This is a genomic window from Flavobacterium sp. UM26 (genome assembly GCF_057922445.1).
The window spans coordinates 1-115343 of the sequence record NZ_JBVHCY010000011.1; the positions used below are offsets into that span (position 1 = coordinate 1).

The 115343-nt window shown below is 37.0% G+C and carries 105 protein-coding genes, 3 tRNA genes, 1 pseudogene and 1 riboswitch (1 of these 110 running past the window's edge); of the genes and pseudogenes, 42 read left to right on the forward strand and 67 right to left on the reverse strand.

Features of this window, described 5'->3' with window-relative positions:
- The first annotated feature begins 178 nt into the window (after positions 1-178).
- The 4 genes from thrS (at position 179) to rplT (ending at position 3531) form a co-directional block, all read left to right on the forward strand.
- Positions 179-2125, forward strand: a complete 1947-nt coding sequence (gene thrS / locus ACZ1AQ_RS12675) for a threonine--tRNA ligase (RefSeq protein ID WP_489633260.1) — start codon at positions 179-181, stop codon at positions 2123-2125.
- Positions 2126-2141: 16 nt separating this feature from the next.
- Positions 2142-2699, forward strand: coding sequence for a translation initiation factor IF-3 (infC, locus tag ACZ1AQ_RS12680; RefSeq protein ID WP_489633379.1), 558 nt, complete (start codon positions 2142-2144; stop codon positions 2697-2699).
- Positions 2700-2847: 148 nt separating this feature from the next.
- A complete protein-coding gene (gene rpmI / locus ACZ1AQ_RS12685; RefSeq protein ID WP_024982756.1) occupies positions 2848-3045 on the forward strand; it encodes a 50S ribosomal protein L35 in 198 nt (65 codons plus the stop codon).
- 141 nt (positions 3046-3186) lie between these two features.
- Positions 3187-3531 (forward strand): 50S ribosomal protein L20, encoded by a 345-nt coding sequence (gene rplT, locus ACZ1AQ_RS12690; protein ID WP_342693462.1) that lies wholly within the window; start codon positions 3187-3189, stop codon positions 3529-3531.
- A gap of 1157 nt (positions 3532-4688) precedes the next feature.
- On the opposite strand, the gene aspA is transcribed toward rplT, so the two are convergent.
- From aspA to ACZ1AQ_RS12705, 3 genes are all read right to left on the reverse strand, one after another.
- Positions 4689-6098: an aspartate ammonia-lyase gene (aspA, locus tag ACZ1AQ_RS12695; RefSeq protein ID WP_489633261.1), complete on the reverse strand. Its 1410-nt coding sequence runs from the start codon at positions 6096-6098 to the stop codon at positions 4689-4691.
- 152 nt (positions 6099-6250) lie between these two features.
- Complete coding sequence (locus ACZ1AQ_RS12700) at positions 6251-7015, reverse strand: DUF2490 domain-containing protein (RefSeq protein WP_489633262.1); 765 nt, start codon at positions 7013-7015, stop codon at positions 6251-6253.
- A 334-nt stretch (positions 7016-7349) separates the two neighbouring features.
- Positions 7350-7526, reverse strand: a complete 177-nt coding sequence (locus ACZ1AQ_RS12705) for a histone H1 (RefSeq protein ID WP_489633263.1) — start codon at positions 7524-7526, stop codon at positions 7350-7352.
- A gap of 358 nt (positions 7527-7884) precedes the next feature.
- On the opposite strand from ACZ1AQ_RS12705, the gene ACZ1AQ_RS12710 reads away from it, so the two are divergent.
- A complete protein-coding gene (locus tag ACZ1AQ_RS12710) occupies positions 7885-8688 on the forward strand; it encodes an endonuclease/exonuclease/phosphatase family protein (RefSeq protein WP_489633264.1) in 804 nt (267 codons plus the stop codon).
- 163 nt (positions 8689-8851) lie between these two features.
- Here the strand turns inward: ACZ1AQ_RS12710 and moaA are convergent, their stop codons facing one another.
- The 33 genes and pseudogenes from moaA to ACZ1AQ_RS12875 form a co-directional block, all read right to left on the reverse strand.
- Entirely contained in the window at positions 8852-9859 is a 1008-nt protein-coding gene (gene moaA / locus ACZ1AQ_RS12715; RefSeq protein ID WP_489633265.1) for a GTP 3',8-cyclase MoaA, read from the reverse strand.
- Positions 9849-10763 (reverse strand): bifunctional molybdenum cofactor biosynthesis protein MoaC/MoaB, encoded by a 915-nt coding sequence (moaCB, locus tag ACZ1AQ_RS12720; RefSeq protein WP_489633266.1) that lies wholly within the window; start codon positions 10761-10763, stop codon positions 9849-9851. The genes moaA and moaCB overlap by 11 nt, the downstream gene beginning before the upstream one ends.
- A gap of 85 nt (positions 10764-10848) precedes the next feature.
- Positions 10849-11373 carry a molybdenum cofactor biosynthesis protein MoaE gene (locus tag ACZ1AQ_RS12725; protein WP_489633267.1) on the reverse strand — a complete coding sequence of 175 codons (525 nt, stop codon included), beginning with the start codon at positions 11371-11373 and terminating at the stop codon, positions 10849-10851.
- A gap of 214 nt (positions 11374-11587) precedes the next feature.
- Complete coding sequence (locus ACZ1AQ_RS12730) at positions 11588-12664, reverse strand: ThiF family adenylyltransferase (protein ID WP_489633268.1); 1077 nt, start codon at positions 12662-12664, stop codon at positions 11588-11590.
- 409 nt (positions 12665-13073) lie between these two features.
- The gene (locus tag ACZ1AQ_RS12735) at positions 13074-13316 is read right to left on the reverse strand and encodes a MoaD/ThiS family protein (RefSeq protein WP_489633269.1); all 243 of its coding nucleotides are present in this window, start codon (positions 13314-13316) and stop codon (positions 13074-13076) included.
- Positions 13313-13882 carry a molybdenum cofactor guanylyltransferase gene (gene mobA, locus ACZ1AQ_RS12740; RefSeq protein WP_489633270.1) on the reverse strand — a complete coding sequence of 190 codons (570 nt, stop codon included), beginning with the start codon at positions 13880-13882 and terminating at the stop codon, positions 13313-13315. The genes ACZ1AQ_RS12735 and mobA overlap by 4 nt, the downstream gene beginning before the upstream one ends.
- 13 nt (positions 13883-13895) lie before the next feature.
- Positions 13896-14645 (reverse strand): sulfite exporter TauE/SafE family protein, encoded by a 750-nt coding sequence (locus tag ACZ1AQ_RS12745; protein ID WP_489633271.1) that lies wholly within the window; start codon positions 14643-14645, stop codon positions 13896-13898.
- Positions 14642-14971, reverse strand: coding sequence for a winged helix-turn-helix domain-containing protein (locus tag ACZ1AQ_RS12750; protein WP_489633272.1), 330 nt, complete (start codon positions 14969-14971; stop codon positions 14642-14644). Before ACZ1AQ_RS12750 ends, ACZ1AQ_RS12745 begins: the two co-directional genes overlap by 4 nt.
- Before the next feature lie 223 nt (positions 14972-15194).
- Positions 15195-15500, reverse strand: coding sequence for a hypothetical protein (locus ACZ1AQ_RS12755; protein WP_159686461.1), 306 nt, complete (start codon positions 15498-15500; stop codon positions 15195-15197).
- Between the two features lie 101 nt (positions 15501-15601).
- A complete protein-coding gene (locus ACZ1AQ_RS12760; protein ID WP_489633273.1) occupies positions 15602-16777 on the reverse strand; it encodes a molybdopterin molybdotransferase MoeA in 1176 nt (391 codons plus the stop codon).
- A gap of 76 nt (positions 16778-16853) precedes the next feature.
- Entirely contained in the window at positions 16854-17102 is a 249-nt protein-coding gene (locus ACZ1AQ_RS12765) for a DUF6755 family protein (RefSeq protein WP_159686467.1), read from the reverse strand.
- 57 nt (positions 17103-17159) lie between these two features.
- Positions 17160-17675 carry a Rieske (2Fe-2S) protein gene (locus tag ACZ1AQ_RS12770; RefSeq protein WP_489633274.1) on the reverse strand — a complete coding sequence of 172 codons (516 nt, stop codon included), beginning with the start codon at positions 17673-17675 and terminating at the stop codon, positions 17160-17162.
- 111 nt (positions 17676-17786) lie between these two features.
- Positions 17787-18356 (reverse strand): 4Fe-4S dicluster domain-containing protein, encoded by a 570-nt coding sequence (locus ACZ1AQ_RS12775; protein ID WP_463339871.1) that lies wholly within the window; start codon positions 18354-18356, stop codon positions 17787-17789.
- Positions 18357-18372: 16 nt separating this feature from the next.
- Positions 18373-20589 (reverse strand): molybdopterin oxidoreductase family protein, encoded by a 2217-nt coding sequence (locus ACZ1AQ_RS12780; RefSeq protein WP_489633275.1) that lies wholly within the window; start codon positions 20587-20589, stop codon positions 18373-18375.
- 203 nt (positions 20590-20792) lie between these two features.
- Positions 20793-21842, reverse strand: coding sequence for an MFS transporter (locus ACZ1AQ_RS12785; protein ID WP_489633276.1), 1050 nt, complete (start codon positions 21840-21842; stop codon positions 20793-20795).
- 36 nt (positions 21843-21878) lie between these two features.
- Entirely contained in the window at positions 21879-23471 is a 1593-nt protein-coding gene (locus ACZ1AQ_RS12790) for an MFS transporter (protein ID WP_489633277.1), read from the reverse strand.
- A 78-nt stretch (positions 23472-23549) separates the two neighbouring features.
- Positions 23550-25022: an MFS transporter gene (locus ACZ1AQ_RS12795; RefSeq protein WP_489633278.1), complete on the reverse strand. Its 1473-nt coding sequence runs from the start codon at positions 25020-25022 to the stop codon at positions 23550-23552.
- Between the two features lie 103 nt (positions 25023-25125).
- Positions 25126-26394, reverse strand: coding sequence for an alginate export family protein (locus ACZ1AQ_RS12800; protein ID WP_489633279.1), 1269 nt, complete (start codon positions 26392-26394; stop codon positions 25126-25128).
- A 138-nt stretch (positions 26395-26532) separates the two neighbouring features.
- Entirely contained in the window at positions 26533-27315 is a 783-nt protein-coding gene (ccsA, locus tag ACZ1AQ_RS12805; RefSeq protein WP_489633280.1) for a cytochrome c biogenesis protein CcsA, read from the reverse strand.
- A complete protein-coding gene (locus ACZ1AQ_RS12810; protein ID WP_489633281.1) occupies positions 27308-28543 on the reverse strand; it encodes a cytochrome c biogenesis ResB family protein in 1236 nt (411 codons plus the stop codon). The genes ccsA and ACZ1AQ_RS12810 overlap by 8 nt, the downstream gene beginning before the upstream one ends.
- Positions 28533-30011, reverse strand: coding sequence for an ammonia-forming cytochrome c nitrite reductase (gene nrfA / locus ACZ1AQ_RS12815; RefSeq protein WP_489633380.1), 1479 nt, complete (start codon positions 30009-30011; stop codon positions 28533-28535). Before nrfA ends, ACZ1AQ_RS12810 begins: the two co-directional genes overlap by 11 nt.
- Positions 30012-30048: 37 nt before the next feature.
- On the reverse strand, positions 30049-30660 hold the full coding sequence (gene nrfH / locus ACZ1AQ_RS12820; RefSeq protein ID WP_489633282.1) for a cytochrome c nitrite reductase small subunit: 612 nt from the start codon (positions 30658-30660) through the stop codon (positions 30049-30051).
- A 562-nt stretch (positions 30661-31222) separates the two neighbouring features.
- Positions 31223-31858 carry an SCO family protein gene (locus tag ACZ1AQ_RS12825; RefSeq protein ID WP_489633283.1) on the reverse strand — a complete coding sequence of 212 codons (636 nt, stop codon included), beginning with the start codon at positions 31856-31858 and terminating at the stop codon, positions 31223-31225.
- 27 nt (positions 31859-31885) lie between these two features.
- Entirely contained in the window at positions 31886-32656 is a 771-nt protein-coding gene (locus tag ACZ1AQ_RS12830; RefSeq protein WP_159686494.1) for a formylglycine-generating enzyme family protein, read from the reverse strand.
- Between the two features lie 26 nt (positions 32657-32682).
- Positions 32683-33006, reverse strand: a pseudogene (locus tag ACZ1AQ_RS12835) (c-type cytochrome); the annotation flags it as partial.
- An 85-nt stretch (positions 33007-33091) separates the two neighbouring features.
- Positions 33092-34576, reverse strand: a complete 1485-nt coding sequence (gene nirK / locus ACZ1AQ_RS12840) for a copper-containing nitrite reductase (RefSeq protein ID WP_489633284.1) — start codon at positions 34574-34576, stop codon at positions 33092-33094.
- A 126-nt stretch (positions 34577-34702) separates the two neighbouring features.
- Positions 34703-34945 (reverse strand): cytochrome C oxidase subunit IV family protein, encoded by a 243-nt coding sequence (locus tag ACZ1AQ_RS12845; protein WP_342692032.1) that lies wholly within the window; start codon positions 34943-34945, stop codon positions 34703-34705.
- A 5-nt stretch (positions 34946-34950) separates the two neighbouring features.
- Positions 34951-35532 carry a cytochrome c oxidase subunit 3 gene (locus ACZ1AQ_RS12850; protein WP_489633285.1) on the reverse strand — a complete coding sequence of 194 codons (582 nt, stop codon included), beginning with the start codon at positions 35530-35532 and terminating at the stop codon, positions 34951-34953.
- A gap of 74 nt (positions 35533-35606) precedes the next feature.
- Positions 35607-36572, reverse strand: a complete 966-nt coding sequence (locus tag ACZ1AQ_RS12855) for a DUF438 domain-containing protein (RefSeq protein WP_438067294.1) — start codon at positions 36570-36572, stop codon at positions 35607-35609.
- 87 nt (positions 36573-36659) lie between these two features.
- Positions 36660-38435: a nitric oxide reductase activation protein NorD gene (locus ACZ1AQ_RS12860; protein WP_489633286.1), complete on the reverse strand. Its 1776-nt coding sequence runs from the start codon at positions 38433-38435 to the stop codon at positions 36660-36662.
- Positions 38436-38561: 126 nt separating this feature from the next.
- Complete coding sequence (locus ACZ1AQ_RS12865; protein ID WP_489633287.1) at positions 38562-39353, reverse strand: CbbQ/NirQ/NorQ/GpvN family protein; 792 nt, start codon at positions 39351-39353, stop codon at positions 38562-38564.
- A gap of 247 nt (positions 39354-39600) precedes the next feature.
- Complete coding sequence (locus ACZ1AQ_RS12870) at positions 39601-40935, reverse strand: cbb3-type cytochrome c oxidase subunit I (RefSeq protein ID WP_489633288.1); 1335 nt, start codon at positions 40933-40935, stop codon at positions 39601-39603.
- A gap of 106 nt (positions 40936-41041) precedes the next feature.
- On the reverse strand, positions 41042-41476 hold the full coding sequence (locus ACZ1AQ_RS12875; protein WP_438067298.1) for a c-type cytochrome: 435 nt from the start codon (positions 41474-41476) through the stop codon (positions 41042-41044).
- 259 nt (positions 41477-41735) lie between these two features.
- Between ACZ1AQ_RS12875 and ric the strand changes: the two genes are divergently transcribed.
- The 10 genes from ric (at position 41736) to ACZ1AQ_RS12925 (ending at position 53245) form a co-directional block, all read left to right on the forward strand.
- Entirely contained in the window at positions 41736-42467 is a 732-nt protein-coding gene (gene ric, locus ACZ1AQ_RS12880) for an iron-sulfur cluster repair di-iron protein (protein WP_489633289.1), read from the forward strand.
- A 68-nt stretch (positions 42468-42535) separates the two neighbouring features.
- Positions 42536-43744 (forward strand): hypothetical protein, encoded by a 1209-nt coding sequence (locus ACZ1AQ_RS12885; protein WP_489633290.1) that lies wholly within the window; start codon positions 42536-42538, stop codon positions 43742-43744.
- Positions 43741-44193: a copper resistance protein CopD gene (locus tag ACZ1AQ_RS12890; RefSeq protein ID WP_438067347.1), complete on the forward strand. Its 453-nt coding sequence runs from the start codon at positions 43741-43743 to the stop codon at positions 44191-44193. Before ACZ1AQ_RS12885 ends, ACZ1AQ_RS12890 begins: the two co-directional genes overlap by 4 nt.
- A gap of 25 nt (positions 44194-44218) precedes the next feature.
- A complete protein-coding gene (locus ACZ1AQ_RS12895) occupies positions 44219-44653 on the forward strand; it encodes an RrF2 family transcriptional regulator (RefSeq protein WP_438067301.1) in 435 nt (144 codons plus the stop codon).
- A gap of 302 nt (positions 44654-44955) precedes the next feature.
- Complete coding sequence (gene nirB, locus ACZ1AQ_RS12900; protein WP_489633291.1) at positions 44956-47463, forward strand: nitrite reductase large subunit NirB; 2508 nt, start codon at positions 44956-44958, stop codon at positions 47461-47463.
- A 93-nt stretch (positions 47464-47556) separates the two neighbouring features.
- Positions 47557-47934 (forward strand): nitrite reductase small subunit NirD, encoded by a 378-nt coding sequence (gene nirD, locus ACZ1AQ_RS12905; protein ID WP_159686525.1) that lies wholly within the window; start codon positions 47557-47559, stop codon positions 47932-47934.
- A gap of 90 nt (positions 47935-48024) precedes the next feature.
- Positions 48025-48612 (forward strand): DUF4202 domain-containing protein, encoded by a 588-nt coding sequence (locus tag ACZ1AQ_RS12910; protein WP_489633292.1) that lies wholly within the window; start codon positions 48025-48027, stop codon positions 48610-48612.
- Positions 48613-48618: 6 nt separating this feature from the next.
- Complete coding sequence (locus tag ACZ1AQ_RS12915) at positions 48619-50430, forward strand: ATP-binding protein (protein WP_489633293.1); 1812 nt, start codon at positions 48619-48621, stop codon at positions 50428-50430.
- A 452-nt stretch (positions 50431-50882) separates the two neighbouring features.
- Entirely contained in the window at positions 50883-51548 is a 666-nt protein-coding gene (locus tag ACZ1AQ_RS12920) for a response regulator transcription factor (protein WP_463339695.1), read from the forward strand.
- A gap of 362 nt (positions 51549-51910) precedes the next feature.
- Positions 51911-53245 carry an MFS transporter gene (locus tag ACZ1AQ_RS12925; RefSeq protein WP_489633294.1) on the forward strand — a complete coding sequence of 445 codons (1335 nt, stop codon included), beginning with the start codon at positions 51911-51913 and terminating at the stop codon, positions 53243-53245.
- Between the two features lie 429 nt (positions 53246-53674).
- Here ACZ1AQ_RS12925 and ACZ1AQ_RS12930 read toward each other — a convergent pair whose 3' ends face one another.
- From ACZ1AQ_RS12930 to ACZ1AQ_RS12950, 5 genes are all read right to left on the reverse strand, one after another.
- Positions 53675-54481, reverse strand: coding sequence for an ABC transporter ATP-binding protein (locus ACZ1AQ_RS12930; RefSeq protein WP_463339693.1), 807 nt, complete (start codon positions 54479-54481; stop codon positions 53675-53677).
- A gap of 121 nt (positions 54482-54602) precedes the next feature.
- Positions 54603-55490 carry a nitrate ABC transporter permease gene (gene ntrB, locus ACZ1AQ_RS12935; RefSeq protein ID WP_489633295.1) on the reverse strand — a complete coding sequence of 296 codons (888 nt, stop codon included), beginning with the start codon at positions 55488-55490 and terminating at the stop codon, positions 54603-54605.
- Between the two features lie 109 nt (positions 55491-55599).
- Positions 55600-56811: a CmpA/NrtA family ABC transporter substrate-binding protein gene (locus tag ACZ1AQ_RS12940; protein WP_489633296.1), complete on the reverse strand. Its 1212-nt coding sequence runs from the start codon at positions 56809-56811 to the stop codon at positions 55600-55602.
- A gap of 90 nt (positions 56812-56901) precedes the next feature.
- Entirely contained in the window at positions 56902-58329 is a 1428-nt protein-coding gene (locus tag ACZ1AQ_RS12945; RefSeq protein ID WP_489633297.1) for an alginate export family protein, read from the reverse strand.
- Positions 58330-58640: 311 nt separating this feature from the next.
- Positions 58641-59345 (reverse strand): Crp/Fnr family transcriptional regulator, encoded by a 705-nt coding sequence (locus tag ACZ1AQ_RS12950; RefSeq protein ID WP_489633298.1) that lies wholly within the window; start codon positions 59343-59345, stop codon positions 58641-58643.
- Positions 59346-59743: 398 nt separating this feature from the next.
- Between ACZ1AQ_RS12950 and ACZ1AQ_RS12955 the strand changes: the two genes are divergently transcribed.
- The 3 genes from ACZ1AQ_RS12955 (at position 59744) to ACZ1AQ_RS12965 (ending at position 65456) form a co-directional block, all read left to right on the forward strand.
- On the forward strand, positions 59744-63256 hold the full coding sequence (locus ACZ1AQ_RS12955) for a molybdopterin-dependent oxidoreductase (protein WP_489633299.1): 3513 nt from the start codon (positions 59744-59746) through the stop codon (positions 63254-63256).
- 54 nt (positions 63257-63310) lie between these two features.
- A complete protein-coding gene (locus ACZ1AQ_RS12960; protein ID WP_489633300.1) occupies positions 63311-64744 on the forward strand; it encodes a rubredoxin in 1434 nt (477 codons plus the stop codon).
- Between the two features lie 163 nt (positions 64745-64907).
- On the forward strand, positions 64908-65456 hold the full coding sequence (locus ACZ1AQ_RS12965) for an acyl-CoA thioesterase (RefSeq protein WP_489633301.1): 549 nt from the start codon (positions 64908-64910) through the stop codon (positions 65454-65456).
- A 175-nt stretch (positions 65457-65631) separates the two neighbouring features.
- On the opposite strand, the gene cobA is transcribed toward ACZ1AQ_RS12965, so the two are convergent.
- Positions 65632-66405: a uroporphyrinogen-III C-methyltransferase gene (gene cobA, locus ACZ1AQ_RS12970; RefSeq protein ID WP_489633302.1), complete on the reverse strand. Its 774-nt coding sequence runs from the start codon at positions 66403-66405 to the stop codon at positions 65632-65634.
- 177 nt (positions 66406-66582) lie between these two features.
- Positions 66583-67479, reverse strand: coding sequence for a helix-turn-helix domain-containing protein (locus ACZ1AQ_RS12975; RefSeq protein ID WP_489633303.1), 897 nt, complete (start codon positions 67477-67479; stop codon positions 66583-66585).
- 194 nt (positions 67480-67673) lie between these two features.
- Between ACZ1AQ_RS12975 and ACZ1AQ_RS12980 the strand changes: the two genes are divergently transcribed.
- Complete coding sequence (locus ACZ1AQ_RS12980; RefSeq protein WP_489633304.1) at positions 67674-68801, forward strand: aldo/keto reductase; 1128 nt, start codon at positions 67674-67676, stop codon at positions 68799-68801.
- Between the two features lie 151 nt (positions 68802-68952).
- Here the strand turns inward: ACZ1AQ_RS12980 and ACZ1AQ_RS12985 are convergent, their stop codons facing one another.
- The 10 genes from ACZ1AQ_RS12985 to tgt form a co-directional block, all read right to left on the reverse strand.
- Positions 68953-70215: an asparagine synthetase B gene (locus ACZ1AQ_RS12985; protein WP_489633305.1), complete on the reverse strand. Its 1263-nt coding sequence runs from the start codon at positions 70213-70215 to the stop codon at positions 68953-68955.
- A gap of 363 nt (positions 70216-70578) precedes the next feature.
- Positions 70579-71241: a response regulator gene (locus tag ACZ1AQ_RS12990; protein WP_489633306.1), complete on the reverse strand. Its 663-nt coding sequence runs from the start codon at positions 71239-71241 to the stop codon at positions 70579-70581.
- A 2-nt stretch (positions 71242-71243) separates the two neighbouring features.
- Positions 71244-72035 (reverse strand): sensor histidine kinase, encoded by a 792-nt coding sequence (locus ACZ1AQ_RS12995; RefSeq protein WP_489633307.1) that lies wholly within the window; start codon positions 72033-72035, stop codon positions 71244-71246.
- 101 nt (positions 72036-72136) lie between these two features.
- Positions 72137-72760, reverse strand: a complete 624-nt coding sequence (locus ACZ1AQ_RS13000) for a hypothetical protein (protein WP_489633308.1) — start codon at positions 72758-72760, stop codon at positions 72137-72139.
- Positions 72761-72762: 2 nt separating this feature from the next.
- Positions 72763-73140 (reverse strand): hypothetical protein, encoded by a 378-nt coding sequence (locus ACZ1AQ_RS13005; protein ID WP_489633309.1) that lies wholly within the window; start codon positions 73138-73140, stop codon positions 72763-72765.
- Between the two features lie 125 nt (positions 73141-73265).
- Positions 73266-74804, reverse strand: coding sequence for a replicative DNA helicase (dnaB, locus tag ACZ1AQ_RS13010; protein ID WP_489633310.1), 1539 nt, complete (start codon positions 74802-74804; stop codon positions 73266-73268).
- Between the two features lie 141 nt (positions 74805-74945).
- Positions 74946-75899, reverse strand: a complete 954-nt coding sequence (locus ACZ1AQ_RS13015; RefSeq protein ID WP_489633311.1) for an acetyl-CoA carboxylase carboxyltransferase subunit alpha — start codon at positions 75897-75899, stop codon at positions 74946-74948.
- Between the two features lie 112 nt (positions 75900-76011).
- Positions 76012-76899 (reverse strand): DMT family transporter, encoded by an 888-nt coding sequence (locus ACZ1AQ_RS13020; protein WP_489633312.1) that lies wholly within the window; start codon positions 76897-76899, stop codon positions 76012-76014.
- On the reverse strand, positions 76886-77977 hold the full coding sequence (locus tag ACZ1AQ_RS13025; RefSeq protein ID WP_489633313.1) for an LptF/LptG family permease: 1092 nt from the start codon (positions 77975-77977) through the stop codon (positions 76886-76888). The genes ACZ1AQ_RS13020 and ACZ1AQ_RS13025 overlap by 14 nt, the downstream gene beginning before the upstream one ends.
- Before the next feature lie 93 nt (positions 77978-78070).
- Positions 78071-79201: a tRNA guanosine(34) transglycosylase Tgt gene (gene tgt, locus ACZ1AQ_RS13030; RefSeq protein WP_489633314.1), complete on the reverse strand. Its 1131-nt coding sequence runs from the start codon at positions 79199-79201 to the stop codon at positions 78071-78073.
- 377 nt (positions 79202-79578) lie between these two features.
- Here tgt and ACZ1AQ_RS13035 point away from each other — a divergent pair, with 377 nt between their 5' ends.
- From ACZ1AQ_RS13035 to ACZ1AQ_RS13050, 4 genes are all read left to right on the forward strand, one after another.
- Positions 79579-79872 (forward strand): rhodanese-like domain-containing protein, encoded by a 294-nt coding sequence (locus tag ACZ1AQ_RS13035; protein ID WP_489633315.1) that lies wholly within the window; start codon positions 79579-79581, stop codon positions 79870-79872.
- A gap of 2 nt (positions 79873-79874) precedes the next feature.
- Entirely contained in the window at positions 79875-80189 is a 315-nt protein-coding gene (locus ACZ1AQ_RS13040) for a rhodanese-like domain-containing protein (RefSeq protein WP_489633316.1), read from the forward strand.
- Positions 80190-80450: 261 nt separating this feature from the next.
- Positions 80451-81299 carry a transketolase gene (locus tag ACZ1AQ_RS13045; protein ID WP_489633317.1) on the forward strand — a complete coding sequence of 283 codons (849 nt, stop codon included), beginning with the start codon at positions 80451-80453 and terminating at the stop codon, positions 81297-81299.
- A gap of 120 nt (positions 81300-81419) precedes the next feature.
- On the forward strand, positions 81420-82373 hold the full coding sequence (locus tag ACZ1AQ_RS13050) for a transketolase family protein (protein WP_489633318.1): 954 nt from the start codon (positions 81420-81422) through the stop codon (positions 82371-82373).
- A gap of 246 nt (positions 82374-82619) precedes the next feature.
- Here the strand turns inward: ACZ1AQ_RS13050 and bamM are convergent, their stop codons facing one another.
- On the reverse strand, positions 82620-83600 hold the full coding sequence (gene bamM, locus ACZ1AQ_RS13055) for a BamM family beta-barrel-assembly machinery protein (protein WP_489633319.1): 981 nt from the start codon (positions 83598-83600) through the stop codon (positions 82620-82622).
- 78 nt (positions 83601-83678) lie between these two features.
- Here bamM and ACZ1AQ_RS13060 point away from each other — a divergent pair, with 78 nt between their 5' ends.
- Complete coding sequence (locus tag ACZ1AQ_RS13060) at positions 83679-84077, forward strand: RNA-binding S4 domain-containing protein (RefSeq protein WP_489633320.1); 399 nt, start codon at positions 83679-83681, stop codon at positions 84075-84077.
- A 61-nt stretch (positions 84078-84138) separates the two neighbouring features.
- Entirely contained in the window at positions 84139-84639 is a 501-nt protein-coding gene (locus tag ACZ1AQ_RS13065; protein WP_489633321.1) for a phosphoribosyltransferase domain-containing protein, read from the forward strand.
- On the opposite strand, the gene ACZ1AQ_RS13070 is transcribed toward ACZ1AQ_RS13065, so the two are convergent.
- Entirely contained in the window at positions 84631-85149 is a 519-nt protein-coding gene (locus tag ACZ1AQ_RS13070) for a shikimate kinase (RefSeq protein ID WP_489633322.1), read from the reverse strand. The genes ACZ1AQ_RS13065 and ACZ1AQ_RS13070 overlap by 9 nt on opposite strands.
- Before the next feature lie 126 nt (positions 85150-85275).
- On the opposite strand from ACZ1AQ_RS13070, the gene ACZ1AQ_RS13075 reads away from it, so the two are divergent.
- From ACZ1AQ_RS13075 to ACZ1AQ_RS13105, 7 genes are all read left to right on the forward strand, one after another.
- A tRNA-Lys gene (locus ACZ1AQ_RS13075) sits at positions 85276-85348 on the forward strand.
- A gap of 38 nt (positions 85349-85386) precedes the next feature.
- Positions 85387-85459, forward strand: a tRNA-Lys gene (locus tag ACZ1AQ_RS13080).
- A 42-nt stretch (positions 85460-85501) separates the two neighbouring features.
- A tRNA-Leu gene (locus ACZ1AQ_RS13085) sits at positions 85502-85584 on the forward strand.
- 132 nt (positions 85585-85716) lie between these two features.
- Positions 85717-86178 (forward strand): (2Fe-2S)-binding protein, encoded by a 462-nt coding sequence (locus ACZ1AQ_RS13090; RefSeq protein WP_489633323.1) that lies wholly within the window; start codon positions 85717-85719, stop codon positions 86176-86178.
- Positions 86178-88361, forward strand: a complete 2184-nt coding sequence (locus tag ACZ1AQ_RS13095) for a xanthine dehydrogenase family protein molybdopterin-binding subunit (RefSeq protein ID WP_489633324.1) — start codon at positions 86178-86180, stop codon at positions 88359-88361. Before ACZ1AQ_RS13090 ends, ACZ1AQ_RS13095 begins: the two co-directional genes overlap by 1 nt.
- A gap of 165 nt (positions 88362-88526) precedes the next feature.
- Complete coding sequence (gene xdhC / locus ACZ1AQ_RS13100) at positions 88527-89288, forward strand: xanthine dehydrogenase accessory protein XdhC (protein ID WP_489633325.1); 762 nt, start codon at positions 88527-88529, stop codon at positions 89286-89288.
- On the forward strand, positions 89278-89904 hold the full coding sequence (locus ACZ1AQ_RS13105; protein WP_489633326.1) for a nucleotidyltransferase family protein: 627 nt from the start codon (positions 89278-89280) through the stop codon (positions 89902-89904). The genes xdhC and ACZ1AQ_RS13105 overlap by 11 nt, the downstream gene beginning before the upstream one ends.
- Positions 89905-89941: 37 nt before the next feature.
- Here the strand turns inward: ACZ1AQ_RS13105 and ACZ1AQ_RS13110 are convergent, their stop codons facing one another.
- From ACZ1AQ_RS13110 to ACZ1AQ_RS13125, 4 genes are all read right to left on the reverse strand, one after another.
- The gene (locus ACZ1AQ_RS13110) at positions 89942-90481 is read right to left on the reverse strand and encodes a DUF4252 domain-containing protein (RefSeq protein ID WP_489633327.1); all 540 of its coding nucleotides are present in this window, start codon (positions 90479-90481) and stop codon (positions 89942-89944) included.
- Between the two features lie 195 nt (positions 90482-90676).
- Positions 90677-91249 (reverse strand): DUF4252 domain-containing protein, encoded by a 573-nt coding sequence (locus ACZ1AQ_RS13115; RefSeq protein ID WP_489633328.1) that lies wholly within the window; start codon positions 91247-91249, stop codon positions 90677-90679.
- A gap of 13 nt (positions 91250-91262) precedes the next feature.
- Positions 91263-91730 carry a hypothetical protein gene (locus tag ACZ1AQ_RS13120; protein WP_489633329.1) on the reverse strand — a complete coding sequence of 156 codons (468 nt, stop codon included), beginning with the start codon at positions 91728-91730 and terminating at the stop codon, positions 91263-91265.
- Positions 91717-92226: an RNA polymerase sigma factor gene (locus tag ACZ1AQ_RS13125; protein ID WP_489633330.1), complete on the reverse strand. Its 510-nt coding sequence runs from the start codon at positions 92224-92226 to the stop codon at positions 91717-91719. Before ACZ1AQ_RS13125 ends, ACZ1AQ_RS13120 begins: the two co-directional genes overlap by 14 nt.
- A 122-nt stretch (positions 92227-92348) precedes the next feature.
- On the opposite strand from ACZ1AQ_RS13125, the gene ACZ1AQ_RS13130 reads away from it, so the two are divergent.
- The gene (locus ACZ1AQ_RS13130) at positions 92349-93797 is read left to right on the forward strand and encodes a S41 family peptidase (RefSeq protein ID WP_489633331.1); all 1449 of its coding nucleotides are present in this window, start codon (positions 92349-92351) and stop codon (positions 93795-93797) included.
- A gap of 96 nt (positions 93798-93893) precedes the next feature.
- Positions 93894-94520 carry an N-acetylmuramoyl-L-alanine amidase family protein gene (locus tag ACZ1AQ_RS13135; RefSeq protein WP_489633332.1) on the forward strand — a complete coding sequence of 209 codons (627 nt, stop codon included), beginning with the start codon at positions 93894-93896 and terminating at the stop codon, positions 94518-94520.
- Positions 94521-94593: 73 nt separating this feature from the next.
- On the opposite strand, the gene ACZ1AQ_RS13140 is transcribed toward ACZ1AQ_RS13135, so the two are convergent.
- From ACZ1AQ_RS13140 to cobU, 6 genes are all read right to left on the reverse strand, one after another.
- The gene (locus tag ACZ1AQ_RS13140; RefSeq protein ID WP_489633333.1) at positions 94594-95649 is read right to left on the reverse strand and encodes a YncE family protein; all 1056 of its coding nucleotides are present in this window, start codon (positions 95647-95649) and stop codon (positions 94594-94596) included.
- A 4-nt stretch (positions 95650-95653) separates the two neighbouring features.
- Positions 95654-97507: a TonB-dependent receptor plug domain-containing protein gene (locus ACZ1AQ_RS13145; RefSeq protein WP_489633334.1), complete on the reverse strand. Its 1854-nt coding sequence runs from the start codon at positions 97505-97507 to the stop codon at positions 95654-95656.
- A 32-nt stretch (positions 97508-97539) separates the two neighbouring features.
- Positions 97540-97739, reverse strand: a riboswitch (cobalamin riboswitch).
- A gap of 350 nt (positions 97740-98089) precedes the next feature.
- Positions 98090-98632: an alpha-ribazole phosphatase gene (gene cobC / locus ACZ1AQ_RS13150; RefSeq protein WP_489633335.1), complete on the reverse strand. Its 543-nt coding sequence runs from the start codon at positions 98630-98632 to the stop codon at positions 98090-98092.
- Positions 98617-99417: an adenosylcobinamide-GDP ribazoletransferase gene (locus ACZ1AQ_RS13155; RefSeq protein WP_489633336.1), complete on the reverse strand. Its 801-nt coding sequence runs from the start codon at positions 99415-99417 to the stop codon at positions 98617-98619. Before ACZ1AQ_RS13155 ends, cobC begins: the two co-directional genes overlap by 16 nt.
- Before the next feature lie 374 nt (positions 99418-99791).
- Positions 99792-101471: a nicotinate-nucleotide--dimethylbenzimidazole phosphoribosyltransferase gene (cobT, locus tag ACZ1AQ_RS13160; RefSeq protein WP_489633337.1), complete on the reverse strand. Its 1680-nt coding sequence runs from the start codon at positions 101469-101471 to the stop codon at positions 99792-99794.
- Between the two features lie 326 nt (positions 101472-101797).
- On the reverse strand, positions 101798-102313 hold the full coding sequence (cobU, locus tag ACZ1AQ_RS13165; protein ID WP_489633338.1) for a bifunctional adenosylcobinamide kinase/adenosylcobinamide-phosphate guanylyltransferase: 516 nt from the start codon (positions 102311-102313) through the stop codon (positions 101798-101800).
- 119 nt (positions 102314-102432) lie between these two features.
- Here cobU and ACZ1AQ_RS13170 point away from each other — a divergent pair, with 119 nt between their 5' ends.
- Genes ACZ1AQ_RS13170 through ACZ1AQ_RS13180 form a run of 3 tightly spaced genes read left to right on the forward strand, consistent with a single transcriptional unit; the run spans position 102433 to position 105393 of the window.
- Complete coding sequence (locus ACZ1AQ_RS13170) at positions 102433-103575, forward strand: ABC transporter substrate-binding protein (protein WP_489633339.1); 1143 nt, start codon at positions 102433-102435, stop codon at positions 103573-103575.
- Between the two features lies 1 nt (position 103576).
- The gene (locus ACZ1AQ_RS13175; protein ID WP_489633340.1) at positions 103577-104608 is read left to right on the forward strand and encodes an iron chelate uptake ABC transporter family permease subunit; all 1032 of its coding nucleotides are present in this window, start codon (positions 103577-103579) and stop codon (positions 104606-104608) included.
- Positions 104608-105393, forward strand: a complete 786-nt coding sequence (locus ACZ1AQ_RS13180) for an ABC transporter ATP-binding protein (protein WP_489633341.1) — start codon at positions 104608-104610, stop codon at positions 105391-105393. Before ACZ1AQ_RS13175 ends, ACZ1AQ_RS13180 begins: the two co-directional genes overlap by 1 nt.
- A gap of 384 nt (positions 105394-105777) precedes the next feature.
- Here the strand turns inward: ACZ1AQ_RS13180 and ACZ1AQ_RS13185 are convergent, their stop codons facing one another.
- Entirely contained in the window at positions 105778-106242 is a 465-nt protein-coding gene (locus ACZ1AQ_RS13185) for a tRNA (cytidine(34)-2'-O)-methyltransferase (protein WP_489633342.1), read from the reverse strand.
- 58 nt (positions 106243-106300) lie between these two features.
- Entirely contained in the window at positions 106301-106879 is a 579-nt protein-coding gene (locus ACZ1AQ_RS13190; protein ID WP_489633343.1) for a pseudouridine synthase, read from the reverse strand.
- A gap of 286 nt (positions 106880-107165) precedes the next feature.
- Between ACZ1AQ_RS13190 and ACZ1AQ_RS13195 the strand changes: the two genes are divergently transcribed.
- The 5 genes in view from ACZ1AQ_RS13195 to ACZ1AQ_RS13215 are tightly spaced (at most 55 nt apart) and all read left to right on the forward strand, a layout consistent with a single transcriptional unit that may run on beyond the window.
- The gene (locus tag ACZ1AQ_RS13195) at positions 107166-107717 is read left to right on the forward strand and encodes a phage tail protein (RefSeq protein WP_489633344.1); all 552 of its coding nucleotides are present in this window, start codon (positions 107166-107168) and stop codon (positions 107715-107717) included.
- Between the two features lie 41 nt (positions 107718-107758).
- A complete protein-coding gene (locus tag ACZ1AQ_RS13200; RefSeq protein ID WP_489633345.1) occupies positions 107759-108313 on the forward strand; it encodes a phage tail protein in 555 nt (184 codons plus the stop codon).
- A gap of 55 nt (positions 108314-108368) precedes the next feature.
- On the forward strand, positions 108369-109517 hold the full coding sequence (locus ACZ1AQ_RS13205; RefSeq protein ID WP_489633346.1) for an ABC transporter substrate-binding protein: 1149 nt from the start codon (positions 108369-108371) through the stop codon (positions 109515-109517).
- A gap of 3 nt (positions 109518-109520) precedes the next feature.
- Complete coding sequence (locus tag ACZ1AQ_RS13210) at positions 109521-110459, forward strand: methionyl-tRNA formyltransferase (protein ID WP_489633347.1); 939 nt, start codon at positions 109521-109523, stop codon at positions 110457-110459.
- A gap of 51 nt (positions 110460-110510) precedes the next feature.
- Positions 110511-115343: the 5' portion of an MBG domain-containing protein gene (locus ACZ1AQ_RS13215; protein WP_489633348.1), read on the forward strand. 1497 nt of this gene lie beyond the right edge of the window; the window shows 4833 of its 6330 coding nt (coding positions 1-4833); the start codon lies at positions 110511-110513; the stop codon falls past the right edge of the window.

Consider the following 115343-nt stretch of genomic DNA (forward strand, 5'->3'; position numbering starts at 1 on the left):
AAAAACGCTCTTTTAGCATTCACTACCCTAGCCCGGATGGGAGTGGCATCCTCTTGGGGCGGGGTTCGACCCAAGAGATACAACGGACAGCCGGAAAAAGCTCCTAAAAAAAAGACGACTATATATTGAAGGTGTTTTAGTAAACGTTTATATTTGCATTCCTAAAATATAAAGAACAATGATTAATATTACTTTACCCGACGGGTCAATTAGAGCGTTTGCACCAGGCATTACTCCAATGGAGGTTGCCAAAAACATTAGTGAGGGATTTGCAAGAAATGTCATTTCGGCATCTTTTGAAGGCACTACTATTGAGACGAGCACCCCATTGACCACTGACGGAAGTCTTGTTTTGTATACATGGAATGATGCCGAGGGAAAAAAAGCTTTCTGGCATTCTACCTCGCATGTTATGGCACAGGTATTAGAGGAAATGTTTCCAGGCATACAATTGACTCTTGGACCAGCCATCGCAAATGGGTTTTATTATGATGTTGACTTTGGCGAACAAAAAATCACAGAAGCTGATTTTAAAGCTATCGAAAATCGTATTTTAGAAATTTCGAGAGAGAAACATGAATTTAAAATGCGTGCTGTTTCTAAAGCCGAAGCATTGGAAGTTTACAAAAACAATGTTTACAAAACTGAATTGATTAGCAATCTAGAAGACGGTACCATAACATTTTGCGATCATTCTACTTTTACCGATTTATGTAGAGGTGGTCACATTCCTAACACAGGCATCATAAAAGCTGTAAAAATTATGAGTGTTGCAGGTGCTTACTGGAGGGGAGACGAGAAGAATAAACAATTGACCCGTGTGTACGGTACGTCTTTCCCAAAACAAAAAGACCTAACTGAATATCTAGAATTACTTGAAGAAGCCAAACGCCGTGACCATAGAAAACTTGGAAAAGAGTTGGAGTTGTTCGCTTTTTCGCAAAAAGTAGGACAAGGTTTGCCATTATGGCTACCAAAAGGTGCCGCCTTAAGAGATCGTTTAGAGCAATTTTTGAAAAAAGCCCAAAAGAAGGCCGGTTACGAGCAAGTAGTGACTCCACACATTGGACAGAAGGATCTATACGTAACTTCGGGGCATTATGCTAAATATGGCGCCGATAGTTTCCAGCCCATCAACACCCCAGCCGAGGGAGAAGAGTTTTTGCTAAAACCTATGAACTGCCCTCATCACTGTGAAATTTATAATGTTCGCCCTTGGTCATACAAAGACTTACCAAAGCGTTATGCTGAATTTGGAACAGTGTACCGTTACGAACAAAGTGGAGAGCTACACGGATTAACTCGCGTTCGTGGATTTACTCAAGACGACGCCCACATCTTTTGTACTCCAGAGCAGTTAGACGAAGAATTCAAAAAAGTAATTGATTTAGTTCTTTACGTGTTTGGTTCTTTAGGATTTGAAAACTTTACCGCTCAAGTTTCGTTACGAGATCAAGAAAACCGAGATAAATACATTGGTAGTGACGAAAACTGGGAGAAAGCAGAAAATGCAATTATCAATGCCGCAAAAGACAAAGGTCTGAACACTGTTGTAGAATATGGTGAAGCCGCTTTTTATGGTCCAAAATTGGATTTTATGGTAAAAGATGCTTTAGGTAGACAATGGCAATTAGGAACAATTCAAGTAGACTATAACTTACCAGAGCGTTTCGAATTGACTTATAAAGGTTCTGACAACGAACTACATAGACCCGTTATGATTCACCGTGCACCATTTGGTTCTATGGAGCGATTTATAGCGATTTTACTAGAACACACAGCAGGAAATTTCCCTCTTTGGTTAATGCCCGAACAGGCTATAATCTTGTGTTTGAGTGAGAAATATGAAAATTATGCTAAAAAAGTTTTAAATCTGCTAGAAAATCACGAAATTCGCGCCCTAATTGACAATAGAAACGAGACTATTGGAAAGAAAATCAGAGATGCCGAGATGCAGAAAACCCCATTTATGTTGATTGTAGGTGAGGAAGAAGAGAAAAACGGTACCGTTTCGATCCGTAGACATGGTCAAGAAGGTAAAGGAAATATAAGCGTAACAATAGATGAATTTGCCGCTATTGTTGAAGAAGAAATTAGCAAAACATTGAAAGTATTTACAGTTTAACTTAAATTATAAAGTCATAGCAATAAGAAGCAACAGAGGTTATCAACCTCGCGTAGAAAAAAAGGATGCCCACAGAATCAATAACAATATTCGTGGTGTACAGGAAGTAAGACTTGTAGGTGAGAACATCGAGCCAGGTGTTTTTAAATTAGCCGAAGCATTACGTCTTGCGGATGAGTTTGAATTGGATTTGGTTGAAATTTCTCCCAATGCAGAACCACCGGTATGTAAGATTATGGATTATAAGAAATTTGTTTACGAGCAAAAGAAGCGTGACAAAATTCTGAAAGCAAAATCTTCACAGGTCGTGGTTAAAGAAATTCGTTTTGGTCCTCAAACTGATGAGCATGATTATGAGTTTAAAAGAAAGAATGCTGAGAAATTCCTAAAAGAAGGTGCTAAATTAAAAGCGTTTGTATTCTTTAAAGGACGTTCGATCATCTACAAAGACCAAGGCCAAATTTTATTGTTGCGTTTGGCGACAGATCTTGAAGAATACGGTAAAGTGGAAGCCATGCCAGTATTGGAAGGTAAGCGAATGATTATGTTCATTACACCGAAGAAGAAAAAGTAGAGCCTCCCCCAGCCCCTCCAAGAGAAGGGAAAAGAAACGCTAACAAGATTCATAGGGTGAGTAATGATATCTTTTCTGGTTCCTCCTTTCGGTTGAGCTTGAAAGTCAAAAATAAGTAAGTAAGAATAAATTAAAAATCTAGGAAAAAATGCCTAAAATGAAAACCAAATCTAGCGCCAAAAAACGTTTCAAAGTTACTGGTTCTGGAAAGATTAAAAGAAAGCATGCTTTTAAAAGTCATATCTTGACTAAAAAATCTAAGAAACGTAAATTAGCCTTGACACACTCAGCGCTAGTTCACACTACAGATATGAAAAGTATCAAACAACAATTAAGAATCATCTAATAAAAAGTATCAAGTCTTGAGTATTTAAGACTATTACTTTAAAGAATTCTTTAGGTTAAAAAACATTTAATAACCTTGGAGTATGGCCATAAGTTCCTTTGATTGAATTCAGGACGCCTGCTACAAAAAAACAGTAAAATTATGCCAAGATCGGTAAATTCAGTTGCTAAAAGAGCAAGAAGAAAAAAAATAATGAAGCAAGCCAAAGGTTTCTTTGGAAGACGTAAAAACGTTTGGACAGTTGCTAAGAATGCGGTTGAGAAAGCTATGTGCTACGCTTACCGCGATAGAAAAGTAAATAAAAGAAATTTCCGTGCTTTATGGATTCAACGTATCAACGCTGGAGCTAGATTGGAAGGAATGTCTTATTCACAATTCATTGGGAAATTGAAAGCTAACAATATCGAATTGAACCGTAAAGTTCTTGCAGATTTAGCTATGAATCACCCAGAAGCATTCAAAGCTATACTTAATAAAGTAAAATAAACGTTTTATCAACTCAATTTAGATTACTTACTTATATAGAAAAACCCGAACGGATGTTCGGGTTTTTTTTATGTCTTTTTTTTTTAGGGATTGACTTCCCATTGTTGACGACTACCGTTTCAAATCAAAGTGAAGATTTTGGCTAAAGCCGAATACGAAACATATTTTAAAGAATGGGCTAAAGCCCATTCCTATTCAAATTCTGTAAACAAATAGTATAGTTCATTCCCGTTGAAACTTCGCAAACAAATAGTTGGCGAAGTCCTTTATAGGATTAGACAAAGCCTTGCTTGGATGATTAGCAAATTAGGTCACTACTAAATAATTTTTGTCGGAAGTTTGAATACCTACAAGGCCTGAAAAAAGACCTTGCAGGAATAACTAGCAAACTACTTTTAAACAGAAAGCATTATCAGAAACTGAAAACCTACAAGGTCTCGAAAAAGACCTTGCAGGAATAACTAGCAAACTACTGTTATTCAGAAATCATTATCAGAAGTTGAATACCTACAAGGCCTGAAAAAAGACCTTGCAAAAATAACTAGCAAACTACTTTTAAACAGAAAGCATTATCAGAAGTTGAATACCAACAAGGTCTCGAAAAAGACCTTGCAGGAATAACTAGCAAACTACTTTTAAACAGAAAGCATTATCAGAAGTTGAATACCTACAAGGTCTCGAAAAAGACCTTGCAGGAATAACTAACAAACTACTTTTAAACAGAAAGCATTATCAGAAGTTGAATACCTACAAGGTCTGAAAAAAGACCTTGCAGGAATAACTAACAAACTACTTTTAAACAGAAAGCATTATCAGAAGTTGAATACCAACAAGGTCTGGAAAAAGACCTTGCAGGAATAACTAGCAAACTACTGTTATACAGAAAGCATTATCAGAAGTTGAATACCTACAAGGACTAGAAAAAGACCATGCAAGAAAACAACAGCTTAATTACATCTAGAAAAACTTAGTGCTATTTGTCGAATTTAGATTTTGAAATGATTCCAGATTAAAAACCCTCTTTCCTTATAGCCCCGATCGCAGCGGCATCCTCCTGTTTTGTCTCGTTTTTTCGAACGAGGCAAAACAGGAGATATAGCGGAGAGCGGGACGATGCCTACTGATATTACCCTTTTTTACTGCTCCTACTACTACTTTTAGGAATTGATAAATCTAGGATTGATGAGATTGTCTATTGAATAGATTTCGTCCCATTTGGCTTGCGTGATTAATTGGCGCTCTATTACCGCAATTTGATGAACGCTTTTACCGGTTTTTAAGGCTTCGCCGGCAATGCTTGCGCTTTCCTCGTAACCTAAAATTGGATTCAATTGTGTCACGATTCCGATGCTGTTCATCACTAGGTCATAGCAATGTGCTTCGTTGGCCGTGATACCCACAATGCATTTGTCAATTAAGGTATGAAGGGCATTGGACAAATAATCGAGTGAGGTAAACATGGCGAATGCGATTACGGGCTCCATTACATTTAACTGTAATTGACCTGCCTCGGCGGCCATCGTCACGGTTAAATCTTGTCCGATTACGTAGAAGCAAGTTTGATTGACTACTTCGGGGATTACAGGATTTACCTTTCCGGGCATGATTGAAGAACCTGGCTGGCGTGGTGGTAAATTGATTTCGTTGAAACCAGTTCTGGGTCCTGAGCTCAAAAGACGAAGGTCGTTGCAAATCTTGGAGATTTTTACTGCGGTGCGTTTTAGGGTCCCCATGATTTGTACATAAGCACCAGTATCTACGGTAGCTTCGATTAAATCTGGAGAGAGTGTAAGTGGAATTCCGACTTCCTGAGCCAAATATCCCACACATTTTTCTGGATAGCCTTCTGGTGCATTTACTCTAGTTCCTATTGCTGTTGCTCCCATATTGATTTCGAGTACTAGACTTTGAGCTTCTTTTAGGCGTTTGATGTCTTCGCCAATGGTTGTTGCATAAGCATGAAATTCTTGCCCTAAGGTCATTGGTACTGCATCCTGCAACTGCGTACGCCCCATTTTTAAGACTTTACTAAACTCACGACCCTTTGCAGTAAATGCTTTTTCTAGTTCCTCTAAAGTAGTCAAAAAGCTTTCCATTTTAAGATATAACGCAATTCGGAAGGCCGAAGGATAGGCATCGTTTGTGGATTGAGAGCAATTGACATGATTGTTTGGGTGTAAGTACTGATACTCCCCTTTTTTGTGTCCTAAGTATTCTAAGCCAATATTCGCTATTACCTCGTTGGCATTCATGTTTACAGAAGTTCCTGCGCCACCTTGGATTAAATCGCTCACAAACTCTTGGTCGAATTTTCCAGCAATCAATTGGTCACTACCATAACAAATGGCTTCGGCAATTTTGGCATCTAGAACACCACAGTCTTTGTTTGCCAAGGCTGCTGCTTTTTTCACATAACCTAAGGCTTTGATAAACAAAGGCTCTTTTGAGATTGGAATACCTGTAATATTAAAATTTTCTACTGCTCTAAATGTTTGTACTCCGTAATATACTTCGTTTGGGATTTCAAGTTCTCCTAAAAAGTCGTGCTCTTTACGTGTTGCTTTCATAAAACTATTGGTTTTGTTATGTGGTGTTTGGTTGTATTTCTTGAAAATAAATTTTCTTTAAAAATACAAAATAAATAAAATATAAAACATAAATTACGCAAAATAAGTTAAATTTAATTTTTATTGTTTAAAATAAAGATAAAATAAAAAACTTACTCTTCCCCGTCTTGATGGTGTACCGCTTTCTTTTCGGGGGTTTTACCTCCGTTGTAATAGAAGAATAATCGAAGTGTGTGGTTGGCATCGTATTGATATCCAGAATATTTTTGTTGAAAGACATTCATATAACCAAAATCATAACTGAGTTTTGGGGTTATATTTTGTCTGATTCCTATAAAAATTCGGTTTTGGTCTAGGGTATTGTACACTACTTCTTTGCCAAAATGTAGTAATAACTCATCGGCTATGACCAATGATGGGAGTGATTTGTCTTTAAAAACTGGAATGGTAAAGCTTAACAAATAGCGGACTCTATTGGTGAATCGGGTATCGACTGCGACGTCATTCGCCATTTTGTCTTGCCATCTTTGTTCATTTCTTATTCTTTGGAGTACATTGACTTTTCCAATTTTGGACGTATAAATGACCTGTTGATAGACCCTATTCTCGTCGGCAAAGTTATTCCATTCTGGTTTGGCTGGTGCTAACCACAAATGCGCATAACCAAAAGCTAAAGTTAGATTAGGATAGGCAGTATAGGTAATTCCTGTTCGGGCGAAATAAAAATTTTCTTTATCGGCAAAATCGGTTCTGCGGATGTGGACATCATTCATCATTCCCCAGCGGTCATTGAATTTGTAATTGGTATTAAGACTCACCCAAGTTTGGGCTTGATGATTGACTTCTTTGGCTGTTTGGGTTTGAGCGTGGCAGGTATAACTACTCAACACTACAAAAAATAATAGGAATCGGAACATTATGCATAAGTTAAATGAATGGAAAAAACTCAATTCATGGAACAACTGTACCTCTCTTTTTGAATTTTTTCTTCTGCTAAAGTTAGGCATTTTTGAGGCAATACTTAAGGTCTATTTTCTCTTTTTTCTAGGTATTTATTGAATTTGAAGGTTAAACTATGATTGTGCTTTATGTGACTTTAATTTGTATGAAATATTGAACTCTCAATCCAGAAGTATCATAAAAATTTACTGCTAAAAAAAATTATCCCCCCTTTTTTTGAAGCTTTCCGAAACATTTCGAATAAAAAAATGGGGTTGTTACACCCCATTTTTTACATTCCTTTACAAGCAATTATTTCTTAGATTCTTCGATAGAAACTTTTCTGAATTCTTTTAATAGTTTTTCTATTTCTAAGCTTGATTTACGAGCTCTAGCACAAGCTGCTTTTACTCCTTTTTCTACCAATGCTTCTGATTCTGTTTTAAAGTTTTCCATTTCAGCGTTAATTCTTGCTACTAAATCTTTCATGATGCTCTTATTGTTTTAAATTTTAGGTTGCAAAAATATAAGAATCCTTTTATTAATCAAATGAAATTATCTAAAGTACTGTATCATTCGATAAAGCAATGAAATAGCGCAAGCAAAAAATTGAAATCAAAAAAACACAGTACTACTCTCTAAGGTATTTGTTGATAATGTATCGTGTTATGAGTTTTAGCGTTTTGCCTGTAGTGGGATGCAATCCGGGTTGATTGAAGAGCTCAATCTTATCGTCAATTTTAGCATATCCAATCTAAAGCCGAAAATTTAGGTCTTACTCTCTGTGGCTGGGAAGACTGATGTTTCTTTTACAATCTTTATCTTTGGGGCCCAAATTCCCTAATTGATGAACAAGACCTACAGCCTGTTTCTTTTCCTTTTATGTACCTCCTTTTATGCTCAAACGCGGCTTTTGTCTTGGAACATAGCAAACTTTGGTCAATCAAAATCCAATAGTGAGATTCGCTTCATTGCAAATACTGTTAAGGACTACGATATAGTGGCGATTCAAGAAGTAGTGGCAGGTTATGGTGGCGCACAAGTTGTGGCTACATTAGCCGACGAATTAAACCGAAAAGGGAGTAAATGGGATTATGTTATTAGCGATCCCACCAGCAGCAGTGCTTACAAAACGGAGCGCTATGCCTATTTATGGAAAACGAGTCGCGCCCGCCTGAAAGGGAAACCGTGGTTGGAGTCGAAATTCCAACTCGAAATAGACCGCGAACCATACTTAGCCACTTTTGTAATCAACCAAAAAGAAGTTACGCTCGTGAACTTTCATGCCATCACCAAAAGCAAACAACCTGAAAAAGAAATCAAATATTTTAAGTATTTGCCCACTCAATACCCACAATTGAACCTCTTGTTTTTGGGTGATTTCAACTGTCCGCAATCCCACTCTGTTTTTACTCCTTTAAAGAAAATGGGCTATGACTCCGCTCTGAAAGGACAGAAAACCTCCTTGAAAAAAGCTTGTCAGCACAATGCTTGTTTGGCTTCAGAATTCGATAATTTCTTTTATCTCTCTACCAAAACCAAGGTCTATCAAGCAGGGATTCTTCCCTTCTACACTGCTTTTTACAGCTTGAAAGACGCCCGAAAAATTTCGGATCACGTTCCTATTTGGATGACATTTGAATTGAAATAAAGCGGAAGGAAATTCCAAAAATTGGGATGAAATTCCAAAACTAAAATTCTAAATTCCAAGCATCGAAAAAATACCCAAACTGAAATTCCAAATTTCAAATCTGATGTGTTAGGATTAGAAAGTCAGGAGAACTTAATTCTTATGGAATGCATCTCAAAACCTCTTACCCCCCAATCTTAATCATGCTTCTATTCTGTGTGAATAAATCGGGATTTTGAAACTTGGCATCGTTGTCCATACCGCCACGCATCGCGTGTTTGGATTGGATGTTTTCATAAATAAGCGGTTCGATGGGGTTTGCCGCTCTCAGGGTCGGCAACAAAGCCGTTTCTGAATTTGAAAATAAACAGTTTTTTAATTTCCCATCTGCGGTGAGGCGAATGCGGTTGCAAGTATTGCAAAACGGATTCGTAACCGAACTGATGATGGAGAAACTACCTTTAAACCCTTCGATTTTATAATTTTTAGCGGTATCGTTGGGCTGGTCTTGTATTCGGAGCAATTGGGTTTCTGAATAGACCGAATGCACTTGTTCGATAATTTCGGCATAAGAAACGAGTTTTTCTTTATTCCATTGATTGCCATCGAAAGGCATGAACTCAATAAAACGGATTTGAAGCTTTTGTGCTTTGGTCAATGCAATAAAATCTAAAATTTCATTGTCATTAAAACCCTTAATTAGCACTACATTCAATTTGACTTGAAAATCATTTTGCTGCAACAATTCAATGTTATTCCATAACTGATGAAAAGAATCCCTGCGAGTAATGGTTTTGTATTTTTCTTTTTGCAAAGTATCAATACTTACATTCAACGCTTTTATTCCTGCTTTTTTAAACGTGGGAATAAAATCGTGTACCAAAAGTCCGTTAGTCGTCAAAGTAAGCTGGACTCCCAATTGTCCTAATCGTTCGATAATAGAATGCGCTTCTTTACGCACTAAAGGCTCGCCGCCTGTGAGTCGAATTTTGGTCACGCCTAAATCCACAAAGGTTTGCGCAATGGAAACAATTTCGTCTTCGGTCATTAAGTGAGGTCTTGGCGTCAATGCAATTCCTTCGGCAGGCATGCAATAGGTGCATCTCAAATTGCATTTTTCGGTAATCGAAATGCGCAAATAAGAATGCGTACGAAAATGCGTGTCCTGCAACAAAGCGGAATTATTGCCCATGATTAAAGCCATTTAGAAGTTGGAACAAATGCAAGATTGATGGAAAAACCGCATCGATGGATTCGCTGGCTCCTGCGGTAGAACCGGGCAAGGCCATAATTAAAGTATTGCCTTTGAAACCTACCACACTTCTAGATAACATGGCATAAGGCGTTCGCTGTTGTCCGTAGGAACGAATCGCTTCTTCGATGCCAGGAATACGACGATCTAGCAACGGAATCACTGCTTCTGGTGTCACATCTCGATTGGACAAACCTGTGCCACCCGTTAAGATAATCAACTCTTTTTGGTCTTCACAAAGTTGGTGGATTGTAGTTTGAATGTCTTTGATTTCATCTGGAATGATGGCGTATTGAGACACTTTTAAGCCAAGATTCGTTACTTTTTCGGTAATTACTTTGCCTGCACGATCTTCTTTTTTACCAGCCGAAACACTATCCGAACACACAATCACGGCTACGGACAAATCCAATATTTTTTTGCTTCCAAAATCAGATTTACCGCCTTTTTTGTGCAAGAGTTTGATGGTCGAAATTTCGACTTGTTTGTCGATAGGTTTGAGCATATCATACATCGTCAACGCTACAATTGACGCACCGTGCATGGCTTCGACCTCAACACCGGTTCGGTAAATGGCTTTTACGGTTACGTTAATTACTACCGAATCTTCGAGTAATTCGTAGTCAATTCCAGTGTACTCAATCGGAATAGGATGGCAATCCGGAATAGCACTCGACGTATTTTTTACTGCGAACAAACCAGCAGTTCGAGCCACTTCCAAAACATCGCCTTTGGGCACCGTTTTGTTTACAATCGCTTGCATTGTAGCAGGTGTCCCAACTTTGACAATGGCCTGAGCGGTTGCCGTGCGTTGGGTGATTATTTTATGGGTGATATCTACCATTGGATTTAGGATTTTGGAATTAGGATTTAGGATTTAGGATTTGGGATTTAGAGTTTTAGCATTTCAACCCAAATTTTAAGACAACCTATGTGGTTCCCCGCCGTGGCGGGGCTAGGGGGCTATTCTCTTTCCATACATACGTTTCGTCTTCCAAAATTTCTTTTCCGAAAACGGGTGCTTTTTCTTTGATTTCCTCTACCAAATATTCCAAAGCTTCGTAAACCACTTTGCGTCTTGGAGCAGAAACAAAAACAAAAAGGCAAATTTCGCCCACATTCACTCTGCCCAAACTATGGTAAATATGCATACAAGTTAAATCGTATTTTTCGAAAGCTGATTCGCGTATGGTATGAAAGGAAACTTCTGCCATCTCTTCATAAGCCGAATACTCAATGGCGGTTACTTTTTTCCCGTTAATTTCGTCGGCACGAACTTGTCCGAGAAAAATGTTATGGGCTCCAATGCTAGTTTTACTTTGGTGTTTGGCGATTGAATTTCCAATAAACTCGGCGGTAATTTGTCCTTGGATAAAAGAACTTTTGTGCCCCTTATCAGGTTTCACCGAATGAGAGGTAGCAGTATCTGGAACTGAATTTTCTTTTTTACTCATATTTTTTATTTTTTGGTAACAATTGACACATAGTTATATCAACTATTATTTTAATTATGTTGGATTGGTAAAGGTATTTACCACATAGAATCATAGAATTCATAGTTGTTTTAAATAAAAAAAAATAGACGTTTCACTATTCACATAGCTTATCTATGTGAGAAATAGTACTATTCCTATTAGGTCTTTAACTCGTGATACATACACTATGATTCTATGTGGTTATACTTTTATTTTGGTTTTTCAATGAAACTATGCCTTTTTCCAAATGGAAAACGTTAGCAAATCCTGATTTTTCTAGATACTGCATAGCTGCAAGACTACGCTGACCCGTTTGGCAAAACAATACTATTTCCTGATTTTTATCCAAACTCTTACTGTACGCTGCTAGTTGTCCCAAAGGAACCTGAATGATATTTGTTCCTTTATATTCTGGAAGTTCCTCCACTTCCCGAACATCAATTACAACTATTTCAGGTGAATTGCATTTTTCTAAAAAAACTGTTGTATTTAGACCGTTGTGCTTTTTCTTATTATTCAATATCGTATTTCCGTTGATAATACCTTTTTCAATCGCTTTTTGATTTTTGGCGAAAGTCATCATTTGGGTTTGAGCACGAAGGGCATCAAATAGTAACAGTTTACCCGACAAGACCTCCCCAACGCCTAAAATAATTTTCAGTACTTCGGTGGCTTGTAAACTCCCCAACGTCTGAGGAACTACTCCCAGCACTCCCGACATTTCGCAACTCGGAATGGTGATTCCTTCTTCTTTTTCTGGAAACAAACAACGATAGGAAGGTCCGTTTTGATAATTAAACACCGAAACCTGTCCTTGAAATTTATGAATCGAGGCGTAGACCACTGGAATTCTTTTGGCCACCGCCACATCGTTTATCAAGTACCGAACACCAATAGCATCGGTACAATCGACAATGATTTGGTACTTCTCGACCATAGTCGCAGTATTCGAATCGAAATATTCAGGAAAAACTTCAATTTCCACGTCAGGATTGAGTGCTTGTAACACTTGTTGAGCCACCACAACTTTTTGTTTTCCCACATCCGAATGAGTATACAAAGACTGACGATGCAAGTTGGATTCGTCCACCACATCACCATCAACAATTCCGATATGCCCAACACCAGCCATTACTAAGTTCTGCAAAACGGGACAGCCCAAACCACCAGCACCAATCACCAAAACACAAGCGTTTTGTAATTTTTGCTGACCGAGCGCTCCCACTTCTGGGAGAATGATTTGTCGGGAATAGCGGGTGTTGTTGTGCATTTTAAAATATTGTATTTAATTCTGTTTAAACATATAAGACATTGAAGTTTTTTCTTTATAAACTATCTAGTTAACTTTTTTAAACCATATAAGGCATTGAAGGTCATTTAAGTTTTTCTTTGCGAACTTTGCGTAAATCTTTGCGATCCTTGCGGTTAAATATTATAAACATAGGAGTCATCTCAGTATCCTTTTTATTGACTAGGTTTTAAAGAAAAATGAAGCCCATAAAAGTAAACTCAAGTCAATCATAAAAAGATTCAAATACAATTTTATTTACTTTTTTCAACGCTCTTCTATGGACTTTTACTACTCATCTATAAATAACTTTACTATTATAATTAAAAACTTATTTGACTTAAATGTTTCATTTTTTTAAGTGATTATTAATCAAGAAAAAAGTGCTTTATTATCCACCAGCAAAAGGAGGCAAAAAAGCAATTTCATCATCATCGTGTAAAGCAAGGTCATCATTACAAAGCGCTTGATTCAAAGCGATGCTGTAGGCGGCTTTTTGAAAATCGGGAAAACGATGTTCTAGTGCACTTTTCAATCCCAAAAGCGTATTGACATCCGCTGTCAACTCCATTTGTTCTTCGTTGCAATGGGTAATTTCTGCCAGTAAGCCAAAATATTTTAGGGTAACGCTCATCCTTTTAAATTTTTATATTCTTCTGGTGTGTTGATGTTTTGCAATTGCGCACTCCATTGTTCAGGGACATTGATTGTTTGGTGTGTGAGTTCGTCCACAAATTTTCTTACTTTCAGTTGGTTTCCTGCTAAAAATTCAGGCAACAAAATGCGAACGGAACGATCATACACCGCGACCAACGGACTTGGTTTATCATTAACTTGTACTTGCGTCATTTGGTAGGCATCCGAATGCGCATTGACCAACCATTGTAACAATTCGGAAGAAATCATTGGAACATCCACACTCAAAATCAGATTGCGTTTGGTGGTAGTATGTTTTAAAGCCGTATAGATTCCTCCAAGAGGACCTTTGTTCGTCACGATATCCGAAATTCGGGTTACGCCCAAAGCATCGTATCGTTCATCTGAAGAAATTAGTACGATACTATTCCCAACTACAGGAGTTAAAGCAGCGATAATGTTCGCCACAAATGACTGTCCTTTCCATTCCAAAAAACCTTTGTCGGTACCCATTCGTTGGCTTTTTCCTCCTGCTAAAATATAGGCTGTGATAGCATTTTCCATATTTATTTTCTAATTAAGCTGTCGTGTATAATTTAAAAATAGCAATTCCCAAAACCAAAGCTAAAACATATCGCAATTGACTTGTATTCATTTTTTTACTTCCAAAAAAAGCACCCAATACTCCCCCTACAAAGACAATCGCAATTAAAAGTAAAGAAGCTTCTGGCAACGTACCGCCTTTGGTCGCAAACCCTATTAAACCTGAAATAGAATTTACCAAAATAAACAAGGCCGAAACCGCTGCGGTTTGTTTGATAGTGGCCCATCGTAGCAATAACAAAACTGGGCTTAAGATTATTCCTCCTCCTATTCCCAACAAGCCCGACAAAAAACCAATAATGGCTCCAATGGTCAACGCCAACGGAATGGATACGGGTCTTATTTCTGAATTTTCTTTACCAAAGACACCCAGCAATCGAAGCACTGCAAAAACCAAAACAGTCGCCAAAATTATTTTGTAATAAAAAGCGTCTATGGTCAAAAAACCACCTAAAAATGAAAACGGAATCGAAGTAAGGGCAAAGGGATAAAACAACGACCAATTCATTTTTCGTTCTTTATAATAGAAATAAAACGATACTGCCGAAACCAAGATATTCAATACCAAAGCCGTAGGTTTCATAAAAGTCATTGGAAATGAAAAAAGACTCATCAAAGCCAAATAACCACTGGCGCCTCCGTGTCCCACACTTGCATACAAAAAAGCAACGATAGGTAATAAAAGCAGTAGAATAGGCGTGTCAAAAAGTGTGGCAACTGTCATAGATTGTGTTTTTTTAATTGTTCATCTAAATACTCCCAGCAAGAGCTATTGATGCTTTCAAAAGAAGCGATTAACGATTTACCGTAAGGCGTCAACACAGTCCCTCCTCCTTTGCTTCCACCAATTTGAGTAGTAATCAAAGGGCTTGATGCTGCCTTGTTGGATTCATCGACTAACTTCCACGCTTTTTGATAAGACAAATTCATCGCTTTTGCCGCTTTGTTTAGCGAACCCGTTTCATCAATTAGCTTTAGCAAATGTACTCGCCCTTCGCTAATCAAAACTCCCTCTTCGGATTCAATCCAAATTTTACTTTTAATTTTCATTCGGTAAAATTTATTTTGATAACGGTTACTGTTTATCTGTACTTACTTTAGATTTAAAACTATTCGTTATACTTTCACAAATATAACGAATTTGATTTTATAAAAAAGTGATTATCGCATTGAATCTGTTACATATCTAATTAGTGCAACTGAAATTTTTTCTCCAATATCCGCATAAAAAAAGCTGCCCTTTTTGGACAGCTTTTTCATTTAAAACTAGATACTAAGCTCTAAATATCATTCCCTTATGATAATTGTACAGTACTTTATCGTAAGGCACATATAATGAAAGAATCTTTTCAGAATGGCTATCAAAAGTCATTTGATTGTGCTTTCTAAATAAATAAATCTCTTTTAAGCAATTGGACAAACTTTGATGGATAAAGGTTGTAAACATAGGCAATTGTTTATCCCCTACATACAAGTCCAATTGATAATTGGAGCTACTTTTTGATAAATTGTTTCCAACAATTCTTATCGTAAATTTTGTTGGAACACCCTTGTGCGTACCTTGGTATTCTAAAATCATATCGGCTATTTTTTCGGTTATTATTAAACTAACTAATCAATAGTTGCATTATATTTTACATAAAAGTATAAAAATAGTATTATCTTTTTGCAAATAAAATACTAATTCTTTACCCCATATACCGTAACTAATTCATTTTCTTTCAATTCATAATTCCCATCAACTACATATACTAAAGCATTTGCTGTTGAAAAAGTATTTAACATAGAAGAAGCCTGATGCGATAGAATCGCCACTTTACCATTCGTGATTTTTGCTTTCAAAAATTGAGCTCGGCTGTTGTTTACAGAAAGATGATGTTCTAATGGCAAGCTATTCCTTGCTTCATATTGCGTAATCTGTCCAGAAATTCTTTTTAAGGTAGGTAACACATACACATAAAAACAGGTCAAACAAGCGGCTGGATTTCCAGGCAATGCAAAAATCATCTTTTCATTTACTTTTCCGGCAAAAAGAGGCTTCCCCGGCTTTTGATTGACTTTGTGAAATAACTTCTTTACTTCTAACTCTTGCAATGCTTGGGCAACAAAATCATAATCCCCTACTGATATTCCGCCAGAAACCAAAATCACATCGTGCTTTTCAATGGCGGTTTGGAGGGTGTTTTTGGTACTTTCAAAATCATCTTTTACAGCGTAACGCGTAACCTCTTGAAAAAAAGCATCCATTAAAGCCGCTTCAAGCATTACACCATTGCTTTCATACACTTTCCCATACGTTAAAGGTGTACCTGGGGTAAGCAATTCGTTACCCGTTACTACTATTCCAACACTTGGTTTTTTATATACCGGGACAGTCGTTATTCCTAAAGCCGCCAAAAAACCTATGGCTGCGGCATCCAACTCAGTTCCTTTTTCTAGGGCTAGCTCTCCTTTTTTGATTTGTTCGCCTATCGGCCGAATGTTATCCTCTAGTTTTGGCACACTTTGTACTGTCAAAACCGATTGTGTCACAGTAACTTTTTCAATCGGAATCATAGCTTGGGCTGTATCTGGGACAGGAGCCCCTGTGAAAATCTTCACCGCTTGACCGGGTTGCAAAACAAAAGATTCGGCATCGCCCGCTTTGATTTCACCAATAATTTGATAGGTCAGCTTATCGTGTATACCAACCGCATAACCATCCATAGCCGATTGTCGAAAAGGCGGCATGTGGATTGGAGAAAGGATGGACTGTGAAAGTGTCTTTTTTCTAGCTTCGAGCAAAGAGCAATTTTCTTCTTTAGGAGTAGGTAGATTATTTTGTAAAATTGAAAACGCTTCTGAAACGGTAATCATAAAATTAGTTTTTGATGCATTCAAAAGTACAATTCCGAATTGATTTTACGGTGTCAGAATGTAACATAAATTGCATTTATTGTTGTTGTTTATTTCCTGAAGGCAAATAATACAACCATCCAAAACCAATTAAAAAAAGAATCAGTGAAGCAATAAATGCCGGAATCAAAATCTCCCGATTATTTTCTAAAGCATTGTTCAAAGAAGCATACAACAACCAAATTTGTATCGTAACATTCAATATCAATATAAATATCAAGGTGGAGAGAATATTATTCAGTTTATTGGGATTCGCTTGATTTTGACGGGTTCTAAAAGTGCTCATTTATCCGTTTGTTTTAAGTTTATGGTCTATTTGCATTACTGATACTTTTTGCTCAGTTTAAACCGACTGTGCTTCACTGCTGGAAGCTTTTACAAAAATGTCATTCCCCTTTAAAAATACTTCTAGATTTGGCAATGCTCTTGGCGGAGGGCCTGCTAATACCTCTCCTGTTTTGGCATCAAAAGAACCATTATGGCAAGGACAATAAATAATATCCGTACCGGGTTTGTAAAAAACAGAGCAAGACAAATGGGTACACTTTTGTTCATAGGCTTTGAATTCCCCCGATTCTAAATGAATTAAAATATAAGGGATGGTGCTGCCTTCAATCACAAAAGCACGAGTACCTCCTACAGGAATTTCGTCTTTTTTACACACGAAATGTTCGCCTTCTACTTCTTCTTTTGGGAGTATATAGGCTTTGGCCGCAACTAGTCCACTTCCCACCATCAATCCGCCAGAAACCAAGGTGAGGAATTTGGCAAAATCGCGGCGACTCACATTACTCGCTTGTTGCTTGAGAATTGGAAAATCCTTTTTCCAATTTTTATTTAAATTATCTTCTTTTGACATAAGACAGTTATCTGTTTTCGGTTATCAGTTATCGGTTATGGGTTTTCGGTTATAGATTGTCAGTTATGGGTGTTCAATGTGCTGTGAAATTACCTTTGGAGTTGGTAATTTCTAATAAATGATTAATTCCGTACTTCCTTTGGGCATCATAATATTGACTTTGGTATTGACTACTTCTTTTCCAAAAACAAACGTATTGACAGGGGTGCTATTAGGTCGCATTTCTTCAATTTCAGCTCTGGTACCATAAAACAAAGCCCCACTTGGACAAACGGTAGCGCACATCGGTTTTTTGCCAATGCTGGTTCGGTCATAACACATGGTACACTTCATCATCAAATCGTAGGATTCTTCCTTTTTAGGCACGCCAAACGGACAAGCCATCACACAATTGGAACAACCGATACAACGCTCGGTATTCGCAGTATGCACTATTCCAAATTCATCTTTTGAAATGGCATCGGCTGGACACACATTGGCACACACGGGGTCCTCGCAATGCATACAAACCTGCACCGTAGTTTGAATGGTCGAAGCTCTATCTACATAATTGACATGAATCATAGAATCTTGCCCATTGGTTTCGCATTCGGCACAAGCCATCTCACACGCTTTGCAGCCTATACATCGTTGCATGTCTACAAAAAATTCCTCGTTTGTATTGAAACTGGTGTAGTTCATATTTCTTTTTTATAGATTAAACACTAGCATAAGCTGTTGATTCTGTAGATGGCCCCGCTATTTCTTTTAGAGGTTCCAAATGGCAAGCACTCACTTTAAATTCGGGTATTTTAGAAACGGGATCTAAAGTTCCGGGTGTTAACTGATTCGCTGATTTTTTTCCTGACCAATGATAAGGGATAAAAACCGTATCCTCTCTGATGGTTTCAACGATATTCGCTGGAAAAATTCCTTCTCCCCTTCGGGTGGACACTTTTACCAATTCTCTTTGTTGGATACCATATTGCTGAGCTAATTTGGGATGAATTTCTAGTAAGGGTTCTGGAAATTGATCTACTAATTTCCCTATTCTTCGGGTTTGCGTACCACTCAAATACTGCGAAACCACTCGACCTGTTGTCAAAACCACGGGATATTCTGCATCGACTACTTCACCTGGCAATTTATATGGTGCTGGGTTAAAATGGGCTTTCCCATCGGGGGTTTTAAACTTTCTATCTTCCCAAAGGCGTGGGGTTCCGGGGTGATCTTCTGTAGGACATGGCCAAAAAATGCCCATATTATCTTCTATTCTTTTATAGGTAATTCCATTATAATCGGCTGTTCCTCCTTTGGACGCTACTCGCAATTCATTAAAAATGGCTTCACTGTTGTCGTAGGTAAATTTATCTTTGGCCCCCAAACGATCCGCTAACTCTAATAAAATGGAAGTATCCGTTCTGGCATCACCCGGTGGGGTTACCGCTTGACGAATACGGATAACGCGCCCTTCTGCCGAGGTGGTGGTACCTTCCTCCTCTTCTTGTAAAGAACCCGCCAAAATCATATCGGCATGACGAGCTGTTTCATTCAAGAAAAAGTCGATAGCAACATAATATTCTAATTTTTCTAAGGCTTCGCGAACGTAATTGCTATTTGGCAAAGACACCAGAGGATTGAAACAAATCGAAAGTAATCCTTTTATTTCTCCACGATGAATGGCTTCTATAATTTCGTAAGCAGACAATCCTTTTCCGGGTAAATCCTTTTCATTGATACCCCAAACTTCCGAAATATATTTACGGTGTTCTGGATTTTCGATATCTCGATTGCCAGGCAATTGATCACATTTATGCCCGTGTTCTCTACCACCTTGACCATTTCCTTGCCCAGTTATTGTTCCGTAACCACAATAAGGTTTCCCGATTCTACCCGTAGCCAATACGAGATTAATACAACCTACAACATTGTCCACACCTTTGGAATGGTGTTCTATTCCTCGAGCGTGTAATAAAAAACTAGTTTTGGCTTTGCCCCATAATTCGGCCGCAGCTTGTATTTTATTCTTATCGATTCCTGTTACTTCCTCAGCCCATTCTAACGTATAGTCTTTTACTGCATCAATGGTTTCTTGAAATCCAGAAGTGTAATTATCAATAAAATCATGATCCAAAAGATCATGCGCTACTAAATAGTTTAACATGGCTCCATACAAGGCAGAATCCGTTCCCGGACGAACATCCAAATGAATATCGGCAGTTCTAGCGAGAGGAATCATGCGCGGATCTACCACAATAATCTTAGCACCACGATCGCGGGCTTTCCAAATCCAATGGGTTAAGGTCGGAAACGTTTCGCTAATATTGGCTCCCGCCACAATAATGACTTCAGCATATTCTAAATCGGAATAATTATTAGAGGCTCTATCCAAACCAAAAGCTTTCTTATTACCCGCTCCAGCGCTCACCATACACAAACGACCGTTGTAGTCTAAGTTTTTGGTTTTCAAAGCGACTCTAGCAAATTTACCCACCAAATAACTTTTTTCATTGGTCAAGGAAACACCGGAGAGCATCGAAAAAGCATCTTTCCCATATTTTTCTTGAATACGTTGAATTTCAGAAACGGTTTTTTCCATGGCGTCATCCCAACTAGTAGGCATAAATCCCTGTCCTTCTACCCTCTTTAAAGGTGAGAGTAATCGGTCGGGGTGGTTGTTCTGCAAATAGCGTTGTACGCCTTTGGGACACAATCTTCCTTCATTAAACGGAAATTCCATCCAAGGCTCAAACCCCACCACTTTGTTGTCTTTGACCAACAATTCGATACCGCATTGCATGCCACAAAAACAACAATGGGTTTTTACATTTTTATCGGGTTCATCTCTACCTTCATAGCCATCTTTGGGAGCATAATTTAAGTGTGGACCAAACTTGGCAATAATGTTTTCTTCTGATACGGGTAATTTTGCCATTTTATGTTTTTTTTTACCGCTAAGACACAAAGACGCAATTTTTATTTTAATTATGACTTTATAGCTTTGCGATGATGTTAGTTTATGAATAATTTATTTAGAAAAAGACAGCTTTTCAGTTTAACCTTGCTATCTTATTCATTTAATTCTTAAACACAAGGACAATTTAATTATTTGCCCGACTGTGCTTTTTGCTATAGTTTTTATCCAAACAAATTCCCTCCCGCTTGTCTTGCCTTCAAATGGGCTTGTGCCAATCGTGATCTTTTGCCTTCTGGGCTCAAATCCAAATGAGAAGTACCATCTTCATGCGAAAAATCGAATCCTAATTCTTCTGTAACCGTTTTCAAGTCTTGGATGTGTAATTTGGTAGCAAATTCTTCTCCAGTATGAGGACATACGGCCATACCCATTTTCATACCTTGTTTTTTATAGATATGTGCGCCAATTTGAGCGGGTCTTTGAATGATGTGAAAAAACTTTCCAAAGGGAATCCAAATCAAAAACAAAATCACAGTTACGGCATGTAAAACCGCCAAGAAATCAAAGGCGAATCCTTTCATGAATTGATACGAATAAGTCAAACCTAAACCTGTCACTGAAATAGCAATCAACAAAATCAGCGGCAATAAATCACCTTCAAAAGTTTGAGTAGCAATCAAACCGGGATTGGTCAAACGTCTTCTTAAATAATATAAAGACCCAAAAATTACTAAATAAGAAGACCAATTCAAGGCATGAAAAGTGAGAAACGCTATGATGGAATCGAGTTCAAAATCCATTACTTTAAATCCAAAGAAATAGGCTTCATAGGTAGAAATGGTATTGGGTGCCATAGCAAAGTGAATCCAACCGAAGGTGAGTGGAATAGTAATCAAAAAAGCAGAGGTACAACCCACGGCTATCATAAAATGCGCCAGCCAACGGTATTTTCCTCTAGGATAAATAAACTTTTGAAAAGCGATATTTTCAATAGACTCTTTGGTAGCAAACCAAAAATGAGAAAACACCTTTCCAGTAACCAAATACGTAATGCCTCTTTTGAAGTAAATCCAAGTGGGCGGTCGTTGCAACCACACCGAATAGCGATAGACAATTCCGAAAAAAGCGAAAACCGTTCCAAACAAATACGTAATTAAAGCCGCATCGAAATTTTGCAATTTTCTGGAACCAAAAAACACCAAAGCAATCATCACAATAGAGAGACCTGTTGCAATTAGTAAAGCTTTTGTATTGAGATTTTTATTTTTCATGGTATAACCTACTAAATTAATTACTCAAAATGTATACTAACTCGGTTTCTCGCAACCTTTTCTATTGTAGAACCACCAATTGATGACAGTAGCTAAGATACTAAATAAAATCAAGCCTATAAAAAACTGATTTACAGTACCGTTTGCGGTTAAATTATTTCCAATCAATTTAGAAAATATAAATGGACCGAAAGCCGCTATGGCAGCTGTCCAACCGATTACTCCTGCAGCCTGACGTTGGTTATCTGCAAATATGATAGGGTATTGTCTAAAGGTTCCAGCATTACCCACACCAGTAAAAAAGAACATTAAAAATATAACCCCTACAAACATTGGGAATTGATCTAAACTAGTTGGCGCAACCAGTCCTTGGGTAATTAAAACAATAGCGCCTCCAATAATCCCCACTCCTGTCAGCGTTGTCAATATAGCGCCTCCCACTTTATCAGCTACAAAACCAAAAGCCACACGGCTTGCAGAACCAATTAAGGGTCCATAAAAAGCGTACACTAAAGGATCGGGAGCGTTGGGAAAATCACCATATAAGAACTTAATCATTAAGGGAAATGCGGCGGATAATCCAGCAAATGTTCCGAAAGTCATGACATAAGTTATGGTACAATACCAAGTATGTTTGTTGCCAAAAATATCCAATTGTTCTTTTATAGAAGAATGCATCGGAATACTTCTGAGGTAAAACCAGCTGATAATCGATAAAATGATAAGAAATGGAACATACCAAAAGGCTGCCGATTGAATATAAATGGTTTTATTTACTACGGCCTTAGTATCAGGGCTCAACTGATTCATTATTTTTTCAGCTAATTTTGGGTCAGCATTCGCCATTACTTTGGCTTTTGCTTTTGCGGGTAATGCAACAAATAGAGTCGCATCATCAGTAGTACTCATCGTAGCTTTTACGGAATCTAGAACAGCGGGCTTTACGGAAGTCAACAAGGCGGTTTGTACTTGTGCATCTAATGCACTAAACACTTCTTTTTGCTTGCTTGGCTCTACAGTTTGAAAAACGGACAGCGCCTCTTTAGCATCAATACTAGTAAAAACAGCACTAGCGCCATAAAGACTAACACCCAAAATAAGCGGGGTAACAAATTGAGCCAAAGACACCCCAAAATTACCAATACCCGCTTGAATACCCAATGCGGTTCCTTTTAATCGTTTAGGAAAAAACAAACTAGTACTGGGCATGTAAGATGAGAAATCTCCTCCACCAAAACCACAGGTAAAAGCTAAAATAGCAAATACCCAAAAGGGAGTGTTGGTATCCATAACCGCAAATCCAATACCTACTACAGGAATCAATTTGATTAAAGTTGCCCATGCTACTACATGTCTTGTACCGAAAATTGGCAGAATAAAGGTGTGAATGATTCTAAGAAAACCAGCTGCTAAACCAGGAATAGCCACCAACCAAAACAATTCGTCTTTTGAAAAGGCAAATCCAAGTCCGGGTAATTTTACAGCAATGACACTCATCATGAACCACGAAGCAAAGGATAAGATTAATGAAAGTGTAGTAATGGTGAGTGTTTTCCAAGCGATTGCACTACCGGTGTTTTCCCAAAAGGCATTGTCTTCTGGTTCCCACTTGTCTAGCCATGTTTTCATATGATGTTCTGTTTAAGTTAACAATATTTTTTAAATAATTATTTTGAATGGTCTTTATGGTTATTCTAAAGGCTTTATTTACTCATGTTCGATATGTTTTGAAAATTGAGGGATTTGAACGCGAATGGCTTTGATAATGGTTTTGTGCATCCAAAGCAAACAAATCGTTGAAATAGCAAAAATGAAAATCCAAGAACTCGTCCACAGACCAGTGGTACTGAGCAAATACCCAAAAATAATGGGCCCAAAAAAACCACCCAAACCACCTATTAATCCAACCATTCCTCCAACTACACCCACTTCATTTGGAAAATACTCTGGAATATGTTTGTAAACTGCTGCTTTACCAATTCCCCAAGAAATCCCAATCAAAATGACTAAAACTAAGTATACCCACATGTTCGCTTCAAACTTAATTTGTGTGACCCCTTTAGCGATTAGTTCTTTCTTTTTGACCGCTTGATTCTGCTTCACCACAATTTCTTGCCAAGATGCTTTTTCAGGTAAAATGGCAGTTTTATCGTGTTCAACAGTTTTCCGAGGAATTACAGTATGTACGTTATTGTCAATTAGTATGGCACTAGAACTCACTTGGGTTACTACCCCACTTTCGGTAGCCAAAACACCTGGACCTGCGGTAAATATTTCCATTTTTGGAAACATCAATAAAAAGCTGATTACAATAGAGGAACCCAATACCCAATACATTACTTTTCGTGCCCCAAACTTATCCGATAAATACCCACCAAAAGCTCTGATTACACCCGAGGGCAAACTAAATAAGGTGGCAAACATACCGCCCATTACCAATGAAGTTTGGTAAACGTTCATAAAATTGGGTAACAACCATTGGGAATACGCTACAAAACATCCAAAAACCAAAAAGTAATACGCTCCAAAACGCCAAACACGCATCGATTGTAAAGGTTTTAGAAGATTTTTAAGCTCTTTAGCTTCAACAGCTGGTTTTTTATTTTTAGCCAAAAAGATAAAAAGCAATCCTATCACGACTAAGACTACACCATAAGTGACGGGCAACATTTTCCAACCCTCTGCAGGATTATCTTGAGAAAAATTTGTAAGTAAAGTGGGAGCTACAAAAGTTGTGATAGCGGCACCGGCATTTCCCATTCCAAAAATCCCTAAGGCTCTACCCTGCCAATGTTGTGGATACCAAACCGAAGTAAACCCAATGCCTACTGCAAAACTGGTACCCACCATCCCAAAAAGAAAACTCAAAACGGCAAAACTCCAAAAACTAGTAGCAAAAGGCAATAAAAACAACGGAATTGCGCAGAGTAGTAATAAAGTAGAAAAAACTATTTTTCCACCAAATTTATCCGTCAAAATACCAATTGGTAATCTAAATATTGACCCTGAAAGAATTGGAATTCCGAGAAGCCACCCCACTTCAACCACACTCCAGTTAAATATGCCTCTATCTACCAAAAAAGTAACTAATACACCATTAAGTGTCCAACAGGCAAAACAAATGGTAAAAGCCAGGGTATTTAGAAAAAGGATTTTATGAGATTGCGCTAAGTTATTCATAGAGAATGCCGTTTAAAATTTATGGTAAAACTTTAAAATCAGATAAAAGAACTTTACAAGTATCTAATTTAATCAAAAATATCTGTAAATCAGTTATTTAAATTTAATTCTTGTGCGTACTAAACAATTTTGGACTAAAAGACACCATTAGCCAAGCCCAATTATTGGCATTTGCAGCGTTAGTAACATTCTTTACTCGCTCTAAAGTAGTAGACGTAAATATTTGAGAAAATCCACCGGTAATTACAATGTCTTTTTGCGCTACATAAGACGCGGTCAAATCAATTTCTGTTCCTAAATAGCTATCCATTTGCTCCCCTTGTGCGTCAAAAACTTTATTGGGAGCATTGAAAATATGTGGTACCAAAGTAAATTGCCATTGCTTGTTTTTGTAATTTAATTTCAAATAAGCATCTTGTAAACCCACATTATTTTGATGATTTCCAACATAAAAATAGTCCATCAAACCGTTGAACGCATGATTAGTACCAAATAAGGGTGTAAAGGATTTTAGCTTCGTATCAGTATCATTTTGATCTTTTCCCGAAAGAAATTCATAGCCTAATCCTGCAGAAAAACTATCGACAATAGCATAATTTACATAACCTGAAGCATACCACGCACCAAGTTGCTTACCTACGCTTTGCCCTGTTTGTCCGTAAAATCCAAAATTAGCATCCCATTTTTTGTCTTTGAACGTTATGTACGTTCCAAAAGTTTGTTTGTAATCTACTTCTAAATCGTTTGAACTTTTCTGAAATTCGTAACCTGTATTTAAAAATAACAAACTCAAACCAACCTTTGTCCAATTATGGTGCAACCAAGCATATTGCATTGCTTTATAATTTGTAGTATAGGGTGTTGTGGGGGCTACCAAATTCTCAGCATTAGCATTTAATGCAAAACCTAAATCCAAAAGGCTATTCTCTTTTTTGTAGCTGATTAATGCTGCGTCGTGACTTTGCCCTTGTTGCAACCAATCAATTCCCCCCATAATCCTCTCGTTATCATAAGAAAGTACCTGTCTGCCTAATGTTGTGCTCCAATTTTCATTAAAATGGTATTTGGCCCAAGCTTCAAAAACAGCCAAACCATTTTTACCTGCTGTGGCCGTCGTAGCTGCATCGCCCCAAGTCCGAATGTCTTGAACACTTAATTTGGCGGTCAATCTTTCTTGGTGAAAAGCAAGATTCAATCGAGAACGTTGTGCAATAAACGAGGTGGCTTCCTCTGTATCTAAAAGAGGACTTTTAAAACCATTTCTGAATTCAAAACGAGGGCGTAATTGAAGATTTATATCAAATTCTTGTGCAATTGCATTGGCATTTACAACTATAAAAACAGTCAGTAATATTTTTTTCAAAGTAGTCATACACATATTTTTTTTATTTTATAACGATTCAAAGGTAGAAGATGTTTTTGTCCTTTATTATGATAAAAATCATTTTATGTTAAATTTATTAAAAAAATTACAAATTAGTATCTTTTTGCATTAAAAACCAACTCTAAATTAACTAGTGTAAGTATGCACACTGTTTTGAGCCGTAGGAAGATAGTTTACTCCAAACCAACATATTAATAATATTACAAAAGCAGATGCTAACAAGTACATCGCCTTTTTATCTTCTCTAGGATGGTAAAAACGATAATGAATGTAAAGGATATACCCAATCCACGTAAGAAAAGCCCAAGTTTCTTTGGGATCCCAAGTCCAATAATGCCCCCAAGCTTCTTTGGCCCACAAAGCCCCAAATAACAATCCTAAGGTCAAGAAGGCAGTACCAATGTAAACCAAATTATCAGCCATTTGAAGACTTCTCTCTGATGGTTGAATCAATTCTTTAATCGCTACAATACAAGAAACTCCGAGCGCAGCATATGAAAACAAATACACAATAACATGTGGTACAAACCAAGGACTTTGCAAAGCAGGCATCAGCGTTTGTGAGTACATGTCAGGATTAAAATAATTAAGTGTTAAGAAAAGAAACGCCATAAGAATGGTGTAAAACAAGATCCAAACATATTTCCATCTTATATAAAAAACGGTTCCGATAATGGGTAAAAACAAAGCATACCACAATCGTGTTTCACCCAAAGTTCGCATAGGAGGACGATCCAATTCTTGCCATAAATAAACAATAAAACCTGAAATAACAAGTATTGCTAAGACATTAAAAACCAAACCTAAGGTTAAAAATTTATTTGATTTTTTAAAGGATAGTAGCAGGAATATAATGGCAAAAAACCACAAAACACTACTGATATAATAAAAGGAGTTATAATCAATCATTTTTTTTAGATTTTACATTGCCAATAAAAAAGAGATAGATTGCCCCAGCAATCATCATAAATACACCCAAATATACTACGGGTAACCAAGGATCTTTTACCAATTCGATAGTAGACGTGGTCGAAAATTTTCCAAATCGGTCATCATAACTCAATTGATACATTTTCCAACCCATGACTTCGAAGGGTTTATTCACTTCCAAAACCGCAGCATACTCTTCTTTGTCTACGGTAAAGACTTTAATTTTGGAGCTAAACTTTTTAGGTTCTGGTTTAGTCAAAACCAAAAACTGATGATGATCTAAAGCTAAAGACTGTTGATCGTACAAAAATGTTCCTGATGCTAACCAACCTTTTTTATTAAAACCGGTAGTGGCATTGGTAACTTTTACATACACTGCAGGCGTTGCACCTTCTTGGTTAACGGCTCTATAGGTAGCATCAAACTTTACGGCGTCAGGAATATAATCTATGACTTCAACGGCATAGTTGTTTTCTAACACTACCTTCAGACCTTTTTTGACTAAAAATAAGTTTTTCCCTTTTTCTTTAATCAATTCTCCTTTTTGGTTGATCAACGCTAATTTTGGCGCAAATTCTTCCATAACAAAATCCTCCAAAACCAAAGCTATAGGCATGACAATAGCTTTATTATTCTCGTCATTGGCTACCCATGATATTTTCCCTTCTTTGAGTTCCATGGTATACCGAATCAAATCACTTGATCCAAAAATTCCGGCATTTAGAGCGATATATAACCCCAAATGATTGGCCAAAAACCCTAAATTAGAACGAAACCCTAAACTAATTCTCTTGATACTTACCATTAATAAAGCGGTAGAGAAAAAGAAAACTAGCAGTAAAAAATACCAGGTTTGGATTACTTTATTCAAACCCAACAGCGTAATAAAGGTTTCCTCTTGTTCGGGAACTTGAGGAATCGTCCCAATAAGCATGGTCAAAAAAAGCACCATCACGATGGATACCATAGAGGCTGGGATACGCGTAATCCAACGAATGGGTTTCGTACTTTTAAAAAGCACAAAACCCATTACACAAATAACAATATGTACAACAAAAGTGATCAGGTTAAAGGGCCATTGCAGGCTTAACTCTACAGACTTACCCAATAGAATTTGCAAAACAATTCCCAACAAGAGTAACGTAATCCCAACAATTATCGATTCTCTATACCCCCATGAACCTTCGTTCTTTGTTTTATTTTCCATATTTACTTTCTCTTTCCTTTGCCTTAGCATCCCAAGTTGGCAACACTTCTTTTTTCCATTTTTCTTTGTCGGCATGCAATTTTTTCATATTCAAACCTACGTATTCTTGCGCTTTAGCTTTAGTAGAAATATCAGGCATGGAAACAGGCGTTTTTTGACCTAAAGCAGCTAAAACTCTTGCTAATTTTACACGAGCCTCAATAGCAATTGCCAAACCAGAAGAAACCGTTCTTCCAATTTCAACAGGAGCATGAAAAGAAGCGCCATGACCTGCAGTGGCATAATCCCAACGCCATTGTGCGTGACGAATATCCATCAAGATATCTTTCATTTGAGCCTCTTTAGCTCCTAATTTCCAAGCTTGACCTGCCTCGATATGCGCTTTAACCAAGTTTTCTTCTAAAGAAGTTACGTTTTCCTTGATACTTTTTTGACGGGTATACACATCGTCAATTAACGAATTGGCATCATCTCTATGACAAACATTACAAGAATTTTGAACATTATTCAAAGGAGATTGTAAATGGTGATCGGTAAATTTCGTTCCGCCTTCTGTTTTATAAGGCATATGACAATCGGCACAAGAAACGCCTTTTTTGGCATGAATTCCCGTAGTAAATGTTTCGTAATCAGGATGCTGCGCTTTAATCATTTTCGCTTTACTTATCGGGTGTACCCAATCTTCAAAGCCTTTTTCGTCATAATATTTTTCGATGCTTTCAGCCGTCATTCCTTTTTTCCATGGGAAAGTCAAATAAGGAACTTTTGGGTTTTCAACCGTTTTTTTGTCAAAATAATATTCCACGTGACATTGGGCACATACTAAAGATCGCATCTCGTTATGTGTTGCTTTTTTGATATCTTTTCCTTGTTTGGCATACGCTTCAATCAAAGCAGGGCGTGTAATGGTCAAATTCATAGTTTTAGAATCATGACAATCGGCACAACCAATTGGATTTACAATTTCGGCTCCTAATTTTTCAAAAGGTGTTTTGTAAAATTCAGCTACTCCCTTCTCGGCCATAATACGCGGTACATCTGGGCTTTTACATGTCCAACATGTTCCTGGCATTCCTTTGGTTGTATCGTTTGGATACAAATTACCCGTACGAAGTGTATTGCGTATATCTTTGATTGCATAAGCATGACCTCGACCTTGAGTGTAATCTTTCGAAAAAGCGTAGCCTGCCCACAAAATTACAAGTTTTGGATTTTCGGCCAATTCATCAATCATGGCACTACCATTATACATACTTCTAAATGAGGTGTCTTGCGTGGCCATATAGGTCTCATACTGCTGCGGAAATTGATCTCCCCAAACGGCATTTCGAGGATCATTTTGGTCAATATCTTTTTTTTCTAAACCAGCAAAACTAGATTCGTATTTGCGCTCGATGATTGAAGTGGCTAAGATTCCTAATACAAATACGATTAGGATGGTACCGATAAGAAACGACCAATTTCTTATGTTTCTTTTTTTGATTGGATCCATTTGATAATTCTATTTATTTATTTTTTTTTGTTTTTTTCTCTTCTAATTGTTTTGCCAACCATTCTGGCATTTTATCATCCTCTTCGGTTGTTTTTTTTCCTAACATAGAGGAAGTAGACAAACTTTTGGTTCTACCGTGAGGCATTTCTCTATGACAATCCCAACATTTTCTATCGGTTCGATGTACATCATAATCTGCCATCAATCCCGATTGTTTCGGGTTTTTCAATTGTCGATCATGACAACGAATGCAATTTTCCTTTACTACCTTCTGACCAGGTTCGTGCATGATGATAGCTTCGGGTTCTGTTCTTGTAGTGAACACAAAAGCATGATATAAACCATCTTTTGCTTTAAAAAAGTATTTGTTAAAAACATTGTCATGAGGTACGTGACAATCATTACAGGTTGCTTTTTTAGCATGCGAAGACACCAACCAAGTGGCATACTCACCATTCATTACGTGACAATTAATACAAGCCTTTGGATCATCAGAGGCGTAAGAGGCCACGTTACCAATTTTTAGCATGTACAATCCTAAACCGATTATTATGCCCATAAGTAAAAGCACTGCTGGTCTCCACTCTGGCGGCGGATACATTCTTCTAATCCATCTTGCTTTCATAATTCACTTATTTACTTTATATATACTTGAGAATTTTCTACAACAAAAATAAAAAGGACAAGCCTGTCTTTTTATGATAAATATCATACTCAAAAAAAATATTAAGTTTTTTTTAAGACTTTTAAGACTATACTAAAAAAGAAAAACTAGAATCTGCATCTAGTTTAAATGCAATTTCTAGTTTTTAACAAATTAAATAATTAAGCCTAAATAGGATAGTACAGAAAACCATAAACAGAGGTTCTACTAAGAAGTGTGTGGGTAAAATATTTCACTACGAATTATACGAATTATCACAAATTCAATCATCCAAAAATTTGAATAACACTAATTTTAAGGTTTCATCAAGATTTGTAAATTTAAAACACGCTATCCTTCGTGTAAATTAGTGCAATTGTTTCACCTGTTTGCTTATGCTTGAGTCGTGGCTAACTTTTTTTAAAAAAATTATTTCAAAACCCACTCAATTCTTTGTAGTACCAAAAACATATTACATAAATCTTACGGCAAAAATTTTAAATTATGTACCTCTTATTGCTGTAGTTTATTTTACAAATTCATCTTAATGTTCAGCCTCCTCAATAATTTTATTAACCGTGGCGTCGGAATTCACCCCTAACCCTTCTTGCTGAAAAACAAGTTCACCTTGAGTATTAAACACACTAATAATATTAGAATGAGAGAAATCTATAGGAGAAACTTTTTTGTAATTAACGGCTAATACTGCGGCAAACTCACGGGTATTCTCTTCAGAAGACCTAAGAAAAAGCCATGGTTTGGCATCCATTTTATTTTCTATTGCAAAAGCCTTTAATCGTTTTGGAGTATCCACTTTTGGATCAATACTCACCAAAATGAGTTGCACCTTGTCTTTAATTTTGTTAGGTAAGCGACTTTCTATGTTTCTCATATCGGCAACGAGTCTAGGGCAAGCTGCTTTACAGGAGGTGTAAATCATGACCATAACCAAAACTTTGCCTTTTAAATCTTTCATCTCCATATTTTGACCCTCTTGTGAGGTCCATTGTGAAGGCAAATTATAGATAGACAAATCTGAAATTGGTTTTTCTTTGACAACAGACTCCTTTTTTTGACAACTTTGCAAAGAAAGAAAAAACAATAGAAGAGGTAATGCTAAAATAGAGGATCGGTTCAATAACACCCTCGTTTTTTTGTGATTGAATAACAATAATTTCATTTTGAAACGTTTTTATAGATTTGGATACTACTTATCTTTAGCACATCTAAAACCTAAATTCTTAGTTGTATAATTTGCCTTGAGGCTCCCCCTAAAAGCGTAACGCATAAAAGCGGCATAATTCATCAAATCGGTAGCATTTACCGAACCGCTTCCGCAAAAGAGATTTTTATCGGTAGCTTTATCTTTTCGAGACTCACCAGAAAGAAAAATACTGTTGAAGTCGGCTGTCCATTCCCAAACCAAACCATGCATATCATACACTCCCCAATAATTTTTATAGGTTTTCCCTATCGGATTTAAATAGGTTTTGGGTTTTTCGTACCAAGACATAATGTATTTATTAAACTCCTCTTTGGCACGGGCATCGATACGTTTTTCATCAGCCATAGCAACATATTCCCATTCGTCCATAGTAGGCAATCGTTTCCCTTGACACTCGCAATATTTTTTGGCAGCAAACCAAGAAACATTAGTCACAGGAGCGTTTTCCAAGTTATTTTTACCATAATTATAATCACCTTGCCATTGATAGAGATAACTTTTGTCGGCAAAAAGGGCTTTCATTTGAGAACGACTATAGGCTGGATTTTTTTTTACAAATGCAAGATATTGCGCATTGGTAACTGGATATATATCGATACTAAAAGAAGCTACTTGTACTGGTTTTTTTGAAGTTGTACCATAGAGGGGGACAAAAGCCCCCCTATTTATGGTAGCCATTTTTACATTTTGAGCATAAAAAGTATAATCAATGAAGAATAAAATGAAGATAAATATTTTTTTAAAGGATATCATTGAAAAACATTTTTGCTGGATCTGTATTATTTTCTTTGGGCTTTTACCATAGCTGGTGTAACCACTGTTTTATTATTACCCCAACTTGCATACACATAAGTCAATGCATCTGCAATTTGTTGATCGCTTAACGCTTGTGCTGGCATCGCTCCACTGAATTTTTTTCCGTTTACTGTAATAGGTCCTGATAGTCCTTTTACTACTCCTTTTATGGCGCGATTAACATCTTTGTTCAAATAATCTGATTTGGCCAACGGAGGAAATGCACCAGGAATTCCCTGACCTGTTGGCTGGTGGCAAGCCACACAAACTTTGTCATAAACTCCTTTTCCCTTGGCTGCATTTTGAGCAAAACCATAGCAACTTACCACTAGCATAGCTGCACTTAAAACATACTTTTTCATTGAATTAATATTTAGATTATAAGATTACAAATTAGTGAGCTGCCGTTTGCTTTGGAGCTGGTTTTGCCCTAACTGCTTTAACTTTGGCAGGAGTCACAACCGTTTTGTTGTTGCCCCAACTACTATAAACATACGTTAATACATCGGCAACTTCGTCGTCGGTTAAGTTTTGACTTGTCATTACATTGTTAAACTTCTTGCCGTTTACAACTACCTCACCACTTAATCCATGCAATACAGCACTAATTGCTCTATCAGGATTAGCATTCAAGAAATCAGACTTGGCTAATGGAGGAAATGCATTTGGGACTCCCTGTCCTTCGGGTTGGTGGCAAGCAAAACACGTTCTACCATACAATTCTTTACCTGATTTAATTTGTTCAGGAACTGTTTTTGCAGCTACTTTTTTGGCAGTTCCGTTTTCTTTAGGCATGTTTTGAATGGTTCCGCCTTCAGGCAAATAGATTCCTTCTTGAGTCGTACCTGAATAGATTTTTTTGTTTTCTTCCCCTTCTACTTTTAACATTCCCAGAGCTCCTTTATTGAAAGCTCTAAAGATAGAGTGGTCAACCAAAATAAATGTCCCAGGAACATCAACTTTAAATTCAACAATAGCAGAACCACCAGCTGGAATAAGGGTTGTTTGAACATTCTCATTAATCATGTCCCCTCCTTCTATATGTACTTTGTCAAAAATCTCACCAATTACGTGAAAAGAAGAAACCAAGTTTGGACCACCGTTACCCATATAGATACGTACTGTTTCACCTACTTTGGCAGTAATGGCTTTGTCACCAGCAACAGCACCCACTTTTCCGTTGAAAACCACATAATCAGGTTGTTCTTTGATGGCTTTATTCATATCAAAGGGTTGAGATCCTTGTTCTCCATAGGCCCCTTTGGTATAAAAATCACCTTGCATGATGTAGTATTCTTTATCAACAGGAGGTAATCCTCCTTCTGGCTCCACCAAAATCAAACCATACATTCCGTTTGCGATGTGCATTCCAACGGGAGCTGTAGCACAATGGTACACATATAAACCAGGATTTATAGTTTTAAAATTGAATACTTTTTCATGACCTGGAGCAACCAGTGAAGAAGTTGCACCACCACCTGGTCCTGTTACCGCATGCAAGTCAATATTGTGTGGCATTTTATTATCGGGATGGTTTTTTAAGTGAAACTCTACTTCGTCTCCCACTCTAGTTCTGATAAAACTTCCAGGAACCGATCCACCAAAAGTCCAATAGGTATATTTTACACCATCGAGCATTTCGCCTTCTTCTTCCTTAATTTCCATGTTGACTACCAATTTTGTGGCAGCGCGATCTCCTACAGGTTTTGGCACAAAGGGTGGTGCAGTTAGTTCTGCTTCTTTTTGTCCTTCAATTTTTATATCATGATAATCTTGAGCTTCCTTTTCTTTTTTAGAACAAGAAAAAAAGAAAAATAACGCCATAAAAAGCAATGGGAGTAATCGATAACGATTGCGAATACTAAAATTTGTTTTCATTTTTTGGGTTGTAAAGGTTTGAGTTATAATAAAGGATAAATTCATCCTTTATTGTAAATGTAAATTTAAAATAGCTATTTTATTTAAAAAATGACAATTATCATGTTTTTAACGTTTTGTTATGAATTATTTCAGCAATATCATTATAGACATAATCAAGAATAATGTAACTATAAGGGTTGTTTTCCAAAAGATATGTGCCTTTTTTAATTCCATAAAATGAAAAGCAACCAATATAAATTTTGCTGCCGCTAATCCCATTAGCAGCAAAACAATAGTTTTTGAAAGGAAAGAAGCACTTGAAATTACTGCCGAAACCAAGGTTAGGAATAACAAAATAACATAAACTGAGAGAAGTGATTTTTTCATTTTTTTTAAAACATCAAATAAAGAGTTGGAAATAGGAGCAACCATATCAAATCACACATGTGCCAAAAAGCCGCACAGCCTTCTACATCTTCAATAGCAGTATCCGATTTTTTTTTTATCATTCCGTAATTGGTCCAAGCCAAAATAACCATTCCAATAATAACATGAATAACATGAAAACCTGTTAATAACCAATAAAAAGTGTAAAACATATTAGTGTCTAATGTAATTCCGTTTTCAATTTTATGATAATATTCTACGCTTTTTAATGCCAAGAATAAAAACCCACCCAAAATAGCCAACTTAAAATATACCGATGATTTCAAAACTTCTTTCTCTTTGAATAAATGCACCGCATTAGCCATAAAAAAACCACTTGTCAATAAGAAAACAGTATTCACCGCACCAAAAGTGGTATTTAATTCTAATCGAGATTGATGAAATACGGTCGAGTTCTCGCTCCCATAATAGACAAATGCAACCAATGCCATTCCGAAAGTGATGAGTTCTAAGAAAATGATAATCCACATTAGGATTCCGCCAGGAGGATAGTAGAAATTCTTATAATTTATTTTTAATCTTTCCATAAGTTACTCTTAAAGTTTCAATAAACATAGCCTTCTAAATTAAAACTCAATCATTCAATGTGTTTGATTCCTGTTTATTCCCAATCCAATAATCTTTTCTCTCCTTCAATTTTCTTTATATCTGTTATATCTTGAGACATCTCAATTACCCCTTTGTAGTTTTTATTTGCATCCCTAACGGCGAAATAGCGAATATAGATCAGGCGTTCTTTGTAATTAATCCAAAAAGACGATTCGTTTTGAGTTCCTTTTCTGAATTCTTCTAAAATTTTAAGCACCGTTCCTACGCTTTTTGGAGGATGGCAAAACTTTACTTCTCGACCAATGATTCCAGCACTTCTTGGGAATACACGTTCTTCGCCTCTATTATAAAAAATCACTTTATCATTTTCGTCCACATAAGTTAAATCCAACGGCATTGTTCTGAAAAGCAAATTCACTTGTTCTACAGTCATGTATCCTTCATCATAATGCGAAGTGTTTTCCAATGAAAATGGCATTTCTCTGATGGTGAAATCCTCACTTGGATGCACATATTCCACTTTTGGGAAAGGCGGTGGTGTTTGAGACAACATCCAACCAATTTCTTCTTCGCCTTTTCGCATTTGTATCCAATCCTCTTCGGTAAGTATATCTAATGCATTAGGGAAAAGCACAGTATCTTCAACTCCAATTAATCGGTAAATACCCTCTACCAAAAAAGGAGTATTTGTTGCTATTCTTTCGGGATTATTCATTTTTAGATAATACTGAATCAATCGAAATTGCTCTCGCAAATTATCATGAAACGACCACATTCCTTGAGATGGACCAACCCAACCTTTCTTTTCCAAAAAAGGGAAAAGCTGATTCTCTTTGCGGGCAAATCGTTTCTCAATTGTAAGTAATTGATTGAATATGTTGGTGTATTTTGGTAAATCTTTCAAAGGATTTACCGCTTTAATTTCTTCCAAAAGGCTATTGATAATTTCTTTTTCCTGAAAGTAAATCGAAACGGGATGTCCTTCCGGCAATGCTGTGGTATTAATTGTTTCTGTCATTATAATTAAATTTTAAAACATATAAGTCATATAAGTTTTCATAATATATCAAGCTCAAAAAATCTTATATGACTTATATGTTTAATTTTATTTCTGGTGTTTTATCTTTTCATATAATTTCACTAAGGATTGTAGCAACTCAACGGGAGTTGTCAAAATTTGATAGTGGTTTTGTCCAAACATTTGTGGCAAATAATATTTGGCTTCGGCTTCGATGGCCAAGGCGTAGGAATTAATATTTTTTGAATTGAGTTCGCGAAGGGCTTGTTTTACATCATTGACCCCATATTTACCTTCATATTTATCATAATCATTGGGTTTTCCGTCTGAAATGAGTATTACCCATTTATTTTTGGTACTTCGCTTATCGAGGCGCACTCCTGCATGACGCAAAGCCGCTCCTATTCTAGTATAACCATTGGGTTCAACAGCTCCTACTTTATGTTTGGCGACATTCCAATTATCGTCAAAATCTTTAACCGTTAGGTAAGTGGAATAATTTCTGGTTTTGGAATAAAAGCTATCTATCGAAAAATCGATATTAAACTCGTTCAGGATTTCTCCAAACAAAATAGAAACTTCTTTCTCTACATCAATGACTCTATTTCCTGCAGCATATCCGTCGCTTGAAAGGCTAATGTCTAATAGGATCAGTATCGACAAATCCTTTTCTATTTTTCTATTCGCAAGATAAATTTTATCGGATGGTGTTTTTCGAGAATGCACATCGACATACAAATCGGTTATGGCATCGATATCAAATTCGTCGCCTTGAGGTTGGCGTTTTTGCTGTTGCATTTTGTTATTAACGTTTGTCAACATTTTACGCAAGCCCATCAAAGTGGAGGCATTCTTGGTTATTGTTCTTTTGTAATAATCGGAATCTGTTTTTAACTGCAACTTTGGATATACTTTGCAAAAATTTTCTTTGTAACTATTTTTACTGCAATCCCATTCATTATATTTATGATGAAATCCTTTTTCATCTACCTCAGCACTTTCGGATATTGTGGTGTTTTCTATAAAGTCGGATAGATAAACCGAATGCACAGTATCATCTACACGCACATTGTATTTCATATTGAGTTCCTCCAATGCGTCCTGATGCTCTTCGAGTTCATCCGATCCGTCAAAATCACGCCAATTGCCATTGAATTCTTCAGCAGTTTCTACTTTCTCAAAATTATGCAACATCACATAATCCTCTTGTTGTTTTTTGTCAAGTTCCACCGTGATAACTTCCTCAACAGCTTTTGCTTTAAGCGTCGTTAAAGGCTGAATCTCATTAGGTTTTTTGGTCTTGTCCGAGAAGTTTTGCAATAGATTCTCGCTATCTACTACCGTTTCATTTTTCATCCATTTGCCAAAAAGCCAAGAGAACTCAGGACCTTTTTTAGCATCTGATTTTTGGATAAAATAATCTTTGGCTTTCGCCAAAAAGGATTCGCCAATAGAAAACTCCTGAAACAAAATCGCAAGAACAGTATCGGATGTTTCCAATGCTTTTTGTTGTGAAAGAGCCAATTCAGGTTCTATTTCTTCAGATGTCCAATTATAGTTCAGCCGCTGTTGTACACAGAGATAAAGCATTCGAAAATGATAAAAAGTAAGGTTTTCTTCCAAAGTTGGAAATTCAGCAAAGGAAATCGGCAGAAAAAAATTATTGTTTTTGTATCCTCCCTCTCTTTCGGCAGGAAATATTTCGATAGGTTTTCCAGTCAAAGCACGCGCCATTATGGTCAGACGCGATTTTATCTCTGCAAGAGTCACCGTTCTGGCTTCTATTTCGGGACTTATTTTTTTTCTGCTTTTTAAATGCTTGAAAAACTTCCCAACTAAATATTCATCTATCTCGAAACCCATAATAAGCCCCCTAACCCCCGAAGGGGGAACTCCTATTAGGGGTCAATAGGATTTAAATTATTAAAAAACATTATTAACACAACATATTTTTCTAAGTTATAATTCCCCCTTCGGGGGTTAGGGGGATCATATCATCAGATTACATAAATCCTTCAAAGCTTCTATAGTCTGTAGATCATCTGTTAATGGTTCTACAACCGCTACGTGAACGGCTAATCGTTTTGGCAATCCACTGTGGATGATTTTGGCTGCATCTACTAAAAGTCGTGTTGAAACCGTTTCGGTCAGTCCTAATTCGGTTAAGTTTCTAATTTTATTGCCAATTGCGACTAGTTTTTTGGCAGTATCGCTGTCAATATTAGTTTCATTGACTAAGATTTCTGTTTCAATTTTTGGTTCTGGATAATCAAAAGTAACTGCAATAAATCGTTGACGAGTTGAGGGTTTAAGCTCTTTGAAACCTCTTTGATAACCTGGATTAAAAGAAGCTACGAGCATAAAATCATCATGCGCCTGTATAGTCTCTCCTAATTTATCTATAAATAGCAGGCGTCGATGATCAGTAAGAGAGTGAATAGCTACAATAACATCGGGTCGAGCCTCTGCTATCTCATCTAAATAGATAATAGAACCTTCTTTTACAGCTGTTGTCAATGGACCATCCAACCAAACCGTTTCGGCTCCTTTAATGATGAATCGACCAATCAAATCTGTGGAAGACGTTTCTTCGTGACAACTAATGGTAATCAATTTTTTATTCAACTGATGTGCCATAAACTCAATAAAACGAGACTTCCCTGTTCCTGTAGGACCTTTTAACAAAAAAGGAATTTTGTTACGATAGGAATGAACAAAGATTTCTGTCTCTTTACCTGTAGCTTGGTAATATGGGATTTTTATTAAATTATCTGTTAGCATATTCTTTATTATTATAAAAAACCGAAACGTAGAACAATCACTCTATGGAAATGCAAATTCTTAAACGATTATCCAAACGTTCCGGTTAAAAATGGAATCGTTATATTATATGTATCTATTTTATTGAGTAAAAAAAACTTTTATATCCCTAAATAATTCATATACACTTCTAATTAAATTTAAATCCTATGGCTTAAAACTGGATTTATCATTAAAATAACGTTATAAAATTTTCAATTAAAAAAAACTACCGTTCATTCAATGCTTCATTAGTTGGGCGGCCATATTTTATAAAATCATAAATAAACAATGAAATTCCGGTTGTAAACATTGTCGCACAGATGAGCAATACAACGAAGTGAATACTTATTTCATTTTGCACCATCATAAATTCCATTTTTAATTTTCTCTCCAAGTAGACTTGCACCACTCCCGCGACTCCAAATGCAACAGTCATCCCTAACATTCCAATATTTGACAACCAAAAAGCAGCCATTCCCGTATTACTTTGGTATCGTTTTCGACCTGTTACATTGGGCAATGCATAACTAATAATTGCTAAAACTATCATAGCATAGGCACCCCAAAAAGCATAATGCCCGTGCATAGCAGTAACCAATGTCCCGTGAGTATATAGATTAGTTTGCGGAAGAGTATGTGCAAAACCTAATAAACCAGCCCCCACAAAGGAAACTATAGACGAGCCAATAGTCCAGAATAATGCAATTTTATTAGGATGACTCTTTTCGCCTTTGCGATACATATTGACTGCGAACAAAGCCATAGCCAAGAAAGCTAAAGGTTCTAATGCAGAGAAAATCCCACCAATGATTAACCAAATCTTATTAACTCCTATGTAATAATAATGGTGTCCTGTCCCTAAAACTCCTGAAAGAAACGTTAACCCAACAATCACATATAGCCACTTTTCAATCACTTCCCTATCAACACCTGTCAATTTGATTAATAAATAGGAAAGAATACCTCCCATAATTAATTCCCATACACCTTCAACCCACAAATGCACAACCCACCAACGGAAAAAAGAATCCACTACTTGGCTGTCAAACCAAATCATTCCTGGCAAATACAACAAGGCAGCAAACAGCAATCCCATTGATAAAACCAATGCTGTAGTAGTTCTTCGTTTGGCTTTAAATAAAGTTCCCAAAATCAAACCTAAAAATAAGAGAACATTTATAACTACTAGAAAATCTAATTCTCTTGGTATCTCCAAAAATTTACGTCCTTCCCAATGGTTTAAATGAAATCCTACTATAGCTACAACTCCAACAACAGCCAATGAAATCAGTTGAATGTAAGCCCACTTCACGCTAATTAACTCACGTTGAGCTTCTTCAGGTATAATGTAATAAGCTGCTCCCATAAAACCAGTTAGTAACCACACTACTAGTAAATTAGTATGCACTGCTCTAGCGGTATTAAAAGGAATAATGTCATGCAATCCTTGGATTCCAATTCTGTCAAAACCCATTATAAAACCATAGATAATCTGTAAGGAAAATAATAGCATACATAGTGCAAAAAACCAGTAGGCTACTTTTTGTGATTGATATTTCATATTTGTATTTTTATTGTTAGAATTCAATTTTGACCCGGATTTTATCAAATAATGATGATAAACGTAAACTTGTTTTCAATAGTGAATTCAATTGTTATGTTATTTATTAATTATTCTCTTTCGCTAAAGGTGAAACCACACGGTCAAACCCATTCAAATCTATTTTGCCAATCCACTTTAGGTAAGCAACAACTGCCTCTGCATCTTGTTCTCCCATATTATAAACAACCATTTTACGACCATTTGGAGCCCAAGGTACAGGCGACATCAAAACAGCTTTAACATACCCTTCTCCTCTTCTATCTATTACTTTAGTAAGTTCAGGCGCATAATAGGCTCCTTCTCCCAATATAGTGTGACACCCCATACAGTTATTGGATTCCCAAAGTTCTTTTCCTCTGGCTACTTGTTTAGTAATAGCCTTGTAATTAGTTTGATCATTTCTAGGCATAAACGAATAAATGGTCAATCCTATGAAGATTAAAAAGGTGACCAAAGTTCCTCCCAGAAAAAATGCTCGAGCTTGTGATTTTGAAAGCATAATAAATGGTTTTTATTAGTATTGAATTTTGATTAACAATAAAAGACAAAATTATCTTTTATTTGATTGCAGCAAATTAAGAGTATATTAAAGAGTAAAAACATGATAAAAATCATAAATTAAATACATTCTTTTTAGTAATGATAAAAAACAAAACCAATCTGATAATCTATAACTTACAATAAAAAACAATAAAAGATATTTTTATCTTTTATTTAAAAATTATATGTATATTTGTACCCAATTAAAACGTATCATTATGAACACCATTGAAAACACAACAATAGGAGAATTTGTAGCGAAAGATTTTAGAACGGCAGCAGTATTCTCAAAATTTGGTATAGATTTTTGCTGCAAAGGCAATCGAACTATCGAAGAAGCAAGCGAGAAAAAAGGGGCAGATAGCCAAACCATACTTGCAGAAATTAAAACTGTTTTAGAAAGTAAAACTGACAACAGCATTGATTTCAAATCTTGGCCATTGGATTTATTAGCAGACTATATAGAAAAGACACATCATCGTTATGTAGTAGAGAAAACACAAGTCTTATTACCATTTTTGAGTAAACTTTGCAAAGTGCACGGTGCACATCATCCAGAACTTTTCGAGATTAATGAATTATTCATTGGCTGTTCTGGTGAATTGGCGCAACATATGAAAAAAGAAGAATTAATACTATTCCCATTTATAAAAAAAATGGTAGAAGCTACACTTACAGATCAACTCATCTCCCAACCTCATTTCGGAACAGTCGAAAATCCAATTGCGATGATGAAGCATGAACATGATACTGAAGGAGAACGTTTTAGAAAAATTGCTATGTTAACTTCTAATTACGTTCCTCCAGCTGATGCTTGTAACACTTATAAAGTAACTTTTGCTATGCTTCAAGAATTTGAACAAGACCTTCACAAACACATTCATTTAGAAAACAACATTTTATTTCCAGCAGCTGTTGCTCTGGAAAAAGACTTCATAGCTCAATCTTAATTCTTTGATTTGCCCCAATTACTCCTTCATGAACTGATGGCATTTGGGGCTTTCTGTATTTAGTCATTATGAAAAAAACATGGTTAATTGTTTGTTTGATTAATTTCTTTGTGGCAGCCATAATGGGACTAATCTTACGGTGGATGTATCTTAGTCCCATCCCTTCTATAAATTTTCAATTTTTAGTTCATGGGCATTCTCATATTGCCTTGCTTGGTTGGACTTATTTATCGATTTCTTGTCTTATAATACATTATTTCATTCCAAAAAAGAGTCAAGAAAAACCAGTTTTTAATCGCTTATTTTGGACAACCGAAATTGCGGTAGTTGGTATGATGATTGATTTTCCAATAGAAGGCTATGCGATGTTATCGATTTTTTTCTCCACACTCCATATTTTTTGTAGCTATTTCTTTGCCTACATATTTTGGAAAGAAACAAAAAACACCAAATACCCAGAAAAAAAACTACTTGACACAGCATTACTTTTTATGATACTTTCAACATTAGGAGTTTGGTGTTTAGGCCCTGCTGTGGGATTAATGGGAAAAGCAAGTGCCTTTTATCAAATTGCCATTCAGTTTTTTCTGCACTTTCAGTTTAATGGTTGGTTTTTGTTTGCAGTAATAGCTTTGCTGCTTAGAATTAGCAACATTAAGCTAGAGAAAAATTTTTTCAATTTGTTTTACTTATGCTTTGTTCTTGGAACACTACTTACATTTTCGCTACCTATAAGTTGGTCCCTAACCCACCCTATATTGTATTATTTAAATAATTTAGGTGTAGTTTTTCTATGTATTGCAATTTATTGTTTTATAAAAATGCACGCCAATGGAATCCAAACGTATTTCATTAGTAATACAAAACTTGAAAAAAAAATGTATCAGTTGGCATTTTTTTCTTTATTGTTAAAATTAGGATTACAAGGTATACTACTTTACCCTGAAATGAGTAAAACAATTCACAATATAAGACCTTTTATAATTGGATATATTCATTTGTCGATGTTGGGAATAATTACTTTTTTCATTCTTGCATTTTTATCCAAAAGCACCTTCTTTCATCAGGAGACTAAACTATACAAGTTAGGTATACTCTTTATCATCATTGGATTTTGTTCAACAGAGCTTGTACTTTTTTTTCAAGGAATCTGGCAATTTTTAGAAAATGGAATTTTGCCATTTTATCCTCATCTACTTTTTGCACTGAGTATTTTTTTGCCTTCAGGAATCCTTTCTGTTACTATCAATTGTTTTCTTTGTAAAATAAAAATATAATGAACCATCATTTATTACTTATTATTCACTTAATGAGCGCTACTGTTTGGGTTGGCGGTCATTTGATATTGGTTGCATCGTATTTACCACGAGCCATTAAAGAAAAAAATCAAAACTATATTTTGAATTATGAAAAAAAGTATGAACCAATAGGTATGCTGTCTTTGATATTACTTGTATTGTCAGGGATTTTAATGGCATATAAATATGGAGTGACCATTGAGCATTGGTTTGAATTTGCAACACCAATAGAAAAAGTCGTATCGACTAAATTGCTTTTATTATTTGCAACCCTACTCTTTGCTTTGAGTGCTCAATTTAAAGTACTCCCTAAACTCAATAATAACATAAAATACTTACCAGAAATGGCTTTGCATATTTTATGTGTTACAATAATTGGGATTTCAATGCTAATTTTGGGTTCCTTTGTTCGTTTTGGAGGCTATTAAATCATAAATTTGAAAAAAACGTGCTATGTTTTCAAAAACTACTGAATACGGCATTCGAGCTGCAATTTTTGTGGCATCAGAATCGCATCAAAACAAAAGATCTGGGCTAAAGGATATTGCCAAAAAAATAGATTCTCCAGAAGCTTTTACGGCCAAAATCATGCAAATTTTAACCAAAAACAAACTGATAGATTCTGTAAAAGGAGTCGGAGGCGGATTTGAAATCCCAACAGAACGTTTGTCACAAATTAAACTTTCGCAAATAGTAAATGCGTTAGAAGGTGATCGTGTGTTTAAAGGTTGTGGCTTAGGCTTATCCACTTGTTCCGAAGAACATCCGTGCCCAATGCATGATAAATTCAAATCAATCAGAAACGATCTTTCTAATATGTTAGAAAATACCACCCTCGAAGAATTGACTTTGGGTTTAAAAACGGGAGATACATTTTTAAGATATTGATTCACTACCGTTTCCCTAATTCTAAACCAATACACATTTGGGTATCTACAAAAGAAAGTATTCCTAGAAACTTGATTTCTCTTATTAGCCACTATTACTTTTAACTTTATAACAATTGCTGGGAATCTTTTTAAGTATTCCTTGCTGACGTCACTACCACACATCTTGAACTTTTGCACTCAACCTTGAGCAGTTTAAAAGTTAAGTAACCTTTTTTAATTCTACGTAAAAAAAATACGTAAAATAGGTTTTAATTAAGTATTTATACTTATATTTGCTTTGTAATACTTAATTATTGAGTTATGATCAAGGTAATTGTAGTCGGTAACGGCATGGTGGGATATAAATTTTGTGAAAAATTTGTTTCAAAATCGGGGCAAGAAAAATATGAAATCACTGTTTTTGGCGAAGAGCCGAGAAGAGCTTATGATCGCGTACATTTAAGCGAATATTTCAGTGGCAAGAGTGCTGATGATTTAGCCTTATCCACAGCAGAATGGTACAAAGAGCAGAACATTGTATTGAATACTTCTGAATTGGTCACTGGACTCGACACTACCCATCGGACCATAACCACACATACTGGCAAAAAATATACGTACGATTACTTAGTACTAGCAACGGGTTCCGCTGCATTTGTTCCCCTTATAAAAGGGGTAGAAAAAGAAGGCGTTTTCGTGTACAGAACTATCGAAGATTTAGATGCCATTATGGCCTATGCCAAAAAGATAAAAACCAAAGGTGCTACTGAAGCTGCTGTACTTGGCGGAGGTTTGCTAGGACTGGAGGCTGCGAAAGCAGTCAGAGATCTTGGACTGAATCCTCATGTGGTAGAATTTGCCCCTCGATTAATGCCAAGACAATTGGATCAGGGCGCTAGTAATATGCTGCAAGCTAAAATCGAAGCGCTCAACATAGGTATCCATCTCAATAAAGCGACACAATATATTGATGGAGAAGATTGTATCAAAGGGATGATGTTTGCAAACGATGAACTACTTAAAGTAGACATGCTAGTCATATCTGCTGGAATCAAACCACGTGACGAACTCGCAAGAGTCGCTGGATTAGTTGTTGGTGATCGTGGAGGAATTGTAGTCAATAATCAAATGCAAACATCGGATCCTTTTGTTTATGCTATTGGAGAAGTAGCGTTATACCACAACATGATTTATGGCTTGGTCGCACCCGGATATGAAATGGCCGATGTAGCGGCAGAACAAATACTCAAAGGTTCAAAAACGATGCGAGACACCATCGACATGTCGACACAATTAAAGTTAATTGGTGTGGAAGTGGCGAGTTTTGGTGATCCTTTCATAGAAAATGAAGAGGTGACAGCCATCGTTTACGAAAATAAATTCAACGGCATTTACAAAAGAATCAATGTCACCAAAGACGGCAAAACCTTACTTGGCGGTATTCTTGTTGGCGATTCCTCCGATTATAATGCGCTGTTTCAGATTTACAACAATGCTTTGGCTTTGCCTGCCAATCCAGAAGATTTAATACTAGGATTTCGAGGAGGCGAAAGCAACACTATGGGTAGCGCAATGGATTTGCCTGATACAGCTGTAATCTGTTCGTGTGAGAACGTAACCAAAGGCGCCATTTGCTGTTCCATCACAGAAGGAAGTTGCGAAACTCTTTCGGATGTAGTCAAACTCACCAAAGCGACTTCGGGTTGTGGTGGCTGTAAACCAATGGTGGTGGACTTGGTAAAAGCAGCTCAAAAATCAATTGGAAAAGAAGTAAAAGAAAACCTATGTGAGCATTTTCATTATACTCGTCAAGAACTATTTGACTTGGTGAAGATCAATAAATATGTCAACTTCTACGAAGTAATCGACCACCATGGCAACGGAGATGGGTGTGAAGTTTGTAAACCGGTAGTCGCCTCCATTTTTTCTAGTATCTATAATGATACTGCCAATAAACACGTTACGACCCAAGACACCAATGATCGCTTTTTGGCTAATATTCAACGTAACGGCACTTACTCTGTTGTACCTCGTGTAGCAGGAGGTGAAATCACACCAGAAAAACTAATCGTCATTGGTGAAGTAGCCAAACAATTTAATTTGTACACCAAGATTACTGGGGCGCAACGAGTAGACTTATTTGGCGCCCACGTAGGCGATTTACCCGAAATATGGAGAATTTTAATAGAAAATGGTTTTGAAAGTGGTCATGCATATGGCAAATCCTTAAGAGCAGTTAAAAGCTGTGTAGGCAATGCTTGGTGTCGCTACGGTATGGACGATAGCGCTGGCTTTGCTATTGAACTCGAAAACCGATACAAAGGGATTCGGGCCCCACACAAACTCAAAGGAGGCGTTTCGGCGTGTATTAGAGAATGCGCCGAGGCAAGAGGCAAAGACTTTGGCGTAATCGCAGTAGAAGGAGGTTGGAATCTTTACATCTGCGGCAATGGAGGGGCAAATCCAAAACACGCCGTACTTTTGGCCGAACAAATAGATAAAGCAACCGTTATAAAATATCTCGATCGTTTCTTGATGTACTATATCCGCACCGCTGGCCCGCTAGTACGAACTGCTACCTGGCTAGATAAGTTGGATGGAGGTTTGGATTACTTAAAAGAAATCATCATTCACGATCGCATTGGCATCTGTGAAACTTTAGAAAATGAAATGGAAAAACTAGTGGGTACTTTTGAATGCGAGTGGAAGCAAGTGCTCGAAAAACCAAGGCTTTTAAAGCGTTTTAGTCATTTTGTGAATACTGACGAGAAAGATGATGCCATAGAATTTGTTCCTTTAAGAGATCAAAAAATGCCAAGACCTTGGTAAAAAATATAAAAAATAACGTTTCCCTTTAACGCCACCTCTTTCCTCCCTCTATTCAACTTGGAAAGAGTATAGCGTTATTTAAATCAAAAAAATATGGAAGAATTATTAAATCAATACGAAACAGTAGCTACCGAAAATGTAAAAATTTGGTTCAAAGCAGGAAACATTAAAGATTTTCCAAGTAATAGAGGTGGCTGTATTAAATACAAAAACAAACAAATTGCTGTTTTCAATTTTGAAAGAAGAAATGCTTGGTATGCTTGCCAAAATGCTTGTCCACACAAAATGGAAATGGTCTTATCGAGAGGTATGACAGGATCAGCTGACGGCGTTCCAAAAATAGCCTGTCCAATGCACAAAAAAACCTTTTCTCTTATTGACGGGAGCAACCTAAACGGAGACGATTACAAAATTGCAACATACCCAGTAAAGATTGAAGGTGACGAGGTCTTCGTTGGCTTTCTGGATTAATTATGTATATTTGAGCGAAAATGCCGTAATTTTTTTCGACTAGCTTAAAAATAGTATCCATTTACAAATGCACACTTAATTTCCTTAATAATGAATCGTCTTCGTTTTCAAAATGCCTTGCAACGTATCGATGCTGCCAATGCAAAAGATCCCAATACTGAAAGGGTAGCTGACACGTTAATTGCCAAAGAATTATTGTATTCTAACCGAATGTTAGCCCGATTATTAGACTTTGCTCCTAATGCCTCAGAGGAGTTGCAAATTGCGGCTAAAGCCCAACACATTTGTCGCTGGGAAATCGCCAGAAATTCCTATCCTATGGACCGGGTGGGCTACTTAAAATGGAGAGAAGCACTAAAAAAATTTCACGCCTCTAAAATCACTTTAATTCTGCAAGAAGTGGGGTATGAAAATGCATTTATCGAACGGGTTTGCTTTCTGATTGAAAAAAAATTATTAAAAAAAGATGCAGAGACCCAATTATTAGAAGATGTCATTTGCTTGGTTTTTTTAGAATATTATTTAGAGGACTTTGTTCAAAAACACGATACAGAAAAACTCAAAAACATCATTGTAAAAACCTGGAATAAAATGTCTGAAAAAGGACAGCAAACCGCTCTTACCTTGTCTTTTTCTCCATCATCTTTAGCGCTCATCAAAGACGCATTAGGTTTATAACTGACTATGGCTAGCCCAAAAAACGACATCGCAACAGATTCAATTTCCTTCAAAAACTTAAGGAGATTGTATCTCTTTGCCTTGTTAACCATCGCGCTAACCGTTTTGGTAAGTCAGTTTATTTTACAATACAACCTCAACCGACAATTAAGTGATTCCAAAATCATCAACACTTCGGGAAAACAAAGAATGTTGAGTCAAAAACTAACCAAAGAACTTTTGATTCTCCATTTCATAACCGATTCTTCCAAAATTGACATCGAAAAAAATAGAATTGATTCCATACTCGTCAAATGGAAATTCAATCACGAGGCTCTAGTCTATGGTAATGAAAAATTAGGTTTCCCAAAAGAAAAAAGCACGCTTTTAAACGAGTTGTACCAATCCATTCAACCCAACTTCGAAGCCATGATTTTGGCAAGTCAACAGTATTTGCAAAGTAAAAATAGCGTAGCAAATACAGAAAAACATCAAAAACTTTTAGGTCTAGTTTTGGCCAATGAGCGTATCTTTTTGACCAAAATGAACCAAATTGTAGAACAATACGACCAAGAAGCTTTAGAAAAAGTAACCCTCCAGAGCAAAACAGAATACGGTATATTGCTTTTTACACTGCTGGTATTGGTTTTAGAATTTCTTTTCATTTTTAAACCGACCAATAAAAAAATTGAGATGTTGGTATCAAAACTGCTCACTTCAGAACGAAAAGCATTAAAATTGGCCTACAATACCGAAGTTTTGAGCGAAATAAAAGAAAACTCTGTCAAAGAACTCAAATCCTTGAACTACGCCATGGAAAATACTTTACTGTATTGTAGAGTTGCACCCAATGGCATCTTGATTCATATAGGTGAAAAGTTCTCAAAACTCCTACATTATAATCGTTCACAAACCAATCAACGTTTCTCTCAAGTACTCACGGCGATTGAAAAAGAGCAAAGCGCGATTGATAGTATTATTGCCGAAAAACACCGAAGTGGATGGCAAGGTGAAATTACATTTACCAACAAAGAAGGCCACACCATTTGGCTAGATCTTTCGATGGTTCCCGTAACTATAAAAAAAGGGGCTTCCGAACTGTTAATTGTTTGCTTCGATATTACAGAACGTAAAAAGGCAGAACAAGAAGTGGAACGCCTAAATATTGAAAGCAGCAATGCCAAAATAAATCAACAAAAGATAATCTCGAGTAAGATTATTGAAAATCAAGAAAACGAACAAAACCGAATCGCCAAAGAAATCCATGATGGCATTGGACAAATGTTGACCGGATTAAAATTTAGTTTAGAAAGCATCAACCTAGAAGACAAAGAAAAGGCCGCACAAAAAATAGACTATTTGAAGCAATTGTCGTTAGACATCATTAAAGGCGTTCGAACTGCCACTTTTAACCTAATGCCTCCTGAATTGAGCGACCACGGTATCGTTTCTTCCTTGACAAAACTTTGTTTAGAACTCTCTAAATTGACAGGAAAAAACATCTCGTTTTACAATAAAACCCAGTTTGACCAACGACTCGATTCCTTGATTGAAATCAACATTTACAGATTAACGCAAGAAGCCATAAACAACGCAATAAAATATGCCGAATCTACCCATATCATAGTACAATTATCTCACAGTCAAAATATTTTAAGCATCACTATAGACGACAACGGAAAAGGATTTGACATTCAAAAGGTAGAAAAAAAACGCAACAGCGAATCCGGCATGGGCTTGGTTTTTATGAAAGAGAGAGTACAATATATTAATGGTCGTGTATTCCTCCACTCGATTCCTAATGAGGGTACTCGAATAACTTTTAATATTCCTATTTAAGTTTTTTGTTTTCTTTTACCACAACGAAACACGAAGAAATCACTAAGCCAAACCAAGATTGCAATTGCATATTCCTTAAATGTTTTACTACTTCACGCACTTTGTGGTTAAATGCTCAAGACACAGATTACTCAGGTTTTCACAGATTAAAAAATTAGATGCAATTAAAAGAAAAAACTTTGCGCTCTTTGCGTAAATCTTCGCGCACTTTGCGGTTAAATACTCAAGACACAGATTACTCAAATTTTCACAGATTAAAAATTAAACAAACGTTGCGATCCTTACGTACAACTTTGCGTTCTTTGCGTAAATCTTTGCGCACTTTGCGGTTAAATTTTAAAGATAAAGAACCTTTCAGGCAGAACCCCACCACCCCGTAAAAGAATAATAAAAAAATACGTATCTTAGCAGCACGTATTAGTTAATTGTACTTATAACCAAACAAAATACTTATGAATAATCCCATTCGAGTAGTATTAGCAGATGATCATGTTTTTGTTCGTGATGGCATCAAATCATTGCTAGAAAATGAAAGCAATATTATCGTTGTTGGTGAAGCTACCGATGGCCAAGAAGCCCTGACTGTAGTTTCTACCGAAAAACCTGATTTACTTATTGTAGACATAAGAATGCCGCACTATACAGGAATTGAAGTCGTAGAAAAGATTCGCCAAGAAAAAAATCCAGTAAAAATCGTTGTCCTTTCTATGCATGAATCGGAAGAATATGTTCTACAATCGATCAAAGCAGGAGCCGATGGTTATTTATTAAAAGGTGCCAGCAAAGAAGAATTTCTAAAAGCTTTACATACCGTAGCCAATGGTGGTAAATATTTTAGCGGTGACATCTCCTCCATCCTAATCAATCAACTTATAAATAGTCCAAATACCTTAGCATCTGAACCAAAACCAAATTTGGAAGAAGAGAGTATAATTACCAAAAGAGAAAAAGAAATTTTAAGATTATTACTTTCTGGTAATGGAAACAAAGAAATAGCCGAAGCCCTATCCATAAGTAAGCGAACAGCAGAAGTACATCGTTTTAATTTGATGAAAAAGCTAAAAGTTAAAAACCTTATCGAATTAGCCAATAAAGCCAAAGACTTTTCACTGATTTAAATTAGAAAATAAACGTATCGATATAAGATTAGAAGTGGTAATTTTTACCACTTTTTTTTGCGCTTATGCATCACAACTGTTCCCTTTTTTTTAAAAGAATTGACCAGTAAAAAAGAAAAAACCGCTATTTCTTTTTTGACTTTATTCAGCATATTCTCGCTACAAACCACACAATTAGAACAACCTAAATAAAATACTTATCAAAAATTAAGTATTAATACGTAATTATTTTATATAAACTGCGTTTTCGCAGGTTTTTATCTTCTGTTCGTCATTATTTTTGCTGTAAAAACAAACAAAATACTTAAAAAAAGGATTTTGTCTACGTAGTAAAATAATGTAAAACCACTAACCTTTCGAACATGAGCTCAATTACAATGAATCAACCGCTTACTCGTTTAAACATTTTTAGTTGTAAAGGTATCCAAATGCGCACCTTCCACATTACTTGGCTTACCTTCTTTTTTAGTTTTTTTGCCTGGTTTGGCATGGCTTCACTGATGCCCTTAGCAAAAGAACAGTTACATCTGACCAAAGATCAACTGGGCAATATTCAAATCGCCTCAGTTTCGGCAACCATTATAGCAAGACTTCTTATAGGCCGACTGGTGGATGCTTATGGACCACGATTAGTATATACTTGGCTGTTAATACTATGTGCCATACCCGTATTATTAATAGGTACCTCACAGTCGTATGAAAGTTTTTTACTGTTTCGATTGGCCATCGGTGTGATTGGAGCCTCCTTTGTTATTACTCAATTTCACACCTCGGTGATGTTTGCCCCTTCAATTAAAGGAACAGCGAACGCCACAGCTGGAGGTTTTGGAAATGCTGGTGCTGGCTTAGCCAACAGCATCATGCCATTACTAGCGGCTGGTTTTGTGGGACTGGGATTTTGTACTCACGAAGATAGCTGGAGATACGCCATGATTGTGCCAGGGGTGTTACTTTTAATTTGTGCTTTTATCTATGTAAAGTATACCAAAGATTTACCTAACGGGAATTACAAGGAATTAGAAATGGCAAATAAAACCACAGAAAACACCTTTATGTTAGCCGTAAAAGATTACCGTACTTGGGTTTTGACGGTTGCCTATGCCGCTTGTTTTGGTGTTGAAATTACGATTGACAATTTCGCTCCCATTTATTTTACGGATACATTTGGAGCTAGTCTAAAAACAGCTGGATTATGCGCCGGAATTTTTGGTATGATCAATATTTTTGCCAGACCCTTAGGCGGAATCGTAGCCGATAAAGTAGGCAAAATATACGGTTTCTCTGGAAAGAATTTACTACTTGCATTACTTTTGATTGTGGAGGGAATTGGTATTATTTTCTTTGGTTTAACAGAACAGCTTGGTCTAGCGATCTTTTTAATGTTTCTTTTCGGGATGAGCCTAAAAATGGCGAATGGCGCTACGTATAGCCTAGTGCCTTTTATTAACCCAAAGGCTGTTGGTAGTGTTGCTGGCATTGTTGGAGCTGGTGGAAATATTGGCGCTATGTTAATTGCCTTTTTGTTTAAAGCCAAAGCTGTCAAATTCACAAAAGAAGTAGTTGATACCAATGGGCTTTCAAAAACCAAAGAATTAATTGACTACACCAATGCCTTTTATACTCTTGGACTCATTATCTTGATTACCGGACTCCTTGTTTTGGTGGTAAAATATGCCATTAAAACCAAAAAATCGTAATACTAGTTACATCCTAGAATAACACTTAAATAGCTAAGGAATAAAATTGTACCAGAGACTGGATATAGTTTTATTCCTTTTTTTGGCTTATGCTCCTTTCACATTTAAAAAAGATAGGATTTACAGTAATTTCTTTTCACTTAACACAAAACAATTATAAAAAAAGCTTTAGCTGAAATCAAGTTGGTTTTGACTAAAACCTAATTGACATTTGATTTTAAAGAATGGACTAAAGCCCTTTCCTATTCAATCTCCTCATAAACAACAACATTCGAATGAAATAAGCTTTTGTCAATCCCTATTCAAATGCTACAAAAAACATTTGAACGAGCTAAAGTCTATTCCATTCATGGCTACTTTACATCAAAAAAAAATCCTTGCTGATGGTCTAAACAACGCAAGGATTTTTACCACTAAATAGAATTGAAACTAACTCTTATAGGTCATTCCCATATCTTCAATGGAAAAAGTATCGGTCAATAAGTGAAGCAAACGATCTCTCAACTCAATGTATTCTGGCATTTTAACGATTTCAATTTTGTTTCTTGGTCTTGGCAAATGCACTTCTTCAATTTCTCTAATCGTAGCCGATGGGCCGTCTTTTAACACTACAATCCTGTCTGATAAAAACAAAGCTTCTTCAATATCGTGCGTAATCATAATAATGGTTTTATCACGATTGTTGAGATTCCAAAGTTTCAACACTTCCAATTGCATAGAACTCTTGGTAAAGGCATCTAAAGCTCCAAAAGGTTCGTCCAAAAGTAGTACTCCAGGATTGATGGCGAAAGCTCTCGCGATAGCCACTCTTTGTTTCATTCCTCCGGATAATTGGCCCGGCAATTTGTCTCGATGTTCTAAAAGATTCACCATTTTTAGGTTGGCATCTACAATCTCGTGTTTTTCTTTTTTGGAACAATTCATTACCGAATCAACAGCTTGGAAAATATTTTCGTGAACCGTCAACCAAGGCAATAAGGAGTAGTTTTGAAACACTATACCCCTATCAGGGCCTGGTCCTTTGATGGTGTTCCCGTCTAATTCTACTGAACCTCCGGTGGGAGTCAGCATTCCGGCGATGGCATTCATAATGGTTGATTTTCCGCAACCGGAGTGACCAATGATGGAGATGATTTCGCCTTTTTTTATGGATAAGTTAATATCACGTACAGCGGTATATTTCCCTTTGGGAGTTGGGAAGGATATTTCTAAATTTTTGATTTCTAAATAGCTCATTTTGATTTGTTTTTTTGAGATTTGACAAGGTTTAAGGTTGTTTAACGTTTAATAGGGTTTAAAGTTGTTCAAGAACTTATCCGGTATAAACAACCTTAAACTTTAAACTTTAAACATTTTTTTACCCTTTGTAGGCTACTTTATGTTCGATGTAAGTAAAGATTCTGTCGAAGAACAAGCCTACAAGTCCTATGATGATGATGGCCGAAATTACTTTTTCGAGACTTAGGGCGTTCCAACTATCCCAAACAAAGAACCCAATTCCAGCACCACCAGACAGCATTTCGCCTGCTACTATTACCAGCCAAGCCACACTGATACTGAGTCGCAATCCGGTTATGATATGAGGTAAGCTATACGGAATTAGGATTTTTGTGAGGTAACGCATTTTGGAAAAACCAAAGGCCTTAGCCACGTTTTTATGATCTTGTGGAATGGACCCAACTCCAAACGAAGTATTGATAAGTGTTGACCACAATGAGGTAATGAAAACGATAAAAATAGTAGCCATTCCAGTGTCTTTAAAAACCACCAAACCTATTGGAAACCAAGCTAAAGGCGATACGGGTTTTAACAATTGCACAATAGGATAAAAGATTTGTTTGCAAATCGTGCTGGCTCCCATCAATATTCCAATGGGGATGGCAAATAATGACCCAATTAAAAACCCAGAAAGTACCGTTTTGATGGAGGTAAACAACTGCAACCCGATGCCTTTGTCATTAGGACCATAATCATAGAAAGGATCGCTCAACATTTCTTTGAGCACCGTAAGTGTCGCTACTGGACCAGGCAAAGCTTGCTCAGTAAAATAACTCATAAGACTCCAAAATCCGGCAAACAAAAACAATCCAACTAAGGCAAGTAGCACTGATTTTGATTTTTGAAGCAGGTTGGTAACTAACAATTTTAAGTTTGCTTTTCCTTGATTGCTGCTTATAGCAATGGCTTGCTCTTGAATACTTTCTGCACTCAAAGCATCGATGGTAAGGGTGTTTTTATCTGACATGGTATGCTAATTAAATTTCTATTTTTTTTTATTGTTTGAAACATATAAGTCATATAAGCCGTTCATTGTAGCACTATTTTGATTTCATATATGACTTATATGTTTATCATTACTTTTTAACCACTTTTAGGTAAGCCGCTGGATTGGAAGGATCAAATACGGTTTTATCCATTGTTAAGGCAAAAGGTTTCATATCGTCATTAGGCACTTTTACATTCATACTTTTGGCCACTTCTTTGTATAAATCATCCAAAATCAATTTATCGGCAATAGCAGCATAATTGGGCGCTTCTTTTAAATAGCCAAAACGAACATACTGTGCCATAGCCCAAATTGCATGTGACTTTCTAGGATAGTTTACCATTCCGCCTTTATGAAACAACATATAGTCATTGTCATAGATTTCAACACCTTGGTTGCATCCTAAATTGTAATCTCCCATTAATCTCGATTCGATAACATCGGCTGGAGCATTAACATAAGGCGCTTTGCCAATAATGGCAGCCGCTTTTTTTCTGTTGGATGGTACGTCAAGCCACTTACAAGCTTCCATAACCGCTTTCATCACTTTTACTAAATCGGTTCTGCGTTTGGCACTAAATTCTTTGTTAACCACCAAAGCTTTCTCAGGATGGTCTTTCCAAATGTCTTGAGACGCCACTTGAGTAAAACCTATACCTTGTTTCACGGCTACTCCACCCCAAGGCTCGCCAACACAATACCCATCCATATTACCTACTTTCATATTGGCAACCATTTGTGGTGGTGGGATTGTGATGATTTTGACTGCTTTTTGATTCAATCCTGCTACAGACATCCAGTTGCGCAACCATAAATCGTGCGTTCCTCCTGGAAAAGTCATAGCAAAAGTGACTTCTTTCTCGGCTTTCAATTTGGCCGCAACTACTGGTGTAACTTTATTCATTTGTTTGAAACCAACTTTACCACAAAAATCATTGGATAAAGTAATGGCTTGACCGTTCACGTTTAGCATCATAGCAATCATCATTTCTGAACCTGCTTTTCCTCCTACTCCAGTATAAACTGAGAAAGGCATGGAATACAAACAATGAGCGCCATCAAGTTCGCCGGTTAAAATCTTATCTCGAACATTGGCCCAAGAAGATTCTTTGGTCACTACTACCTCAACCCCATACTTTTTAAAAAGTCCTAATTCTTTGGCCATTACGATTGGGGAACAATCAGTTAAGGGAATAAATCCTAATCGTACAGGGTCATTTTGTGCCGCAATGGGTTGAAAAAATGCGACAGCTACAATCACAAAAACAGATTGTATGGCTTTGTTTATTAATGTTTTCATATGCTTTATTTTAAGGTTTGTTGTTTATAGTTTGTTGTTTATGGTTGTAAATAGCACTACTATTCAACACACCTAACAACTACCGTTGAATCATTTTTTAGCTAAAAAATTAGGAGTAATATTGAGCATGATATAGCCAAAGTGAGGCGTTAAATCAGCATTGGCAACATTTTTTACTGCGGCAGAAGCCATCGTATTAGTTGCTTGCATATAGGAATAACCGGCTTCTATATTAATCATTTTGGTTAAGCCATATTTCACAGTAATGTCTAACTCGGTTCCCAAATACTTATTGAGATTCCCTGCCAAGGTATTGGCTGATTCAAATCCATGCAAATCAAAAGTGAAACTCAAATTATCTTTAGCATTGTATTTCGCTTTAAGGAAATAGTTAAGTAATCCTTGTTTACCGAAACCGCTTGCTACATAAAAGTAATCCATATACCCCCAGAATTTATGTGGTGTGCCGTACAAAGGATCAAAACGATTGTTTTTGCTTGTTGCGGTAACTGCTTTGGTTCCATCATCTCCAGACAAATAATCGATACCAGGCCCTATATACCATTTGCGTCCAAATTGATAAGTAGCCGTTACTGAGGCAAGATTAGCATTTATCGAACGACCGTCTTTGTCTTTACCTCCTTGGTGGTAGACACTTCCGGTGAAATTCAATTTTCGAGTTAAAAAAGTATTGAAGAAAAAGCCAGTTGTGTTGCGGCTCCACACGCCTTCTGTATTCACTTTTGTAACCACGGCTGGAGTACCTGTAGTCACGTTGGTATACTTATTAAAGTCGTCTTTGAAGAACAAAAAGGAAATATCTCCAAAAGAAAACTTTTTGTCTACATACAAATATTGAAAGGATTTGTACATGGTCCCAATTCCGTTAGTCCCAGCTCCATAGGCGGGATTGGTTCCGTTGTAAATCGTTCCTGAGTTTAGTTCTTTGTTTTGATTAAAAGCCACACCGGCATCGGCTGTCCACCCTTTGTTGGCGTATTTGAATATAATAGCATCGTGGCGGCGACCTTGTTGCAACCAGTCTAAACCTCCCAATACTTTTTGATCATCGTATGAAATTTGTTGGCGTCCAATTTTTACAGAGAAATTTTGAATAGTGCTTAAGGTGTCGATCAAACTTATTTCTCCCCAAGCTTCATGCAATAAAACGCCATTATTTGCCTCGGTTGTGGTTCTATTGATAGAGGAGGCATCTTGACCCCAAACGCGCACATCTTGTATTGCTGTAAAAACTTTGAATCGGTATCCAGAATAACCTAAATTCAATCTGGCGCGCTGGCTGTTGAAAAGAGCGGCTCTTTCTCCTTCTTTTTGTAAGGTTCCAAAACCACCTCTAATTTCTGTTCGTTCTCTAATTTGCCCGGTTGCAGTTAATTGTGCTTGTGTTGATGTAATAGAAAAAAAAGCAGCAACTCCTGCAAGCAAAGCTATCTTACATTTTTTTCTTGATGTTTTTACTACTTCTTTTCTTGATGAAGGGTTGGTAATGGTTAGCATAGTTTTTTGTTTTGATTAGTACATTACAAATATACATACGTACTTATACTTACGTATTGTATTTTTACATGCAAAAAACTCTTTTTACTTCCTTTTTTTTCTTTATAAAAGCGGATTTATTTATGCGTTTTCGCAGCTAAAATCATTTCACATCAATAAATACAAGACCTAATCATAAATACAACTACGTAGATAATTACCCTTATTACTTTCAAAATCAACATTCAAAAAATACCATCCATAAAAAAAAGCCTCATAAAGAGACTTTCATAACAATAATCATTTCAAACCAAACAAATAGCAATCTGAATTTAAATGTATTTATGATCCATGATTTCGGCTTTAAGTTTAGCAATATTGAGCAGTCCGATTCTCTTACCTGAAGTCTCAATCAATTGGTCTTTTTTTAGACTTGAAATCATTCGGGTTACTTGTTCCTCGGTAGTACCTGCAAAATCGGCAATTTCTTTTCGGGATAATTCTAAATCTATTGTGCCATCGGTTTGACCAAATTTTCTATGAATATATAATAAGGTATCAATCACTCGTTCGCGCACATTCATATGAGCAATCTTTCGAATATTATTCTCGCTTTTGTTCAATTCTTCGGCATAAAACAACATCAAATCAAAAGTAAATTCGGGCACGGTATGCAAAATTTCAAGCATCACTTCATTGCTAAAATTACACAAAACGGTATCTACCAAGGCATAAGCCCCTATCAAATAGCGTTTGCTAGTTCCGAACCCTCGAAAGCCCAAAGTATCTCCATCTTTGGTTAAACGAACGATCTGTTCTCTTCCATTAATCCCCGTTTTTACCGTTTTTACTTTTCCTTTTTTAATAAAATAAAGCCCCTGCATGGGTGCTCCCTCAATAATAAACTGATGCGATTTTTTGCACATAAAACTGTTTTTCTTTTCTATAAAACGTTTCATTTGCTCTAAATGAAGATGCTTTTTGATAAAGCAGTTTTCATTGAAACAACGATCACAATGGGCTAAAGCTTCTTTCATATTTCTATATTTTATTTGTAATGGTCATTTAGGGTTTGCTTCGCCTATTCGATCCGCTCGAGCCACCTATCATTCTTAGGGATTGCTTTGTCAAACTTCAAACGAATGTCGAGTTCATAATCGATTCAATTTTGTGCTGATACACTTTTTTTGATAAAGAAATCATGCACTGTTTACTATCAATTCCCTATATTATTTTGTAGTAAGCGAACCTAAATTATGGTATTCTAAAAAAAGAGTACTGCTTTTCTACTATCTCTTATTTCTCTTCAAACTTAAGAAAAAAATTAAATCATATACGTATTTTTACGTAAAAATACTTATTTTTACAACTGAATTATTGAAATCCAATTTTTGATAATCATTATAAAGAAAAGTGTAAATAAAGAAGTGTAATAATGCAAAATTCTGAAATCAAAACTACCTGTTCTTACTGCGGCGTGGGTTGTGGTATCCTCGTTACAAACGATCCTAAAAATGGAGTAATGGTAAAAGGAGACCCTGATCATCCCGTAAACAAAGGAATGCTTTGCTCTAAGGGAATGAATCTTCATTATGTAGCCAATGACCTTTCGGATCGCATTCTCTATCCAGAAATGCGTTGGAGTAGAAATCAACCTTTAGAGCGTGTCAATTGGGAGCAAGCTTTAGAGCGAGCAGCGGCAGTTTTTTCGACTATCATAAAAAAACACGGCCCTGATAGCGTGGGTTTTTACATTTCTGGGCAATGTTTGACAGAAGAATATTATTTGGTAAACAAACTCGTAAAAGGTTTTTTGAAAACCAATAATATAGATACCAACTCAAGATTGTGTATGAGCTCGGCCGTTGCGGGCTACAAAAAAACCTTTGGAGAAGATTCGGTTCCTATAGCATATGAAGATATTGAACTTGCCGATACATTCTTAATCACAGGAGCCAATCCCGCATGGTGTCATCCTATTTTATTTAGACGCATTGAGCAACACAAAGCCAATAATCCTAAAGTAAAGATTATTGTCGTTGATCCTCGCAAAACAGATTCGGCTTTAAATGCAGATTTACACTTACAAATCATTCCAGGCACTGACATTGTTCTATACCACGCTCTTGCGAAAAGAATCATCGAGAAGGGCTATACCGATCAGGATTTTATAAAAAATCACACCGAAAACTACCAAGCCTATAAAGCTTTAGTTGGGGCGAGTTCGTTAGAAAAAGCCTCAAAATTATGTGGTATCTCAGTTAATGATATCAAACTTGCGGCAGATTGGATAGGTAAAGCCAAAGGTTTTCTATCACTTTGGGCTATGGGATTAAACCAAAGCGCTATTGGTGTTGATAAAAACACTGCCCTATTAAATCTTTCTCTACTCACAGGGCACGTCGGGAAACCAGGTTCGGGACCATTCTCACTAACTGGTCAACCCAATGCTATGGGAGGACGAGAAGTAGGCGGAATGGCCAATCTACTAGCTGCTCACAAAGAATTAAGTAACCCCACACATCGTAAAGAAGTCGCCGATTTTTGGGGTGTTTCTGATATTTCTGAACAACCGGGTCTAACCGCAACTGAGATGATTGAAGCATTGAATTCTGGAAAAATGAAAGCCATTTGGATTATCTGTACCAATCCTTTAGTAAGCCTGCCCAATTCTAGAGCGGTAGAAAAAGCATTGGAAAACGCCAAATTTGTAGTGGTTCAAGAAATCTCGCATCGTTCGGATACGGTTAAATACGCCGATTTGCTATTACCTGCAGCTGGATGGTTAGAAAAAGAAGGAACGATGACCAACTCAGAACGACGTATTTCCTATTTAGCCAAAGGGATCAATCCTCCCGGAGAAGCTTTATCTGATGTAGAAATCATCACTCGCTTCGCGAAAAAAATGAATTTTAGTGGTTTTGACTATGCCTCAACAGAAGAAGTGTATCGTGAATATACTTCGCTGACCAAAAATACCAGTATCGACATTTCGTTTTTAAATTATAATAGATTACAAAACGAAGGTACTTTTCAATGGCCCGTACCTGATTATGGGCATCCTGGCACACCTCGATTGTTTACGGATAAAAAATTCTATACCCCTTCACAAAAAGCTATATTCAATATTCCAACTGCCATCGAAAATACCTCGGAGGCTCCAAGTTCTGAATTCCCTTTTATTCTTACCACGGGGAGAATTAGAGACCAATGGCATACGATGACCAAAACAGGAAAAGTGTCCCGATTAATGACACACATTCCAAGTCCAGTATTGGATATGAACGCTATCGATGCCTATAAAGCAGGTATACAATCAGGAGATATTGTGGTAGTTTCCAGCAAAAACGGTACAGTACGGGTTAAAGTAAAGGTGTCCAATACCATTCGAGAGTCTGTTGTATTTCTACCCATGCATTGGGGGAAACAATTGGATAACGATTTAAATCGTACCAACAATCTCACGAATATTTTAGTAGATCCTGTTTCGAAAGAACCCGACTTTAAATACACTACAGTAGCCATTACAAAGTATGTAAAACCAATAGAAAAAATTGTCGTAATTGGTGCTGGGGCTGCCGCTTTTCGATTCATTCAAAACTACAGAGAACTCAATACCGAAGATGAAATCATTGTCTTTTCGAATGAAGAAAACCCTTTCTACAATAGAGTCTTACTACCTGAATACGTGACTGCTGAACTTTCATGGGAACAACTTCAAAAAATAAAAGCCGAAGCTTTGGCTAAATTGAACATTACCCTACAATCCAATGTTGCTGTTTCCGCTATCAACCCCACAACTAAATCTATACTTGATACTAATGGTATTTCTCATACCTATGATACTTTGATTTTAGCCACAGGCAGCCGCCCTTTTATTCCCGAAAATGCACAATTGCACTTACCCGGCCGTTTTACGATGAGAAAAAAAGCAGACGCCGATAGACTTAGAGCTTATCTAGATCAAACTGGGCTACCTCCCGAAGAACAGCACGTAGTAATTGTTGGTGGCGGATTATTAGGCTTGGAGTTGGCCGCAGCTCTAAAACATAAAAAAGTAAAAATCACCATTATTCAGCGAGCATCACGCTTGATGGAACGTCAATTGGATCGAATTTCGAGTAAATTATTGGCCGAAGAAGTACAACTTAGAGACATCCAAATTTACTTTGACAATGAGGTCAGTACGGTATTTAACACCAAACGCCCCAACAAACTAGAAATCGCTCTAAAAAGTGGACGAACCCTCACGGCCAATGCTATCGTTTACACGATTGGTACCATTCCAAACATCGAAATAGCCAAAGAAGCTGGAATTGTTTGTGCCAGAGGCGTAAAAGTCAATCAACATTTACAATCCTCGAATCCTAGTATTTTTGCCATTGGAGAAATCGCTGAATTTGAGAACAAACTCTTTGGTATCACTTCAGCAGCTGAGGAACAAGCCGATATTTTAGCCAATTATATGGCAGGTGATATAAGTAGCCACTACAAAGGTTCGGTACTAATGAATATTTTAAAACTAGAAGACATCAACTTATGCAGTATTGGAGAAATCGAAGTACCAGAAAACGATGATTCGTATGAGGAAATCGTATTTTCGGATTTAGGGAAAAGGTACTATAAAAAATGCATTGTCAAAAACGATTTGCTTATTGGCGCCATTCTGATGGGAGACAAGAACGAATTTGCCGAGTTCAAGACCATGATAGAAAGCAAAATCGAGCTTTCGGACAAAAGAAACACTTTATTGAGAGGCAGCTCCAATACCAAACCAGTTTTAGGAAAATTGGTATGTTCTTGTAGTCAAGTAGGCAGCGGAAATATAGAAGAAACTATAAAAAGTGGCGTAACAAATTTCACAGAGCTCTGTAAAACAACGGGAGCAGGTTTGGGCTGTGGCAGCTGTAAAACCGAAGTAAAAGAACTCATTTCAAAATACAAATAGTTTTAGTTGTAGCATTTATACTGTTAGACTAAGCACTAAAAAAAGATACAAAATATGGATTTAACACGATTGATAGTCAAAGGAGGCGTAATCTCACCAGGCGAATTGAAAGAGGTAGTTTCGATGGGACTTTCTCAAGGACAAAAAGCTATTTCGTTTGGATCCCGACAGGATATTATTTTTCCAGCAGGTTTCGACACTATTGATAAAGAAAAAACAGGAAAACACCATTTTGTTTTTCCAAATGAACAAAGCGGAAATAACATTGTTTCTTCCTATGTTTCGACGGATATTTTTCGAAACACCCCTTGGCTTACGGGTAACAAATTCTTGTATGTTTTAGAACAATTCAAAGAAAATCCGAAGCTAAAAATCAATATTACGGATCCCAAGCAGCAATTGGTCCCACTTTTTACAGGACAAGTTAACTTTATTGCCTCTGAACACGAAGATTATTGGTTTTTGTATCTGCGATTGCCACAATGGGAAAAAATGGATCGCTATCCTGTTTTGGTTTACAGTTGGAACATCGCCACTATTTATTATGCTATAGAAGCCATTTTAGTAGAAGAACCTGATTCGGCCGAAATGATTTTTGAGTTAATTAATGAAACTTTAGACACCAATAATAGAACGATAGATCAACCCTTACATATTCCGTTTTATCCCTTCCCTTATTACGAGGGAATGAACAAAATGGGAATTGACCAATATTGGCTGGGCTTGTATTGGCGCAATAACCTCTATGATTTGCAATTTTTGAACGAAATGTGCGATTTATGTTTTGATTGTAAAATTGGTAAAATTTGCATCACGCCTTGGAAATCTTTTATTGTCAAAGGAATTCCAAAAGAACGAAAACTAGATTGGGAAAAATTTTTAGGAAAGAAAGGTATCAATGTAAGGCATTCGCTTTTGGAGCTGAATTGGCATTTGCCAGTGGCCGAAGAATGGGCTTTAGGACTAAAAACCTTTTTGGTCAGAACCTTAGATCAATTTGACATTAGTACTTATGGACTTACCTTTGGGATTTCAGACTACAATCGAGAGGGACATTATTTTACTTCGATTGTAATTGAAAGAAATGATATTCCAAAAGATTTGGAATCTATCAAAATCAGACCCACCTATAATGTACTTTTTGCAAAAAATTTTGATCCCAATACCAAAGAATATCTTGTTCATACACAAGATGTAGACAAACTAGAATTACCAACCATATTGATTGAATTGAGTAAATTGTATTTTGAGAAATTAGGAGATTCTGTATTGGAAATTAGTACTATAACGACCCAAAAAGAGGAAACCATTCAAGAATTACATCAATGCCAAAATTGCTTAACCATTTATAACGCAACTTACGGTGATGATTCACAAGGCATAGCAAAAGACACTCTTTTTGAACAACTGCCCGACACCTATTGCTGTTCGCTTTGTGAGGCACCCAAAAAAGACTTTAAACGAATCAGTAAACTAAAAAGTTATTAGCATCTGTAGTGCTAAGCAAAATGTATCGAAAACCGCTTTTTTTGCGTGAGGGATGGCAGTGGAGCTCTCCCGATTTTTTCATCGGGAAGCGGGAACGTACAGCCCGACCCGACTTTTTTTGGCGGGGCACGCCCAAATTATAATTATAGACAATCTCTTTTATATGGAAATCAATTTTAAAACGGTAAGCTCGTCCTATGTAATCATCTCCGAATTGATGTTGCCCTCTCATACCAATTTTAGTGGTAAAATTCACGGAGGTTATATTCTATCGCTGTTGGATCAAATTGCGTTTGCTTGTGCCTCTAAGTTTTCTGGAAATTATTGCGTTACCGCTTCGGTAGACACGGTGAATTTTTTGAAACCGATTGAAGTGGGTGAACTTGTTACTATGAAAGCTAGTGTTAATTTTGTAGGGAATAGTTCGATGATTGTAGGCATTAGAGTCGAAGCCGAAAACATACAAACTGGCGTTATAAAACATTGTAACTCTTCTTATTTTACAATGGTTTCCAAAGATAAAGAGGGAAGAAACGCACCCGTTCCGGGACTTATACTTACTACACTGAAAGAAGTGAGTCGTTTTGAAAATGGGGTGCGACAAATAGCCTTAAAAAAGGAAAGAGAGTATCAAAAAAGCATTGCCACTTTCGGCACTATTGAATCCATCTTGAAATCCAATCAGTACAAAGTTAAGGTGGCGTTGGAGTAAGGTGTAGTCCTTAGTCCTTAGTTCCTAGTGAGTAGTTAGTATATAAAAAGTAAAAAGCGTTTGAAAATAGAAACTTCAAATGGTATGAAATTCACAGATTTAGTACTGACAACCAATTACTATCGAATATGGACTAAAAACTAAGTACTACTCACTGGGGACTAATCACTAAGCACTATGAACTAATCTCTTTTACCCCAATACTCTCCAAATAATGTTGGTCAAGACTAGCGTGTCTAACGGTTTCACCAATAATGATGATTGCGGGAGAGGAAAGTTGGTGTTGTGCTACTAATTGACTTATGGAAGAAAGGGTACCCATTACTTTCTTTTGATCTGTTTTGGTTCCGTTTTGGATAATGGCTATCGGTAAATCATCATCTCGGTGACTTTGATAAATGGACAGGATTTCTGCTAGTTTATGCATCCCCATCAAAATAACCACTGTGGCTGCGGATTGTGCAGCTAAATAGATGTCTTTGGACAACTCGTGATTGGATGTTGTACCAGTAATTACCCAAAAACTCTCGGCAATATGACGCTGTGTTAAACTAATTCCATTGGCAGCAGGAACTCCCAAAGCTGAAGAAATTCCGGGCACTATAGCTGTAGCAATACCGTGTTGTTCTGCATAGTCAATTTCCTCTATTCCTCGTCCAAAAACAAATGGATCACCACCTTTCAAACGAACAACATGACCGTGTTTATGAGCCATAACAACGATTAGTTCATTGATTTGATCTTGCGTATAAGCGTGGCAGCCCAATCGTTTACCAACATAAATCACTTCGGTGGCTGAAGTATAGTGCAATAAATGCTCATTGACTAAGGCATCATACAATACAACGTTGGCCTTTTGCAAAGCCTTAATTGCTTTTAAAGTGATTAACTCTTCGTCTCCTGGGCCAGCACCAACCAAGGTCAACTGAGGTTGTATTGTTTTGTTCATCTCTTTAGAATTTAAAATAAGTACAAATACTTAATTCAAATATAAGTAAATTTACTTAAAACAAAAACAATATTCTCTTTTTTTACATTTTAAGGTTTCAAATTGGTACTTTAAATTAAAATAGTAGTAGCCAATTTACTAAAACAAGTAAATATCAAGGTTGTCGTACTAACTTCCTCAATTCACTTTCCTATAGGCCACTGGGGTAAATCCAGTGTATTTTTTGAACATTCTATTGAAATGCTGTGGGTACTTAAACCCTAATTCGGAGGCAATTTGTCCTACTGATTTTTCAGTATCAAAAATTCGCTCTTTGGCTAAATCGATAAGCTTTAACTGTATGTGTTCTTGTGCTGTTTTACCCGTTTCTCTCTTAATCAAATCTCCAAAATAGTTTGAAGAAAGATGCAAACAATCTGCAAAATATCCAACTAAAGGAAGTCCAATGTTTTGAGCCTTTCCAGAACTAAAGTAATCGTTCAATAAATTTTCAAATTTTGACAACACATCTACATTTAAATTTTCACGCGTTGTGAATTGTCTGTCATAAAAGCGAACACAATAATTCAATAACAACTCAATAGTACTTGCAATGATACTTTTGCTATGCTTATCAATGGATTGCTCGATTTCATATTCAAGCTTTCTAAATATATCTTTCACCATTTGCTGTTCTTTCAAAGACAAATGAAGCGCTTCGTGAAAATTATAAGAAAAGAAAGTGTACTTATCCATTTGCTTTGCCAAAGACGTTCCTTTAATCAAATCAGGATGGAAAAGCAGCGTTAGTCCTGAAGGCTTATAATTTTCCTCATTGTTAATCTCTATTACTTGACCAGGAGCAACAAAAACAAGTGTTCCTTCATCATAATCATAAGCATTACGACCATATTTCAAGTTTCCGCAATGGCCAGCTTTTAAGAATATTGCATAATATCCGAAATGTAATTTACTTTGATTGCCCCAAACTTTGGTACCAGAATTATCAAACACACTTATTAAAGGATGTTTGGTTTCTATTTGTTTAAAATCGTTGTATTGTGCTATTTTTTTAAGTTGAATGATCTGTTCCATAAACTTTCTTATTGCTCTCTTCATTACAAATATACTATTCAGATTTTGAATACTTTAGTTCTTCAACCGCTATCTGTAAAAATGGTACTAATTGCCGTAATATGTATACATTTTGTTATGATGTATTAATTGAAATTTGTAGCAACACTCGTTGACAATCAATGCTTACATTAACTATAAATAAAGGTAATATAATGGAAAACACAAACAGAAGAGATTTCCTAAAACTAGGAACATTGGCAGGAAGTTCATTAGTGATGAGTACCGCGTTTGGAATGGCTTCGATAAATGATAAATTAAAAGAAACGCCAAAAGAAACTTTTGTAACTAAAGCCACTCCAACTCGATTCTTGGGTTCAGGTAAAAATAAAATTGAAGTTTCTGCGATAGGTTTAGGCTGTATGGGTATGAGTTTTAATAGAAGTTTTATTCCCAATAAAGAACCAATGATTGCTTTGATTCGTAAAGCTTATGAAAATGGCATTACCTTTTTTGATACAGCCGAAGCCTATGGTCCTTATACGAATGAACCTTTAGTTGGTGAAGCGATCAAACCTTTTAGAAAAAAAATTACGTTGTGTACCAAATTTGGTTTTGATATTCAAAATGGAAAAATGACAGGAGGCCTCAATAGCCACCCACAACATATAAGAAATGTAGTAGAGCAATCGCTAAAAAGATTGAATACCGATATCATAGATTTGCTTTACCAACATCGAGTGGATCCAAAAATTCCTATTGAAGAGGTTGCTGGGACTGTAAAAGATTTAATCAAAGAAGGCAAAGTAAAACATTTTGGACTCAGTGAAGCTGGTGTAGACACTATCCGAAAAGCACACGCCATCCAACCTATAACAGCTTTGCAAAGTGAATTTTCTTTACTAACTAGAGAACCCTTAGAAGATGTGATTCCATTATGCGAAACACTGGGCATAGGATTTGTGCCCTACAGCCCCTTGAGTAGAGCTTATCTTGCAGGCACTCTAAATGAACGAACCAAATACATCGCCTCCAATGATAATCGTCCGAGCTTACCGCGTTATCAACCCGAAGCTATTATAGCCAATTGGGGCATTATAGATGTACTCACTGAATTTGGTAATCCAAGAGGTTTTACTGCTGCCCAAGTTGCCTTGGCTTGGTTATTGGCTCAAAAACCATGGATTGTTCCTATACCTGGAACTACAAAACAAGCCCATTTGATAGAGAACTTACAGTCGGCATCTATTGTACTTTCAACACAAGAAGTAAGCCAACTCACAGAAGACATTACAAAAATTAAAATTCTAGGGGAACGTTATCCTACTCCACAAACAAAATAATGAAATGACCAAGCTTACTCGCAACACTTCTACCAATTGCATTAAGTTCTAGTTGATATGACTTAGCTAGGTGAAATTATCACAACAGCTTAAACTATAAAAAGCATTACTAAAAATGGTAATGCTTTTTTAATTAAAACTATTTTAGAATTTATGTCTTAAGCTTTTTCTTTTTAGCGGCAGGAAACAAGACATTATTTAAGATCAAACGATAACCTGGCGAATTCGGATGTAGGTCCAATACCGTGGCAGGGTCCCCTACTTGGTGTTGAAAATCTTCGGGATCGTGTCCACCATAGAAGGTAAACATGCCTTTACCTTTTTGCCCATGAATATAGCGCGCCTCTCCATTGAGCTCACAACTTCCCAAAAGCAGGATGTTGGATTTAATTAATTCCGAGTCAAAAGCGGTAGTTTGCCCCATAAAACCTTTGATTAATTGAGTATGATTTTGGCATAACATACTGGGAATTGGGTCCCATTTGGCTGAGAATTCCATCAAGGTAAAGTAATCTTTCTCCATTGGAATTTTTCTTCTACCCGTCATGTCAATATTGGAAAATTCATATTGTTCGGGGCGTCGTTCCAAAGTAAAGTTTTTAAAAGCAAATGAGCGTTCAAAATTCAGCAACGATTGATAATTTGGTGTACTCGCATCACCATCAAACATGGTTTCGCAAATATCAATTCCTTCAGCTGCTAGAGCGATATCAAAACTATCGGTAGCGGAACACATGGCAAACATGAACCCTCCACCAATTACAAAATGACTAATTTTCTGTGCTACAGCTCCCTTTTCTTCGGATACCTTATTATACCCCAGCTTTTTTGCTAAAGCTTCGGCTTCTTTTTTCTGTTCAATATACCAAGGCGTGTTTTTGTAGGCACTATAAAATTTACCATATTGCCCCGTAAAATCTTCATGATGAAGGTGTAACCAATCGTAGAGTACTAATTGATCCGATAATACTTCTTCATCATACACCGCAGTAAAAGGAATCTCGGCATAGGTCAACACCAACGTAACCGCATCGTCCCAAGGTTGTTTCCCTTTGGGAGTATACACAGCAATCTTAGGTGCTTTTTCCAACAATACCGATTCCATATTTTGTGAAGGACTTGCTATAAGATTCAGCAACTCCGCTTCTTCACTATCCGATACAACTTCGAAACTCACACCACGAATTTGGCATTCTTTGCGAATTTCGGCTGCATCTGGCAACAAAAAAGACCCACCTCTATAATTGAGTAACCAACTTGCTTTATAATTTTTGTCTAAGCACCAATATGTAATTCCATATGCCTTTAGATGGTTTTGCTGAGAGGTTTCGTCCATAGGCAACAAAATAAAACCAGCTTTTACCGTAAGCGTACTTAAAAAAAGGAATAAAAAACAAAGTGATGTTGATTTCATTGGATGCAATTTGTTTCTCAAAGATAAAAGATACCTCTAAAATCTGAACATTTTTAACTAAAATACTTTCAGCAAGCGCTAACTGTAGCTTTCTTGTTTCCCTATGGCAACTTAATTTCTTGATGAAATAGCTAAAAAACACGTAAAAATACGCATTCGTAATTTATTGAATTACAATACATTTGATGTTTAATTTATACTACTTATGAAATATTCTGTTAACTATATTAACACAACCCCAAACAAAGTGGAACATCCAAATACCTTAAGAAAAGTATGCATTTGCTTGCTACTTATTCTATTAATAGCATTTTACGCACTCTCTTTCCAATTTTTATTGAATTATTAATGAATGACCATCATTCAATCCAATTGTACCAAATCATTTTGTAGGGCATAAACCACTAATCCTGCAACGTTTCTGGAATTTGTTTTAAGCAACAAATTGGTTCTATGTCCTTCAACTGTTCTTGGGCTAATAAACAAATAATCACCTATTTCGGCTGCATTTTTTTGCTTACAAATTAGCTTTAAAACTTCTATTTCTCGCTCGGAAAGTAACGATCTATCTAAACAACTTTTCAATTTATTTCCTGTAAGTACTACTTCTTTAATTACTTTTAATACATAATCAGAATAATAGAACCCTTTACTGGCTACCTCGTTGATGGTATTGATTAGTTCTGCTGGCGAGGCATTTTTTAACAAATAAGAAACTGCGCCTACATCTATCATATTAGCAATAAATGACTTAGAATCATAACTGGTAAGTGCAATAATCTTTACAGTAGGAAATTCTTTGTGAATAATTTTTGTAGCCTCTACTCCATTGATAATTGGCATTTTCAAATCGGTAAGTACGATATCCGGGAGTTCTTGAGTACTTCTTAGGAAAGTAATTAACTCTTGACCATTAGAAGCTTCATGAAGAATCGTTAGATTAGGTTCTCGCTCTAAAATGAAAGCCAATCCCTTTCTAAACAGCACTTCATCATCAACTAAAACAATTTTAATTTTTTGATCCATCCTTAAAAAATAAATTCAACATTTACACCTTTATTAACTTCTGATTGGAAGGACAAACTTCCCTTCAAAAAAGAAATCCTACTCTCAATATTTTTTAATCCTAAACCTTTTTGATGCGCACAATTGGTTTCATCAAAACCAATTCCGTTATCAGTATACAAACACTTAGTATATTCTCCATTAATGGAAAAACTTATCGTCATTTGGGTTGCTTTTCCATGTCGGATAGAATTATTTAACAATTCTTGCAATATTCTAAACACATGTAAATGTCTTCGTGTGTCAGCCTCATCAAATGTAACTTCATTTTTATAACTAACCGTAACGCCTTTGGCCGAGCTAAACTCCATGCACAATTCCTCAACGCCAGCATCTAGACCGAATTTTTCCAATACAGGCGGCAATAAATCATGTGCAATCTTTCTGGAATTCTCTAATGCTTTTCCAGTTAATGCAATCACGTTTGACTTTACTTCTTCTAACTCATTTGCAGCAAGATGAGGAGTAGTCAATAGGTGTGCATTTAAGGCTACCACATTTAACTTTGAACTGATATCATCATGTAAATCTTGAGCAATTCTTTTGCGTTCAGCTTCTTGTGTTTCAATGACTGCTTTTAGTAACTCTCTTTGATGCTCAATTTCACTATCTTTTCTTTCAATTTCTTTTTGGATAATTTTTTTTCTAGAGAAGTAGAAAAATACTATAAGTACTACTGCCAGAATTATAAAAAAAAAGGAAGTGTACAAAATAACTAGAACAATTTCTTTTTCTGAAATGGAAGTAGTTTCCATACAATAAAGTGGTATTAAAAAAATTGGGGACTATTTTATTCTCAAAAATAGCTTTTTTTAATAGAAAACACTTAAAATTAACCAAAAAATGATAGTTCTTTTTATTTTTTTGAAAAAAAACTTACTTTCCAATCGTATAAAATAAACAAATAATACAAAATCACTAAAATAGAATTAAAAATCCAAAGCAAAAACTTTACTTCATTATTCAATTTAGCGTTGATATTACCTACAACAAAAACCATAGTACTGGCTAACAGATATAAAATAAGTCCTATGGTAACGAAATAGTATTTTTTTTCTATAGTTAGCATATTGTACAAATGTAGCACGGCAAACACAATGACACTTAGATTGGTAATTACTATGACCAATAAGTTATACTGAAAAAATTGTTCATAATCTAAGCAACTTTGTCCCCCAATAGCTATCACATTTAAAGTCATAATAGCATGTATCATTGTTTTATGACTCTTAGAATTCATCAATGAACTAAAAAAAAGCCCCAATATCAACATCTGGCCAATAAAGAATAAATTCATCAAAAATAAGTTCTTTTGATGCAAAAGGTAAAGCAACTCCATACTAAGTTGCATAATTGTAGCAAAAAGTAGGTATACCAAAAAAAAGCCATTAACCTTTTCTCCTCTGAAAAAGCTAATGGCATATACGATCAAATTAATTATTAAAATACTATATGATAAATAAATTAAAAAATCATTCATTTTTATATATTCAATGGGCTATTGGGATCACCGTATGGTGGGCAAGTACGAACCCCATCATATACAATCTCCGCTTCTCTAGCCGCTTCATTAGTTGCATTTTTTGGGAACACATCTTCATATATTCCTGTTTTTTCATTTAAACGAGTACCCACTAGCATTAAGGTTTGCTCTCCTTCATCATTGATTCCGATGTAAGCTCTAACTGCATCTATTTTATGTTTCATAACACCATGAAGGGATTCCAGAGGAATAAGATACCCTTCAATTTTTTGTGCTCTTGATTCTGCAGCAACAGCATTCTCTTTGTATTTTTTTACCCATTCTTGTGCAGTTGGTAATGTAATTTCAATTTGTTTAGGTAATTTTTCTTCACTCATAACTTTAATAAATTATTGGTTAATAATAGTTTATGCTAAGCTAGTCATTTTTTTATTACAAAAACTAAAAAATTAAGGAAGAATTCTCCTTCTATATTTCCATTCAATACTTATTCACAACTCCACTAAAAGGGCACATCACTATCGTCATCGGCATCATTATTAAATGTACTTCCGAAAGCTTCGTTGGCTGAAGGTAAATTTCTAGTAAAATCCTCCTGATTCATACTAGAAGGCAAATCATCATAACCACTACTATAATCCTCTAAATTATCAAACTTACCTAAGCTACCTACAAATTTTAATCTAACGTTCTCTAAACCACCGTTCCTGTGCTTAGCGATGATGAATTCTGCCTGTCCTGCGGTTGGAGATTGCTCTTCGTCGTCCCATTCTTCAATTTTGTAATACTCAGGACGATAAATAAACGAAACAATATCTGCATCTTGCTCAATCGCACCCGATTCACGAAGATCCGAGAGCAAAGGACGTTTACTAGACCCACGAGTCTCAACGGCACGCGATAATTGAGAAAGTGCAATTACAGGAACATTCAATTCTTTGGCCAAAGCCTTTAAGTTTCTAGAGATGGTTGAAATCTCTTGTTCACGGTTTCCTCCGCCTTTTCCATTTCCACCAGCAGTCATCAACTGCAAATAGTCAACTATCACTAACTTAATACCGTTTTGTGATGCCAAACGTCGGCACTTTGCTCGTAAATCAAAAATAGAAAGTGACGGGGTATCGTCGATATACAAAGGAGCCTTTTCTAGATTCTTCACTTTGGTACTCAATTGTTCCCATTCGTGTTTTTCCAATTTTCCTGTACGTAATTTTTCTGAAGACAAACCCGTTTCAGAGGAAATCAAACGAGTAATCAATTGTACAGAAGACATCTCCAAAGAGAAAACAGCTACAGGTTTTTGAAAATCGATAGCTATATTTCTTGCCATTGACAATACGAAGGCTGTTTTACCCATACCCGGACGTGCCGCAATAATTATTAAATCGGATGGTTGCCAACCCGAAGTCACTTTGTCTAGTTTTTCAAAACCAGTGGCCACACCACTTAATCCTTCTTGACCTGCAATTTCTTCAATTCTTTTTTTAGCTTGTAAAACCAAACTCTGAGCGGTTTCAGAGCTACGCTTCACATTTCCTTGAGTTACTTCGTATAATTTCGATTCGGCTTTATCTAACAAATCAAAAACATCAGTCGTTTCATCATACGATTCTTCAATAATTTCAGAAGAAATACGAATCAAACTTCTTTGAATGTACTTTTGAAGAATGATTCTTGAGTGAAATTCTATGTGTGCAGAAGAAGATATTTTTTGCGTTAACTGAATCAAGTAAAAATCGCCACCTGAAAGGTCTAATTTTCCATTTTTTCTTAGCTGTGCTGAAACTGTTAATAAGTCGATAGGTTGCGACTCAGTAAAGAGTTGGACAATAGCTTCGAAAATATATTTGTGAGCTTCTTTGTAAAAAGCATCAGGTTGCAAAATATCAATTACCTCATCAACTCCCTTCTTGTCAATCATCATAGCACCCAAAACCGCTTCTTCCAATTCTAGGACTTGCGGAGGTAACTTTCCTTTTTCTAGGTTAATAATAGTGGAGCGATCCACTTTGATAGGGCTTATTGATTTAAAATTTTCCATAAAGCGAATTTAAAAAAAAATAGAAGGTTTGCGCTATTGAGTTATTACAAAATAATGTTCATAACTAAAGCTTTTTTGTTGATAACCATAAAAAAAGTCCGAAACCAAACGGCTTCGGACTTCAAAATAATTTGTAGGATTTTATTCTTTAAAATGTCCCATTTTACTGTATTTATCCATCCTTTGAGCGATTAATTCTTCTGTTGATAAGTCTTTCAACTCATTAAATCCTTTCAAAATAAAATGCTCAACTGTTTTGAAAGTCGTTTCTCTATCATAATGTGCCCCACCCAATGGTTCAGGTATGATATCATCGACTAATTTTTGTTTTTTCATGTCGGCTGAAGTCAATTTTAAGGCTTCTGCCGCTTGCTCTTTATACTCCCAACTTTTCCATAAAATAGAAGAACATGATTCTGGAGAAATCACAGAATACCATGTATTCTCGAGCATGTACACGCGATCTCCTACTCCAATTCCTAAAGCTCCTCCAGAAGCTCCTTCACCCACAATTATCGTTATGATAGGTACTTTTAAACGTACCATCTCAAAAATATTTCTTGCAATGGCCTCACCTTGTCCTCTTTCTTCAGCTTCTAAACCTGGATAAGCTCCAGGAGTATCTACTAGAGTTAACACGGGAATGCCAAATTTTTCAGCCATTTTCATCAAGCGCAAGGCTTTTCTGTACCCTTCTGGATTGGCCATACCAAAATTTCGGTATTGACGCGTTTTGGTATTGTATCCTTTTTGTTGTCCAACAATCATGAACGATTGTCCTCCAATTTTACCTAAACCACCAATCATTGCTTTGTCATCTTTGAACCCACGATCACCGTGCAATTCTAAAAAAGTATCTCCACAAAGTGCTTTAACATGATCTAAAGTATAAGGACGGTTGGGATGTCTGGATAACTGAACACGTTGCCAAGCAGTAAGGTTTTTATAGATGTTCTTTTTGGTCTCCACTAACTTCTTGTTAATTTCTTTACAAGTTGGGGTAACATCAACATCCGACTCTTTACCGATAATGACGCATTTTTCTAATTGCTCCTCTAATTCTTTAATGGGAAGCTCAAAATCTAAATATTCCATAGGATTTTTGCGTTTGTATTTTTTTGCAATTCTGGATGTGCAAATGTAAAAATTTAAAATCGTTTCGAAAGATTATTTTTTATTTAACTCGGAATTATATCAAAATTAACTACTACTTTTTGTGTTTTTCCATATAGTGCTTGATTACTCCATTCAAAACAACAGTAATCACAATAATCAGTGCACCTACATAAAATTCGGTACTCATTTTTTCTTTCCCGCCAATAATAAAGTATGCCAAAATGATGCCATAAACCGGCTCTAAATTCGTAGTAAGCATCACAGTATAAGGCGATAATCTACGCATTACTTTTACCGAAGCCGTAAACGCATAGGCTGTACAAATAGATGCCAAAAGCAAAATTAACGCCCAATTTTTTGGAGTTAAAACAAAGAAATCTACCGAAAAAGAACCATTACATACAAAGTAAATGGTGATAAAAATAAAGCCTGCCAAAAACTCATAAAAAGCAATTACTGAAGGCTCATGATGCTCAATTAGTTTTCCGTTAAAAAGGGTAAATACCACACCTAAAACAATGGAGGCCAAGGCCAATAGCATACCATGCAAGTAATTGATTTCTACCTGAAGTATTAAGGCCAATCCAGCTATAATTACCAATCCAAAAAAAACTTCATACCACAATACTTTTCGTCCGTAAAAAATTGGTTCTAAAATGGAGGCAATAAAAGCACCTAAAGAAAAAACAGATAAGGTAATAGAAACGGTAGCCTCTTTGATAGATTCAAAAAAAGTAATCCAATGCAGCGCAATAAGCAAGCCTACAAAAACCAACTTTAGAACAGCACTAAAGGAAATCTCGAATGGAATTTTCTTCAACAAAAGAAAACTTCCCAAAAAAACGGCTGCGAACAGCATACGATACCATACTAAAAAATCAGCATCTATCGTAATTAAGGCGCCTAAAATGGCTGTAAAACCCCAAATAAAAACTATTAAATGAAGATTCAGGTAACTTTTTAAATTATCGTTTGGCATTGCGTAATAAATAAATGGCTAATATTCCGAAAAAGATGTTGGGCAGCCAAACGGCTAATAATGGTGAAAAAGAAGATTTCTCGGCTATGGTGCCAAAGATTTTATCAAAGAAAACAAAAGCAAAGGCAATGGCGATTCCGATAGCTAAATTGGTTCCCATACCACCTCTGCGTTTCATTGCCGAAACCGAAACCGCTATTACTGTAAGTATAAAGGCCGAAACAGGTACGCTGTATTTTTTATACAACACCACCAAATAAGTATTAATATTAGAAGAACCTCTTTTGCGTTCCTTTTCAATAAAAGCGTTCAGTTGGGTAAGATTCAAAGTTTCCGCAATATATACAACAGGAGTTAAATCCTCTAAATCAAAAGCAAAGCGGAATTTTTTCTCCGGTGCTTTCTCGATTTTATCTCCCATTGATCCCAAAGTTCTTTTGGTATAATCATAAAGCGTATACGTACTGTCCTTGGGATTCCATTTGATTCTACTTGCCGTAATTTTAGAAACCAATTGTTCTTTTTTAAACTTCTCTAACGAAAAATTAAAAGCCATTTTCGTCTCCGGATTAAAACTATTCACGTAAATGAATTCGTGATCGTTAATTTGTCGGTACACATCAGTATTATCGCCACGCATGGCTTCTTTTCCTCCACCTTTTAGGTAGGTGTATCGAAAATTATTAAACCCCTCACTGGCAGAAGGCACAAGAAAAAAACCCATCAACAACACCAAAACAGACACAATGGAAGCTCCAATAATATAAGGGCGTAAAAATCGCGTAAACGAAATACCCGAACCTAAAATAGCAATGATTTCGGTATTATTGGCCAATTTGGACGTAAACCAAATAATTGACAGAAACAAAAAAATAGGAAAAAGAGAATTGGCAAAATAAATGGTAAAGTTGTAGTAATAGGTCGCTATATCCCAAAATGGAATTTTGTTCTCTAGCATCTTATTGATCTTCTCCGAAACATCAATTACAATTCCAATCGGGATAAACAACAATAACATTACTGCAAAAGTCGCCAAGTAGCGTTTCAGAATGTATTTGTCTATTATGGTCAATTTCATTTCTTAAAGTTTGAGGTTTGAAGTCAAAAGTTAGATGTTATAAAGTCGTGGCTGAACATACTTCTAATCTCTAACTTCTAACTTCCTATTTTTTTATAATCTTTGGCTCATATTTTTGACCATCATTTCTTTCCAAGGTCTAAAATCGCCCGCTAAGATATGTTTTCTTGCCTCACGAACCAACCACATGTAGAATCCTAAATTATGTATCGTAGCAATTTGCTTCCCAAGCATTTCATTCGAAGCAAACAAATGACGCAAGTAGGCTTTGGTATAAAAAGTATCTACATAGGTAATTCCCATTTCATCAATTGGTGAAAAATCGGCTTCCCATTTCTTGTTTTTAATATTGATAGACCCATTAGCAGTAAACAACATTCCGTTTCTGGCGTTACGTGTAGGCATCACGCAATCAAACATATCAATTCCTAAAGCAATGTTTTCCAAAATATTAATTGGTGTTCCCACCCCCATCAAATAACGCGGCTTGTCTTCGGGTAAGATTTCGCAAACTACTTCGGTCATTGCATACATTTCTTCCGCTGGTTCACCAACAGAAAGTCCGCCAATGGCATTCCCTTGTTGTCCCGCATTGGCAATGTATTCTGCCGATTGGCGACGCAAATCTTTATAAGTACTCCCTTGTACAATTGGGAAAAATGTTTGCTCATATCCATATTTATAAGGCACTTTTTCCAAATGCTTGATACAACGATCCAACCAACGGTGTGTCATGTGCATCGAACGTTGAGCATAACGATAATCACAAGGATAAGGCGTACATTCATCAAAAGCCATAATTATATCAGCTCCAATGGTACGCTGAATTTCCATCACATTTTCAGGGGTAAAAAAGTGGTATGAACCATCAATATGCGACTTGAACTTCACTCCTTCTTCCTTAATTTTTCGATTGGCCGACAAAGAATACACCTGATAACCTCCTGAATCGGTCAAAATATTACGATCCCAATTCATGAATTTGTGCAAGCCTCCCGCTTTCTCCAAGATATCGGTTTGAGGACGCAGGTATAAATGATAAGTATTTCCTAAAATAATATCCGGATTAATATCGTCTGCCAATTCGCGTTGATGCACTCCTTTTACCGTTCCTGCAGTTCCCACAGGCATAAAAATAGGGGTTTCAATTACCCCATGATCGGTAGTAATACTACCCGCTCTTGCTTTAGACTGTGTATCTTTTTGTAATAAATCAAATTTCATCTCTCTCGTTTTTCTCCCGACCGTTCGGGACGGCAAAGATAATTTATTTCAGATTTACGAATTACGATTTAGGATTTTATTTAACAATGCTATCTTTTGGGCGTATCACCACCTCCGCAAACTACGGTGCTGTCGGGCTGTACACTATATCTCTTGGGTCGAACCCCGCCCCAAGAGGATGCCGCTTCCATCCCTTACGCATCTGTAGAAACCCTAAACATAAATTACAACATATTATCAATACATATAATGTAGAAATAGGTCGCAATCTATCCCTACAAGAATCCAAAAATTATTTAATTGTGTAACAATTGTTACTCAAAAACCCATTTTGTACCTTTACTTTTGCCCTACTCAAACAAAAAAAACGAATACTTATGACATTAGAACATTTCATTAAAGAAAACCGCGGCACCATTGTAGACGTAAGAACCCGAGAGGAATTTATGGGCGGCCATGTTGCTACGTCTATCAATATTCCACTCAATGAAATCCCAGAACGCCTAGAGGAAATCAAAACTTTGGCTACTCCACTGATTTTATGTTGTGCTTCTGGTGGACGCAGTGGTCAGGCAGAGTCGTATCTTTCACAACAAGGAATAGAGTGTCTGAATGGCGGTTCTTGGTTGAACGTAAATTTTTATCAATCCCTTCAGAACAAAATCGATTAAGTATGATACCTTTCTTAAAACGTCTTTTAGGTTTAACTCCAGCCATAAATTATAAATCATTACTTCAACAAGGAGCTATAATAGTCGATGTGCGCACCAAAGGTGAATTTCTAGGAGGTCACATTCAAGGTTCTCTCAACATACCTGTTGATGTCTTACGCCAAAATCTACATCAATTAAAAAATAAAAATCAAATTCTTATTACTTGCTGTGCCTCTGGCATGCGAAGTGCATCAGCCAAAAGCATCCTAAAAGCTAGTGGCTATACCGATGTGTACAATGGAGGCGGATGGAATAGCCTGAAAAGTAAAATTTAAAATCTTCAGAAAATAAGTTGGTTACGTTAATAGTATCATTTAGCTGTATAAAGAACAATGATTTTTACCAGATAGTTATGCACTTCTTGTTTACTACCTATACTAAGACTGGTTTATCACTAGTCTTTTTTTTTGTTATTATTCCTACGCTTTTTTTATTTGTAAACCTCCTCAAATCATTATCCAGAAATTGCTCTTAAAATCATTGGTCTTCCCGAAAATAAAAATTACTTTTGCAGCAGTTTAACTTTTACAAACAAAATGAAGCCTAACACACAACAATTAAACGATTTAACTATCCAAGTTAGAAGAGATATTCTTCGTATGGTACACGCTGTTAATTCTGGACACCCAGGAGGTTCCTTAGGATGTACAGAATTTTTGGTTACTCTTTATCAATACTTAATGGATCGCAAAGAAGGATTTGATATGAACGGTATTGGAGAAGATGTTTTCTTCTTATCTAATGGTCATATTTCTCCGGTATTTTATAGCGTATTGGCTAGAAGTGGCTATTTTCCAGTAGCAGAATTGGCTACGTTCCGATTATTAAATTCACGTTTACAAGGACACCCAACCACACATGAGGGTTTACCAGGTGTTAGAATGGCCTCTGGATCTTTAGGACAAGGGTTATCTGTTGCGATTGGAGCTGCACAAGCTAAAAAATTAAACGGAGATAACCATATCATTTATAGTTTGCATGGAGACGGTGAATTACAAGAAGGTCAAAACTGGGAAGCCATTATGTATGCTTCTGCCAAAAATGTAGACAACCTTATTGCAACTGTTGACGTAAACGGAAAACAAATTGATGGTACTACTGATGAAGTATTGAACATGGGAAGCTTGAAAGCCAAATTCGAAGCTTTTGATTGGGAAGTTCTTGAAATCAAAGAAGGAAATAACATCGAAGCAATAATCGCTGGTATGACCGAAGCCAAAGCCAAAACAGGAAAAGGAAAACCAGTATGTGTGCTTTTGTATACTGAGATGGGTAATGGTGTTGATTTTATGATGCATACCCATGCTTGGCACGGAAAAGCTCCAAATGATGCTCAATTAGAGAATGGTTTAGCGCAAAACATCTCAACTTTAGCAGATTATTAAGACCCTTTTTTCCAAAGGGAGAAACAAAGGCTTAGTGATAAAATTAGAAAAGAAAAAAAATTATAAATCCTATTTACCCCAATAGGAACTCCCCTCCTTAGGAGGGGTTGGGGGAGGCTTATGAAAAAATACACAAATACAGGAAGTAAAGATACTCGTTCAGGTTTTGGAGCGGGAATGACAGAATTGGGTCAAAAGAACGAAAACGTTGTGGCTCTTTGTGCCGATTTAATTGGTTCACTAAAATTCGATGATTTCAAAAAAAATCACCCAGAGCGTTTTTTCCAAATCGGAATTGCAGAAGCTAATATGATTGGAATTGCAGCTGGTTTAACTGTTGGAGGTAAAATTCCATTTACAGGAACATTTGCTAACTTTTCTACAGGTCGTGTTTACGATCAAATTCGTCAATCGGTAGCCTATTCTGACAAAAATGTAAAAATTTGTGCCTCACACGCAGGTTTAACTCTTGGAGAAGATGGAGCTACGCACCAAATTCTAGAAGATATCGGTTTGATGAAAATGTTACCAGGTATGACAGTAATCAATACTTGTGATTACAACCAAACTAAAGCAGCTACTATTGCTTTAGCAGATCACCATGGTCCGGCTTACTTACGTTTTGGCCGCCCAGTGGTACCTAACTTTATGCCAGCAGACGAACCATTCGTAATTGGAAAAGCTATTTTATTAAACGAAGGAACCGATGTTACGATTGTTGCAACAGGTCACTTAGTTTGGGAAGCTTTACTCGCTGCAGAAGCTTTGGAAGCTAAAGGAATTTCGGCAGAAGTCATCAACATTCACACCATCAAACCTTTGGACGAAGAAGCTATTTTGAAATCTGTTGCCAAAACGAAATGTGTGGTAACTGCTGAAGAACATAACATTCTTGGTGGTTTAGGTGAAAGTGTTTCTAGAGTTTTAGCTTTAAACACTCCTGTACCGCAAGAATTTGTAGCGGTAAACGATAGTTTTGGAGAATCTGGAACCCCAGAACAATTGATGGAAAAATACCAATTGAATCACCAAGCTATTGAAGCTGCAGTTGAGCGCGTGTTGGCTAGAAAATAATATTCAGTAATTTTATATTTATCCCGTCAAGTCCTGCTTGGCGGGATTTTTTTGTCATATACCCAAATAAAATTACTACTTCCAGTACTATTGAAACCCAATCAATACCAAAGATTATAGCATCGTGTATTTTTCGAATGACAGTAAAAAGATAAATCTAAAACCATAAAAGTTAAGTTCAAAAAAAAAAAAAAAAAAAACCGCTCTTTTATAAGAACGGCTTCATATATAAATTTTCAGTAGGCTCTAATCATGACATTTTGGATCCAAATGTCTTTTCTTTCCATTACCTCCCGTACACAAAGGAATGTCAGCAAAATCATAGTATTTAACCACTCCGTTAGCATCTTTGTATGAACGCTCTAATTTGGTGGTATAATTATCTCCATCGTCATCTACATCCAAGAAATCCGGAACCTCATCACCATCTGTGTCATCTGGATTAGTTGTAGGCTTAGTTGGGTACAAAGTCGTATTCGTAAAACTATACACGTAACCATCGCCATCTAAATCTTCTAGATAAGAAGGGATACCATCTCCATCTTGATCATTTCGTTGTATTTCGTATAATTTAAAATTAAAAACAAGCGGAGCATACGCAGGAATTGAACCACTACCGCCATTATAGTAAGCCAAAGCTGAAGGGATAAAAACCACACCTGCCCCAAAATCTTTATATGCCACTGTACCATCTGGATTAGAGCTGTAGGTTCCTTTCTTAAACTTAGGAAAAATTTCAGACCACCCTCTAATTACGCTTGTTAACTGAAAAAATTGCTGAGGGTTATTTGATCGCTCAAATTCTGTTACGGTGAGTGTTGTCACACCATCTTTAGTCACTTGCTGCAAATAATCTCCCTTGTATGCAGTAAAAACAGCATCAACATTAGATGGAGACTCGCCAACTCCTTCATTTAAAACCAAATAATATAACTTATACTTTAGTCCATGTAAATTCACCTCTCTGAATTGAAGAGGATAAGTCGTTTGTTCCCAAATAGACTTCTGAGTTCCACCAGTAGGAATCTTAGAAATCTTAATATCGAAGTCTGCGGTAACTTCCTCAATGTAATAAGTTTTCAAATATTCTTCAATGTCTTTGATATCAGTAGCATATTGCTCACTATATTCTCTTGGCGGCGTTAACTCCTCCTCTTTATTTTTAGAACATGAAAATAATGCCAAGGATAGCATTGATAAAATAAAATAAAACTTAATTTTGTTCATTATTACTGCTTTTTGAGTGCGCAAGATACAATTTAGATTGATTTTGATAAACTATTTAACTTTGATTTTTGAAAATTTATGCGAATAGATAAATATTTATGGTGCGTTCGTTATTACAAAACCAGAAATATGGTTACGGAGGCTTGTAAAAAAAACCAAATAACCGTAAATGGTCAAGTAGCCAAAGCTTCGAAAGAAGTTTTTCCAACTGACAAAATCACCTTTCGTAAAGATCAAATTACTCAAATCATCACGGTTTTGGACATTCCTGAAAGTCGTGTAGGAGCAAAATTAGTCGATATGTATCGCCGCAATGACACGCCTCCCGAAGTGTACCAACATCTTGAATTATTGAAGTTATCCAAAGAACATTATCGAAAAAATGGAACTGGCCGCCCTACTAAAAAAGATCGCCGTGATATTGATGAATTTGGCAATGTCATAATAGAGGATGAAGATGAAGATTCATTTTTGTAATTGGTAAAACTCTATAATCAAACCTAAATTATTCCATTTTGTACCTTTTAAAATAAAAATCATGAGCCAAAATATTATTTTAACGCACCAAGAAATAGAACACAAAATCAAGAGAATTGCTTATCAAATCTACGAAACCTTTGTTGATGAAGAAGAAATTGTACTGGCTGGGATAACCAAAAACGGTTTTGTATTTGCTCAAAAAATAGCCGCAGCTTTGACTTTGATTGCCCCAATCAAGGTTTCACTTTGTGAGGTTGAACTCAACAAACACCAACCTGATTTGGCTATTCGTACCTCATTGGCTAAAGAAAACTATACCGATAAAGGCCTTGTTCTAGTAGATGATGTCTTGAATTCAGGAACAACGCTTATCTATGCTGTTCGTCATTTTTTAGAAGTTCCCTTAAAAAAATTCAAAACAGCTGTACTCATTGACAGAAACCACAAAAAATACCCTGTAAAAGCTGACTTCAAAGGCATTTCACTCTCCACATCCTTATTAGAACATGTACAAGTCGTTTTTGAAGAATCTGGAAACAGCTATGCGTATTTAAGCTAATAAAGCTAAAATATCGTCAACCGTTTCATTTATTGTTTTGCCGTCAACAGCCACTTTGTGTTTTGCTTGATTGTAATAATAGCTTCTGTCGAATAGATGTTTTGCAATAAATTCATTCAATTCAGCGTCGTTTAAGTTAGCAATTAAAGGACGTTTACTTTTATTCTTAGACAATCTTTCGAATAAAGTAGACACCGAAGCCTTTAAATAAATGGAGTTAACATTGGGTCGTTGTAACAACTCGTGATTATTAGCATAACAAGGAGTTCCACCTCCAAGTCCGAGAATAATAGTTTCTTCTTGTTCTAAAAGTGTGACAAAAGCTTGGTGTTCGAGTTTACGAAAATAGATTTCTCCAAACTTTTCAAAGATTTCTTTGACGGTTAAATTGTTTTTTTCTTCGATATAGTGATCTAAATCTATGAAAGGAATAGTTGTTTTTTCAGAAAGTTTATTGGCTATGGTTGACTTACCGCACCCCATATACCCTAATAAAATAATTTTTTTCATGGCAATAAAACCTTACTAATTAAGGCATTGTGGCTTTTTGATTAAAAAAGACAAATTTATAATAAAATTGCTTTGAAACTTGAAAAAAAAGTACGTATATTTGCACCCGCATTCAAGAAACGAAATGACTCGATAGCTCAGTCGGTAGAGCACATCACTTTTAATGATGGGGTCCTGGGTTCGAGCCCCAGTCGGGTCACAAATACTGTGAACTACGCATTAGTTTCTTGAATGATTGACTCGATAGCTCAGTCGGTAGAGCACATCACTTTTAATGATGGGGTCCTGGGTTCGAGCCCCAGTCGGGTCACAAAGGTTGTTCGCTACAGCGAATGACCTTTTTTTATTTGACGGCCATGTGGAGAAACGGTAGACTCGCCATCTTGAGGGGGTGGTGCTCGTAAGGGCGTGAGGGTTCAAATCCCTCCATGGTCACACCAAAAGGGACAAAGAAATTATTTTCTATGTCCCTTTTTTTTAAATAAAATTACAATTCTCTTCTCTACTTACCATTCCTACCAAACCAAAAAAAGTGTAACTTGTACCGTCTAACTTTATTTTCTTGTTATGGTCACACTCGATATCAATGGTAAAAAATACAATCTCGATGTTGCTCCCGAAATGCCTTTATTATGGGCGATTCGCGACATTATCGGGTTAACGGGCACTAAATTTGGCTGCGGTATCGGGGCTTGTGGGGCTTGTAAAATCCTAATCAACAACGAAGCAACCTACTCGTGTTTGACTCCCGTAAGCGATGCCAAAGGCAAAAAAATCATCACTATTGAAGGTAAAAGTCCCAATTTGCAACTGCTGCAAGAAGCATGGGCCGAGTACAATGTACCACAATGTGGCTATTGCCAACCCGGACAATTGATTACAGCTACATCCTTACTCAATTCGAACCCATCGCCTTCTGAGACAGAAATTGATGACGCTATGTCTGGCAATTTGTGTAGATGTGGCACGTATCAACGCATTAAAAATGCAATACAACATACCGTTGAACTCAAAAAACAAGGGAAATAATGGAGGCAATTCAAAACTACAGTCGACGTGATTTTGTCAAAACCATTGGATTGGCATCTGGCGGATTATTATTAGCTGCAAATAGCTCCTTATTTGCTTGTGAATCAACCTCAACCATAGAAACTTTCAACCCCAATCTGTTTGTCTACTTGCATACGGATGGCACGCTGACGCTTATCGCTTCACGTTCTGAAATGGGGAATGGCGTTCGTACTTCGTTACCCTCAATCATAGCTGACGAAATGGAAGCCGATTGGTCTAAAGTAGTGGTTCAACAAGCTTTGGGAGATGCAAAATATGGCGATCAAAATACTGATGGCTCTCGAAGTATCCTTTACCTTTATGACACTATGCGAAAAATGGGCGCTACTGCCAAGGCTTTACTCATTACTGCTGCTGCGCAAAAATGGAATGTTCCAGAAACGGAGTGTATCGCACAACATCATTTTATTGTTCACAGTAGTGGTAAAAAATTAGGATTTGGCGAACTCGCTGCCACTGCCAAAACTTTAGAATTACCTAAAAACGTTACATTAAAAAATCCAAAAGACTTTAACTATATTGGTAAAACCTTAAAAAGTGTTGATGTTGCTAACTATGCCAACGGAAGCGCTCTTTTTGGTATTGACAAACGTTTACCCAATATGAAATTTGTGGCTATTGCCCGTTGTCCAGTCACTTTCGGGACTGTAAAATCATTCGACAAAAAAGCAGCGCTCAAAATTCGTGGCGTGATTGATGTCATCGAAATCCCAAGAATTGCCAAACCATTTGGTCCATTGGGTGGTGTGGCCGTAATTGCCACTAATACGTGGGCTGCCTTTGAAGGCAAGAAAGCCTTAACTATAGAATGGAATTATGGCTCCAATGCAACGTACACCTCTGCCGATTATCAAAAAACAATCACACAGGGCGTATTGCAACCCGCAAAAGTAGCCAAATCAATAGGAGATGTAGATCAGGCTTTTGCCAAAGCACATCAAATTGTCGAGAGCACCATACAATTGCCTTTATTGGCGCACGCCCCAATGGAAGTTCCCAATGCTGTTGCTTGGGTAAAAGGCGATTCTTGCGAAGTTTGGGCGCCTACTCAAGACCCGCAAACCGCTCGTAAAGAAGTGGCAGATTATTTAAAAATACCTTTAGACAAGGTTTCAGTAAATATTACTTTTCTTGGTGGAGGCTTTGGCCGTAAATCAAAACCCGATTATATTGTAGAAGCGGTAATGGTTTCCAAAGCTATCAACGCGCCCGTGCAAGTAGTTTGGACGCGCGAAGACGAGATCAAACACGGTTATTATCATACCGAAAGCGCCCAATATCTCAAAGCCGCTTTGGATGCTCAAGGCAATGTAACCGCTTGGCTACACCGTTTCGCTCTACCTTCCATTATGTCTACTTTTGTACCCGGTACTGAATATCCTGCCGAATGGGAAGCTGGTAGCGCCACAGACATTCCCTTAGACGTTCCCAATTTTAAAGTAGAAACAGGCAAAGCGCCCGCTCACGTCCGCATCGGATGGATGCGCTCTGTTATCAATATTCCTCACGGATTTTCTGTGAATGTTTTTGCCAACGAATTAGCGTATGCCGCTAAAAAAGACCCTTTAGAATTCCGTTTGAACCTCATCGGACCCGACCGTATTGAAAACACACAAGACGCCATAAAATACAACACGGCAAGAATGAAACACGTCTTACGACAAGCCGCAAAAAATGCCAACTACGGAAAAGCATTGCCTCAAGGTCACGCCTTTGGTATTGCGGTTCAATACAGTTTTTATTCCTATGTCGCCTCCGTGGTCGAAGTGTCTTTCATCAACAATAAAGTAAAAGTTCACAATGTGTACACCGTTATCGATTGTGGTACCGTCATCAATCGCGATACGGTAAAAGCACAGTTAGAAGGAGCCGCTATTTTCGGGATATCTTTGACCTATTACGGAAAAATCACCGCCAAAGACGGCGCCATCGAACAAAACAGCTTTAGTGATTATCCTTTAATTCGTATGAACGAAGCGCCAAAAATACACGTAGAAATCGTAGAAAGCACCGAAAATCCAACTGGTGTAGGCGAACCTGGGGTACCCGTAATCGCACCAGCCATCGTCAATGCTTTGTTTCAACTCACTGGAAAAAAATACTATAATTTACCTTTAATTGATTATGAAATCGTAGGATAATTTGTGGGGCGTTCCCCCGAGGCACACGACTTCATTAAACCTCAAGTCACTGCTCCTCGGGGTCGGGCTATCCGTTCCCAAACTTTTTATACCCTTCGCAATGGCTACGGGTATAAAAAGGTTTTCCACTTCTATCCCTAACGCAAAAACATTTCCCATTCCTATATGAACGATTGGATTACACTATTACATACTTACAAAACCTCCAAAACACCGGTTGCCTTGGTCACTGTAACTCAAGTGTTGGGTTCTGCTCCTTGTAAAATAGGTTCAAAAATGATTGTAACCCATCAAAAAGAGATTTTTGGAACCATTGGCGGAGGGAAACTTGAATTTCATATCATCACTCAAGCCCAAAAAGCCATTCAAGAAAATCAAATTCAATCTACTACTTTTACGTTAGGCCCCGAATTTGAACAATGCTGTGGCGGTAAAGTAACCCTTTTAATTGAACCTATGAATCAAAATCCAGAACTGTATCTCTTTGGCGCAGGCCATATTGGCGTTGCCTTGTGCGAAGTACTAGCCAATACCCCGTTTCAAATCACACTATTGGATACTAGAGAACATTGGGAAAGCACCTTGTCACTTCCCTCTTCCGTCACCTATAGCGCTGTCCCTTTTGACTTGTACAAAAGCACTGTACATTGGGGGCCAAATTGTTATGCCATCATTGTTACCCACGACCATAAATTGGATTTTGAAATCACTGCCCTATGCCTAGCTGAAAGCACAAAATTCATTGGCCTCATTGGTAGCAAAACCAAACGCAATAAATTCCATCATATGCTTCGAGACGAATTGGGTTTTGAATCAGGTATGAATCCCGTGCATTGTCCTGTAGGTTTGGACTTAGGTGGTCACACTCCGAAAGAAATTGCCATTAGCATTGCTGCCCAATTACTACAAGTGTACTATGAAAAATAATGTTGCTTTTGTACTATTGGCAGGAGGAAAATCAGAACGAATGGGGCAACCCAAAGGATTACTATTCAACAAAGAAGAATATTGGCTCGAAACCCAATTAAAAAGCATAGCTTCCTCTGGCGGTACCGAAGTTTATATCGCATTGGGTTTTCATACTGACGCTTATTGCGATGCACTACCTTGGTTAACCTCAGCTCTGCAAGCATCTACTACTTACCTGAATCTTACTATTCGAGCCGTTGTAAATCCAGACCCTGAAAGAGGCTCTTTTTCTAGCTTACACAAGGTTCTTTCTCAAATAGAAGAACCTAAAACTATACTACTCTGCCCTATTGATGTTCCGATACCCAAAGACGAAACACTACAACTGCTTTTAGAAAAACAGCAAGCCATTGTTATCCCAAATTATAAAGGAAAAAATGGCCATCCAGTCGTGATGACTGCTTCATTTTGGAAACCACTACTGAAACTGGATCCGAGTAACAGTCGGTTGGATTATTTGATAAAAGCTTGCCCTTCGGCAATGATTAGCATTGTACCCGTTGAAAATCCAGAGGTAATTCTGAATCTCAATACACCTGTGGATTGGGAAACGTACCAACAAAAAAACGGCTAGCAAATTGCCAGCCGTTCTTAATGATAATGATCTTAAATTATTGCTTCTTCAACAATTCCTGTAACGGTTTCAACTGATCCAAATCGATTTTTGATTGTTGCAATACGGACATCATGTTCATGATATGCGTAGGATTCATGTCTTTACCTAACACACGAACTACAGCAAAACCTGTTTCTTTTTGGTTGGCAAACAAAACAAACTCTTCGATATGCTCATCTGCTCCTACAAAACTTACTGAAGCTCCTTCTTTACCAGAACCAAACTTCATGAGTTGTTGATACTTTGGATTTTTCAAGATTCCGTTTAATTTAGCTCGCTCTGTTTCGAACTCCGTAGCATTATTTGGGTTGCGTTTAAAAGCCAAAATATTTATTTTTTCAAACGATCGTAAGGCTTGTTGCTGCTCTTGAGTGAGTTTCGTTTTATCCACATTCAAAATCGAAGAGGAAATATCAAACGCTATGAAATTTTTATTTTCTGTATTTTCTACAAAATACTTTTGCAAACTCGGTTCAGAGTTACAACTGCTCAACCACAGGCATAGGAAAATAGCCAAACCAACTACTGCTTTCATTTTTTTACTTTTTATATTAATAGCGTTCTATTTTGAATATTCTTAACTCTAAATTTATTCCAATTCTTTTAGTTTTTTTGCTTTCGTACTTTAAGATTCTGAAAACAGACCTACAAGGTTTTGAAAACCTTGCAGGAACTTCAATCCATTTTTATTAAAAGCTACTATTAGATAGCGTAAGCTAAGTACTAGTTACTACTTCTTCCCTTTGGTTGCTTTTTTCAAATCGTCTCCACCAGGAAAACGCATTTTATCTGTCAATACCGAGATTTCATTCAAATCAAAATCGCCTGTCAAAGACATCAAGACACTGTCTTCGCCTTTTCCACCATCAATAAACATCAATAATTCTCTGATTTGAGTGTCTTTAGCTCCTGATTTTACTAAAATTTTAATGCTACGACCATTATCGTTTACACGCATAAGCTCTTCTAAATTAGCCGTTTTAATATAACGTTCAGCAGTTGCTTTCATTTCCGCTTCGACACGAGCACTTTTGGTGGTAAACACCTTTAGGTTGTCTAATTTTTTGATTAAGCGATGGTATTGTTGCATTTCTTTGTCGGAGGCATCTACTTTGACTTTACTCATCATTTCGAACATTTTTTTATTGACGATAACCGACGTAACATCGTCTTGACCGTCGAATTTATCGAAGGCCCCTTGTGCAAAAATGGGGTTAGCAACTAGTAAAAATACTAAAGCTAAAAATACTTTTTTCGTTATTGAAGTAAAACGATTGTTATTCATAATGACTGTTGATTTCATGTTGTTTTTTGATTTACTGATTAAAAACTTTTCCTTTTGATTCATTGTATTCTTGAATGACCTGCACACTTCCTATGCCGGTGTTTACGTGACCTGATAACAAGGCTAGTGCTTTTTGGGTTTCTCTAAACGCTTCCTCGGGAGAATCATAAGTCCCCAATTCGTTGGAAGCTACACTAGTTTTGGTTTCATTGGTAGAGTAAACATACATTCCTATTCCGAGCAAAATCACAACCGAAGCCGCTAAAGAAACCCAAACGGTTTTTGATGCCGCCTGCTTTTGACTAGGCAATTCTGGTAATTCTTTAGGGTTTATTTGTTCTTTTGCTAAAGAGAAATAACCAAACATTGGCTTGTATTGCTCCAAATGCTGCGCAACATTCGATGAAGAAAAATAGTTCGTCAACTCTTTTTCCTCGGCAATACTGGTTTCTCCTTGAAAGTATTTTTCTAAAAGCTCTTCTATTTTATAAAGTTCCATAACGGTGTGTTTTTAACATATGCTCTCTAATAGTTTTTCTAGCTCTAGAGAGTGCCACGCGAATGGCGGTTTCATTCATTTCTAATAATTTGGCAATTTCCTCAAACTCATATTGCTCTACTTCTCTAAGCTGAATAATCATTCGCTGTTGTTCCGGCAACTGATCAATTATTTTAGCCACCCAATTCAAACTATCATTGTCTTCTACTTTTTGCTGCAAGCTTGGTTCTCTGTCCGTGTAATTGTTATGTACAATTCGCAAATTACTGGAACGTTTCGCTTTTAACTGATCCAAACAATGATTCTTGGTCATAGTCATAGCTAGGGCTTCAACACTAGCATAACCGGATAAACTTTCATTTTTATTCCACAACTTTACCAAAACCTCTTGCGTAGCATCTTCAGCCTCCTCGGTACTCACAAGTAATCGTTTGGCCAATCGAAAGACTTTATCTTTGAAGGGAGTAATCAATTGTACAAACTCATTTTGGTTCATTCTAATGGTTGTTTCTAGCGGTTCATATAAGCAAGACGAACGACAATTATTTTTGTTACAAACAATAAAAAAATAATTTTAAAGTTAGTATTTTTACAAGAACTAAATATATCTAACCTCATATGAAAACTACGTTCAAAATTGTATTCTTATTATTTACAAGCCTTTTCCTTTTACAGAGCTGTCAAAAAGATGAGGACGATATTGCTGCACCAAAATCTTTAGAGATTCAGAACTTTGTATGGAAAGGAATGAATCAATATTATTTGTGGCAAAGCGATGTACCTAATTTGGCAGATGATAAATTCAAAAATCAAAGTGAGTTAAATGCTTTTCTAAAAGGCTATAGTACTCCAGAAAGTTTATTCGAAGCCTTGCGTGTCGATAAATCCATCGATCGTTTTAGCTGGATTGTTGATGATTATGTTGCACTAGAGCAATCCTTTCAAGGTACCACTAAAAACGATGGTGTTGATTTTGGGTTAAGCTACAAACCCGGAAGTACTACCGAAATTTTTGGTTATGTTCGTTATATTATCCCTGGCTCTGATGCTTCGACCAAAGCTATAAAACGTGGTGATATGTTTACCGGAGTAAATGGCACGCAATTGACCGTAAGCAACTATCAAACTTTATTGTTGAATGCCGAAAGTTACACTTTAAATTTAGCCGAATTCAATGGCTCAACAATCGTGAGTAATGGAAAATCAGTTGCTCTAACCAAAACCACTCTGAATGAGAATCCTATTTTAATTAATAAAGTAATCGAAACAGGAGGTAAAAAAATAGGATACTTGATGTACAATGGCTTTTTTGCTAATTATGACACCCAACTTAACGAAGCTTTTGGAAGTTTAAAATCCCAAGGCATAACCGATTTAGTTTTGGACTTACGCTACAATGGCGGAGGTTCTGTTCAAACCGCTACCCGATTGGCTAGTATGATAACTGGACAGTTCACAGGAAAAGTGTTTGCGAAGCAACAATGGAACGAAAAAATTGAGGCTTATTTCAGCACCAACAATCCAGAGGCTCTCAAAAACTTTTTTACCGATAAGATTGGAAGCACACCAATCAATAGCTTAAACTTAACGAAAGTCTACATTATTACTACCAAAAGTACTGCTTCTGCTAGTGAATTAGTAATTAATGGCTTGAAACCATTTATCAATGTGGTCCAAATTGGAGATGTTACTACAGGTAAAAACGTAGGCTCTATTACTTTATATGATTCTCCAACTTTCCAAAAAGAAAACGTAAACCCATCTCACAAATATGCTATGCAACCTTTGGTACTCAAAATTGTAAACGCTGATGGCTTTGGTGACTACCAAAGTGGTTTAACGCCAACTTTCCAACAAGCAGAAACCATCAGTACTTTTGGAGTTTTGGGGGATGTTAACGAACCTTTATTAAAATTAGCTATCGGAAAAATTACAGGTACTGCCAAAGGAATACCTACCACCAAAGGTAAAACATTTGAATTTTTCAAAGATGGCAAATCTATCAGAGGCTTTAGAAACGATATGTACTTGGAAACTATTCCTGAAGGGCTATTAAAATCTTTGTAGGGATTATACTAAAATCAGAAAACATAACGTTATACTTACCCATCTGAAAAGCAATGCTTTTTGAAACTTCATTAGTAACTTTTAAAACATTATAGTATGAAATTGTATTCTAAAATTGGTATCGGGATCTTAGCGTGTGCTTCTTTAGCATTTATTTCACCTGCATTAAAACCTTCAAAAACCATTCACGTGGTGATTGATGCAGGACACGGCGGACATGATTTTGGCGCAACAAACGAAGCAGCCATCGAGAAAGAAATCGTTTCCCAAATTACTAGTAAAATCAAAGTTCAGAATACCAATAAATCTATTGTTTTACATTTTACTAGAAATGAGGATGAATTCGTGGAGTTGCCTTCTCGTGCTGCCCTTATCAATAGCATACAACCTGATTTATTCATTTCGTTGCATGTTAATGCTAACGCCAGCAATCAAAAATCTGGATTGGAATTTTTCATCAACGAACAAAATCCTGCCACGGTTGAACGGTCTAAAGAAATTGCGACACAACTTAACATAAGATTGACACAGCAAACCGCTTTAAAAGGCAATGCTATCATAAAAAATGCCCCTTTTATGGTGTTAAAAAAAGCAACAGTTCCTGGTGTTTTGATTGAATTAGGGTATTTGACTAACGAAAACGACAAACGCACCTTGACCAACGAAACAGAACAAACAAAAATTGCCAACACCATTTTAGATGTGGTTTCAACTCTAAAATAAAAGCAACAACTACCCAAACAAAAAAAGGCGTTTTCATTTCGAAAACGCCTTTTTAGTTCTTAAGCTAGACCTTTTAATTATTAAAATAGAATCCGTTTGGTCCCACTCCTACTGTCATTTCTTTTTGCAATGATCCCGTTAAAGAGTACACATAAGCCTTACTATTCGAAGCAAAATCCCCACCATCGGCAATAAAAATTTTATCGTTTTCTACCGCAAATCCATACATCACTCCATATTGAGAAGTGGACGAGTAGCTAAAAATAGGTTTATCTGAAGGTTGTGTTGCCGTAATGTCCATACTATACACTCCTGTATCTTTTGTAAAGTAAATTTTAGAACCATAAATATCCAAATTTCCTGCATCTGTTAAAGCTGATGGAAATACCACTTCAGTTATCGATTTATCCGATAATTTCACTTTCACAATTTTGCTTGCACTTCCGTAAGGAGATGCTAGCACATATAATACACCGTTTTTCACTTCCATTGTATTGGCACTTTCCCCAACGGTTATTGGCGTTTCTAAAGTTTTAGTTACTGTATTTACCACCAAAACTTTGTCGCTGTTATAAGGTTCTGTGATGTACAACTTATCACCTTCTAAAACAATACGATTGGCCGTTGCATTCAAGTTAATTTTGGATTCTACTTTATTGGTAGCCAAATCAATAACGGCTACAAAATCATCCGTATTTCCAGTAGCTGGATTGGCATAAGCATAAGTATTAGCATTAGTTACATATGCCTTACCATTTTTCACTACACCATATCTTGGTGTGATTAAACCTGTTTCGATTTTAGCTAATAACTTAAACGTATAGCGATTCACTACATTAATCACATTAGAACCTCCAGCAATTACATACGCCTTATCGCCATCAAAAAAAATATTCTGTACATATTTCCCTAAAAAATCACCTCCGTTTTCTGCTCCATATACATCTTGTTTAAAAGTAGTCAAATCATCTCCTAAAAACGATACCGAACCTCCAGATGAATTACCTTCATTTAGAATAAAAACACCATTATCATAATTTCCTTTAGAAACATTTTCGTTGTCCTCGTTAGTACAAGACCACAAAAAGGTAAAAGTAAAGGCTACCAATAAAACTCTAGTTAACTTCATTATATTAAAATTTAAAGATTAGATACATATTAAAATTGCGTCCGGGCATCATTCTATTTTCCAGACTTTCATATTTTTCATTCCAAAGATTAAGTACTTGAGCGCCTATTTTTATTGGATTACGCTTAAAAAACTCATAATCCACGCCCACATTAGAAACCCAATACGAAGGAATAATAGCGTTAGGATCGTTATCGGATTGCGTATAGACAAAACCGTTAAATAGGAATTGATAATTAGCGTTCCATTTTTTATAACTGTAGGCCAATGCTGCGGTAGCTTTGTGATAAGGCACAAAAAACAATTGCTTTTGAGTTACCTCATTCTTAGAAATGGTGTACGCATACGTCCCATTGATTTGCCAAATGCTCTTCCCAAATTGTTGTTTCCAAGCCAATAAAGCTTCTATTCCATATGCAGCTACGCGATCCGTATTTTGAGGGGACCAAATGCCATTGTTTCCGGGAACCCAACGCAACAAGTCTTTGATTTTATTGTAATAGGCCGTTTGTGTTAAGCTGAAATTTTTATAAGTAAAGACATTGGCCAGCTCGCCTTGGTAAGCACTTTCGGGTTTTAAATTGGGATTGCCGCCTTCTTCCCAATACAAATCATTGTAGGTAGGAATGCGGAAATTATGCGAAATATTGACTTTCAATTGGTACCAAGGTGCGATACGCAAAGCAGTTCCAGCCGAAAACAGAATAGGCGATTTGTAATTGTTGGTAAACTCCTTACGAATCCCCAATTCATTTTGCCATTTTGAATCCATCTCATATTTAAACAACACTGATGCAGCACCAATCTGTCTTTCGTGGTATCCAAATCCAGAGCCTTCACCTCGGGTTGTATTGTATTCTAAAATTGTGTTTACCAAAAATGAGGGCGTAGCCTGAAAACTAACATCTGCTTTGGTAATCCAAGTCTTGGTATCCCCAAAACTGTATTGTGGTAGCGACTTATTCGGATAGTACTGATAACCCTCGGTTAGATAAGCCATCTTACCATTCATCGTCCATTGCCCAAAAACACCATTGTATTCCAACAAATTTCTGCTAAAATCATTCTTGTATTTCGTTCTAGACTCAGAGGGAGATAGCAAAGAAATATTCCTATCGGTATTAGAAGACTGACTATAAGCCTTTAGTATTTGTTTATCAGAGATTTTAAAACCAATTGCAGCATTGAACCCAATCACTTCATATTCACCGTTTTCATTAAAACGCTGATTGCCTTTCCAATCAAAAAGACCAGGATAATCGTAATCGTTATCAGAATAATTTCTAGAAAAACCAATTTGAGCCGACCATTTTGTATTTGAAAACTGGCTGTTATAATGAATCCCCTGCGTATTGAAACTGCCATAATCCAGTCGCAATTGATTTGAAAAAGAACGCTCAAATCGCAAGTCATTGTTCAAATGCACGGTGCCACCAATAGCCCCACTGCCATAAATCACACTTCCTCCACCTCCTTTAACAGCAATCGAATTATAATCTGTTCCTGATATTGTATTAAAATCGGTACTCCCATTCATTTGGGAATTGATGTTGATGCCGTTCCAAATCACCGCAGTTTGCGACGCAGTGGTTCCCCTAAAAGCCACCGTCGAAAGCATCCCACGACCGTATTCTTTAAAATACAAAACCGAATTGTAATTGAGTAAATTGGTCAACAACGCACTATTTTTAGACAAAATAGAATCGTTCAAACTAAGAATTGTTTGAGAAGTAGAGAATTTGCGCAACTTCGCATCAGCTATGACGACCTCTTTTAAGCGAGTAATCGAATCATTCTGAGCAAAAATCAGTTGACTTGCGAGCAAGCAAAAACAAAAAAAAGATTTAAAATGTGCCATAATTTCCTGAACCTTTTTTCCCGAAAGTTCGTTATTGGTTAAGAAAAAAGGCAGGTCTCCTGGCTTGCGTCTTGTTGTTGACCTTCCCACTCGCCGCGGCGAGCAGTGGCTTTGTAGATAACAACAAGCTTAGTAGCTTACAGTTGCGGGTACAGCTTAGGTTTTTAACCTAATTCCCTTTTAATGCGTTTTCTAAAAAAAGTAAAACGCAACCTTAATTCGGATGCAAATATAGCTTTAAAAAAATGGAATACTAAAACTAAATTCCAAAAAACAAGTAAAAAAAACCATAAAACACTACAATACAACAACATAAATCGCATTATTGATAACTTGGGCGTGCCCCTCCTGATACTTCGACAAACTCAGTAGTCGGGTCGGGCTGTACGTTCCCGCTTCCCGATGGAAAATCGGGAGAACTCCACTGCCATCCCTCACGCACAATGTCATTATGTTAAGAGGAAAAAGAAAAAAATAGCACGCAGATTCAACAGATTTTAACTGATTTTTCTGCGTAAATCTGCGTGAAAACAAAAAGAGTAATTCCTTAACTTAATTACATTGCCCTCACTCAAACCCTACTTAACGAGCACACTCCACTTTCACCACCACTCCGTAATCCAAGGGTGTAGCAAAAGCTTCCTGCAAAGGAACGTTATTTATTCTACACAAAACACTTCGAATCACCCCAGAATGTGTCACTAAAATCAGCGGTTTTTCATTGGTTTTTTCTAATTCCTCCTCCAAAAATTCCCAAACCCTTTGGTCCAAATCTATAAATGATTCGCCATTGGGCACCGCAACATTTACAAAATCATTCATCCAAGGATCCAAAACAGTTCTTGGAATGGCGTTCCAAGCCTGCAATTCCCAATCCCCAAAATGCATCTCTTTCAATCGAGGTTCTTCGGCTACTATTGGAATTCCTTTAGCTTCTTGAATATGCTGCGCCAAAATCGAACAGCGTTGCAACGGACTAGTATACAAAACCCCTTGCTCTGGCAATTGCTCCAAAATCGATTCAAATACCGCATCATAAGGTACTCGAATGCCAACATCGCTTTGACCATAACAAATCCCTTTCTCACAAACCGTTTCGGTGTGACGCACTAAATAAATTTCCATATCGCTAGTAAGGTTAGGTAAAAAATAACTTCACATACTTGTTGTGTGGCTCCCAAACAATCGCCCGTGTAGCCGTCAATCCATTTCTGGAAATAACGTGCCAAAAAATAACGTGCCAAAAAAACAGGGAATACCACCAACCCAATAATCGCGTGATTCATCATCAAAACCATCAAAGGTAATAGCCCAAAAAACAAAGCGCCCACAACTTCTTTCCAAGAATACTGTTGCGCAATGGGTTTGCTTTTACTCGTAGCATCCTCGCGAGAATATTCGTGAGTAAACACAATCGAAATCGCCGCCAATCGACTCAAAGAATGCCCTGTTATGAAAACCAAGAAAAGAGTGAAGAGTGAAGAGTCATTAGTGAATAGTGAATCGACTTTGGCCAAAGTGACCAAACTCATATACTTCAGCAAAAAAAGCAATACCAAACCAATCGCACCATAAGCGCCAATAGCGCTGTCTTTCATAATGGTCAAAATCTTAGTTTTGGTCCAACCTCCACCAAATCCGTCGCAGACATCGGCAAAACCATCTTCGTGAAAAGCACCTGTAACCAAAACACTCGCAATCATAGAAAGCACCAGCCCGATCTCAGCATTCCACAACCAAGAGGCCGTAGCATACACTCCAAAAGCGATTGCCCCCACAATCCAACCAATTAATGGAAAATAACGAGACGCTTTGTTCAAATATTCCGGATTATGGTCAATGTTCTTCGGACACGGAATTCGGGTATAGAACATCAAAGCAGTAAAAAAGATGTGGAATTGTTTTTTCATTTATTTATATTTTATAGAAGCAGCAACAAAAAGCCTTTATGCCAGCATCGTCCCGCTGTCCTTCCAATCTTTTTTTTTATACCTGTCAGGTTTTAAAAACCTGACAGATATAAAAAAAAAGGATATTCCCTCCCATCGGGGCTAAAAGGTTACATTGTACTTCTATGGTTACATTTCGTTTTTCTTGTTGATATTATATTTTATTGACTCTCTACTTATAGACTGAGTCTATTATAAAGAGTTTGTACTACACTATTTTTCGAACTCCTGCAAGGTCTTTTTTTGACCTTGTAGGAGTTTACATTCTTCCAATCCTACCTACAAGTTTTTAGAAACCTTGCAGGAATAGTAACAAACCATTTTGTTCTAATCATTTATTCCTTTTTATTATTCACCCCAGCCGATTCAAAACTGGCCATCTCGTTCAAAAAAGCCACTGCTGATTGTACTAAAGGAAAAGCCAAAGCACAACCCGTTCCTTCACCCAAGCGTAATTGAAGGTTCAACAATGCTTTTGCTCCTAGATACTCCAAGAGTTGTTGGTGACCTTTTTCAGCCGAAGCGTGGCAAAAAACAGCATTGCTCAGAATAGCGGGGTTTTTCTTAAAAGCAATCAAAAAGGCTACTGTCGCAATGAATCCATCGACCAAAATCAACATCTTATTTTTATGTGCTTCCAGCATTCCACCAGCTATTTGCAGGATTTCGAAACCTCCAAAATATGCCAAAATCGAGTCTAAATCGGTAGCGCCTTTGTAATTCGAAATTGCAGTTGCTAAAATTTGATACTTGCTTTTTAACTTTTCGTCAGTTACGCCAGTTCCTTTTCCGATGCAATCTGCTAAGGGAATTTGAGTCAAAAAATGCATCAATACCGAAGCGGTCGCCGTATTCCCAATTCCCATTTCTCCAAAACCGATGCAATTACTACCCGATTGCGCAATTTGTCCCACAACAGCAGCGCCCTTAGAAAAACAAGTGACTACTTCCTGAGGACTCATAGCAGCGGTGTGCAAAAACGACTGTGTGCCTTTACTAATTTTATTATGAATCAACTTGGTGTTCGTTGGAAAATCATAATTCACCCCCGCATCTACAATCGACAATCCGATTTGGTTTTGTTTACAAAACACATTGATTGCTGCTCCCCCTTCCAGAAAATTAGTCACCATTTGTCGGGTGACTTCTTGTGGATAGGCACTTACGCCGTGATTGGCAATACCGTGGTCGGCAGCAAAAACCACCAAATGCGGTTGTTTAATTTGAGGCGAAGTGGTTTGAAACACCATTCCTATTTGGTGAGCGAGTGCTTCTAAATCACCCAAAGCTCCAGTGGGCTTGGTTTTGTTATCGATTTTGTACTGCAATTGGTTCGATAAAATCGCGTTGGACTCCGTTATTTTTTCTTCAAAGGAAGAAATTACAGTTTCTTTTGACTGAACCGAATCAATCGTAGTGATAGATGGAAATGGCTCTTTTTTCTTCCATCCTAATTGTTGCAACATCGGCTGATGCTCATAATTAGAGGCGGGTTTACCTACGCAAAAATAGCCCAAGGGTTCTATGTTTTCGGGTAATCCTAAAATGGATTTGAATTCGTGATAGTTTAGAATCGACACCCATCCCATAGAATAGCCTTGTTCGGTTAAGGATAACCAAATGTTTTGTGCCGCACAAACTGCGCTAAACTTAATCGCTTCGTTACTCCCCACGGTTCCGATGGTAAAACTATTGAGCACCGAACGGTCGTAAGCAATGACCAATCCTACTGGAGCTTCTTCGATGGCTTCGAGTTTTAGGGCTTGGTATTGTTGCTTTTGTTGCTCGTTATCGGTGGCATTGGCTGCTTTTTTATCGTAGTCTTCAAACAAAAGTTTGATGGCTTTTTTGACTTCGGGGGAACGTATAACGTAATATCGAGTGGCATCGGTAAGTCCAACAGAAGGTGCGTAATGCCCAGCTTGTAATGCTTTTTGCAAGACGTCTTCTGGCACTTCGTCGGTGGTGAAGTGGCGGGTATCGCGACGGGATTGTATGATTTCTTGTAGTGTCATAATCTTTTTTTTGCGTTAGGGATGGTAGTGGCATCCTTTACTGCCGGGGTTCGGCAGTAAAGATATAACGAACAGCCCGGCCCTTGTGGAAACGCCCAAATCTATTGCATTATAGGCTCTAACTCAAATAGTATGGATACAAATTTCGACACGAATTACACGAATTGACACGAAAACTATTCAATTTAAAATATAATTACACCAATATCTTTGGCGTCAATACATTTGTGTATTTAAAATGGTCTCTTTTTGGTGTCAATTAGTGTAATTCGTGTTTACTTTTATTATCAATTACAAAACCCAAACAATTGGCGTAGCATCTTATTTTAAACTTCGCCTTTGATTACCATTGGGATTCCCGCAACCATAAAAACCACGGTATCGGCTTTTTGGGCGATGTATTGATTGGTCCAGCCTTGCAACTCGGTGAATTTGCGACCGATGTGTGTATCTGCGTGCAAGCCCATCCCGATTTCGTTCGAAACGATGATGATGGTGGTGTTGGACTGCTGTGCGAGGGCATCAATTTCTTTCTTGGCTTGTTCCAAACACAAATCGATGTCGTTTTTGTTGTCTACAAAAAAATTGGTCAACCACAAGGTCACACAATCGATGACAGCCACACGGTTTTCGAAATTGATCTCGCTCAGGAATTTTTCTTTTTCTATGTTTTCCCAACGTTCGTCACGGTCTTTTTGGTGTCTGTCGATGCGGTTTTTAAAATCGGCATCCCACTGACGCGCTGTGGCTACATACATTGGGTTATCCGACTTTTCTTTGGCTATTTTTTCAGCAAAACCGCTCTTTCCAGAACGTTCTCCTCCAGTAATCAAGTACATCATTTGGGATAATTTATGGCTTCATTAAAGAGCAAAGATAGTCTTTGTTGAATTTTTTAGTGTTAAAAATAAACAAGAAATTTTAGTTTTTGCGTTACATTTGCTCCTATCAAAATTTGTTTATGAAAACTAAAATTGTTCTTATTGCCTTAATAAGCTTGTTGCTCTCGTTGAGTGCTTGCGAGAAAAAAGGTAACACTACCCCTCTTTCGGAAACGGCTGCCACCAATAGTATTCGCTATGCTTCTGGACTTTCGATACAGAAAAATCAAGGATTTTCGGTGGTAACGGTTCGCAATGCTTGGCCTGATGCAAAACAAAACTTTACCTATATTTTGAAAGAAAAAAATGGCATCGTTCCAGATAGTTTGCAAAAACACCCTACCATAGCTGTTCCTTTACAAAGCATAGTGGTGACTTCAACTACCAATATTCCGTTTTTGGAAATGTTGGGGGTGGAAAAAAAATTAGTAGGTTTTCCGCACACCGATTATATTTCGTCTCCAAAAACACGACAACTAATCGATGCAGGAAAGGTGAAAAATATTGGACAAAATGAAAAATTAGACACCGAACAATTGATTGATTTGAGTCCTAATTTGATTGTGGCTTTTGGCATTGATAATTCGAATCCCACGATTGATAACTTACAAAAAAGCGGTTTAAAAGTGCTCATTCAAGCCGATTGGATGGAACAAACACCGCTAGGCAAAGCCGAATGGATTAAATTGTATGGCGCTTTGTTTGGCAAAGAAAAAGAAGCCGAAGTTTTATTTAATGACATCGTAAAAAGTTATAAGGAAACACTAGCGTTGGTCGCTCAAAAAAAGACAAATCCTACGGTTTTGTATGGCTCGATGTATCAAGAACAATGGTTTGTAGCCAAAGGTGACAGCTGGGTGGCACAGTTTTTAAAAGATGCCAAATCTAATTATTTGTGGAGTACCACCAAAGGAACAGGAAGCTTGTCGTTGCCCTTTGAAAAGATTTTGGAAAAGGCTCAAAAAGCTGAGTATTGGATTGCCACGGGCTCCTTTAAAAACTTAGCGGAATTGCAAAATAGCAATCCACACTACCAACAATTTGACGCTGTGAAAAACAAAAACGTCTATACTTTTGAAAACAAACACGGAGCCACCGGTGGTACTGTTTATTATGAATTGGCAGCAAGTAGACCCGATTTGGTCTTGAAAGATTATATCAAAATTTTCCATCCCGAATTACTTCCGAATTATACGTTTACCTTTGCCGAAAAACTACAATAAATTGAGGTCTTCCTTTAAACATAGTATTCTTTTTATAACCTTATGCATAGGATTGTTTGGGCTGTTTGTAGGCAACATTTGTTATGGCTCTATCGCTATTCCTGCTAAAGAAGTTTTGAAAAGTTTGCTGGGACAAACCGCTTCCAAAGACACTTGGGAATACATCATCTTACATTATCGTTTGCCCAAAGCGATTACGGCTGTAATGGTTGGTATGGGATTATCAATGAGTGGTCTGTTGATGCAAACGTTGTTTAGAAATCCAATGGCTGGACCCTATGTTTTGGGATTGAGTTCTGGGGCAAGTTTGGGTGTGGCTTTTGTAATTTTGGGTGCTAGTTTTATGCCTTCTTTTTTAATTCCTTTGTTACTTTCTAACTATGGTATTGTTTTAGCTTCGACTATTGGAAGCAGTAGCGTACTATTACTAGTTCTCATTGTATCGCAACGTTTACGAGATACTATGGCGATACTCATTATTGGCCTTATGTTTGGCAGCTTAACCTCTGCCATTGTTGGGACACTCACCTATTTTAGTTCGGCAGAGCAATTGCAAAAATTCACCTTCTGGTCGTTGGGAAATTTAGGAAATTTATCTTGGGAATCGGTTTGGATTTTGAGTCTTTGTGTAGGAATTGGACTGGTTCTAAGTGCCTTTAGCATCAAACCGCTTAATGCTTTGCTTTTGGGTGAAAATTACGCCAAGAGTATGGGGCTCAACTACAACAAAGCGAGATTGATTATTATTTTTGCCACTAGTATACTAGCCGGAAGCATTACCGCTTTTGCCGGTCCGATTGCTTTTGTGGGATTAGCCGTTCCTCATATCGCCAAATTGACCTTTCAAACCAGTAATCACCGCGTGCTTTTTTGGAGTACACTCCTTTTTGGAGCCGGCATTATGTTGGTTTGCGATATATTTACTCAAGTCCCCGGCACCGAAGTGAGTCTACCCATTAATGCGGTGACATCTATCTTAGGGGCTCCTGTGGTAATTTGGCTATTAGTTAGAAAACAAAAAATGATGGGCTAATGGAACACACTATCATCCTTCAAACCCAATCGATAAGCATTGGTTATCAGAGCAAAAAAGTAAGCCCTCTTGTTGCTAAAAATGTTTCTATTGCGCTAAAAAAAGGAAAACTAACGGCTTTGATTGGTGCCAACGGCATTGGAAAATCGACACTTTTAAAAACCATTACTGGAATTCAAAAACCTCTTGAGGGTGACGTTTTATTACACGGTAAAAATATAGCAACCTACAGCGCTTCCAATTTATCACAAGAAATGAGTTTGGTTTTGACCGAAAAATTACCTCCCAGTAATTTGACGGTATATGAATTGGTAGCTCTAGGACGTCAACCTTACACCAATTGGATTGGCACCTTGACCGAGGAAGATAAAATTCAAGTTGAAAAAGCATTGTCACTTACTCAAATCAGTCATTTGGCCGATAAAAAGCATTATCAAATTAGTGATGGGCAATTGCAAAAAGTACTAATTGCACGCGCCTTAGCTCAGGATACGCCTTTAATTATTTTGGATGAGCCCACGACGCACTTGGATTTACTACACAAAGTTTCGCTATTGAAGTTACTTAAAAAGCTCACCCACGAAACGGGAAAATGTATTCTTTTCTCGACTCACGATATCGATATGGCTATTCAATTGAGCGACGAAATGATTATTATGACGCCTGAAACCGTAGTGCAAGATGAACCTTGTAATTTGATTACAAAAGGAAGTTTCAACACGCTTTTTAAAGATGAGCATATTGTTTTTGATGCTGAAAAAGGGAAGTTTGTGATTAGTGGTTAACACAAAACTTGAGATAAAACATATAAGTCATCGAAGTTTTTATGAATTGGAATGCTTATTTTGAACCATATAAGTCAAATAAGGGCATAGAAGTTTTGTTTTGAAATCTATAGCTGAAAAAATTCAAACACAAAGATTCACAAAGAAGACACTAAGCACACTAACAGTTAAACAATTGCTATAAATCCATTTTATCCATGCAATCCGTGGCAAAAAAGTTTAACCACTAAGTGCGCAAAGAGTTTACGCAAAAGGCGCAAAAACAAATAAATAACTTTGTGTTGCTTCGTGCCTACTTTGTGTTTCTTTGTGGTAAAAAAACCGCTAAGCACGCAAATAGTAACAGCTCAAAAAAACTGAACACTAACAACTGTAAACTGCTAACTATTTTTTGCCCAATGAAAGCTGTCTTCTTGCCTCACCCACTACAAAGGCAACTGAATTAGCAATATTAAAACTACGAATCAAGGGAGACATAGGGATTTTTAATTGATTTTCTTTGGCGAACAAATTCAATACTTCTTGACTCAAGCCTACGCTTTCTTTGCCAAAAACCAACCAATCTTCGTCTTGAAATTCGATATTCAAATAGGAATGCTCTGCGTGAGAACTCATCAAAAAGACTCTCGAAGTATCAGGCACCACCTTTAACCATTCGGCTACATTTTGATATTCCGTAACATCCAAATGTACCCAATAATCCAGTCCTGATCGTTTCAAATTTTTATCATTAATTACAAAACCAAAAGGGTGAATGAGATGCAGCCGACTTTCGGTACCAACACATAAGCGACCAATGTTACCAGTATTATTAGGGATTTCGGGTTCGACGAGTACGATGTTTAACATTTTTAAAATTTAGGATTTGAGATTATAGATTTAGGATTTGGGTTTTGGGATTTGGGATTTAGGAAGTAGCTATTTCAAAACTCTTTACTTCACGTACTTCGCCTGCTTGTAAATTGTCTAATTGTACTGCTCCGATTCGGACGCGAACCAAACGCAAGGTTGGAAAACCTACAGCAGCCGTCATTTTGCGCACTTGACGAAATTTACCTTCATTGACAATAATCGATGCCCACGAAGTGGGACCGTGGCGTTCGTCTCTAATTTTCTTGCCACGTGGGCCAAAATTAGGGATTTCAGTCAAAATAAAAGCTTCGCAAGGCTTGGTTATATATTTGGTACCGTTGAAACCTATTTCAACTCCTTTTTTGATTTGCTCAATGGCTTCGGGAGTGATTATACCATCCACTTGAACATAATATTCTTTATCCACTTTCTTACTTCTAATTTGCTCACTGACTTTTCCGTCTGTTGTCAACAATAGCAATCCTTCCGAATCTTCGTCTAAACGACCGATTGCCATCGTACCTTCTGGAAAATTGTATAGTTCTCCTAGTAAACGTTTCTTTCGTTTCAGTTCATAAATAAACTGACTAAGATAGCCGTAGGGTTTGTGAAGGAGAAAATGATAGTGGGACATTATGTTTTTCTTAAAAAAAACAAAGATAGTTTTGTTTTTGAGTTTTTTAAAGCATTACACTTTAAAGAGAATATTTACAATAAAAAATTTCATGACATAGAATTATTCTCTCATGTCATTTTTTTCTTTAACTATTTCATTTCTAGGCTATTTTTGAAAACACAAAATATTTCAAAAAATAATTTTAAGAATAGTCGTATTTAAAATATATTAAATATTATTTTATAACTTTATACAACAATTAACTGAAATACAATTACTTAATAAACCATTTAACAAAAAAACTATGTCTACAGAACCATTTATTGGAGAAATTAAAATTTTTGGATTTGATTTCGCCCCAAGGAATTACCTGCTTTGTGCAGGTCAACTTCTTCCCATCTCAACTAATACGGCTTTATTTTCTTTATTAGGAACCAATTATGGCGGAAATGGTATCCAAAATTTTGGATTACCAGATTTATGTGGCAGAGTTGCCAATAGTCAAGGAAGCTTTAATCAGCAACCCTATTCGATGGGGCAACTAGCGGGAACTCCAACTACAACACTTTTAAGCAGTAATATGGCTATGCACACGCACCCCGCAGAAGGAATAACTGTCTCAGAACCAGTCGCTGCTAATAGTGGTGATACCGATAGTCCTGTAAATGCATTTTTACCTAAAACAGAAACCGATTTCTATTCATCTGTTGCTACTCCAGGAAGCCATTATGGTTATATACAAGCATCTGGACAAACAGGAATAACAGGATCAGGTACATCTTTCTCTGTAATGAATCCGTATTTAGTAATCAACTATTCGATAGCAATCTATGGCATTTTCCCCAGTAGAAATTAAACCAATAATATTAACATATAACTTTAAAACTATTTAAAAACATGTCTACAGAACCTTTTATTGGCGAAATTAAAATTTTCGCATTTGACTTCGCACCAGTTGGATATGCATATTGTGCAGGACAAACAATTGCAATTTCACAAAATACAGCGCTATTTGCCCTTATAGGAACAATTTATGGAGGTAACGGACAAACCACTTTTATGCTTCCTAATTTACAAGGAAGAATGCCTATTGGACAAGGACAAGGACCTGGGCTACCTCAATACAATATTGGGGAACAAGCGGGTACTACAACAGTTACATTAACTACTAACAATTTACCCCCTCACGTTCACTCAGCGCAAGGAATTGTTGTTAATATGCCTGTGGCTACTACTGGAGGAGACACAGACTCCCCTGCTGGAGCATTTTTAGCGCAAGCCACAGGAGATTTTTACTCATCTGTTGCTACTCCTGGTAACCAATATGGCGCATTGACTGTTTCGGGTCAAACAGGAATTTCAGGTAATGGATCTCCATTTAGTATTATGAATCCATACCTAACATTAAATTATTGTATTGCCACACAAGGGATATTCCCAAGTAGAAACTAATTATTTTTTTAAAGAGGGAGTTTACTAAAACTTCCTCTTTTTTATCATTCTAATTATGCAAAAAGTTGGTTTTTTATTACCTAGGTCTAGTTTTTATGACACCATAGGTTTTGATTTATTTGAAGGTTTACGCTCAGGATTACAACATATCGGAAAAAATGATGTAAAAATAATCATTGAGAATATAAGTTTTGGAGCCGATAAACAACAGTGTTATCGCAGTGCTGAAAAACTATTGTTAGAAGAGAATGTAGATATTGTAGTCGCGTATATTGGACATCGAATGGCTGAATTGCTAAAACCACTTTTTTTAGCAGCTAATAAAATTCTATTAGTTTTAGATTCTGGAGCTAGTATGCCACAAGAATGGCCTACTTGCCCTTCTATATTTTATCACTCAGTTCAAAATGCGTTTGGTGCTTGGTTAACTGCTCAAAAAGCAGTAAAAGAGGGATACCAAACTGGCGGAATGGTAACCAATTACTATGATGGTGGCTATCTACATACCTACAGTATTACAAAAGGCTATGAATGGGCAAAAGGAACAATTTGTTTTAATCATGCTACTGGATTTAAGGCAGAAGACTTTACTATGAAACCTTTACAAAACCATCTCGACCAACATCCTAATAGTGCCTTATTAAGCCTATTTAGTGGAGACTTTACACAATGGTACTTTGCCGAACTAAAGAAATGGTTTGAAAATCAAGATATTCCTGTATACTTATCGCCTTTTGGATTAGAAGAAACCATGTTAGACAATGCGGTTTTTGCAAGCAATAAAATAGGTGGTATAGCTGCTTGGTCAAGAAACATAGACACAAAAGAGAATAAAGTTTTTATGGAAACTATTAATGAAGCTGGTCGAAAAGCGAACCTTTTCTCCTTATTAGGATGGGAAAGTGCTTCTATAATTACTAAAACTTTAGAACTTCTTGATATCCATAAAAACAATACATTGTCGTTATCCAATGCGCTACTGGCTTTTGAATTTGAAAGCCCAAGAGGTAAGATTGGCTTTGATTCTAAAACTAATACAACTGTAAGCCCATTATATGATGTAACTGTAAAAGAAAATAAGGGGCATTGCGAAATTGTTGTAAATGGTAAAATAGAAAATATTAAAGGTGAATTTGAAACATTTTCTACTTTAAATCTTGAACATGCTATTTCTGCTTGGTTCAATAGCTATACTTGTAATTAGACTATGGAAGAAGTTAATAAAAAAATAGTAATACTTTGTGGCGGCAAATTTGCTTTTAAAGCCATACAAGTGCTGGCTAATGAAAAATTTTTATATGGAGTTGGGATTGGCAAAGGGAATCAATTAGTGGTAAACACTTTGGAAAGAGAATGTGAAAATAATGGCATCCACTTTCAATCCTTTGAGAATAAAAAAAAGATACAAAGCATGAGAGAATGGTTAGATACCATACAACCAGACTATATCTTTTCACTTTCATTTCCTTATTTATTGTCAGAGGATATTTTGGCATATGGTCACGAAAAATTCATCAACTTTCATCCGGGCAAACTTCCACAATATAGAGGTCCAATGCCTATTTTTGAAGCGCTACGCAATCAAGAAAAACAAACTGCCATTTGTGTTCATTTTATGAATTCAAAATTTGATGAAGGTAATATCATATTCAATGATCCTATTACTATTCTTCCCCAAGAAACTTATGGAAAACTTGCCGTACGTATGAGCTCAAGACTTGCACAAGTCGCTATAAACGTAGCTAATATGGTGCAATTTGCGAGTAAAATCCCTAGCATTCCCCAAGAAGATGAAAGCTCTTGTTATTATGAAAAACCTGAACTTATGGATACCTACATTCAATGGAGAAATATGGATGCCACTCAAATTATTGCACTTATAAACGCTTGTAACCCATGGAATGGTGGTGCTGACACCAGATTACAGGGAGAACAAATGAAAATTATTTCTGCAAACATTTTAGAAGAAACGCATAATAACTTGCCACCTGGAAGTATCCTTTCTATCCAAAAAGAAGGTAGCATTCAAGTAGCTTGTATCGAAAACCAACAAATTGAAATAAAACTACTCAGTTCCGATGAAGGAATTATGAGTGCTGAAGATTTTAAAGTGAATCGAAATTTAACTTTATATTCATTCAACTAAACATATCTTAATGAATATCAATGAAGTTTATAATAATTTAAACTAACTCCTATGAAACAAAAAATTACTTTGTTGGTCGCTTTATTACTATTTTGCTTTGCGGCTCAAGCGCAAGTGCAATTTTGGAGTGACACTTTTGAGAGTGGGTTACCGTCCAGCGGGACGCGAACCCCTGAAGAAAATGGAGGCACCACTTCACCAAGTACTGCCTATTTTAAACTAACCGATGGTTCTACTATATCACAAGTAGTTCCGTTTACTGGTAAGGAAGGCACCAATTATTGGGCTGGTGAAGACCACAACGCTGTTGGAACTGGGTTTGCTGCGAGTGGTGCTGAAGGAGCTGCATCGAATAGCTCTAATAACGAACTACAAATATTATGGTCAAACATTAATATAAGTGGTAAAACTGGTTTGAGTTTTAAAGGATTATTAGCAGCAAATAGTACTAACGAACCTTGGGATAATACTCAAGCTTGTAATAGTGGTGTAGGAACAACCAATACTGATTACATTATCATTGAATACAGTATAGACGGAGGGCCTTACACTAGTTTGATACGTTTTTTCAACAGAGGAAGTGCCAGTGGTGTAGGAGACAAATATCTTTTTGAAGATACAGATGGCAATGGTTGTGGAGATGGAACCCAATTAACCAATGCATTTAATGAATTTACTAAGTCTATTTCGGGTACAGGTACCACAATGAACTTATTAATCCGTGTTTTTTCTGAAGGTTCAAATGAAGAATGGGGTATAGATAACTTCCGTTTGTTTTCTACACCCGCCTGTACTGCTCCAGTGATAACTACACAACCTAGTAATACTACAGTTTGTAATAATGGTAACACAACCTTTACCCTAGCTGCAACTGGAGCTACTGCTTATCAATGGCAGGTCGATACGGGTTCTGGTTTTACAGATATTACTGACGGTGGTGTTTATTCGAATGCAACAACAAGCACTTTAACAATCACAGGAGCAACTTCTGGTATGAACGGTTTTTCATATCGCTGTGTGGCTAAGGATGGTTCTTGTAGTACCAATTCAAGTTCAGGATTATTATCCGTAACTACGATTACTTTAACAGCAGCATCTCAAACAAACGTTGCTTGTAATGGTGGCTCAACTGGAGCCGCAACAGTAAATGCTGCTACAGGAGGTGTAGGTCCATATACTTACAACTGGACACCAGGAAACCCTACAGGAGACGGAACGACTTCTGTAACAGGATTGACAGTAGGTACTTGGACTTGTACCGTAACCGATGCAAATGGATGTTCTAGTTCAAGAAATTTTACTATTACCCAACCAACTGCTTTAACAGTTACTGCAGCTTCTCAAACCAATGTGTCTTGTAATGGTGGCTCTAATGGAGCGGCATCTATCAATACACCAACGGGGGGTGCTGGTGGATATACTTATAATTGGACACCAGGAAATCCAACTGGAGATGGAACCACTTCTGTAACTGGTTTAACAGTGGGAACTTGGACTTGTACCGTAACCGATGCAAATGGCTGTTCTACTTCAAGAAATTTTACTATAACACAACCAACTGCTTTAACAGCTACTGCGGCTTCGCAAACCAATGTATCTTGTAATGGCGGCTCTAACGGAGCAGCATCTATCAATACACCAACAGGTGGCGCTGGTGGATACACTTATAATTGGACACCAGGAAATCCTACCGGAGATGGAACCACTTCTGTAACTGGTTTAACAGCTGGAACTTGGACTTGCACCATTACCGATGCCAATAGCTGTACTACTGCTGTTAATTTTACTATTACACAACCAACAGTAATATCCCTTACCGCTGCATCCCAAATTAATGTCTCTTGCAATGGACTTGCGAATGGTGCTGCAACTGTAAATGCTGCTACAGGAGGAGCTGGAGGATATACTTATAACTGGACGCCTGGAAACCCTACAGGAGATGGAACTACTTCCGTAACTGGCTTAACAGCAGGAACTTGGACTTGTACCGTAACCGATGCAAATGGATGTTCTACTTCAAGAAATTTTACTATTACACAACCAACAACTTTAACAGCTACTGCGGCTTCGCAAACCAATGTGTCTTGTAATGGCGGCTCTAACGGAGCGGCATCTATCAATACACCAACAGGTGGAGCTGGTGGATACGCTTATAATTGGACACCGGGAAATCCTACTGGAGATGGAACCGCATCTGTAACTGGTTTAACAGCTGGAACTTGGACTTGTACTATAACAGACGCTAATAACTGTACTACTGCTGTTAACTTTACCATTACACAACCAACTGCTTTAACAGCTACTGCGGCTTCGCAAACCAATGTATCTTGTAATGGAGGCTCTAATGGAGCAGCATCTATCAATACACCAACAGGTGGTGCTGGTGGATACACTTATAATTGGACACCGGGAAATCCTAATGGAGATGGAACCGCTTCTGTAACTGGTTTAACAGCCGGAACTTGGACTTGTACTATAACCGACGCTAATAACTGTACTACTGCTGTTAACTTTACCATCACCGAACCAACAGCTTTAACAGCTACTGCGGCTTCACAAACCAATGTGTCTTGTAATGGCGGCTCTAACGGAGCGGCATCTATCAATACACCAACAGGGGGCGCTGGTGGATACACTTACAATTGGACACCAGGAAATCCTACTGGAGATGGAACCGCTTCTGTAACTGGTTTAACAGCCGGAACTTGGACTTGTACTATAACCGACGCTAATAACTGTACTACTGCTGTTAACTTTACTATTACTGAACCAACAGCTTTAACAGCTACTGCGGCTTCACAAACCAATGTGTCTTGTAATGGCGGCTCTAACGGAGCGGCATCTATCAATACACCAACGGGTGGAGCTGGTGGATACACTTACAATTGGACACCGGGAAATCCTACTGGAGATGGAACCACTTCTGTAACTGGTTTAACAGCGGGAACTTGGACTTGCACCATTACCGATGCCAATAGCTGTACTACTGCTGTTAACTTTACCATCACGGAACCAACAGCAATTTCCCTTACCGCAGCAGCACAAACCAATGTCTCTTGCAATGGTGGAACTAATGGAGCAGCATCTGTAAATACGGCTACAGGAGGCAGTGGAAACTATACTTATAACTGGACGCCTGGAAACCCTACAGGAGATGGAACTACTTCCGTAACTGGCTTAACAGCGGGAATTTGGACATGTACAGTAACGGACAATACTACTGGTTGTTCAACTTCAAGAAATTTTACCATTACACAACCAACTGCTTTAACAGCTACTGCGGCTTCGCAAACCAATGTGTCTTGTAATGGCGGCTCTAACGGAGCAGCATCTATCAATACACCAACAGGTGGAGCTGGTGGATACACTTATAATTGGACACCGGGAAATCCTACTGGAGATGGAACCGCTTCTGTAACTGGTTTAACAGCTGGAACTTGGACTTGTACTATAACCGACGCTAATAACTGTACTACTGCTGTTAACTTTACCATCACCGAACCAACAGCTTTAACAGCTACTGCGGCTTCGCAAACCAATGTATCTTGTAATGGCAGCTCTAATGGAGCAGCATCTATCAATACACCAACAGGTGGCGCTGGTGGATATACTTATAATTGGACACCGGGGAATCCTACTGGAGATGGAACCGCTTCTGTAACTGGTTTAACAGCCGGAACTTGGACTTGTACTATAACCGACGCTAATAACTGTACTACCGCTGTTAACTTTACTATTACTGAACCAACAGCTTTAACAGCTACTGCGGCTTCACAAACCAATATGTCTTGTAATGGCGGCTCTAACGGAGCGGCATCTATCAATACACCAACAGGTGGCGCTGGTGGATACACTTACAATTGGACACCAGGAAATCCTACTGGAGATGGAACCGCTTCTGTAACTGGTTTAACAGCCGGAACTTGGACTTGTACCATAACCGACGCTAATAACTGTACTACTGCTGTTAACTTTACCATCACCGAACCAACAGCAATTTCCCTTACCGCAGCAGCACAAACCAATGTCTCTTGCAATGGTGGAACTAATGGAGCAGCATCTATCAATACACCAACGGGTGGCGCTGGTGGATACACTTATAATTGGACACCTGGCAACCCAACAGGAGATGGAACCACTTCTGTAACTGGTTTAACAGCCGGAACTTGGACTTGCACCATAACCGATGCCAATGGATGTTCTACTTCGCAAGACTTTACTATCACAGAACCTATGCCAATTGATTTCTCAACAACCATTTTGTCTGGTTATGATTATAATATTGGATATAGTCAAACTATAGTAACTACAAGAGGAACAGGAACTAAAACGTATGCAGTTACGGCAGGTAGTTTGCCATCTGGTTTTTCGCTATCAACAACTGGACAAATAACTGGTACTTCAACTCAAATTACAGATAGTAATTTTACGGTTACCGCTACTGATGCTAATAATTGTACTGCTACCTATAATTATGTGCTGAAATTAAATCAAATCCCAATTACCGTAACTGTAGCGCCTTCTCAAACTAAAGTATACGGGGAGAGTGATCCTGTTTTTACTTATACCGTTTCACCAAATTTACTTGCTGGAGATTCATTTACTGGAGCCTTAACAAGAGTTAGTGGTGAAGATATTGGTAATTATGCTATTAGTCAAGGTTCACTTTCAGCTGGATCTAAATATTTAATTACTTTCGTTGGCGCTAACTTTACTATTACGGCAAAACCAATTACAGTAACAGCAACTCCATCGCAAACAAAAGTTTATGGAACAACAGATCCCGTTTTTGCTTATACCACTTCACCAAGTTTAGTAAGTGGTGATTCCTTTACTGGGTCTTTAACCAGAGTTGCAGGGGAGAATATCGGAACTTATACTATT

Coding starts and splice junctions, on each gene's coding strand:
- thrS (WP_489633260.1), top strand. CDS start 179: ATGATTAATATTACTTTACCCGACGGGTCAATTAGAGCGTTTGCACCA.
- rpmI (WP_024982756.1), top strand. CDS start 2,848: ATGCCTAAAATGAAAACCAAATCTAGCGCCAAAAAACGTTTCAAAGTT.
- rplT (WP_342693462.1), top strand. CDS start 3,187: ATGCCAAGATCGGTAAATTCAGTTGCTAAAAGAGCAAGAAGAAAAAAA.
- aspA (WP_489633261.1), bottom strand. CDS start 6,098: ATGAAAGCAACACGTAAAGAGCACGACTTTTTAGGAGAACTTGAAATC.
- ACZ1AQ_RS12700 (WP_489633262.1), bottom strand. CDS start 7,015: ATGTTCCGATTCCTATTATTTTTTGTAGTGTTGAGTAGTTATACCTGC.
- ACZ1AQ_RS12705 (WP_489633263.1), bottom strand. CDS start 7,526: ATGAAAGATTTAGTAGCAAGAATTAACGCTGAAATGGAAAACTTTAAA.
- ACZ1AQ_RS12710 (WP_489633264.1), top strand. CDS start 7,885: ATGAACAAGACCTACAGCCTGTTTCTTTTCCTTTTATGTACCTCCTTT.
- moaA (WP_489633265.1), bottom strand. CDS start 9,859: ATGGGCAATAATTCCGCTTTGTTGCAGGACACGCATTTTCGTACGCAT.
- moaCB (WP_489633266.1), bottom strand. CDS start 10,763: ATGGTAGATATCACCCATAAAATAATCACCCAACGCACGGCAACCGCT.
- ACZ1AQ_RS12725 (WP_489633267.1), bottom strand. CDS start 11,373: ATGAGTAAAAAAGAAAATTCAGTTCCAGATACTGCTACCTCTCATTCG.
- ACZ1AQ_RS12730 (WP_489633268.1), bottom strand. CDS start 12,664: ATGCACAACAACACCCGCTATTCCCGACAAATCATTCTCCCAGAAGTG.
- ACZ1AQ_RS12735 (WP_489633269.1), bottom strand. CDS start 13,316: ATGAGCGTTACCCTAAAATATTTTGGCTTACTGGCAGAAATTACCCAT.
- mobA (WP_489633270.1), bottom strand. CDS start 13,882: ATGGAAAATGCTATCACAGCCTATATTTTAGCAGGAGGAAAAAGCCAA.
- ACZ1AQ_RS12745 (WP_489633271.1), bottom strand. CDS start 14,645: ATGACAGTTGCCACACTTTTTGACACGCCTATTCTACTGCTTTTATTA.
- ACZ1AQ_RS12750 (WP_489633272.1), bottom strand. CDS start 14,971: ATGAAAATTAAAAGTAAAATTTGGATTGAATCCGAAGAGGGAGTTTTG.
- ACZ1AQ_RS12755 (WP_159686461.1), bottom strand. CDS start 15,500: ATGATTTTAGAATACCAAGGTACGCACAAGGGTGTTCCAACAAAATTT.
- ACZ1AQ_RS12760 (WP_489633273.1), bottom strand. CDS start 16,777: ATGATTACCGTTTCAGAAGCGTTTTCAATTTTACAAAATAATCTACCT.
- ACZ1AQ_RS12765 (WP_159686467.1), bottom strand. CDS start 17,102: ATGAGCACTTTTAGAACCCGTCAAAATCAAGCGAATCCCAATAAACTG.
- ACZ1AQ_RS12770 (WP_489633274.1), bottom strand. CDS start 17,675: ATGTCAAAAGAAGATAATTTAAATAAAAATTGGAAAAAGGATTTTCCA.
- ACZ1AQ_RS12775 (WP_463339871.1), bottom strand. CDS start 18,356: ATGAACTACACCAGTTTCAATACAAACGAGGAATTTTTTGTAGACATG.
- ACZ1AQ_RS12780 (WP_489633275.1), bottom strand. CDS start 20,589: ATGGCAAAATTACCCGTATCAGAAGAAAACATTATTGCCAAGTTTGGT.
- ACZ1AQ_RS12785 (WP_489633276.1), bottom strand. CDS start 21,842: ATGAAAAATAAAAATCTCAATACAAAAGCTTTACTAATTGCAACAGGT.
- ACZ1AQ_RS12790 (WP_489633277.1), bottom strand. CDS start 23,471: ATGAAAACATGGCTAGACAAGTGGGAACCAGAAGACAATGCCTTTTGG.
- ACZ1AQ_RS12795 (WP_489633278.1), bottom strand. CDS start 25,022: ATGAATAACTTAGCGCAATCTCATAAAATCCTTTTTCTAAATACCCTG.
- ACZ1AQ_RS12800 (WP_489633279.1), bottom strand. CDS start 26,394: ATGACTACTTTGAAAAAAATATTACTGACTGTTTTTATAGTTGTAAAT.
- ccsA (WP_489633280.1), bottom strand. CDS start 27,315: ATGATTGATTATAACTCCTTTTATTATATCAGTAGTGTTTTGTGGTTT.
- ACZ1AQ_RS12810 (WP_489633281.1), bottom strand. CDS start 28,543: ATGGAAAATAAAACAAAGAACGAAGGTTCATGGGGGTATAGAGAATCG.
- nrfH (WP_489633282.1), bottom strand. CDS start 30,660: ATGAAAGCAAGATGGATTAGAAGAATGTATCCGCCGCCAGAGTGGAGA.
- ACZ1AQ_RS12825 (WP_489633283.1), bottom strand. CDS start 31,858: ATGAAATTATTGTTATTCAATCACAAAAAAACGAGGGTGTTATTGAAC.
- ACZ1AQ_RS12830 (WP_159686494.1), bottom strand. CDS start 32,656: ATGATATCCTTTAAAAAAATATTTATCTTCATTTTATTCTTCATTGAT.
- nirK (WP_489633284.1), bottom strand. CDS start 34,576: ATGAAAACAAATTTTAGTATTCGCAATCGTTATCGATTACTCCCATTG.
- ACZ1AQ_RS12845 (WP_342692032.1), bottom strand. CDS start 34,945: ATGAAAAAATCACTTCTCTCAGTTTATGTTATTTTGTTATTCCTAACC.
- ACZ1AQ_RS12850 (WP_489633285.1), bottom strand. CDS start 35,532: ATGGAAAGATTAAAAATAAATTATAAGAATTTCTACTATCCTCCTGGC.
- ACZ1AQ_RS12855 (WP_438067294.1), bottom strand. CDS start 36,572: ATGACAGAAACAATTAATACCACAGCATTGCCGGAAGGACATCCCGTT.
- ACZ1AQ_RS12860 (WP_489633286.1), bottom strand. CDS start 38,435: ATGGGTTTCGAGATAGATGAATATTTAGTTGGGAAGTTTTTCAAGCAT.
- ACZ1AQ_RS12865 (WP_489633287.1), bottom strand. CDS start 39,353: ATGCTAACAGATAATTTAATAAAAATCCCATATTACCAAGCTACAGGT.
- ACZ1AQ_RS12870 (WP_489633288.1), bottom strand. CDS start 40,935: ATGAAATATCAATCACAAAAAGTAGCCTACTGGTTTTTTGCACTATGT.
- ACZ1AQ_RS12875 (WP_438067298.1), bottom strand. CDS start 41,476: ATGCTTTCAAAATCACAAGCTCGAGCATTTTTTCTGGGAGGAACTTTG.
- ric (WP_489633289.1), top strand. CDS start 41,736: ATGAACACCATTGAAAACACAACAATAGGAGAATTTGTAGCGAAAGAT.
- ACZ1AQ_RS12885 (WP_489633290.1), top strand. CDS start 42,536: ATGAAAAAAACATGGTTAATTGTTTGTTTGATTAATTTCTTTGTGGCA.
- ACZ1AQ_RS12895 (WP_438067301.1), top strand. CDS start 44,219: ATGTTTTCAAAAACTACTGAATACGGCATTCGAGCTGCAATTTTTGTG.
- nirB (WP_489633291.1), top strand. CDS start 44,956: ATGATCAAGGTAATTGTAGTCGGTAACGGCATGGTGGGATATAAATTT.
- nirD (WP_159686525.1), top strand. CDS start 47,557: ATGGAAGAATTATTAAATCAATACGAAACAGTAGCTACCGAAAATGTA.
- ACZ1AQ_RS12910 (WP_489633292.1), top strand. CDS start 48,025: ATGAATCGTCTTCGTTTTCAAAATGCCTTGCAACGTATCGATGCTGCC.
- ACZ1AQ_RS12915 (WP_489633293.1), top strand. CDS start 48,619: ATGGCTAGCCCAAAAAACGACATCGCAACAGATTCAATTTCCTTCAAA.
- ACZ1AQ_RS12920 (WP_463339695.1), top strand. CDS start 50,883: ATGAATAATCCCATTCGAGTAGTATTAGCAGATGATCATGTTTTTGTT.
- ACZ1AQ_RS12925 (WP_489633294.1), top strand. CDS start 51,911: ATGAGCTCAATTACAATGAATCAACCGCTTACTCGTTTAAACATTTTT.
- ACZ1AQ_RS12930 (WP_463339693.1), bottom strand. CDS start 54,481: ATGAGCTATTTAGAAATCAAAAATTTAGAAATATCCTTCCCAACTCCC.
- ntrB (WP_489633295.1), bottom strand. CDS start 55,490: ATGTCAGATAAAAACACCCTTACCATCGATGCTTTGAGTGCAGAAAGT.
- ACZ1AQ_RS12940 (WP_489633296.1), bottom strand. CDS start 56,811: ATGAAAACATTAATAAACAAAGCCATACAATCTGTTTTTGTGATTGTA.
- ACZ1AQ_RS12945 (WP_489633297.1), bottom strand. CDS start 58,329: ATGCTAACCATTACCAACCCTTCATCAAGAAAAGAAGTAGTAAAAACA.
- ACZ1AQ_RS12950 (WP_489633298.1), bottom strand. CDS start 59,345: ATGAAAGAAGCTTTAGCCCATTGTGATCGTTGTTTCAATGAAAACTGC.
- ACZ1AQ_RS12955 (WP_489633299.1), top strand. CDS start 59,744: ATGCAAAATTCTGAAATCAAAACTACCTGTTCTTACTGCGGCGTGGGT.
- ACZ1AQ_RS12960 (WP_489633300.1), top strand. CDS start 63,311: ATGGATTTAACACGATTGATAGTCAAAGGAGGCGTAATCTCACCAGGC.
- ACZ1AQ_RS12965 (WP_489633301.1), top strand. CDS start 64,908: ATGGAAATCAATTTTAAAACGGTAAGCTCGTCCTATGTAATCATCTCC.
- cobA (WP_489633302.1), bottom strand. CDS start 66,405: ATGAACAAAACAATACAACCTCAGTTGACCTTGGTTGGTGCTGGCCCA.
- ACZ1AQ_RS12975 (WP_489633303.1), bottom strand. CDS start 67,479: ATGGAACAGATCATTCAACTTAAAAAAATAGCACAATACAACGATTTT.
- ACZ1AQ_RS12980 (WP_489633304.1), top strand. CDS start 67,674: ATGGAAAACACAAACAGAAGAGATTTCCTAAAACTAGGAACATTGGCA.
- ACZ1AQ_RS12985 (WP_489633305.1), bottom strand. CDS start 70,215: ATGAAATCAACATCACTTTGTTTTTTATTCCTTTTTTTAAGTACGCTT.
- ACZ1AQ_RS12990 (WP_489633306.1), bottom strand. CDS start 71,241: ATGGATCAAAAAATTAAAATTGTTTTAGTTGATGATGAAGTGCTGTTT.
- ACZ1AQ_RS12995 (WP_489633307.1), bottom strand. CDS start 72,035: ATGGAAACTACTTCCATTTCAGAAAAAGAAATTGTTCTAGTTATTTTG.
- ACZ1AQ_RS13000 (WP_489633308.1), bottom strand. CDS start 72,760: ATGAATGATTTTTTAATTTATTTATCATATAGTATTTTAATAATTAAT.
- ACZ1AQ_RS13005 (WP_489633309.1), bottom strand. CDS start 73,140: ATGAGTGAAGAAAAATTACCTAAACAAATTGAAATTACATTACCAACT.
- dnaB (WP_489633310.1), bottom strand. CDS start 74,804: ATGGAAAATTTTAAATCAATAAGCCCTATCAAAGTGGATCGCTCCACT.
- ACZ1AQ_RS13015 (WP_489633311.1), bottom strand. CDS start 75,899: ATGGAATATTTAGATTTTGAGCTTCCCATTAAAGAATTAGAGGAGCAA.
- ACZ1AQ_RS13020 (WP_489633312.1), bottom strand. CDS start 76,899: ATGCCAAACGATAATTTAAAAAGTTACCTGAATCTTCATTTAATAGTT.
- ACZ1AQ_RS13025 (WP_489633313.1), bottom strand. CDS start 77,977: ATGAAATTGACCATAATAGACAAATACATTCTGAAACGCTACTTGGCG.
- tgt (WP_489633314.1), bottom strand. CDS start 79,201: ATGAAATTTGATTTATTACAAAAAGATACACAGTCTAAAGCAAGAGCG.
- ACZ1AQ_RS13035 (WP_489633315.1), top strand. CDS start 79,579: ATGACATTAGAACATTTCATTAAAGAAAACCGCGGCACCATTGTAGAC.
- ACZ1AQ_RS13040 (WP_489633316.1), top strand. CDS start 79,875: ATGATACCTTTCTTAAAACGTCTTTTAGGTTTAACTCCAGCCATAAAT.
- ACZ1AQ_RS13045 (WP_489633317.1), top strand. CDS start 80,451: ATGAAGCCTAACACACAACAATTAAACGATTTAACTATCCAAGTTAGA.
- ACZ1AQ_RS13050 (WP_489633318.1), top strand. CDS start 81,420: ATGAAAAAATACACAAATACAGGAAGTAAAGATACTCGTTCAGGTTTT.
- bamM (WP_489633319.1), bottom strand. CDS start 83,600: ATGAACAAAATTAAGTTTTATTTTATTTTATCAATGCTATCCTTGGCA.
- ACZ1AQ_RS13060 (WP_489633320.1), top strand. CDS start 83,679: ATGCGAATAGATAAATATTTATGGTGCGTTCGTTATTACAAAACCAGA.
- ACZ1AQ_RS13065 (WP_489633321.1), top strand. CDS start 84,139: ATGAGCCAAAATATTATTTTAACGCACCAAGAAATAGAACACAAAATC.
- ACZ1AQ_RS13070 (WP_489633322.1), bottom strand. CDS start 85,149: ATGAAAAAAATTATTTTATTAGGGTATATGGGGTGCGGTAAGTCAACC.
- ACZ1AQ_RS13090 (WP_489633323.1), top strand. CDS start 85,717: ATGGTCACACTCGATATCAATGGTAAAAAATACAATCTCGATGTTGCT.
- ACZ1AQ_RS13095 (WP_489633324.1), top strand. CDS start 86,178: ATGGAGGCAATTCAAAACTACAGTCGACGTGATTTTGTCAAAACCATT.
- xdhC (WP_489633325.1), top strand. CDS start 88,527: ATGAACGATTGGATTACACTATTACATACTTACAAAACCTCCAAAACA.
- ACZ1AQ_RS13105 (WP_489633326.1), top strand. CDS start 89,278: ATGAAAAATAATGTTGCTTTTGTACTATTGGCAGGAGGAAAATCAGAA.
- ACZ1AQ_RS13110 (WP_489633327.1), bottom strand. CDS start 90,481: ATGAAAGCAGTAGTTGGTTTGGCTATTTTCCTATGCCTGTGGTTGAGC.
- ACZ1AQ_RS13115 (WP_489633328.1), bottom strand. CDS start 91,249: ATGAAATCAACAGTCATTATGAATAACAATCGTTTTACTTCAATAACG.
- ACZ1AQ_RS13120 (WP_489633329.1), bottom strand. CDS start 91,730: ATGGAACTTTATAAAATAGAAGAGCTTTTAGAAAAATACTTTCAAGGA.
- ACZ1AQ_RS13125 (WP_489633330.1), bottom strand. CDS start 92,226: ATGAACCAAAATGAGTTTGTACAATTGATTACTCCCTTCAAAGATAAA.
- ACZ1AQ_RS13130 (WP_489633331.1), top strand. CDS start 92,349: ATGAAAACTACGTTCAAAATTGTATTCTTATTATTTACAAGCCTTTTC.
- ACZ1AQ_RS13135 (WP_489633332.1), top strand. CDS start 93,894: ATGAAATTGTATTCTAAAATTGGTATCGGGATCTTAGCGTGTGCTTCT.
- ACZ1AQ_RS13140 (WP_489633333.1), bottom strand. CDS start 95,649: ATGAAGTTAACTAGAGTTTTATTGGTAGCCTTTACTTTTACCTTTTTG.
- ACZ1AQ_RS13145 (WP_489633334.1), bottom strand. CDS start 97,507: ATGGCACATTTTAAATCTTTTTTTTGTTTTTGCTTGCTCGCAAGTCAA.
- cobC (WP_489633335.1), bottom strand. CDS start 98,632: ATGGAAATTTATTTAGTGCGTCACACCGAAACGGTTTGTGAGAAAGGG.
- ACZ1AQ_RS13155 (WP_489633336.1), bottom strand. CDS start 99,417: ATGAAAAAACAATTCCACATCTTTTTTACTGCTTTGATGTTCTATACC.
- cobT (WP_489633337.1), bottom strand. CDS start 101,471: ATGACACTACAAGAAATCATACAATCCCGTCGCGATACCCGCCACTTC.
- cobU (WP_489633338.1), bottom strand. CDS start 102,313: ATGATGTACTTGATTACTGGAGGAGAACGTTCTGGAAAGAGCGGTTTT.
- ACZ1AQ_RS13170 (WP_489633339.1), top strand. CDS start 102,433: ATGAAAACTAAAATTGTTCTTATTGCCTTAATAAGCTTGTTGCTCTCG.
- ACZ1AQ_RS13180 (WP_489633341.1), top strand. CDS start 104,608: ATGGAACACACTATCATCCTTCAAACCCAATCGATAAGCATTGGTTAT.
- ACZ1AQ_RS13185 (WP_489633342.1), bottom strand. CDS start 106,242: ATGTTAAACATCGTACTCGTCGAACCCGAAATCCCTAATAATACTGGT.
- ACZ1AQ_RS13190 (WP_489633343.1), bottom strand. CDS start 106,879: ATGTCCCACTATCATTTTCTCCTTCACAAACCCTACGGCTATCTTAGT.
- ACZ1AQ_RS13195 (WP_489633344.1), top strand. CDS start 107,166: ATGTCTACAGAACCATTTATTGGAGAAATTAAAATTTTTGGATTTGAT.
- ACZ1AQ_RS13200 (WP_489633345.1), top strand. CDS start 107,759: ATGTCTACAGAACCTTTTATTGGCGAAATTAAAATTTTCGCATTTGAC.
- ACZ1AQ_RS13205 (WP_489633346.1), top strand. CDS start 108,369: ATGCAAAAAGTTGGTTTTTTATTACCTAGGTCTAGTTTTTATGACACC.
- ACZ1AQ_RS13210 (WP_489633347.1), top strand. CDS start 109,521: ATGGAAGAAGTTAATAAAAAAATAGTAATACTTTGTGGCGGCAAATTT.